This is a genomic window from Flavobacterium cheongpyeongense (assembly GCF_003202435.1).
In the GTDB taxonomy this organism is placed as follows: Bacteria; Bacteroidota; Bacteroidia; order Flavobacteriales; family Flavobacteriaceae; genus Flavobacterium; species Flavobacterium cheongpyeongense.
The window spans coordinates 1-115343 of sequence record NZ_QJHK01000016.1; the positions used below are offsets into that span (position 1 = coordinate 1).

The window sequence follows — 115343 nt, forward strand, 5'->3', positions numbered from 1 at the left end:
GGCTCTGATTAACAGTCTTTATATTTTTCAAGTAATTTATTTATGACTTCGGGATATCGCAATAGGTTTTCAATGTAGATTTTGCTTTTCATATCTTTGATGTGCTTTTCAATCGCCAAAGCTTGCGTCTTTGATTCGCATTCTATTTTCAGAAAAACAATCCAGTCATCTGCTTTATAAGTGAATTTTCGTTCTTGCTCTGAATTCAAATGAAAATCTAATCTTGTATCAAAATCTGCTGTAAAGCCAGTATAAAATCGACTCAATTTAGCAGAATGAAGAATATAAACGTAATTCATATTTTTAATTTAAAAAAAAAGACCATCATTTGCATGATAGTCTTTTAATAAGCTCCCCCTCTTGGGCTCGAACCAACCCCGAAAGCTTTCGGGGCTCTGATTAACAGTCTTTATATTTTTCAAGTAATTTATTTATGACTTCGGGATATCGCAATAGGTTTTCAATGTAGATTTTGCTTTTCATATCTTTGATGTGCTTTTCAATCGCCAAAGCTTGCGACTTTGATTCGCATTCTATTTTCAGAAAAACAATCCAGTCATCTGCTTTATAAGTGAATTTTCGTTCTTGCTCTGAATTCAAATGAAAATCTAATCTTGTATCAAAATCTGCTGTAAAGCCAGTATAAAATCGACTCAATTTAGCAGAATGAAGAATATAAACGTAATTCATATTTTTAATTTAAAAAAAAAAGACCATCATTTGCATGATAGTCTTTTAATAAGCTCCCCCTCTTGGGCTCGAACCAAGGACCCTCTGATTAACAGTCAGATGCTCTAACCAACTGAGCTAAGGAGGAATCACCTTAAAGGTAAATATGTTTGCTAGAAAAAGTTTGCTCCCCCTCTTGGGCTCGAACCAAGGACCCTCTGATTAACAGTCAGATGCTCTAACCAACTGAGCTAAGGAGGAAGTTGTTGCTCTTTTTAGCGAGTGCAAATATAGATGATTTTTTAGTTTCCCAAAAATATTTTGACTCTTTTTAAAAAATATTTTTTCTACTTGACAATTGCCTTGTAAATATCGTTTCCGTTAGCAAACAAAAGCAACGCTATAAGTATTACAAAACCAACCATTTGGGCGTTTTCAAGGAATTTATCACTTGGTTTTTTACCGCTGATTATTTCATACAATAAAAATATTACGTGCCCACCGTCAAGGGCAGGAATTGGCAATAAATTCATAACTCCAAGCATAATTGACAAAATAGCGGTGATTGACCAGAATGTTTCCCAGCTCCATGTCGCAGGAAAAATATTGTAAATTGCTGCAAAACCACCTACTTGTTTGTAGGCTTTCGTTGCGGGATTAAAAATCATTTTCAATTGTTTCCCGTAATTTACTAATTTGTCTTTACCTTTTTGAAGCCCAATCGGGATAGATTCCGCAAAACTATATTGTTTAGTACTAATTTTATAGTATCCTAATTTCTCTAATGTTTTTAAATCTAAATCCCCTGGCTGAACACCTAATTTACCTTCTGCAGAAACTTTAACCGTAATTGGTGTTTCTTTTAAATCACGTAAAACAACAGCATTGAGTGTTTTATTTTTATTCTTCTCTAAAATAGCTCTCGCCTGATCAAAATACTTTATTTTTTCTCCATTAAGAGAAACAAATAAATCTTTTGCTTTCAAATTCTTATTAGGAGATTCTTCTGCAACTGCTGCCACTACAAAAGGCATTCTGGCAAGAATAAGCGATCCTTTTTCATGCTTTGACAATTGATCAATAACATCAGTAGGGATTTTAATCGAAAGTTGTTTTCCGTTTCTTTCAATCAAAATTTGTTTTGACATGATGATATCCATTGGGATATCATTATCGAAATTTTCAATTTTCTTACCATCAATTGAAATTATCTTGTCTCCTGTTCTAAATCCTGCTTTAATCATTACAGGGTTTTCAACCCAAATACCATCTTTCATATCAGAATTAGCAATATAGGTATCCCCATAAACAAATGCCATTCCTATATATATAATAAATGCTAATATAAAGTTTACCGTTACACCACCCAACATAATAATCAAACGCTGCCAGGCTGGTTTTGAACGAAACTCCCAAGGTTGTGGAGGCAAAGCCATTTGTTCTTTGTCCATACTTTCGTCGATCATTCCGGAGATTTTTACATAACCTCCAAGTGGCAGCCATCCGATCCCGTAAACCGTTTCACCAATTTGTTTTTTGAATAAAGAATATTTGACATCGAAGAATAAGTAGAATTTTTCGACTCTTGTTTTAAATAATTTTGCAGGAATAAAATGCCCTAATTCATGAAGAATAATAAGTAAAGATAAACTCAATAGAAATTGAGAAAGTTTGATAACTATATCCATTTTGTATTTTTAGTTCGTAATTTAACGCACAAAAGTAACGTTTCTATTTTAATTTGATAGCGCAATATAATACATAAGATTTTAAATGTTTGTTAATAAATAAACATTTGGATTTCTACTTTTACGCAGATGCTGTAACTTTACTTTTTCATGCACTATTCTACCTAATTGGTAGCTCAAATAGATTAAAAGTTACATTCTATGGCTTCATTATTATTTTCTGCGCTTACTATAAAAAATATCACTTTAAAAAACAGAATCGTTATTTCGCCTATGTGCCAATATTCTTCTGTTGACGGGTTTGCAAACGATTGGCATCTGGTACATTTGGGAAGCCGTGCCAGCGGAGGTGCGGGACTGATTATTCAGGAAGCTACAGCCGTTTCTCCTGAAGGAAGAATTTCTCCGGCAGATCTTGGAATCTGGAAAGATGAACATATCGAAAAGCTAAAAAACATCAACGAATTCATTGTTTCGCAAAATGCCGTCCCTGGAATTCAACTCGCTCATGCCGGGAGAAAAGCCAGTGTTTCGGCTCCATGGCTGGGCAATAAAAAGTTAGACAAATCAAATATAGGATGGCAGACTGTCGCTCCAAGTCCAATACCGTATCATGAGAATGAGCCATTTCTTCCGGAAGCTTTGGATAAAATCGGAATTCAAAAAGTGATCTCCAATTTCAAAGCAGCTACCAAAAGAGCTGTCGAAGCGGGGTATCAGGTAATGGAAATTCACGCAGCACATGGTTATTTGCTGCACCAGTTTTTATCTCCTTTAACCAACATTAGAACCGATGAATATGGCGGAAGTTTCGAAAATAGAATCCGTTTTACCTTAGAAATACTAGAAGCAGTTCAGTCAGAATGGCCTTCAGATTTACCTTTGTTTGTTCGAATATCGGCAACAGACTGGTCAGAAGGTGGATGGAATCCTGAACAATCGGTAGAACTTTCGAAGATATTAAAACAAAAAGGAGTAGATTTAATCGATGTTTCATCTGGCGGATTGGTTTCTCATCAGAAAATTGAAATTGGACCAGGCTATCAGGTTTCTTTCGCAGAACAGGTTAAAAAAGAAGCCTCTATTTTAACCGGAGCTGTTGGTTTAATTACAGAAGCACAACAAGCCGAAGAAATTTTAAATAACAATCAGGCCGATTTGGTTTTGTTTGCAAGAGAATCACTTAGAAATCCTAACTTACCATTAGATTTCGCCACAGATTTAAACGACGATATTCAATGGCCTAAACAATACGAACGTGCAAAACTATAAATTCTATTCGCCACGATCCGAACCGATAGCGAACACGCAAAACAAGTCGCTAATTTATTTAAACTAAAATTGTATAACTCGTGGCAAAAAACAACTAAAATAAAACCAATGCAAAAAATAAAAACAGCACTACTATCATACGGAATGTCGGGGAAAGTTTTTCATGCTCCTTTTTTAGACCTGCATCCGGGTTTTGAATTATTAGGCTCCTGGGAAAGAAGCAAAAAACTCATTCAGGAAGATTATCCAACCGTAAAAAGCTATCCGTCAATTGATGCATTATTGGCAGACGATGTCGATTTGGTAATTGTAAATACACCCGTTGGAACACATTTCGAATATGCAAAAAAAGTACTTTTGGCAGGAAAACACGCCGTTGTAGAAAAAGCATTTACCTCAACTGTTGCCCAGGCCGAAGAATTGGCTTCTATAGCAAAAGAAAAAGGATTGAAACTGGCTGTTTTCCAGAACAGACGCTGGGACAGTGATTTTAAAACGGTTCAACAAGTAATTAAAGATGGTGTCCTGGGCGATTTGGTCGAAGCCGAATTTCATTTTGACAGATACAATCCAATATTAAGCCCTAAAGCACATAAAGAAACACCCAATGACGGAGCGGGCATCCTGAAAGATTTAGGTCCGCATTTAATTGATCAGGCCGTTTGTCTGTTTGGCTCCCCAAAATCTGTTTTTGGCGACATTCGGTGTACCAGAGAAAATTCTGTGGTAGATGACTGGATCGATTTATTATTGCTTTATAAAGATTTCAGAGTACGTTTAAAAGCAGGTTTTTTTGTCAGAGAAGCAAATCCTGCCTATACTATTCATGGCAAAAAAGGATCCTTTTTGAAACCTCGTGGCGACGTTCAGGAAGATGAATTAAAAGTCGGTAAAAAACCAAACCTTGATTCCTGGGGGACAGAATTAGACGGTTCTGAAGGGCTTTTGCATACAGAATTTGATGGAAAAGAAATCTGCGAAAATGTACCCACCCTTCAGGGAAATTATTTTGACTATTTTGATGGTATTTATGAAGCTATTGCAAACAATAAACCAGAACCCGTTACGGCAGAGGACGGCGTAAAAGTAATGCAGATTATTGAAGCGGCCATAGCAAGTAACCGGGAGAAAAAAATCATTGATTTAGAATAGCTAAACTTCCTGTTATGAAAAATAAAAAAGAATTGCTATCCGAAGAAATTGAACAGTTCCTTAAAATTCTAAAAACTCGTTTTGAGAAAAATAAAAACCGTCATCAGAGTCTTGAATGGGAAAAAGTCCGAATAAAACTGGAATCTAACCCTGATAAACTGTGGTCACTAAACGAAATGGAGAAAACGGGGGGTGAACCAGATGTTGTAGATTTTGATGAGAAAACAAACGAGTACATTTTTTATGACTGTTCTGCAGAAAGTCCAACAGGACGAAGAAGTGTTTGTTATGACTCTGAAGCACAGGAATCAAGAAAGGAATTCAAACCTGAAAATAATGTTATTGATATCGCAACTGCTATGGGTATCGAACTTTTATCAGAAGAACAATACCGGTCATTACAGCTTCTTGGAAGATTTGATGAAAAAACATCCAGCTGGATAAAAACGCCTTCTGAAATTAGAAATTTAGGAGGTGCTCTTTTTGCTGATTTTCGCTATAATACAGTATTCGTATATCACAATGGGGCACAATCCTATTATGCTGCCAGAGGTTTCAGAGCTTCGTTAAGGATTTAAAACAGATATTTTATAAACAATAACGTTGTAAATTTAGCAAGAAGTACTGCTGTAGTTTAGTGTAAACAGGAATTAACTACCTTTGTATATACAAATTTAAAAGTATTTCTGTGATAGATTTCAATCCATTAACTTTATTCCAAACCAAAGGAAAAATTAAAAAAGTCTATCGGGAGGCAAAGGCTTCGTATCTAAATAGAATTCGTTTTGCTGTAGGTGTATTTTATTTTGCAATGGGTTTAAGTTTTGCTTCCTGGGCAAGCAGAATTCCGGATATTAAAACAGCATTACATTTAAGTGAAGGAGAACTAGGTTCGGTACTTTTTGCATTGCCTGTTGGCCAGTTAATCATCATGCCTTTTTCGGGTAAAATGGTAACCAAATTTGGAAGTCATCGTATTTTAATCTTATCCTTAATCATGTATGTTTTCAGTCTGACCAATTTAGGTCTGGCTTCAACCGCATTACAACTTTCATTAGGTCTGTTTACTTTTGGCATATTTGGAAATTTAGCCAACATCGCTGTGAATACTCAGGGTGTTTATACCGAAGTCCTTTTTAAAAAAAACATCATGTCTTCTTTTCATGGCATGTGGAGTTTTGCCGGATTTACTGGTGCTTTAGTCGGATTAGGAATGCTGGCTTTGCATTTATCACCTTATCATCATTTTCTAATTGTAGCCTTAATTGTCTTTTTAATGATTGCTTTTAATTTTAAATTTTTAGTTAAAGCAAAAGAAAAAATTAAACCTCAAAAAGAAGGTAAAAAATTATTTACCAAACCTGACAGCTCCTTAATCTGGCTTGGAATAATAGGCTTTTGCAGTATGGCAAGCGAAGGCGTAATGTTTGACTGGAGCGGTATTTATTTTAAAGATATCGTAAAAGCTCCGGGTGCTTTGGTTATTCTTGGTTATACTTCATTTATGATTATGATGGCCGGAGGAAGGTTCATTGGGGATGCCATGAATAACAAATTTGGCCGCGTTCGTGTTATGCAAATTAGTGGCTGCATGATTTCAATCGGACTTTTTACTGCTGTTATTTTTCCGTACCTCATCCCTTGCACATTTGCTTTTATGATTGTGGGTTTGGGAGTTTCGACTATTGTCCCTACTGTTTATAGTGTCGCGGGAAAAAATCCAACCGTTTCTGCAGGCGAAGCATTAACCATTGTTTCAAGTGTTAGTTTTCTTGGATTCCTTATGGGGCCGCCTATCATTGGATATATTGCCCAGACCTTAGGGCTTCCGTTTTCTTTTGCTTTTATCGGAATATTTGGCGTTTTAATCGCTTTTATGGTTTCTAAAGTAAAGATTGCAGGATAGTTACACTTTCAAGCAACTTAAAATTTATGAATGTAACCTTAAAATATCTTGTTTACACATTTTTTTTAATAAGAAAAAAGAAGTAAAAGATATTTTTATACTATCTTTGTAATATAATTCACACCAACTAAACGCATTATTTGTTTGAATAATTCTAATACCACTAATTATCTTTATTTTCAAACATTTACATTTCCAAACTCAATTTGATTTTTTTGACTGAAATTTTTGAAATTTCAAAAATTTCAGTCAAAATGATTTATACCCTTTTCTTTTACAGGAAAAGGGTTTTTTTCAACAAATTCAGTTACATGCACAAAAAATCATTGATTCTTATATTATTTCTTACTTTCAAAATTGCTTCTGCCCAAAAAGAAACTATTTTTTCAGGACAAGTAATCGATAGTAAAACTCAAAAAGCTTTTGAAAATGCCGTTGTCAACATTCAAAATTCAGCTTTAACGCAACTCACGAAAAAAGACGGTACGTTTGAATTGCATTCGAACATTAAGGGTGAGCAGTTGATCCTAATACGCAGTCAGGGTTATAAAGATTTACTCTTAAAAGTGAATGCTAATACTGACCAAAAAGTAAATCTTGGAATCTTATTATTAGAAGAAGATCAAATAGAGAACTTTCAAGCTACCATTATTTCACTTTCAGAAAGTGATTTAGATGATGATAATAGTTCATCGGAAGCTACTTCGGGACTCTTACAATCTTCAAAAGATGCTTTTCTGCAGGCAGCTGCATTCAATTGGGGGCAGGCAAGGTTTAATGTCCGAGGATTAGACAGCGAAAATGGCGCTATGATGCTGAACGGCATGAAAATGAATAAAATTTTTGACGGCCGACCACAGTGGAATAACTGGGGAGGATTGAATGACGTACTTCGAAATCAGGAGTTTTCAATTGGTGCTTCTCCTTCGAATTATACGTTTGGAGGTGCTTTAGGCACACAGCAAATTTACACTCAGGCATCTGCTTATCGAAAAGGAACCCGAATATCGTTTTCAGGAACCAATACCAATTACAACTGGAGAACAATGGTTACCTATGCTTCCGGAATGAAATCCTCTGGCTGGGCGTATGTTTTTTCAGTTGGAAAACGCTGGGCAGACGAAGGTTATTTTGAAGGAATAAATTATGATGCCAATTCCTTTTTTGTTAGTCTCGAAAAAAAAATTAGTCCCAAACATTCCTTAAACTTTACCGGTTTTTATACGCCAAATTCACATGGCAAAAACTCTCCAAACACGAATGAAATAACCGAATTAAAGTCGGAGAAATATAACTCCTACTGGGGTTATCAAAATGGTAAAAAACGAAATGCAAGAATAAAAAATGTTGAAGAACCCTTGTTAATGCTCAACCATTATTTCAAAATTAACGATCGCACCAATTTAACCTCAACGGTTATGTATCAATTCGGAAAAGTAGGCAACAGTAACATTGATTATCAAAATGCAGATAGTCCTGACCCCACTTATTACCGGAAACTGCCCAGTTATTTCAGTTCACTTTATGCGGCTGATGATGGAGAATTTTCCGGAACATTTACTCCGGATTATGTAAATGCAGAAAAAAACAAAACTTGGTTTTTAGAAAATTCTCAAATCGGTTGGGAAGCGATGTATAAAACCAATCAAAAAGCGATCGTTAGCCCTGACGGAATTATTACCGGATATGAACCTTCAAAAAGCAGTTACGTTCTCTACGAAGACAGAACTGATGACAAAACTTTCGCCTTTAATACAAACCTAAATTCGCAACTTACAGAAAATATTTTTTTTAGTAGCGGAATACTTTTTAAGAACTTAAAATCACACCTTTTTCAAAACCTTCTGGATTTATTAGGCGGTACATATTTTGACGATATCGATTCATTTTATAAAGGTGACCAGTCTCAATCTGATTTAAAAAATCCCGACCGTCAAGTAAAAGTGGGCGATACGTATGGCTATAATTTTAATTTTTATGCCACAACAACAGAAGCTTTCACCCAGTTTCGATTCTCTTACAGGAAAGTCGATTTTTATCTGGGAAATTCCTTTTGTACTTCAAAATACCAAAGAGAAGGTCTGTACCAAAACGGAATTTATCCAAATACTTCATTCGGCAAAAGCCAAAAAGTAAATTTTGAAAATTTTGGGTTTAAAGGCGGACTGACTTATAAAATTTCTGGTAAACAGTGGCTGTTTTTTAACGGAATGCATCATACAAAAGCCCCTTCTCTCCGAAATACTTTTTCTAATTCCAGACTGAATAATTCAATTGTAAACGGAATCGAAAATGAAAACATAAGTACTGCTGATCTAAATTATGTGTACCATACCCCAAAACTCAAAATGCGGATTACCGGTTATTATAGTCTTATTAAAAATACTTCCAAAACCTCTTTTTTTTACGCCGAAGGAATTTTTGATAACGGAGCCGGATATGATACTACTGATGCTTTTGTAAGTCAGACTTTGAATCACTTAGACAAAAAAAACACCGGAGCAGAATTCAGTCTTGAGTATCAGGTTTCCTCTACCATTAAAAACTTTTTTTCAGCCGCTTACGGAAGTTATACCTACAGCAGCAATCCGAAGGTGTCGATTACTAATGATGCCAATGCTACCGTTGCTGACACCCAAAACACATTTGATTTTGGAAAATCATTGCTTAAAAATTATAAGCAATCCGGAATGCCGCAACAGGCTTTTTCAGTTGGAATAGAATACCGTGATCCCCGATTCTGGTGGGTTTCTGCGAATATAAATTACATTACAGACCGTTTTGTAGATGTTTCCCCCATTTCAAGAACGTCCCGTTTTTATACCAATCCGGCCAATGGATTTAATTTTCCGGAAGCAACAGAGGAACGTGCTAAAACTCTGCTTAAACAAGAAAAACTCAATCCTGTTTCGCTGCTAAATATGACTGGAGGAAAATCCTGGCGTATTTATAACAAAACAATCGGGCTATTTGCCAGTATCAATAATGTTCTGGATTTTAAATATAAAACTGGTGGCTTTGAGCAGGCAAGAAATTCCAATTTCAGAGAAATGAATCAGGATCTTTCCAGCGGAACACCTTCTTTTGGACCTAAATATTTCTACGGATACGGAAGGACTTATTTCGTAAACATGACCATCAATCTATAAACTTTTTCTAATGAGAAATAAATACAAAAGCCTTATTTCGATAGCGTTTATGTTCCTTTTCAGCAATTGTAATGAAGATATCGCTATACCAAAATTAGAATGTACTCAACCTGATTTAAAAGTAAACAGAACTGTTGAAGATGTCCTAAAAACGGCTACTATTACCGCTACAAAATATCTTTATGATGATGTTATTGAAGCTTACGTCGTTTCAAGTGATGAAAGCGGAAACTTTTTTAAAATCCTGTATCTTGAGACATTAGCGACAGAAAACAAACCTGCAATTGGATTTAGTATTTCGGTAGATGCAACAAACACTTATATAGATTACCGTGTTGGAAACAAAGTTTATATCGAATTAAAGGATCAGTTTACCGATTTATTTTATGGAGGAATGCGCATTGGAAGCTTGTATGAAGGCAATTCAGGGACAGCCTCGGTAGGCCGGATTTCTCAAAACGATTACAAGAACGTCTTAAATGCTTCCTGCACGATGGTTGATGAAGATAAACTGGTCAATCCCATTTCAATTGAAGAAGCTTTGAATGACAGTAAACTGAATACTTTGATTGAATTATCGAATGTTCAATTTACAGAAGCTGCAAATGGCCGTCATTATTTTGAAGAAGCTAATAATGTAGGAGGTGCTACAAATTGGTATTTAAGGGATAAGTCAGGAAATCAGATCATCTTCAGGACAAGCAGTTTTGCAGACTTTTCGGCAAATTTAATTCCCCAGGGAAGTGGTAAAGTACGTGGTATTTTAACCAAATATGGTTCCGACTATCAGTTAATTGTGCGTTCTTTGAAAGATGTTGTAATGGATGGAAAAAGCAATATTCCTTTTTTTACAGAAGATTTTCAAACAGTTACAAACAATGTCAATTTTGCTTTACCGGACTGGAGCAATATCGTAGAGAAAGCTTCAAAATTATGGAAAACTATGGTTTCTGCCGGAAATGGTTATGCAGAGTTCAATACTACAAGTACAACGGCTGCTGAAAATATTGCCTGGCTGGTTTCTCCAAAAATTAATTTGTCTAACTATAAAAATGTGGTCTTCTCTTTTAGAAGTGCACAACATGACCTAAAAGTCGATTCGTCTTTGAATACATTAGAAATTTATATCTCAACCAATTTTGACGGTTCAAATGTAACCAAAGCAAACTGGATAAAATTAAATGCTAAAGTGCCTTCGCTTTCTACACCAACACGCCAATTTATTAGTTCAGGAGGGATTGATTTATCTGCTTACTCAGGTGATATTAACATTGCATTTAAATACATCGGATCCGGAAAGGACAAAACACTTAATGGTGCATTTATGGTGGATGATGTAAAAATGTTTGGAGAAAAATAGTACCAACTTAACACGTTGATTTACAGAAAAAATAAAATAAAAATCTAATCATTGTTATTTTTCATTTCTTAAATTGTTAAAATTTCATAGAATTTTGTATTTTGGCATTCCCAAATCAATTAAATTCTTATGAAAAAAATCTACTTGTTTGCCATTATTACAATGGTTTCTACCGGTTTGCTGCACAGTCAGGACGCTCCTGTTCGATTAAAACAAATTAATATTGTAAAAACAAATTACCAAAACTCTAAAGATGGTGAAATTGTAAACAAAACGGTTGTTTTTAAAGACGGAAAAATCGAAACCATCACCACCTCAGATGTTATTCAAAAATTCTTTTACAATCAAAACGGATTATTGGATATGACAGTGAAGGACAAAATTGGAAGTGACTGGAAAGAAGTTACCAATTATACTTATAATGCAGATAATAATATTATCAAATTTGTAAATAAATATCATGAAGGAAGTGATTATATTACCAAAACAGTGACTTTTAATTATGACGGAGCCCGAATAAAAGCGATAACAAAAAAGAGTACAAACCACCAGAATGTCCTTGAAGATATTGAATACATTGTGGAAAACGGTATTATCGTAAGACGTACTTCACGTGACAGAAACAAAGCGATTATTGGGAAAATTGAATATGTTTATGTAAATGACAACGTGTCAAAACACAAAGGTCTTGTGGGAGATAAAATATCAAAAACATATACTTTTGATGATAAGAAATCTGTAGATCAGTTAATCGTTCAGAATTTATTTGGCGATAATTACAAAATAATCGTACCAATGATTTCATATCATGAAAACGAATTTAGCTTTGAATCCATATCATATAACAACGAAGTAAATTTCAGCCCTACCTCAACTGCTTTGGTTGCTGTAAGCAGAAAATACAAATACAACAAACTGAATTTCCCAATTTCCTGTTCCCAAATTGAAGAAAACGGAATTGTAAAAACAGAAAAAACGTTCATCTACGAATAAAAACTGCAGGTTCAGTTTCTTTTAAACCATTTAGAGAGCAATTTCTAAATGGTTTTGTTTTTTTATGCAGGACTACACAATTGCTTAAATAGAATTTAAAAACAAAATTCTATAAGGCTGGTAGTCTACAAATCATTAAATTTGCAACTTATTCAAAGCTATGTTAGAAAAAGAAGTTATCAATTTTGAAAGAACAGCCATTGTTGGTATTGTAACTCAAAATCAAAGTGAGGAAAAACTTAACGAATATCTGGATGAGTTAGAGTTTTTGACTTTTACCGCCGGCGGTGAAGTGATCAAACGCTTTTCGCAAAAAATGGAACGACCAAATCCGAAAACTTTTGTGGGTACCGGAAAAATAGACGAAATCAATCTTTTTGTAAAGGAAAATGCGATCTCAACTTTAATATTTGATGACGAATTATCTCCTTCTCAGCAAAAAAATATTTCCCGAATTATCGATTGTAAAATTCTGGACAGAACCAATCTGATCCTGGATATTTTTGCGCAAAGAGCCGAAACTTCGTATGCAAGAACACAGGTAGAACTGGCACAATGCCAATATTTATTGCCAAGACTTTCTGGTTTATGGACACACCTTGAGCGCCAAAAAGGGGGTATTGGAATGCGTGGTCCCGGTGAAACAGAAATCGAAACAGACAGACGTATCGTTCGAGACCGAATTTCATTACTGAAAGACAAAATCAAAACCATCGATAAACAAATGAGCATCCAGCGCAGCAATCGTGGCGCAATGGTGCGTGTAGCACTGGTAGGATATACCAATGTTGGAAAATCGACACTGATGAATGCCATTGGAAAAAGTGATGTTTTCGTTGAAAATAAACTATTCGCAACTTTAGATACAACGGTTCGAAAAGTGGTCATTAAAAACCTTCCCTTTTTACTTTCGGACACGGTTGGTTTTATTAGAAAACTGCCCACCCAATTGGTAGATTCTTTTAAAAGTACACTTGATGAAGTTCGTGAAGCCGATTTGCTTTTGCACGTTGTAGACATCTCGCACCCTGATTTTGAAGATCATATCGAATCTGTCAATCAAACTTTACTGGAGATCAAAAGTAATGACAAACCAACTATTATGGTTTTTAATAAAATTGATGCCTACAAACATCTGACCATTGACGAAGATGATCTCATTACCGAAAAAACCAGAAGACATTATACGCTCGAAGAATGGAAACAAACCTGGATGAGTAATGTTGGTGAAAATAATGCTTTGTTTATTTCGGCTACACAAAAAGAAAATTTCGAGGATTTTAGAGAAATCGTGTACGAAGCAGTTCGCCAGATCCATATCACCAGATTCCCTTATAATAAATTTTTGTATCCGGATTATAAGGATGCCGTTGAGAAGGAGGAGGAATAAAATTTTCTCCAATTAAATAGAACAAGAGTCTGTCCGAAAAGTAAGGACAGCCTCTTGTTATCATATTAAAAATTTAAAACGTCTTGTACTCAACGCCATTTTTATCAGCATAAGGCAATAACAACCTCATGACGTTTTCGTATTTTTTATCCAGTAATATCCCCTTTGGTATCATCTAGTTTTCTGCTGGCAATGTCTATTTCCTCTTCGCTTTTTCCTTCATCAATCATTTTGGCAATGATAAGGAAATCCGTTTTTTGAATTTCATCAGCATCTTGAAACAAATCTAAGGTGACTGTGATAATCGGTTTGGCTTCTTTCTCAACCTTGATTTTTTTGATTTTTTTTGATGTATCCTTTAAACATATTTCCATACCAATATTGGACTGACTTAACGCATGTTGCCGGACGCATCGATTTTAAAAAAGCCTAATGTTTTGAAATTAGCCCTGATGGGAACGACATCCTTTTTCCCGCTTCTTTAGCGGGAAAAAGATATAGTGGACAGCAGGAACAATGTTTAATAGAAGCCTGTTGTGCTGCTCCTGAATATTAAAATCCGAAACTAATACCTAAACCAAAAACCTCTCTGGTTTGAAATCCTCTGAAGGCATTGTCGTCATAGATAGCCTGAAAGGATAGGTTTGCCGAAAGGAATTTATTGACTTTCATGATAATGTTCAAAGAGTAATTGATGTCTACATTTTGCGGCTCTTCGAGATAATTAGCATACAAATTCAGGGTGTTTTCTGCCGTTACGTTGGTCATAATAGCCAGTTTGTAATAAGCCGAGGTGTAAAAACCTAATTCGTAACGTATGCTTTTGCCCTGATCGACACCAAAATAATCTCCATCTCTGTATCCGTTTCCTGAGGTATAGGCACTGTCTACAAAAGTGAATTTTGAGGTTAAGGGTGCAAAATTTATTTTGAGGTTTTCATCTTTGGACCAGTAAATTCCGGGACCGGTAGTCAGATAACCCGGAGACATAAATTTGGTGTATTCGGTTCTGATTTCTTTTCCGTTTACATCCTGATCGTAAATGTAACCTGTTGTAAATTGGGTTCTGAAATTCAAGAAATAAGAATAATACCATTCGCCAAAAGCTCTTTTTCCAACAACTGAATTAAATTCTAGACGGTCATCTGTTTTTTTTCCAAAATCGGTATTTTTAGTCTGTAGAATTCCGTAGGAAGCCAGCACTTTATTGTCCCACGTAATATCGTCTTTTTTGTAATTGAAGTCATAATTGATTCCCAATGTTCCGGAAAAACTGTCCTCTCCACCGGCAATCCAGTTATTGAAGCTGGATTGATTTAATAAAAGTGATACGGTACCTTTTGCCTTCCAGCCTTCGCCTTCAATGGTATCGTTTATTTTTTTTACGGCTTTTTCTGTATTTTGAATGAGTTCCTTTTCGGAATTTTGAGACTGAACAAACGCAAAGTTCGCTAAAATGAAGAGTAATAAAGCTATCTTTCTCATGGTTGTTTCGTTTTAGTGCATTAACAAATATACCATTTAAAACGCTAAAGCCTGAGGGTTTATTGGTTATAAAGAAAGTTATTTCTTAGCTTCTTTGTATAAAGGCACTGCTGAACAGGCTTCTCCGTACATAATACTCCTGGCATAAGGCTGTAAATATGCCGTTGCTAAAATATAAGCACGCATGGGTACCGGTTTTCTGGAACAGCCTTTTACAATTACAGGTTTGTTTTTATAGGCCGAATAATCAATTGCAGGCAAGATCTCTTCGTACAAGCTTCCGTCCAGATCTTCTATGGTTCCATTGACTACTTTTTTGGCAAATGGTGCTAATTGCACTGCTACTAAAATCAAAGCCCAGGCTGGTATTATGGCATCTGTACTGCAATGTACTGCCACATACTGATCCTGATATTGTGTCCAGTCATGGTTTTTCAAATGTTCTCTGAAATCTTTTTCTTTTAATAAAAAACCTTCCAGAAGCCATTGCGAAATGTCAATCTGTACACGTACCCCTTTTGGATAATAATCCTCCAGATCAAAAACTTCTAAGGCACTGTTGGCAACTTTATTGATAATTTCTTCCATATGAAAAGTTAGTTGCAAGTTTAAAGTTTCATGTTTCAAGTTGCTTAACATAGAACATGAAACTTTAAACGTGAAACAAATATTAAAGCATTCCTAATTCTAATTTTGCTTCTTCGCTCATTAAATCTTTACTCCATGGCGGATCAAAAGTAATCTCAACATCGACATCTTTTACATTTTCGATTGTTTTTACTTTTTCTTCTACCTCGCGTGGTAAACTTTCGGCTACCGGGCAGTTTGGAGAGGTTAAGGTCATCAGGATTTTTACTTCGTAATCTGTATTTACCATTACATCGTAAATCAATCCTAATTCGTAAATGTCTACAGGGATTTCAGGATCGTAAATCGTTTTTAAAACTTTTACAATTGATTCTCCTAATTCGTTTGTGTCTATTTCTTGTTCCATTTTTATTATTTAATTTTTACCATATAAGTTATATAAGTTCATTTAATTTTTGAAACCTAATTTGTGTCGCATATTAAAAGCTCATTTAAGAAGCGAACTTAAATTTACTTATATAACTTATATGGTTTAATTTTTATTTTTTTTAATCTTCTAGCCAGCGATACAATTCGTTGACGTATGTTTTTTGGCCTTCGTGATAAATATTTGTAACGTTAAAGTTTATCATTAGTCCTGTTGGAGACTTTAAAAGTTTCATATATGACATTAATTTGGCAATATGAACTGGAATAATTTGATCAACAGATTTTAATTCAAGAACTAAACAATTTTCTATGAATAAATCACATCTTAAATCTGATTCCAATACTAACCCCTTATATTCAACCGGAATAATCAACTCAGATTGAAAATTAATTCCTCTTAAAGATAATTCTCTTATCAAGCACTGATGATAAATGTTTTCTAAAAGTCCTGCGCCAATATTTTTATGAACTTCAATCGCTGCTCCATTAACCTGATAAATTAAATCAGTCAAATATTTCTTTGTTATCATTCTCTTTTCACAAATAAATAAAGAAAGATTAAGACTACAAAAAACTAATCTTAAATGAACTTATATGGTTCAGATTTTTAATTTTTATTTTTGGCATCAAAAGCCAAAGCATACATTTTGATGTTTTTTATCATCGAAACCAAACCGTTGGCTCGTGTTGCAGACAAATGTTCTTTTAAACCAATTTCGTCAATGAATTCAGTATCCGCATTTATAATGTCTTCTGCTTTTTGATTGGAGAAAGCACGAATTAAAATGGCGATTATTCCTTTTGTCAAAATCGCATCACTGTCTGCCGTGAACACAATTTTATCGTCTTTTTGTTCTCCCTGAAGCCAGACTTTCGACTGGCATCCTTTGATTAAGTTTTCCTCCGTTTTGTAGTCTTCTTTTATTAACGGAAGACTTTTCCCTAATTCGATGATGTACTCATAACGTTGCATCCAGTCATCGAACATAGAGAATTCGTCAATTATTTCGTTTTGTATTTCCTTTATTGTCATAATTATTCTTTAACAAAATCAGTGAGTAAATGAACCAGTTTTTCAATTTCCTTTGGAGGAAAACCATTGTCAAAACCCTGTGTTTCGTAGGTTTTCTGATTTTGGGTTATTTTTAAATTCCCAATTGCAGCACCATCATGAAAACGTTTTTCAGTTGGTGCTTTCAAGGTTGAAAGTTTTTCTACATTTATCTTTTCAAATTCGGTTACAATTTTGTCCCAATCTGCCTTTTCAATTTTGTTTTCTGCAGGTTGTGCATCCCTTCCATTGGTCACAGAAACCGTTTGGTTTTGTACCACTATCTTTTTATAATACCCTCTCGACATAGCCGAATATTGAATTATCGTTGATGCCATATCTGCTTTTTTTTGACTTGAACAGCCTGCTCCAATAAAAATCATCAGGAAAATTAAAGATCGTATTTTCATAAAAAGTTTTTTAGCTTAACATGGTTTTTGCCTTTTTAATGGCCTCCACCATTATATCAATTTCTTCTTTGGTATTGTAAAAAGAAAACGAAGCACGAATAGTTCCCGGGATACAAAAGAAATTCATGATGGGCTGTGCACAGTGGTGTCCGGTACGAACTGCTATTCCTAATTTATCAATTATAGAACCAATATCATAAGGATGAATCCCATCGATATTAAACGAAACTACCGAAGCTTTATTTTTTCCGTTTCCGTAAATTCTCAAACCTTCAATTTCTAATAAACGCTTAGTTGCGTGTTCCAAAAGTTTGTGTTCCTGCAGCTGAATATTTCCAAATCCAATACCATTCAAATAATCAACAGCAGTTCCTAAAACAATTCCACCAGCGATATTGGGAGTTCCGGCTTCAAATTTATGAGGCAAATCGGCATACGTTGTTTTCTCGAAAGTTACTTCTTTAATCATTTCGCCACCGCCCTGATAAGGAGGTAGTTTGTTTAGCCAATCTTCTTTTCCGAATAAAATTCCGGTTCCGGTTGGTCCGCACATTTTGTGTCCTGAAAAAGCGTAAAAATCACAATCTAAATCCTGAACATCCGGCTTTAAATGCGGAACAGCCTGCGCTCCGTCAATCAAAACGGCAGCTCCAACGGCATGGGCTTTAGCAATCATTTCCTTAACAGGATTTATTATGCCCAAAGCATTCGAAATATGGTTAACCGTAACAATCTTCGTTTTATCAGATAATAACGATTCGTATTCGCTGATAATCAGTTCGCCGTCGTCATTTATCGGAATCACTTTTAAGACAGCTCCTGTTTTTTCACACAACATTTGCCATGGAACAATATTGCTGTGGTGTTCCAAAGCAGAAACCAAAACTTCATCTCCCGGTTTTAAAATAGACGCAAAACCATTCGCTACTAAGTTAATTCCGTGCGTTGTTCCGGAAGTAAAAAGTACTTCATGTGCAAATTTGGCATTAATATGATGTTGCAATTTTACACGTGAAATTTCATAAGCATCAGTTGCCAACTGGCTTAATGTATGAACTCCACGGTGAATATTGGCGTTTATTTCCTGATAGTATTTCGCTTCGGCATCAATCACGATTTGTGGTTTTTGCGAGGTTGCCCCATTATCGAAATATATTAATGGTTTTCCGTTTACTTTTTCTGAAAGTATCGGAAAATCAGCTCTTATTTTTTGAATATCCAGCATAGTTTATTTAGAAAAATTCTATTTACAAAAGTACTAAAACTAAATTGTTTTATCCGCCAATTCTATCATTTCCTTTTATAGTATTATCAATTACAGTTTGAAATATTTATTCAATACGGTTTGAATTGTGAATCATCAAAATAGAAATTCAAAATGAGTTATAAAATCATGCCTTTAAATTATTTATATTGCATAAAATATATCTCATTTCAAAATATGAAAAAAATCCTTAAACTTCTCGCTATTGTTTTAGTTCTCATTATTCTATATTTTGGATTTACTACATATCCGAAACTGGATTTGATTTCCGGCTTTTCAGCCAAAAGTATCGCTTCAGGTCATTTTTTGGACAACCGTCCGAAAGAATTAATCGAAAAAACTGACAATGATATTAATCTGATTGATCTGGCAACCAACACGATTAATGATGCAGGAAAATTTGCTACTTCGAATGTTTACGGATTAAAGGAACGAAAAGCCATTTACCGTGAAGGTTTAGGAGCGACTTTAATTAATGATGATTTTGATGTTTCAAAACCCTATTTGCTTCCAAAGCGAACCATACTGACCCATAATTTACCTTTTCCTTACGGGAATAACGAACCAAAAGACACCGTTTTTTCCAATATTGATTATTCTAAATTAAAAAAAGCAATTGATAACGCTTTTGACAAATCGGGGGGGAAATTAAAACGAACACGTGCTGTTGTAGTTCTGTATAAAAACAAACTGATTGCCGAAAAATACGATACCGGTTTTACGAAAGACAGCCGAATTTTAGGCTGGTCGATGACAAAAAGCATTACCAGTTCTGCTTTTGGAGTGCTCGCCAAACAAGGAAAAATAGACATTTACAAACCGGCTCCAATTATGGAATGGCAAAATGACGAACGCAAAAACATTACCCTAAATGATTTACTTCACATGAATTCGGGTTTGGAGTGGGAAGAAAATTACAACACCATTTGTGATGCTACCAAAATGCTTTTTCAGGCCGAAGATATGGGCAAGGTACAACTGGACAAACCAGCTCAGTTTAAACCCAACACACATTGGAATTATTCTTCAGGGACGACAAATTTGTTGTCGCTTATTTTAAGAAGACAATTTAAAACCCAACAGGAATACCTGAATTTCTGGTACAACGCCGTTATTGACAAAATCGGAATGACTTCGATGATTGTCGAACAGGATATGAGCGGGACTTTTGTGGGTTCCTCCTACGGATGGGCGACAGCGCGTGACTGGTCAAAATTTGGATTGTTGTATTTAAATAAAGGTAACTGGAACGGTGAGCAAATTCTGGATGAAAGCTGGGTAAAATACACCGCAACTCCAACCAATACTTCTGAAGGAAAATATGGCGCACAATTCTGGCTGAATGCCGGAGGAAAATTCCCGGACGTACCTCGCGATATGTTTTACTGCAGCGGTTATCAGGGACAAATGGTTGCCATTATTCCGTCAAAGGATATGGTGATTGTGAGAATGGGATTAAAAGAAGATCCTGCTTTTGATTTTAATGACTTTTTGAAAGGGATTGTTGAGAGTGTGAAGAAGTAATTTTAGCACTTAAATACTTTTAAATTTAAAATTATACTTTTGTAAAAATGAATCTTATGTAAATTGTTAATAGTTTTCATTTTTGAAAAACCCAGTAAAATCAACCATTTGTATAATGTTTCCCTCATTGATGAGGGAAACAATTTAAAGTTATTAACATTTTTTGTTTATGAAAAAAGATTTAACTATGTCATCTGTAGATAGACAGAATATTCTAAACAATGCAATTGTTTTAGAAAACATACAAGAACATATCGGTGTTAATGGGATGTATTTTAATGGAGAATATAGATTTACTAAGTCTGATTTGTCTGATTTTTATGGAATAGATGGCTCAACTATTGATCGCTATTTGTCAAATAATGAAGAAGAATTAAAACATAATGGATACGTAAATCTGAAAGGGAAACTGCTAAAAGAATTCAAAGCAGAATTTGGATGGATGCTTCAAGAAGGAGCAAAAGCCCCACAATTAGGAGTTTTTAATTTTAGAGCTTTTCTAAATTTAGGAATGCTCTTGACTGAAAGTGAAAAAGCTAAAGCATTAAGAAGTGTCATGCTAGACATAGTAATAGATACCTTAAATCAAAAAGTTGGCGGGTCAACAAAATATATCAATCAAAGAGATGAAGATTTTTTAGTTGCTATAACAAGAGAACCTATTTATCGTAAAGAATTTACAAATGCGCTAAATCTTTATCTTGAAATGGGAAATTACAAATATGCGGCATACACAGATAGCATATATGAAGTAATTTTTCATGAAAATTCAAAAGAATACAAGCAAATATTACAATTAGAAGAAAAAGAGAATCCTCGTGATACTATGTATTCTGAAGTATTAAAATTAATTGCTTCTTTTGAAATAGGAATAGCGGATGAAATGAAAAAGAAATTTGATGAATTAAAAAGAAAATTACTACCTAAAGAGTTAGATAAACTAATATTAGATTTTGCTAATCAACGCTTTTGGGGACCTCAATTAGAAGATGTAAGAACAAAAATGGCTTGTAGAGATTATGGTCTTAGGAATATTATTCATGAAAGACTTAAGCCTTATATAAACACTTTAAATAGTGATGAGTATAACCGCTTTTTAGGAGATAAAAGTAAAAGCTTAATCGAAAGAGTAATGGAAGATGATCAGCTATTAGAAATTTTTAAAAGATTAAAAGATAGATAATATGTTTGACTTCTCATATTTTGATGCTGAACATGCAATCTACGTTCACGATCAAATAATTATTAACTCTGGTGGAATTTTAGGAATGCTCAACAAAGGACTACTAGAGAGTTCTATTGAACATTTAAAAAATGATCTTTACTATCCAAATTTAGAAGATAAGCTAACCCATTTATTTTTTTCAGTTAATAAAAATCATTGTTTTCAAGATGGAAATAAAAGGGCTTCAATTGCACTTTCAGCATATTTCCTAGAGATAAATAATTGCGGTTTTATAGTGCCAAGATTTATTGAACAGATGGAAAACATTGCCGTAGATGTTGCAGATAATAAAATCAACAAAGAATTATTATCTGAAATAATTCTTTCACTATTATATGAATTAGATTATAGTGAAGACCTCAAATTGAAAATCATTTTTGCAAAGTTAAATTAGAAAAAAAACCGATAAACTTAAAAAAGTCTATCGGTTTTGTATTTTATAAATCTTTGAAAAATTATTTTTTAGCTACAAACCTCGGATCAGATTCCATAACGGTCCCGCAATTATCACAGGTTCTTAAATCTTCTGAATTATAAAAATGTTCAAAGTGCGGTAAGAAATCTTTTTCGATATTGTGCAGTTCAAAAAACACTTCATATAATTTGTGGTTGCAGTTGTCACAATGCCAGAGCAAACCATCTGTATAACCCAATCCTGCACGTTTTCGCTCGATTACCAAACCTATTGAGCCTTCTGAACGAACCGGAGAATGCGGCACTTTTGCAGGATGCAGATACATATCGCCTGCATTCAAAATCATTTCTTTTCGCTCGCCATCTTCCTGGATTACTACTTTTATACTACCTTCCAGCTGGTAAAAAAGCTCTTCGGTTTCGTTGTAATGATAATCTTTTCGGGCATTTGGTCCCGCAACAATCATGACAATATAATCGCCTGAATCGACATATAAATTTTTATTCCCAACGGGCGGTTTTAGTAAATGACGGTTTTCATCTATCCATTTATTCAGGCTGAAAGGTTTTGCTATGGCCATCTTTTTAAAGGTACTAAGTTGCTAAGTTTCGAGAGGCTAAGGTAATAAAAAGTATTCAGTCACGGTCTTAGTTTACAGTCAAAAACTGAAAACTGTGACTAAAAACTGTGACTCATTTTCTCTCTTTTATCAGATACATATAAACGGGTAAATGGTCGCTGAAACCCACTTCGTTTGTGCTGTGCCGCAACGGATATCCTTTGTATTGACCTGAATTCTGAATCAGATACGGTTTATTGAAAATTCCGGCTCTCCAAAATTTAAAAGAGCTGAAGTCGGGTTTTATGAATGACTCTGTAATAATGATCTGGTCGAAAATATCCCAGGAATCCCGAAAAGCTGTCGTTCCCATACCGCGTTTTGCCATTTCCTCGAATGGATTATAAGTGCCAAATTCCGATACATCTGCTTTGTGGGCTTTTGCTCCCAAAGCAATTTTAATGCTTTTATTATAAGGCCCATCGTTTAAATCACCCATCGTAATGACTTTTGCATTCGGATTTATTTGTTGTAACGAATCGATGATTTTACGATTTAATTTCCCTGCTGCTTCCCGATATTCGCTTGTTGCTTTTTCACCTCCGGAACGAGAGGGCCAGTGATTCACAATGATATTGATTTCCTCTCCTTCCAGAAAACCGGTAATCAAAAGCTGGTCACGGGTAAAAACCCGATTGTTTTGTTGCACAATTTCGGATTCTTCTTCTGTAGATTCTTCTTTTTTATCCTCCTTCCCTGCATTTTTATTTTTTAATATATATAAAGGTATGTTTGAAAAAGTCACCGGTTTAAAAAATTTCTTCTGATACAACAAAGCCACATCGATTCCGCGTTTGTCGGGTGAATCAAAATGAATAATACCATAATCCCAACGAAGTAGTTTTGGCTCTTTAATTAAATCTTCCAGGACATCACGGTTTTCAATTTCAGAACCTCCGATTAAGGCTGGTGCATTTGGATTTTCGGGTGTTCCTATTTCGGATAAAACCCTTGATAGGTTTTGTAATTTTTGATGGTACTTTTCTGTAGTCCAGTTTTGAGATCCGTTTGGTGTCCATTCATCATCATTTGTGTAAACATCATTATTGGTATCAAAGAGGTTCTCAAAATTATAAAAAGCAACGGTGTGAATCGTGTATTTTTTGGATTGTCCAAAGAATGAAACCGAGAAACAAAAAATATAAAAGACTTTATAAATCAGATTTAACATAACTAATTTTAAATTTAAAAAATGCCAAAATTAATCAATTTTTCTTATTTGTAAGAAATTTCAAATATTTATGTTTTTTAAAATCTATATCTTTGCTTTTATAGATAATTCGAAGCCAAATATAAAATGAAAAACAGTCTGCACTTTTCAATCCGTAAACATTTTGATTTTTACAGATTCGTATTTCTTATTTTTGCTTTCCAATCCTTTACCTGTCAATCCCAACAAAACATGATAACACCACCTTATTTACAAAAAGGCGATACCGTTGCTATTTTAGCCACAGCCCGAAAAAACATAGATGATAATTTAAAACCAACTTTGGATTTATTGCATAGCTGGGGTTTAGAAGCGGTAATTGGCAGTTCAATCGGACTGGACTACCATCAATTGGCCGGAACCGATGAGCAGCGTGCTGCCGATTTTCAAAAGCAACTCGACAATCCGAATATTAAAGCGATCTGGTGTGTCCGTGGCGGTTACGGAACCGTGAGGATGTTAGATTTACTGGATTTTACTAAATTTAAACAGCATCCCAAATGGATTATTGGTTTTAGTGATGTTACGGTTTTGCACAATCATCTGAATACGATGGGTTATAAATCGATTCATGGTGTAATGCCGGTTACTATTCCGCGTGCAACTCCCGATGCCATAAGTTCGATGAAATTGGCGATGTTTGGCGAATCGCTTTTTTATTCTGTTGCTCCTCATGAAATGAACCGCTTTGGTCAGGGAACAGGAGAATTGGTAGGAGGAAATCTTTCTATTTTATACAGTTTATTAGGATCTCCATCGGCAATTGACTGCAAAGACAAAATTTTATTTATTGAAGATTTAGATGAATACCTATATCATATTGACCGTATGATGATGAATTTACGTCGAAATGGCTGTCTCGAAAACCTAAAAGGAATTATTATTGGGGGTATGTCGAAAATGAAGGACAATGATATTCCGTGGGGCAAAAATGCACTTGAAATTATTGATGATGTGACCAAAAAGTACAATATTCCGGTAATTTTTAATTTTCCGGCCGGACATATTCAGGATAATCGTGCTCTGGTTATGGGAAGTACGATTTCTATTGAGGTGAATGCTTCGGGTAGTACTGTTGTTTTTAAGTAAAAATCAAGGAGTTATTTTATAAGTGGAATACTTAGCTGAAAAAAGATTGGTAATTGATGTAGACTTAGCTCCAAATGTTGACGCAGTTTATACAGGAATGTGTTTGATTTCGAACTCAGAAATAATCCTGCTGCTTAATTTTGATGAAGCAAAAGGAGAATTTGATGGATTCACAATTGTTAAAAATGATGATGTTGAAAAATATCGTACGTGGAATGAAAATAATTACTTAGAACTAAAAAACAATAATTCTAAAGATTTAATAGCAAAAATTGATTTAAACAGTTTTTTAGATATTGCAACTTCATTAAAAAGTCTAAGATCAAAATTAGTTTCAATATTTACATACGATGATGAGGATTCATTCTATCTTGCAAAAGTTCTATCTGTAAAAAATGAATGTGTTGAACTACATTTAATTGACGAAGATTCTAATTGGATCGATATTAAAGTTATTAAATTCAGTGATATAAATTATATTGGTTTTGATACTCAATACGAAAGAAAATATATAGAATCACTGCCAATTTAGATGTACATTCATCTTTCAACTACTAACTCATAACTTCAAAAAATGGCAGAACATAACGAACTAGGAAAAAAAGGTGAAGATCTTGCCGTAGAATTTCTACTTCAAAACGACTATACAATTTTAGAAAGAAACTGGATTTTTCAAAAAGCCGAAATTGATATTATTGCCAAAAAAGATCATTTATTAGCTGTAATAGAAGTGAAGACAAGATCAAGTTTAGATTATGGCTTACCGCAGGATTTTGTGAAACCAAAAAAGATTCAGTTGCTCATAAAAGCAGTAAATGCCTACATAAACGATAGGGAAAAGGATAGTGAAGATGATTTAGAAATCCGTTTTGATATCATTGCCATTCATAAAAACGAGGAATCATTTGCTATTGAGCATCTTACTGATGCTTTTTATCACTTTTAACATATTTTTTTATTGTTATATTTGTAACAAATTGTTTTTTAATTTATATTTGCAAAAATTTATAACATAAAAAACAACCAAACTAACACAATCACGTTACCCAAAAACAATTAAAAGATTATGAAAACCGTTTCTTCGATTGTAGAAAATTACATCAAAACCAAGCCATTTCTGCTCAATGCGCTTTCTCTTGGAATTATTAACCTGACTTCCTTATCGCGCAACATCATGACCGAACTCGAAAGCGAATTTGGTAAAGAGGTAAAACAAGGAGCTGTAGTAATGTCCTTAAAAAGACTAACAGAAGAATTAGATTTTAAACTGAACCACAAAATCAACAAGGTTATTAAAAACATTGGAGAAATCACGGTTCGTTCTGAATTGACAGATTACACTTTTGCAGCTTCTGACTCTGTTTTAAACAAACAAGCTGATTTGATTTCTGATATTAATGTGCTTTCTGATATTTTTTACACCTCATCACGTGGCGTAAACGAAACCAATATCGTAGTAAGCAGCAGTATCAACCATTTAGTCGAAAAACACTTTATCCGCGAAAAACTGATTCAGAAATTAGATAATCTGGCTTCTATCACAGTAAAATTACCCAAAGAAAATATTGTGGTTCCCGGAATTTATTATTTCATTTTTCAGCGTCTGGCCTGGGAAGGAATCATTATCAATGAAGTAATTTCGACCTCAAACGAATTTACAATCCTGGTAGGAGAAGAACAAGTGGATGTTGCTTTTAAAGTGATTAAAGACTTAAAAAATTAATTTTCTTTCGAGAAAAACCCCAAATCAAAAAAAAGAAAAAAAGACAATATACGAAAGAGACTGGGCCAACAGTCTCTTTTTTTTTATGCCGTTTCGCAAGTGGCATTGTGCAACACAGGAAAATTACAGGAGTTGGCTATAAAACATAATTGATTCGCTTTTGTATGCAGATTTAATGCTTCCTGAATTTTATCCGAATTTGCAATTTTAACTTTTGGGTACAGACGGACTTCTGTAAAACGGCCGCTTCCATCAGCAGAAACTTCGAGTATTGCTTCAGCATTATCAATATATTCCAAAACTTCAATTCCGTTTTGCGAGCACACATATAAATACGACATCATGTGGCAGGAAACCAGACTGCTTAAGAGCAAATCCTCCGGATTGTATAATTCGGGATCTCCTTTGAAGGCTTTTGCGGCTGAAATGTTTAAAATTGGTTTTCCTTCAATTGTAATTTGATGGCTTTTACTGTAGAATTTTGAAGTTGATTCAACTCGACTGGAGTTGAAAGTCCAGTTTATTGCTGCTTTGAAGTAATGTTTGAAGGTCATTTTATTTCAAATTTAATTAAATTTTAGTCACAAAATTACTAGAATCGTCTTGATTCAACATATTTCATGCATTATCATAAAACTTTTTGTAATATTTTGACCCTCAATTGATAATTCATCTATCTGTTTTAAATTCAGGTATTTATACGCTATCTTAATATTATTATTTTTAAGAAATTTCCTAAAACAAAACTCTTATGAAATGTACAAGTCTAAATATATTTAAAAAACAGTACGCTTTTATAAATAATCAATAAACAAATAGGATGGATTTTAAACAAAAACTAAAAAAAATGGGTCCAAAACCTGACCTGATTCTCATCATAACTGATGAACAACGGGCAACCCAGCATTTTCCACCAGGATGGGAAAAGCAAAACCTCCAGACGCTTACATTTCTTAAGAAAAATGGCTTTAGTTTTGACAGGGCTTTTTGCAACACTTGTATGTGTTCTCCCAGTCGTACAACTTTGTTCACAGGTATTTATCCTGCAAAACATGGTGTAAGCCAAACACTTACAGAAGGTGGTTTATTATCTCCTCAGGAGCCCACACTTAGTACTTCTTTGCCTAATATAATGAATACGCTTTGGGCAGACGGCTATGATGTGCAATACCGTGGTAAATGGCACATGAGTAAAGGAGTGGCTCCAAACGGGACCAAAACAAATTATGAAGACCTTACCGCAGCCGATATTTCATTGTATGGTGCTATGGGCTGGGTAGCTCCTGATGCGGGAGAAGATGTTAACCCACTTAATTTTGGTGGTGGATTTGCTAATCATGATGCTAAATACACTGCAGAAGCTATTGCCTATTTAAAGCAAGTAAAAGAGAAACGCAAAAATGGTCATCATCAGCCTTACCTCTTGGTATTGTCTCTTGTAAATCCGCATGATGTTCTTGCGTATCCCAAAACAGCCGGAACCTCTGGATATTATCCCGAAAGCTGGTTAAAAAGAGAGGTTGGACTACCGGATACTGTTGATGAACATTTGCTTCTTAATAAAAAGCCAATGGTGCAGGAACAGATTTTATTAAATATGGCTGTTAGTTTAGGTGAAATTAATTCTACAGAAGACAAACTAAATTATATCAACTTTTATGCATCTCTTTTAACTAAAGTAGATAAAGAGATTGGTTTTTTTATTGATGAATTATATAAAGAAGATTTAAACGGTGAAAGGTTGGCAGATACTGCTATTGTAACCTTTACATCGGATCATGGTGAAATGGGATTAGCACATGGTGGATTGCGTCAAAAAACTTTTGTAGCTTATGAGGAAGCCCTGCGTGTACCTCTGGTCATTTCAAACCCAATTTTGTTTGATAAGCCTGAAGAACAAAATTCGATGAACTTAGCCACGCTTGCTGATATTATGCCTACTTTCTTAGAATTAGCCAATGTTTCAAATCCGCCTGATGGACTTGCCGGAACCAGTTTACTTCCAATTATTGAAGACGGAAAACCAATACAAGACAGTATCCTGTTTACTTATGATGATATAAAAGCAGGATCAAATAGTAATTGGAACATTGTAAAAGCGGCCAATCGTATTCGCTGTATTAGAACTGAAAAGTGGAAATATGCCTATTATTTTGATGCCTTTAATGCCTATTTTCAGCAATATGAACTATATGATTTGGTCAACGATCCTTCAGAATATACTAATCTTGCTTATAATCCTGATTACGATGCAATTAAACAGGAATTAGCAAAACAATTACATGATCTCGAAATTGCAAAGTTAAGAGTAAACACTCCTTCATCTTAAACAGTGAATAAGAATCAAATAGTATAGCAGAATAAATATTTTTTCATAAAATACCAACATTATGTCACATACAAGAAGTAATACAATCGTACAAGGGGTTAATTATATCCCTTTTAACTATCCCTCATTAGGCCTAACATCAAGACACACTATAATTGAAGGCATCAGAGCCGTATCCGGATCACAGCATGAAGTCTATATTTCTGGGGGACTGGTTGGTGTTGATTTGCCTCAGGAAGTACAGACTGAAGTCAAAAACATCTGGCAGGGATTTATTTATAAAGGCAAACTGGAAGATGCAAACAAGCTCGAAAACTGGCATCTGCTGCATTATAAACTCGAAGATGATGACGATGATATTGTTTTCAATACTTCCTGTTATGGGCCAAACAATGGCGAAAATGGTACTATAGAAATTGTGGGGGCATATATTAAAAGTTCAAGTCCAAAAAATAATCTTGGTTTTTATTATAACGGCCCGATAGATGGCAGCGGTACCTGGCGAACTGTAACACCTAATAACGGAAATAACAAAAATGTATTCATGCACAGTGTTATGGGCGGGCTGGCTGTTGGAAATTACCAATCTGATGCAGCAGATGAAAATACGATTAATGTTAATGCCTTTGTTTATGATATCAAAACGCAAGAATGTATCGACTTTATTATAGACGATTTAAATGCTCCTACCTTATATGGTATTTGGCATAATGGAGGCAACAGCTATACGATGGCCGGAGGTAATTCAGCCCGTAAAATTGGAGATACCGTATCACAAGCCTTTCTGGTTGACTATGATTCCAGCACCAAAACATTCAACAACTTGCAATTCTTTAGCTATCATAACGAAATCACTCCTACAGTAAATGTGCATTTTGAAGGCATCACTATAAACAAAACCAATGATGGGTACAACATGCCCAGTGATTGGTCAAAAGGCGCTAAAGAAGGCGCTTCATTCGTTACAGTGAAACGAAACAAAAACGGAACTTTTGGTCTGGCTGAATGGAAAGATATTGCTTATCCCGGAGATGATGTAAAAATAACGAGCGCCAATACTGTTTATTTAGATAATGTACTGGGTATTTATGTTTCAAAAAGCAGCGACGAAACAGAAACGGTAATCTCTTCATATTGTGCTACTATTACAGATTAAAATAAAGAAACCCCGAAAGCATTTTACTTTCGGGGTTTTTTAAAATTAACCAATGCTCCAAAACCGTTTCAATTAGTTTTTTAACAGTTTAATTAATTTTGGATACAGATTTTTTGGGATAGTGTCAAAACACACCGTATTTTTATAAAATTTTCTTCCTGATGGTTCCTGATTTTGGCTGAAAGTCCAATTTATTGCTGCTTTGAAAAAATGTTTCATTTGCTATTGTTTACTTTTGCTAAGTTAAAATTTTATGTGGTAAAGAATTAATCTGGCAAAGGCGAAGAGGCGCAAATTTTTGCCCCAATCTTGTCATTTCGACGAAGAAGAAATCTTCCCGAGAAACTCGACAAAGATTGGATTATCGTTGCGGAATTACTTGCGAAGATTTCTCCTTCGTCGAAATGACAAAAATAAATAATTCGTGAAAATTAGTGTAATTCGTGGAAACCTTTTAATCCATATAAAAACTCAAAATCACGAGCTTCTTTTAAATCGTCTTCTACTCTTGGGTCAGCAACTAAAGTGTATTTTTTCAATCTAACGCTCTAAATTACCTAACATAGCAAAAGCATCTACAGTACCTTTTTTATCTTTTATTCGTTTTAACACTACTTCTTTATGTCACTCAGGGATTTCTTGAATTTCCTGAGAGTGCTTAAAAGCAAGAAAATCAATGTACTTTTCGACTTCTTCTACCAAAGCATCAGGTAAACTTTTAAGCTTTGCATTTACTCGTTTTGTGGTTGTTGCTGTCATGATTAAAGATCTTGTGAATGGCATAAATTAATTGATAAATTTAACCTTTTTTATGCCTTAAACTGACTGTAATATCTACAACAAAAAGTTAAAGAATATATCTTTTTAGATACTTGTTGGTAAATCTTTATTTTTTCTTTTTCTGAATAATTTCCTTTTTTACTGAATCATTCTTCATTTCAGCATTTTTAATTTTATTATTAATCTCACTTTCATTTATTGTATCATTGCTTATTACAGCTGGTTCGCCATCTACAGCTGCTTTTCCCATACAACTTGTTAAAGTAAAAAACACACTCAATGAAAATAGGGCGATTGCTTTAATTGGCTTTATTTTAATTCGGCTAAATCTGCTTCTTAGTTTATCATATTTAATACTTTCTTCAGTTTCAATTTGATTGAATTTAAAATGCCCACAAATACTTTCCTGTTCAGAGTTTTCAGCGAAATATTTCTGAATTTCAGGGTTATTCATTTTAGTAAAATCAATTACAGTTTTATTGCAGGAATTACAAAATCTGCCATTTTTGTCTGGTGACATTGAATTCCAATTTTCATTACAAGGTTTTGGTATCCTTATTTTATTTTCCATATTATTTAAAAAAGACGATTCAATTAAATTTTGCAAAAACTATTCCACTACAAAACTACTTTTCGGATTCATCTTAAATTTTTATAGATTATTAAATCTAAAATCTACGAGATTCCTTTTTGGATTCTTTTTAATCCTTTAATTTCAGCTCTTTTATTCAAATAAATTAATTAATTCTGTAACATTTGATTTAATAGATAATTTACTTCCAATGTTAAATATTTCTTCTTCCCATTTTTTCCACTCATCAGTATGGGGATTATTTAGTTTTATACTGGCGTTAATATTGTTTGTGATGATGTGAAAATTATAAAATATACCATCTAAAGCAATTCCTTTACCTGCATCAAATAGATTAAAATTTGCAATCTCTACAATTTTATCTGGAGTATTTGGCAATATTTCTGTATATAAATCTTTTATTCCTGTGTTATCATATAAAAAAATACCCTGCAGTAATTCGTCTGGATTTAGATATTCTCTAAAATTATTTTCATTGAATTTTATGGAAAAAATACCGCCCCAACCTATGAATGATCGTGATACCAATACAATCCATATTGATTCGATATTTTTTTCATTTTCTCGCCAACCTTTTTCATTTCTAATTATTTGGATACCATTCCTGATTTCAGAAAGACCAAGTCTATGTGCAAGAGATTTTTCAATACTTTGATATAATTGAAAATCGTCAAGTGCCCTTCTTTGATTAATTTCGGTTCTATTCATTTTGGTTCAATTGGATTATAACTTTCTACATTTCATACCATTCCGCAAAAATATCTTGATTTAATTTCAGTTGTCAATGGATATTCTTTTATCATTTACTCTTGTATCAACTTTATCAAATGTAAGAAAGAAATACACAAATCAATCAGTATAAAATACTTCAAAATAAAAAAACCCCGAAATCACAACTTTCGAGGTTTTTTGAACTAACAAAACTGATTAAACTTATTTTTTAACTGAAAACTTAAATGTTGTTTTCGTTTTATAATTTTCGCCAGGGTTTAAAACTGTCGTTGGAAAGTCTTTCTGGTTTGGAGAATCCGGGTAATGTTCTGTTTCTAAGCAGAAACCTGTTCTGTGTGCATAAGTTCCGCCGTTGCGCATTGGTAAAGTTCCGTCAAGGAAATTTCCGGAGTAAAACTGAATTCCAGGTTCGTCTGTAGTCATTTCTAAAACTCTTCCGCTGGCAGGGTGGTAAACCGATGCAATGATCGTTTTTCCTTTTTCAGGATTGTTCAAAACCCAGCAGTGATCGTAACCTTTTCCTCTTACTAATTGTTCATCTTTAGCATCGATTTCTTTTCCAATTAATTTTGGTTTTCTGAAATCGAATGGTGTATTGGCTACGTCCTGCAATTCTCCTGTTGGAATCAGGGTAGCATCTATAGGAACAATTTTATCCGCATTCAAAGTCAGTTCATGATCTAAAATCGTTTTAGAGAAATCACCTGATAAGTTAAAATACGTATGCTGTGTTAAGTTGACAACTGTCTTTTTATCTGTAGTTGCTTCGTAAAGCACTTCCAATTCGTTGTTTTTAGTTAATGTGTACGTCACGATAACTTTTAGATTTCCAGGGTAGCCTTCTTCCATATCTTTGCTTAAATACGATAATTTCAAAACAGCTGCTTCTCCTGATTTAGCTTCTTCTGCTTTCCAAACTACTCTGAAAAAACCTTCCGGTCCTCCGTGTAAAGCATTTGTCTCGTTGTTGATCGCTAATGTATATTCTTTTCCGTCTAATGTAAATTTACCTTTTGCAATACGGTTTCCGAAACGTCCGATCAAAGCTCCAAAAAACGGGTTTGGTTTCATATATTGTTCCAAAGAAGTAAATCCTGTTACCACATTTTCAGAAACACCGTCTTTATTTGGCACTTTCAGATCTGTAATAATACCACCAAAAGTGATGATATCCACTTCCATTCCGTTTTGGTTTTTCAGCTTGTAGCTTTCAATTTTTTCTCCTTTTGGAGTGGTTCCGTAATCTGATTTTACAATTGTTACAGAATCTTTTGCTTCTTGGGTTGTGGTTGCATCCATTTTTTTATCGCTTTTACATTGAACAGAAAGTGTTGTCAAACCGATTATTGAAATTCCGAAAGCACAACGTTTTAATACATTCATAAATACTGGTGTTTTAAAGTTAGTAAAGTCATAAAGACAAAAATCATAAAGTCTGGTGATTCAAATTTAGTTAAATCTTTTCGACTTTATGACTTTCGACTTTTGACTAAATTATAGTCCGTGTTGAAACGTATGATAGTACGCTTCGTTGGCATTCAATTTATCTTTGAAATCTCTAATTGTAGTTTTTTCATCAATCACCAATAACTCGATTCCGGCGATGTCTGCAAAATCTTCCATGAACTCCGTTGTTACAGACTGACTGTACACTGTATGGTGTGCTCCACCCGCTAAAATCCATGCTGTTGCTGCAATATCAAGGTTTGGTTTACAATCCCATAAAACTCTTGCAACCGGTAATTTTGGTAATTCTGCCATTGGTTTTACAGCTACCACTTCGTTTACAATCAAACGGAAACGGTTCCCCATATCCACTAATGAAACGTTGATTGCTTCTCCTGCTGGTGAGTTGAATACCAAACGTGCAGGGTCTTCTTTTCCGCCAATTCCAAGAGGATGTACTTCGCAAGACGCTTTTCCGTCAGCAATAGATGGACAAATTTCCAACATGTGTGATCCCAAAACATATGATTTTTGAGGTGTAAAATGATAGGTGTAATCTTCCATGAAAGATGTTCCACCTTCAAGACCCACGTTCATTACTTTTAAGGCACGAACCATTGCAGCTGTTTTCCAGTCGCCTTCGCCACCAAAACCGTAACCATCTGCCATTAATCTCTGGGTGGCAATTCCTGGTAATTGTTTCCATGCTCCCAGATTTTCAAATGTATCTGTAAAAGCTCCAAAACCTCCTTCTTCAAGGAAAGCTCTTAGACCTAATTCTATTTTTGCTGCTTCTGCTAATGAACTTCTTTGTGCTCCGCCTTCTTTTAAAGCATCCGTTAAATTATAAGAAGCTTCGTAAACTGCTAATAAATCGTTTAATTGTGCGTCAGTCACTTTCTCGATATGTTTTGTAACATCAGAGGAATCGAAACCGTTAACCGACATTCCGAAACGAATCTGAGCTTCTACTTTATCCCCTTCTGTAACGGCAACTTCACGCATATTGTCTCCGATACGGGCTACTTTTAAGTTTTGAAGTTCGTCCCATCCTAAAGCTACTCTTGTCCAGATCCCTAATTTTTTCTGAACTCTTTCGTCTTCCCAGTGTCCTACAACGACTTTGCGTTTTTTACGCATTCTGGACATGATAAAACCAAATTCACGATCTCCGTGAGCTGACTGGTTGAGGTTCATGAAATCCATATCGATAGATCCCCACGGAATTTCAGCGTTGTATTGTGTGTGTAAGTGACATAATGGTTTTTTAAGAATACTTAATCCGCCAATCCACATTTTTGCAGGTGAAAAAGTATGCATCCAGGCGATAATTCCGATACAGTTTTTAGTCGTATTTGCCGCTAAACAAACATCTAAAATCTGAGCCGGAGATTTTACTACATCTTTATAAACCACTTTTACAGGGATTTGAGATGATTCTCCTAATCCTTTTGCAATTATCTGAGAATGTTCTGCTACTTTTCTTAATGTTTCTTCACCGTATAATTCCTGGCTTCCTACTACAAACCATACTTCTTTTTGAGAGATATCTATCATGTTCTTTTGTTTATTTTGTTTCAAGTTTCAGGTTTCAAGTTGTTGGAATCTGAAGATCTTAAATTTGTTATTTTATTGTTTTTGTTTGTTTCAGGTTTCAGGTTTCCAACTTGAAACAAAAAAACCTGAAACCTGAAACTAAATTTTTATTGTCCGTAATACGAATCTTTTCCGTGTTTACGGTTGTAATGTTTCTTTATTAAGGAATCCTTTAATCTTGGCGCATTTGGATTTATTTGTAAAGTCAGATACGCCATTTCGGCTACTACTTCCAGAACTTTACTGTTGTAAACCGCTTTTGCAGCATTTTTTCCCCAGGCAAATGGGCCATGGTTTCCAATCAAAACCATTTCTACTTCTTCGTAGGAAAGATTTTTTTCTTTGAAGCAATCCAAAATCTGAATTCCGGTATTGTGTTCGTAATTTCCTTCGATAAGCGAATCTGCCATTGGCGGAGCACACGGAATATCAGCCGTAAGGTGATCGGCATGAGTTGTCCCAAAAATTGGAATATCACGCTGCGACTGCGCCCATGCTACTGAATACGTGGCGTGTGTATGAGCCACACCACCGATATTGGGCCAGTTTTTGTATAGATAAGCATGCGTTTTGGTGTCTGATGACGGACGCATGGTTCCTTCGATAATATTGTTGTCAAAATCAACAATCACAATATCTTCCGGTTTTAAATCTTCGTAAGGGACACCACTTGGCTTAATGGCAAAAACACCATTTTCTCTATCGACTGCGCTTACGTTTCCAAAAGTATAAACCACCAGATTCAATGCATTTAACTGCATGTTGGCTTCGTAACATTCTTGTTTTAAATCTTTATAAAGAGAACTCATTTTCTGTAATTTTAATAGATGGATCGGCAAAAGCACTTAACTGATCGTATGCTAAAAGTAATTTGTTGTAAGCAGACACTTTGTCAAGTTGTGGCGTGTATTCGCTTTCAAAAGGACTTCCCATTTTTTGACTGGCTTCGATTACATTTGGATAAATTCCGGAAGCTACGGCAGCATAAATTGCGGCTCCCAAAGCCGGAGCCTGATCTGATAAGGCTACTTTTATTGGTTTGTTTAAAACGTTGGCCAGAGTCTGCATGATAAAAGGAGATTTACGGGCAACACCACCGATACCGATAACACTGTCAATTTTTACACCCTCTTCCTCAAAACGATCCACGATTTTTTTAGATCCAAAACAGATTGCATTTACCAGAGCTTTAAAAATATGAGGGGCTTTTGATCCTAAAGATAAGTTGGAAATGGCGCTTTTTATTTCCTGATTCGCATCCGGAGTTCTGCGTCCGTTAATCCAGTCTAAAGCGGTTGGTATACTTTCAGATAATGGAATTTTTTCAGCTTCTTTCGTCAATTCTACAATTAGTTTATCGCTGAATTCTTCTCTTAATTTTTCCTTTTGTGCTTCATCCAAAATTGATGAAGAACTCAATAATTGTTCTGTTGGCCACATGAGTAGTTCTTTGTACCACGCCAGTAAATCACCAAAAGCAGATTGTCCAGCTTCAAGACCTATATAACCCGGGATTACAGATCCGTCAACCTGACCGCAGATTCCGCGAACGGTTTTTGTTCCTACTTCATCATAAGAACCCACCAAAATATCACAAGTAGAAGTTCCCATAACACGAACTAAAGTGTTTTCGCCAATTTTAGCTCCAACAGCTCCAGAGTGCGCATCAAAAGTTCCAACAGCTACAACAGTATCTGTCGTAAGCCCTAAACGGTCTGCCCATTCTTTGCTTAAGTTTCCGGCAACTAAATCTGACGTATAGGTTTCATTATATAAATTTCCGCGAAGCTGTGCTAAATACGGATGTAATTTTTCTAAGAATTCAACCGGAGGAAGTCCGTTCCAGTCTTCGTGCCACATGGCTTTGTGTCCCGCTGCACAACGGCTTCTTTTGAATGTCTTTAAATCTTTATCGTCAATTAACAAATAGGTCATTAAATCGCAATGTTCTAACCATGTATATGCTGCATTTCGAACGGCTTCATCTTCTCTTGCAATGTGCAGGATTTTTGCCCAAAACCATTCTGATGAATAAATTCCGCCTACATATTTTGTTACGTTTTCTCCTCCCCAGCTTACGGCCAGTTCGTTGATTTCGTTTGCTTCACTGATGGCTGTATGGTCTTTCCATAATACCATCATCGCATTTGGGTTTTCTTCAAAACCTTTAGTCAAAGCCAGTGGAGTTCCGTCTTTTGTAACCGGAACCGGAGAAGATCCTGTAGTATCAATACAGATTCCTTTAATTGCAGCAGAATCAACACCACTTTCTTTTACAACTGTCTGAATCGTAGTTTCCAATCCTTCAATATGATCCAGAGGATGCTGACGAAACTGGTTGATAGAGGCGTTACAATATTGTTTGTTTTTCCATCTTTTATAATGAGAAACATTGGATGCCAACTCCTGTCCATTTTCAGTGTCTATCAGCACTGCACGAACAGAATCTGTTCCGTAATCTAATCCTATAACATAGTTTTTCATTGCAAATTCATTTAAATGATGACAAATATACTACAATTAATTTATAAGTGTACAAAAAACACTTAATAAAAATGGTTGTTCTTTTTTTTACAAATAATGTATCAAAACAGGGATTTAAAATCAAAACAAAAAGCAAACGTTAATTATAAATTTATTCTTTTGCGATTATTTCATCTTTATTTTCAAAACTGTAACCGAGTATGCCAGGAAATTGTATTGAATTTGGTTTCCTTTTAGCTTAAATTCACTTTCTTTAGGGCTAATTTTGGTTGGCGTTGCAAAAGAATTCTCATCATTAAGCCCCTCTCCTTTCAAAACTACAGCCATTCCTTTTGTATCTAATTGGGCTCCTTTTAAATCAATTGCTACATTTTGATCTGATGCAGCTGCGTTAATGATTTTCAGGATTACCTCTTTTGAATTCATGTCTTTTACTGCCGATGCAAACAAATCATTTTGACCTGTTACTGCTTTTCCGTCCAATGTAATATTAATTAAATCTGTTCCTTTATTGTTAGAAAACAACTTCTGAACATAATAATTTGGTGTTCCGTATGATTGCAAATTATTAAACCAGATCATGTCCGGTGTCCATTGCCAGCCTTCAACATGGGCCAATAAAGGTGCGTAAGAAGTTAGCTGAACTACCTCAGCATTACGCTCCATTCCGGTCATGAAAGCGGCTTCAGAAAACGCACATTCCCAGTTATTTTTATTGTTCGGACTTGCGATTGCAACACTTTGTGCAGCATATTCTCCTGCAAAAATCTTTGGTCCTTTTCGGTCGTAATTATCGTAACGGGTTACATTTTTACGAAACCATGCCGGATCTTTATAATAATGTTCGTCTACAATTTCGGCATTTAATTTTTTAAGTTCGGTCATACCATAATCATAAAAATCTCCGTCAGGAAATGGTCCGGTTCCGGAAACAATGGTAATATTTGGATATTTTGCTTTTATCGCTTTTTGAAACACTTTGAAACGCTCAATATAATCCGGTCCCCATTGTTCATTTCCAACTCCGATGAATTTTAAATTAAATGGTTTTGGATGTCCCATATCTGCCCTTACTTTTCCCCAGGCTGTTTCTGATCCACCATTTGCAAATTCAATTAAATCTAAAGCGTCCTGGACATAAGGGTCTAATTGATCCATAGGAACCAATTGGCCGGTATTGAACTGACAAGCCATCCCACAGCTTAAAATGGGTAACGGAGAAGCTCCGATATCTTCGGAAAGCTGAAAATATTCAAAGAATCCTAAACCAAAACTCTGGAAATAATCCGGTGCCGGTCTATGCGCAAATTCCATGTTCCAACGGTTTACAGCAGTCTCTCTGTCTTCAACATTTCCAACTGATTTTTTCCATTGGTAACGTTCTGCCAAAGTTCTTCCTTCAACAATACAGCCTCCCGGAAAACGTAAAAATCCTGGTTTTAAATCGTATAATAATTGTACTAAATCTTTACGCAGACCGTTCTTTCTTCCTGCCCAGGTATCTTCTGGAAACAACGAAATATTATCTAAATCAATCACTCCGTTTCCTTCAAAAGTGATTTTTAATTTTGCTTTTGCTTCTGTTGCAGATGATGTTAATTGCCCCGTGTAATTTGACCAGTCTTTTGATATTGGTACAATTGACGTTTCTCCTAAAACCTTATTGTCTTTATCAATGAATTGAAACTTGATTTTAGAAATATTCCCTGATATTTTTGATGCTTTTAAAGACAAATTGTATTTCAGGTCTTTTTTGATTCCCATTCCTCTGAAACCTTCATTGATCAGTTCATAGCCGTAAGCATCATTAATGGTTACTCTGCAGTAATTATGATTTGTTCCTTTTTGGGAATATTGAATCACATTTGCAATTCCGGATTGTGTATTTAATTTATGACGGTCACTCTTTGGCTCGTTCCATCCCATCATTGGGAACAGGAATTCGAATGATCTGTTTTTGATCATCTCGGCGTATAAGCCTCCATCAGCAGCAAAATTGATGTCTTCAAAAAACACTCCGTACATCGTAGGCTGAATTTTGGTAACTGTTTTTGCAACATCTACCTGAAGGTTGTTTTTTTGTGCCGAAGCTAAAAAGCCGTTCAGCAATAAACCGCAAAGGATAATTTTGGTAATTAAATTGGACTTCATTTTTATTTTGTTTGTGTTTTATGAAACGCAGATTACACTGATTCACTAAAGTGAAAACGCGGATAAAAACGGATTTTTAATTTTTGTATATATGTTTCTAACACATAAGAACATTGTATTTGATTTCTTAAAAAGCTATTTAATTTATTTAAAATCAAATAGCTATGTATTCAAATCAGGATTTGTTTTAAACTCTTTTTTATTCATTTTCAAATTCTATGATTCTTTTTTCACGCAGATTTTTAATCTTTCTAAATCCTTTAATCTATAACTTTTTCTTGATTCTTTACTCTTTGTTCTATATTCTTAATTCTTATAATCCAACCAGACTTTCATTTTTCCAACTCCTCTGTTTGACCAACTGTAATACGGAATGGCTTTGAATTTTGAATTTTCAATAACATTTATTCCATTTAATAAATTGTCATCTTTTCTAACTTTGAAAGTATCTGATGATTCAACATCAATCTTGTCAAAATTGGTTTTGTTGTCAATTTCCTCAACAGCATAAACAATTGGTCCGTATTCTAAAGAAACTTTATTTTTATTGGTTTCTACTTTTGAATTGGTTTCTACTTCCTGAACTTCCATTGGGAAATTAAGGTTGATTTTATCTCCTTTTTTCCAATTTCTGGTGATAGTAAAATAACCTTCTTCAGGTCGAATTGTCAATTGTTCTCCATTCAGATTAATAGTTGCTTTTTGAGTCGAAGCTTTTTTGTAACTGTATAAATCTCCCGGCAACACTTCATTTCTTGCCCAGCCCGGAACACGAAGTTTGATGGTGAATTTGCTTTCTTTTTTTGGATTAACCAAGATGTTAATTTTTCCTTTCCAGGGATATCCTGTTTGCTGAGAAATCTGTAAATCTGTATTTCCAACTTTAAAAGAAGCATTGTTTGATGCATATAAATTCACATACAAAACGTCATTCGATTTGGAGTAAATCAATCCGGGAATTGAAGGTACAAAACGAATTAAATTGGTCGGACAGCATGAACAGTCAAACCATGCCTGACGGGTACAGGAACCTCTGTTTGATTTATAGACCCCGTCTGCTTCCAGTGCATTTGGATAGAAAAACTGTTTTCCGTCTAATGAAATTCCGGAGATTAAACCGTTGTACATGGTTCTTTCGATTACGTCAAAATATGCTGATTTTCCATATAAATTATGCAATCTGTGGTTCCAATATACATCTCCAATTGCGGCGCAGGTTTCGTTGTAGGCTGTTAAATTTGGCAATTCGTAATTAGGGCCAAAGGCTTCTCCATCATGTCTGGAACCAATTCCTCCGGTGATATACATTTTTTTGTTGACCATATTACTCCACAAATTATTTATGGCATCTGTATAACCTTTGTCTTTTGTCATAGCGGCAATATCGGTCATTCCTGCATACATGTAAACAGCACGAACCGCATGACCCACAACTTCATTTTGCTGAATTACCGGTTTATGATCCTGCGCATATTCGCCATATAATTTATGATTTTCCGGGTTGCCTCGATTGTCCAGATAATATTTTGCCAGTTTTAAGTAGCTTTCATTGTGAGTTACCTGATACAATTTGATCAAACCGGTTTCTACAATCTGATGTCCCGGAACGCCTTTTACCTGACCCGGGCCATCGCCAAAAGTTTGTACTAACAAATCGGCATTTTTGATGGCAATATCCAAAAAGTTTCTTTTTCCGGTTGCTTCATAATGCACCACAGCAGCTTCAATCAAATGTCCTGCATTGTAGCATTCGTGACTGATCTGCAAGGATTCCCAACGTTTTCCTTCAATTACCGGAACCCATGTACAAGGTGGTTTTGCAGGATTTATGGTTCTCCAGGTTGTTAAGTAACCGTCCTTTTCCTGACCAATTTTTACAATGGCAATCAGCGAATCTAAAACTTGTTCTAATTTTGGGTTTGGTGCAGAAATCAAAGTGTTCGAAGCACCTTCGATAATTTTGTAAACATCGGTATCGTCAAAAGGCATTTCGCCTTTTACTGTCCCTGTTTTTTGTTTTCCGGCGATCAGGAAATTCTCAAAACGTCCTTCTTCATTACATTTTTGAATGGCATAGGCAATCGTAATTTCCTGCACTCTTTTGATAATAGGAAGCCAGAAAGAATCAGATAGTTTTACATTTTGAATGTTTACCGGTTCGATTTGATAACCGGCTTTTAAGGCAGAAGTTTTATCGCTCGATTGTACTACATTGTTTCTGGTTTCTTTGCAGGAAATCAAAATCAGAATCGACAGAAAAATTGCCAGTATTGGAAAATTATATTTTTTCATTGTTGCTATTCTATTTTAAAATGGGCCATAAATCTGCATTCCATTGTATTTCTTTTACTATTAATCTTGGTGTTCCGTTGGTTTTCTTTTCGTAAGCATGGTAAAAAATATAATCTTTTCCATCAAACGTGTAAGCGCTGTTATGGCCTACTCCAAAATAATTTTCGTCGCCCTGAACTACTAAACTTCCACCACCTTCGTTTAATGGCTTCTCTTCTTTAATTCATAGAAACATTAAACACATAGGACGTAGTTTTTTCGTTCAAAAAAGGAACTTCACTTACTTAAATATGTATAGCTACATATATGAAAAGTGAAACGTCTTTTTCACAACTGTAAAAATCCTGTTTCTATGTGTTCAAATTATAATCCTAATGATATTTTTAGCAAAAACTCTAATTCTGTTAAAGAGCTTTTGATTTTTTATCCTTTTATTTTCCTTCTAAAACAACTACTGAGAAAGGAGGAATAGTAATTTCTAATTTTCCTTTTTTATTTTCGAAACCTTTAAAAACTGTTGGTACAATTTTATTAGGTGTATCGAATGAATTGTAATCTTGTAATTTTACTGATGTTATTATTGTTCCAGTGAAGTTTTTTACGCCAAGGTCTTTAACATCAATCTCAATTTTATTTTTATTTTTGGCATCCACATTTACTAAAGAAATATGAATTGCCCCATTTTTATCTTTTGAAGCTGAAGCCGATACTGCCGGAAGTGTTTCTCCATTCACTGTATACAATGGCGACTGAAAACTTACCGGTACTAATTTTGCATCCTGATGAACAGCATATATTTTCATTACATGATAAGTAGGTGTAGTAATCATTTTGGCTTTATCAGTAAGGATAACTGCCTGCAAAACGTTAACACATTGTGCTAAATTCGCCATACGAACCCTGTCTGCATGATTGTTGAAAATATTAAGGGTTGCTCCTGCTAAAACGGCATCTCTCATGGTATTCTGCTGGTATAAAAATCCCGGATTTGTACCTTTTTCTACTTCATACCAGCCTCCCCATTCGTCAACCAGCATAGCTACTTTTTTCTCAGGATCGTATTTATCCATTATAGCACCGTGTTTGGTAACCAATTCTTCCATTTTCAAAGCCGATTGCATCGTTTTGAAATATTGTTCTTCTGTAAAATCGACTCCGTCTCCTTTTTTATTCCAGTTGATTACTGCATAATGATGCACTCCTAATCCTCCTAACATATTAAGCGGAATGTTTTTCATTAAAACTTCTGTCCAGTTATAATCGGCACTGTTTGATCCTGAAGCAATACGGGTAATGCCACCAGTATTTTCCCAATCTGACATAAAAGTGGCAAATTTTCTATATTCTCCGGCATAATATTCAGCAGTCATATTTCCTCCGCAGCCCCATGCTTCATTTCCTATTCCCCAGAATTTAACTTTCCATGGTTCTATTCTGCCATTCTTTTTACGCAAATCACTCATAGGGCTTTTTCCGCTAAAGTTGGTGTACTGAACCCAGTCAGCTAATTCCTGAACGGTACCGCTTCCCACGTTTCCTGATAAATACGGCTCTGTTCCTAAAAGCTCACACATATTTAAGAAATCATGTGTCCCAAAACTGTTGTCTTCCGTTACTCCACCCCACCATTTGTTTACAATAGTTGGTCTTTGTTCCTGAGGTCCAATTCCGTCTTTCCAGTGGTAAGTATCGGCAAAACAACCGCCAGGCCATCTTAAATTTGGAATTTTCAAATCTTTTAAAGCCGCAATAATATCATTTCGAACTCCTTTGGTATTTGGTATTTTTGAAGTATCCCCTACAAAAAAGCCTCCATAAATACAGCGTCCTAAATGTTCAGCAAAATGCCCGTAGATGTTTTTATTGATTGTAGGAGCACTTTCGTCATTTTTTAATGTGACAATTGTCGTTTCTTTTTGTGCGAAAGTAATTTGATTACAAAATGTAAATACAAATAGAATTAAAAATGTTTTTTTCATGTTATGGTATAGAATTTAAAAGTGGTTTCTTCGTTTTTTTCATAAATATTATCCCTTGAACAATCTATAATATTCATTCTGGTTTTGGATTTCAAATAGGACCTAAATAATAAAACTGCTTTAGTTTTTAAATCATTCAAAAGGATTACAGCATAATACTTTCATGTTTTAAACAACATTAAAATAAATTCTCAATGAAAACAATTTTTTACATTTCCTGATAGAAATATAAATTAGTAGAGACCTTATAAGTGTTTTTTTTACATTTGTAAATTTAATTAAAAAAAAGGATAAAAAAAACAGATATAATAATTTTAGCTATTAAATACATATTTAATCACCGTCCTTGACGCAGAATAGCTTAATATGTTTTTATTAAATCATAGAAACATTTACATAACTGTATTTTAGTAAGTGTTAAATCAACATTAATAAAATTATGAAACCTATTAGGAAGTTTATATATTTACCGATAAAATATAAAATATGATAAACAGTTATAGCTCTGCCGATAAGGTTTTATTAGCCGTAGATTGTATCATTTTTGGATTCGACCATCAGGGATTAAAAATACTTTTGATTAAAAGGGACTTTGAACCTGAGAGAGGAAAATGGTCTTTGATTGGAGGGTTTTTAAAACGTGATGAAATATTAGACGATGCTGCGATTCGAATTTTGAATACCTACACCGGGTTACACGATATCTACATGGAACAACTGCACGCATACAGTGAAATTGATCGTGACCCAGTAGACAGGACTATTTCCGTTTCCTATTATGCCTTAATTAATATTGAAAACCATAATGAAGAATTGATTAAAAATTATCATGCAGAATGGTTTAGCATAGCAGATGCTCCAAATCTTATTTTTGATCACAACGAAATGGTTCAGCACGCTATTAGAAGATTGCGTTACAGAACTTCGATAAAACCAATTGGTTTTGAATTATTACCAGAAAAATTCACTATGCGCCAATTACTGGAATTATACGAAGCAATTTTAAGCAAAGAATTAGACAAACGTAACTTTATCAGTAAAATTAATTCTTTGGAAATTTTAAACAAACTGGATGAAAAAGACATGCAGTCTTCCAGAAAAGGATCTTATTTGTATACGTTCAACAAAGAAAAATATGAAGAAAAATTACTTAATGATTTTGTCTTAAATTTATAAAATTAACTGCAAAGACTTTACCTTCCATTAAAAATATATCAAAAGAAAAACCCTGAAATTGACAACATTTCAGGGTTTTGCATTAAATAAAACTACTATTAAAAACTAAACTAATTATTCTCTTTTTAGCTATTCCCTTTTTGATAATCAGCCAGGAAAGTAGCCAGACCAATATCTGTAAGAGGATGCTTCAACAAACCTTCGATTGCGCTCAATGGCCCTGTAATCACATCTGATCCTATTTTTGCACAATTAATAATATGCATTACATTTCGAACAGAAGCTGCCAGTATCTGGGTTTCAAATCCAAAATTGTCATAAATCAGCCTGATTTCTTCAATCAGATTCATTCCGTCTGTTGAAACATCGTCAAGCCTTCCAATGAAAGGAGAAACATAAGTCGCTCCGGCTTTTGCAGCCAACAAGGCTTGCCCTGATGAGAAAACCAAAGTACAATTGGTTCTGATTCCTTTATTCGAAAAATATTTAATGGCTTTTACACCGTCTTTTATCATCGGTATTTTTACCACAATTTGCGGATGCAGAGCTGCCAGTTTTTCACCCTCGGCAATCATACCTTCAAAATCTGTTGAGATTACCTCGGCACTTACATCGCCATCTACCAATTCGCAAATTTTTATATAATGATCCAGAATATTCTGCGCTCCTGTAATTCCTTCTTTTGCCATCAGCGACGGATTGGTAGTAACACCATCCAAAACTCCTAAATCATTGGCTTCTTTAATATCTTTTAAGTTTGCTGTATCTATGAAAAATTTCATGTTTTCTTTTTATTTTAATGAATTAAAAATTGTTTTCTTTTAAATATTTAGTGATTTCTGCTGCCGCATTTTTACTGGTAAATCCGAATTTCTGATCCAATACTGAAGCCGGAGCTGAATACCCGAAATGATCCAGGCCAAATACTCTTCCGTTATTTCCAACCAGATTTTCCAGATTCACCGGAAGCCCTGCTGTAAGTCCGAATACCAGTCCACCATTCGGAATCACGCTTTCCTGATATGCTGCCGACTGTGACCTGAATAATCCTTCAGAAATTATCGATGCCACATTTATTTTTATTTGCATCGTGTTTTCAAGTTCAGCTGCTGCATCTATTAATGTTGCCACTTCAGATCCGTTGGCGATTAAGGTAATGTCTGGATTTTGGGTTTCTTTGACCAAATAACCTCCTTTTTTGGCTTTGCCTGCTTCCGCAAATCTTGAGGTTCCATGAGTTGGAATGTCTTTAATTTCCTGTCTGGAAAGAATCAATCCGGTTGGTGTTTTCTTATTCTCCAATGCCATCTGCCAGGCTACAGAAGTTTCAACAGCATCTGCAGGGCGTAAAGCCAGTAAACTTTGTTCTCCTGAATGGTTTTTAATTTTTTCTAATAATCGAATTTGTGCTTCCTGCTCGATTGGCTGATGGGTTGGCCCGTCTTCGCCTACGCGGAAAGAATCGTGCGTCCAAACATATTTTACCGGTAATTCCTGAATTGCTGCCAGACGAATCGCTGGTTTCATATAATCTGAAAACACAAAAAATGTAGCCACTACCGGAATTACCCCACCATGCAATGCAATTCCATTGGCAATTGCAGCCATTGTTAATTCGGCAACACCAGCCTGTAAAAAGCCTCCGTTAAAATTATTCTTTTGCAAAACCGATGATTTTTTTAAGAAACCGTCTGTCTTGTCACTATTCGATAAATCTGCTGAAGATACAATCATATTCTCAACGTTTTCTGCCAGATAACCCAAAACTGCTGCAGAAGCATCACGCGTTGCTGCATTTGCTTTTTGGGTAATACTGCTAAAATCAAGGTTTGGCAAATCTCCTGAGAAAAACTGTTGGATTTTTTGAGCCCGTTCAGGATTTTGATTCTCCCACGCTGCCATTTTTGATTTTCTTTCAGCTGATTCTGTAATTTTACTTTTTAAAATAGCAGAATAATGTGCCGCAACTTCTTCATAAACCGCAAATGAATCTTCAATATTTGCACCTAAATTCTGTAATGTTTTATTAAAATCTGCTTTTGTGGCGCCAATTGGTTTTCCGTGCAGTTCGCATTGTCCTTCGTACATGGTTCCATCTGCCGTAACACATCCTTTACCCATTATGGTTCTGCCAATAATCAGGGTCGGTTTTTCGGTTTCATTATTGGCATCAGTCAGCGCTTTACGAATTTGTTCGTGGTCATGACCGTCAATGGTAGTTACTTTCCATCCCCATGATTCGTATTTCATGGCTGTATCTTCGGTGGTAACCTCATCTGTCATGGAAGAAAGCTGTACGTCATTGGAATCATAGAACATAATAAAATTGTTCAGTCCCAAATGTCCTGCAATACGTCCTGCTCCCTGAGAAATTTCTTCCTGAACACCTCCGTCTGTTATAAAGCCATATATTTTATGATCGAATAAATTATCAAACCTTGCTGATAAAAATTTAGCTGCAATGGCTGCCCCAATTCCCATAACATGACCCTGACCTAATGGTCCCGAAGTATTTTCGATGCCTCGCTTTACATCAATCTCAGGATGTCCGGGAGTCACAGATCCCCATTGTCTAAATTGCTCTAAATCTGTTTTTTTATAATTCCCAAGCAAATGATATTGTGCATACATCAAAGCCGAAAGATGTCCTGCATCCATAAAAAAACGATCTCTGAAAATCCATTGCATATCAGTTGGATCGTACTTTAAATATTCGGTATATAAAATATGAAGAAAATCTGCACCTCCCATTGCTCCTCCAGGATGTCCTGAATTGGCTTTTTCTACCATCGAAATGGCTAAAGCACGTATATTATCTGCAGATAACTGGTCAATCTTGTTGTTCATTATTGGTGGTTTTTTAGTAAAAAATTTGTGGTTTTTTGTAGCGTTTTCGACTTGTAAATGCCAAATTTGAAATCAAAATAATTTTTAAAAATGACTGACAAAAACACATTAAATAATAAGTGTAAAATTTACATTTACAAATGTATGCAAAATAATTTCAGAAAAACAAAAAATATTTTATTTATTTTTTTTACTAATTTTTTGATGATTTGCTAAACATATATAAGATGAGGTGCTATTTAAGCAATAGAACAAAAAAGGGTTTAATGTTTTTTTGCACTCAAAATAATTCAAACATCTCATGTTTTTAAGAATCCATTTTTAATGAAAAGGTTCCAATTCTAAACATCATAGAATTGGAACCTTTTAAATGAATTAACCATTCAAATTAAAAAATAGCCTCTTTAATTTTTTCCCGTATCTTCTTTTTATAATCTTTAGGATAAGTTCTGGTTCCCATGAAAATATCTGTCATGGCATTCGATAAAAAAGTGCCATAGTTTTTAGCGACAAAATTGCGTAATGTTCTTTTTTCATAGAAAATTTTGGCCAAGATAACTCCGGCTTTTATTTCGGGTAAAATGCTGTTTTCTAATTTTTCATGATACAATTCTGAAGATCTTACGGGATCCAGTTTACCTTCTATAATCGACTGTGCAGCCAAAACTCCGCTTAATATGGCATTCGAAATACCTTCGGCCAGTACAGGGTCTGCAAATCCTGCTGAGTCACCAATTAAAAAAACATTTTTTTGAACAAAAGTATCCGTTCTGGGAGAAACCGGAATTACAAATCCGTGGGCATCTTCGTTTACAACTTCTGTAATTCCCAGCGTTTTTTTTAAATATGCTGCATAGTATTTTTTCAAATCAAGCTTTTGGTTTGTTTTAGTCAAAACACAAACACCTACAGATAAATGATTTTTTTTAGGAAAACACCAGCCATAACCATTCGGAATGGCATCAATATCAAAACGAACGTTTTTTGATAGTCTTTCAAAATCAGCTAAAGGAACTTCTATTTCGTACTCTAAGGCCGGAATAATAGTTCGGCTTTCTTCCCATCCTGCCATTTTAGCTATAGGGCTTAATGCACCATCTCCGGCAATAATAAATTTTGCCTGTATAGCTCCCTCAGTTGTATGTATCGTTTGAATTTCTCCAAAAGTAATTGCTGTAACTTTATGGTTTTGTAAAAGAGTAACGCCATTTTCTTTTGATTTTTCTACAATCAGATTATCAAAAGCATCACGCATAATCATGCTAATTATGGGCTTATCTCTTTTTGTTGTAAGCTTGATGTTGGTGTTTGAAAAATAGGTATCTACTTCATAGAATTCTTTTTCAACAACAGATGAAATATCAAAAGGAATATTATTTCTTCCTCTGTGAACTAAGCCTCCGCCACAGGTTTTATATCTTGGCAGCGTTTCTTTCTCAATTATAACGGTCGTAATTCCGTTTTTTGATAATTCAAAAGCTGCAGAAGCTCCGGCCGGACCGCTTCCAATTATGGCTACATCAAATGCTTTCATTGTTTTTTTTTCAAAACTAAAGGAAACATCGTAAAAAACAAAATTTTGACTGTCCTGATACTACTTTTAAAAAATCACGGAGTGTCTAAATCTATTGAAACTTAAAGCGAGTTTCGCATAATTAAAGAACACTTGTTTTCTATTTGTTCATTTTTTCCTTTAAGAACCATATCTGCCAAAATTTTTCCCATAGCTTCAAAATGGGTTGAAATGGTCGTAATTCCTTGTGCCACAACTTTTTTCAGAGGAGTTTCATTGTAGGAAATAATACCAAAATCGGTTCCTAATTTCAGATTTTTATTTGTAGCTTCTTCGATTACGCCAACCAAATCCCGATCATTTGGAATCACATATAAATCCCCAATTTCGATTTTATGATCGGTAAACTGGGTAATAATTTCGTAATGAAACTGATGTTCCGTACAAAAATTTTCAAACCCCGTTTTCATTCCTAATGGCTCTCTGAATCCGGGAAAAATTAAAATAAGTTTTTTGTATTTATTAATCCTTGATTTTCCTTTGTAAAGTCCTTCAAAAATATCTTTTTGATGATTTTGATAAATGGCAGGATACGATTTCAATTCATCATTTATCTGATCTAAAATAATCACTTCATTTACTGGTAGGGTTTTTATCGAATCTATTATATCGGTTAAGTTGGTTGGCATAATGATATATTTGGTGTAATTTCCATTACTGTCATTAATCAGTTTTTTAAAAACAGGGACATTGAAATGATGGAAAAAAATATCGACCTGAACATCTTTTCCAATATTTTTTAAAAATGAATTATAAATGTCTTCTTTGAAAATATTTAACTCATCAAAAAGTAGAAAAATTTTCTGTCTGATACTGGTTTCAATGCTTTTAACGTAATACCCTTTACCTGGAATGGCATAAATTATCCCTCTTTTTTTAAGTTCGTCATAAGCTTGCAAAACTGTATCACGTGACAAAGAAAAGGTCAGGCACACTTTATTAACAGAAGGCAGACGGTCCCCTCTTTTTAGTTTTTCTTCATCAATTGCTTTTTCAACCGAAAGAATTATCTGTTTATATTTGGGTAAACCCAGATTATTTTGAATAGAAATAACGTTCATTAGAAAAAGATTTTTTTTTGCAATATACAAAAACTGGTAGGTACTGGTATACATCTGTGAAGAATATTTTTAATTTTGGATTTCATTTTTTGTAAAAATTATATGGATTTAAAACACATATCACATTTTCAGGACAAATCTTTATCCAATTTATTTGGTTTAATGCCTGATAACGAAGAAATTCTTTCTTTTGAATTATGCAATAAAAATGGCATGAAAGTTCAGATCATTACTTATGGTGCAACTGTAACTTCACTGCAAATCCCGCTTTCAACAGGAAAACTTGTTGATGTCGTATTAGGCTTTGATTCACTGGAAGGCTATTTAAAGTCGTATGATCTGCCAAGTGCGCCTTATTTTGGGACAACTGTTGGACGTTATGCAGGAAGGATCAGCAAAGGTATTTTTTCATTAAATGATAAAACATTTCAGCTAAACACCAATAATAACGGAAACGCTCTGCATGGGGGAAATATTGGTTTTGGAAAAAAAGTGTGGCAGGTTGCTGATTTAACCTCCGGCGAGAATCCGTCTATAACTTTAAGTCTCCTAAGTGAAGATTTGGAAGAAAATTATCCGGGAGAATTACAGGTTTTTTTAACTTATACTTTAACAGAAAAAAATGAATTAAAACTGGAGTATAAAGCAACAACGACTAAAGATACGGTAATCAATCTGACCCATCACAGTTATTTTAATCTGGATGGTCATGATTCAACTGTTTTAAATCAAAGTATGTTTATTGATGCTGAAAAAATTGTGGAAACGGATGCAGATAATATTCCAACCGGAAATTTCACGGATCTTTTCAACCATGATTTCGATTTCAGAACAGCTAAAAAATGCCCTGCAACAATCGATACTTCATTCGTTGTTGAACCAGCAAATAATTGTGCCGCGAAATTATTAAGTTCGAAAAATAACCTGCAAATGAGCGTTTACACAGACCAGCCAAGTGTACATATATATGTAGGCGGAAATTGTTTTGATATCTTAAAAGGTAAAGAAAATGCCGCTTATCATGCGTCAAGCGGAATTTGTTTTGAAACTCAAAATTTTCCTGATGCACCCAACAAGGAACATTTTCCAAATTCAGTTTTGAAAAAAGGCGAAGAATACCATCAAAAAACAGTTTATAAATTTGAAAATATAAATTAGTAAACGCAAGATTATGTCAGCCTGATTGGAGTCGAAGGCTTCTTTACGTAACTCCGATCAGCCGGAGAATTATAACAAGGTAAAATAAAAACACATTTCAAATACAACATAATGAACGAGATTTTAATACAGAATACCACTGCTTTTTTTGAGAAATCATTCGGTAAAGCCCCTGAAAAAATTGTACTTTCACCGGGAAGAATCAATATTATCGGCGAACATGTCGATTATAATGACGGTTATGTTTTGCCGGCAGCAATTGATAAAGTTATTTGTTTTGCCTTTGAGAAAAGCAATTCGAAAACATCCAAAATTATCGCCATCGATTTAAATGAAGAATTTGAAGCTGACCTGACTCAGGAAATTGAATTAAGCGATGTTGTCTGGACCAATTATATCCTTGGCGTTATCAAACAATTACAGGATAATGGATTTTCTTTCGACGGTTTCAACTGTGTTTTCAGCAGTAATATTCCGGTTGGTTCAGGATTATCCTCTTCTGCTGCTTTAGAATGCGGAATGATTTTCGGTATCAAAGAACTTTTCGGTTTACAAATTGAAAAAGTAGATATTGCCTTATTAGGACAAAAAGCAGAGCACTGGGTGGGTATCAATTGTGGTATTATGGATCAGTTTTCAAGCGTTCACGGACTTGAAAACAAAGTAATAAAATTAGACTGTAATACGTTGGAATTTGAATATCACAATGCCGATTTTAAAGATTACTCACTGGTATTATTTGACAGTAATGTAAAACACTCGCTTTTTACATCTGAATACAACAACAGAAGATTAGAGTGCGAAGAAGGATTGTCGATCATCAAAAATCATTTTCCGGAAATCAAAACGTTCAGGGATTGTACTGAAGAACAAGTTTTGAGCCTTAAAGACAAAATGACTGAAGTTGTTTTTAGAAGAGTGCATTTTGTCGTAAAAGAAATCCTGCGCGTTACTCAGGCTTGCGAAGCTTTGGATAATGGTAATATTGAAGTTTTAGGACAACTGCTTTTTGACACCCACGACGGATTATCTAAAGATTATGAAGTTAGCTGTGCAGAATTGGATTTTATTGTAGAACAGGCCAAAAAAGAAGAAGCTGTAGTGGGATCTCGATTGATGGGAGGCGGTTTTGGAGGCTGTGCCATCACTTTAATCAAAAAAGGTCATGAAAACAGCATAAAAGAAGCGTTTACAAGCCTTTATTTTGATACATTTGGAATTGATTTAAAAATTTATGATGTGAAGGTCTCAAACGGAACATCACTTTATACCACAAATTAAGAATGAGAAATTTTGATATTAACGAAGATCCGCACAGACGTTATAATCCGTTACTAAACGAATGGGTTTTGGTGTCACCCCACCGTGCAAAACGACCATGGCAAGGCCAGAATGAAACTATCTCGACAGAAAAATTACCTAAATACGATCCGACCTGTTATTTATGCCCGGGTAATGTTCGCGCCAATGGTATGAATAACCCAAATTACGAAAGTTCGTTTGTTTTTGAAAATGATTTCGCAGCTATGAAGCAGGATGAAATCATGTACGAAGAAGACATTCGACACACTTTTTTTAAGGCACAGCCGGAAAGAGGGATTTCGAGAGTCGTTTGTTTTTCGCCAAGACACGATCTTACTTTGCCTGAAATGGAAGTGGCAGGCATCGAAAATATTATCCGTACCTGGCAAAAAGAATATACTGATTTAGGCAGCATCGACTACATCAACCATGTTCAGATTTTTGAAAATAAAGGAAGTGTCATGGGATGCAGCAATCCACACCCACACGGGCAAATCTGGGCGCAGTCATCATTGCCGACACAGGTAGAAAAAACACAAAAAAACCTGAAAGATTATTTTATTAAAAACAACCGCAATCTTTTACAGGATTATCTTAAAGCCGAATTAATTAAAGATGAACGGCTTGTAATCGAAAATGATCATTTTGCAGCATTGGTTCCTTTTTGGGCCATCTGGCCATACGAAACGATGATTATCAGTAAAAGACATATCACTAAAATTACCGATTTTACAGCAGAAGAAGTCACTTCGTATGCCACTATTTTGAAACAGCTGACTACAAAGTATGACAATCTTTTTAATACGTCATTCCCTTATTCTTCAGGAATCCATCAGGCGCCAACAGACGGTGGGGCACATGAAGAATGGCAGTTTCACATGCACTTTTATCCACCATTATTACGTTCTGCTACAGTAAAAAAGTTCATGGTTGGATATGAGATGTTAGGTGAATCACAACGTGATATTACTCCTGAAAAAAGCGCAGCCATTTTAAGAGAGCAATCAGATATTCACTATAAAAATAAATAACCATGAAAATAGTCGTTACTGGTGGGTTAGGTTTTATCGGCTCACACACCGTTGTAGAATTACAAAACGAAAATTTCGAAGTAATTGTTATAGACAATCTTTCTAATTCTTCGATTGAAGTTTTAGACGGAATCGAACGAATTACCGGAAAAAAACCGCTTTTTGAACAAATTGATTTAAGAGACAAAGCAGCTGTTCAGGATTTCTTCAAAAAATATTCTGATGTATCCGGTGTTATTCATTTTGCTGCTTCAAAAGCTGTGGGAGAAAGCGTTCAGAACCCTTTGTTATATTACGAAAACAACATAAACTCATTGGTGTATATCCTTCAGGAATTACAACAAAAATCAGAAGCGAATTTTATTTTCAGTTCTTCCTGTACCGTTTACGGTCAGGCCGAAAAGATGCCAATCGCAGAATCAACCCCTATCCAGCCGGCAATGTCACCTTACGGAAATACCAAACAAATTGGTGAGGAAATCATTACCGATGTTACCAAAATAAGTAACCTGAATGCTATTTTACTGCGTTATTTCAACCCAATTGGGGCACATCAATCAAACGAAATTGGCGAATTGCCACTGGGAGTCCCACAAAATTTAGTACCATTTATCACGCAGACCGGTGTTGGATTACGAAAAGAATTATCCGTTTACGGAAATGATTACCCTACTCCTGACGGAACCTGTGTCCGCGATTATATTCACGTAGTGGATGTGGCAAAAGCACATGTTATTGCCATGCAAAGGCTGGTAAACAAAACCAATGCAGATAAATTAGAAATTTTCAATTTAGGGACCGGGAAAGGAAGTTCTGTACTTGAAGTAATCAATGCCTTTGAGAGAGCCAGCGAACAAAAACTGCCTTACAAAATAGTTCCAAGAAGAGAGGGTGATGTTACAGAAGCGTATGCCAATACTGACAAAGCTAATAATATTCTGGGCTGGAAAACACAACTCACATTAGATGACGCCATTGCAAGTGCCTGGAAATGGGAACAAAAGATCAGACAATAAAAAATATAGAAATGGTAGCTTTTTTGTTACAAATGTAAAAAACACATTTATTTATATTGCGCATAACTATTTTTACTTTACTTTTGATTTTCAATTTTATAAAAAAAGAGCCAAATTAAAATACATATCGTATTTTTTTCGGATTAAAAGAATAAATTAATTAGTTTAGCAAGCATAATAAACTATTTTCGACAGTCGTTATAGGAACCATTAAACTTTACAAAAATCACTTTATATTAATTTCAAATATTACTAACAAATGAGCCAAAACCTTGCTTTTGCAGATTATGCAGTATTTATTATCTATTTTCTCGTCGTATCCATTTACGGATATACGATTTATCGCAAACGCGAAAAAAACGAACACGATGCTAAGGCTTATTTCCTTGCAGAAGGAACACTTACATGGTGGGCGATTGGAGCTTCATTGATCGCTTCAAACATTTCAGCAGAACAATTTATCGGAATGAGTGGTGAGGGCTTCTTTCTTGGAATTGCAGTTGCTGCTTATGAGTGGATTGCCGCTATTGCCCTTATTATTGTTGCCGTTTGGTTTATCCCCGTATATCTTAAAAATAAGATTTACACGATGCCACAATTCTTAAAAACACGTTATAACGAATCTACTGCCTTAATTATGGCGGTTTTCTGGCTGTTTTTATATGTTTTCGTAAACCTAACTTCTATTTTATACTTAGGAGCGGTTGCTATTAACGGACTGGCAGGTGGTGAGTATCTGCATGTTATTATGATTGGTCTGGCTGTTTTTGCTTTAATCATTTCTTTAGGAGGTATGAAAGTGGTCGCTTATACTGATGTTATTCAGGTAGCGGTTTTAATTATTGGAGGTTTAGTAACCTCTTATATTGCTTTGACGGTTGTGGCAGAAAGTTTTGGTTTTGGAAAAGACGCCCTTGCCGGTTTCAACTTATTGATGGAAAAAGCTCCTGAGCATTTTAAAATGATTATTCCTGAGCCGACCGCAACTTCTTCTCAAAACGACATCGACAAATATCTTACTTTCCCTGGTATGATGTCTTATTTAGCAGGTATCTGGATTATCAATCTTAACTATTGGGGATGTAACCAGTACATTACTCAAAGAGCATTGGGTGCTGATTTGCAAACTGCCCGTACCGGTATTTTGTTCGCGGGTTTCTTAAAATTATTAATGCCGCTTATCGTAATGTTACCTGGTATTGCTGCTTTTGTTTTATATAAAAACGGAGATTTACCACAATTGGTTGGAGGAAAAGACGGTGCTTACTCAGCCATGCTAACGTTCTTGCCAACAGGTCTTAAAGGATTGTCTGTAGCAGCCTTAACAGCAGCAATTGTTGCTTCATTAGCAGGTAAAGTAAACAGTATCTCTACCATTTATACCTTAGACGTTCACAAAAAATACATTCAAAAAAACGCCAGCGACAGACATCAGGTAAACATCGGTCGTTATGCGGTTTTTGCAGCGATGCTTTTGGCTGTTATGTTTACGTGGAATGATATTCTTGGAATTGGCGGTGTTGGTGGATTCACATACATCCAAAAATATACAGGATTCATTAGCCCTGGAGTATTTGCTATGTTCGTTTTAGGTATGTTCTGGAGAAGAACTACCGGAGCTGCAGCGATTGTAGGGGTAATTTTAGGATTTGTATTATCAGTATTATTTAACGAATATGCTCCTGCTTTGTTTGGAAACGAAACTTTATTGTACACAGCCTATAAAAATGCTAAAGGTATCTACGAAATTCCGTTCCACATCTGTATGGGATTATCATTCTTCTTTACAACACTTGTAATGGTTGCAATGAGTTTTGCAGGACCAAAAGTGAACCCTAAAGCTTTTGAAACTGAGCCGGGAATGTTTGCTGTAAAACCACAGACAACTGTTTTAATTGTCATTACTTTATTAGTTATCGTAGCGTTGTACGTGAAGTTCTGGTAAAAATATTTATTATATCATCATTATTAAAAAGAGACTATCTGAAAAGGTAGTCTCTTTTTTTACACAAAAGGAAAAAAGGAGCTTGAGATTGTATTATACAGTTAATTTTTGCCAAACAAAAAATTAATTATTTTTAAACTACATCAAAAAAATTTGAAATTATTAAAATGAAATCAAACCCAATTATTACACCAACTATTATTTGCTTACTGGTTTTTTTAATTTCTTGTAAAAAACAAGAAAAAGTTGATTTGATGAAACTGAAATTAACAGAAAAGATTGAAAACATAATTGATTTCAACGATTCAATATATATTGGAGTCGAAACTGTTGAATATCCTTTTTGTTTATTGGCCGAAATTGACAATTCAACAAAATACACTTTTGACGGTATGGATTTAAAAAAACAAAAAGTATATTTTCAAATCAACTCAGATTTATTAAAAACAGACAGTATTACAAAATCAGGCGGAGGTCATATCGATTTTGTACGCTTAAAGAAGAAAGAGGAATTGACCCTTCTTTTTAAAAAATACAAAGCAGATGATTATTTGTATGGTTTTAGAATAGAAATGAAATCTTCAGAATTTAAAAATGAAATCCTGAAAAAACTTGAAAACAAATATGGAAAAGGCACAAAAAATCCCAACACAGATAACGGTTTATACTGGAATTTAAAAAAACAGGGGAAGTATATTTTTTATTCACCGGATTATAACAGGGTAACCATTTTAAATAACGCAAAACTATCGAAAACCTGTTATTGGGACACTTTCAATGGTTTAATCGATTTTGGAGGATGCAATAATGAAAATTACTTTAAGGAGTTACTCATTAATACTACAAAACCAGAAAACATGAAGAACAAACCTCTTCTTACTATTCATAAAGATTGGAGTATAAATGATGTTACAATTGGAAAATCAAATGAAAATGATTTTAAAAAATCCAAAACCAGTAAAAATTTTGAACGAAATATTATCATACAAGGAAGCAATGGAGCTATTAATGAACTTACTTACGATAATGATTATAACAATTTTTATTTCTTTTTTGATATCACTAAAAAAAATAGTGAAAACCCACAGTATAATATTGTAAAAGCATATTCTTTAACAGACTTTAGCCTTGCCGAAATTTCATTTGAAAACGGATTAAAACCCTTCTCTCCAAAAGAAGAAATAGCAAAAAAACTGGGTAAAGACCAAATTGAAAATTATGACGATTTAAAATTTTCAAATTATATCGAAATTAAGAATGCCGTTTTAAAAATACAGCTAATGTTTAATGATAAGAACGAGTTTTCAAGTATTTATGTTGTAAAAAAATAAAGACCCAAACAGGCGTTCTGTTATATTTTATGATTACATTCAAAATTAAAACAGAATTGCTACACTTGACAAACACATCCATTTTATGCAGATTTTGCTAATTTGCTTTTATACAAATCAAATTCATAACTAAAAATATCAAGTACGAGTTCATGACTTAAATCCGGATGGCAAAAATAGGCTCCTGCTTCTAATACTCTGTCTGGAAAATTATCAGAAAATTTTCCGCAAATACTGAAATTATTGATAACCACAAATTTTGAATTGTCGTTTGTTAACTTTATTTTGAAATATCCATATAAATTATCTCTGTATTCTACCGAGAGAATCTCAAAAATAAAATTCGTTAATAAACCATGTTTGTCTGATAAGTAACCCATATTTCCTAAACTTTCATTTTTTATTATTGCCATAATTACTGGATTTTTAGATTTGTAACTTTGATAATTAATCCTGATTAGATTTTGTACTTACTTTATAAAATACGTGTCTTGATCTATTTAATGCATTTCAGATTTTTAAGTTGATACATTATATTTTTTTGCTGAAAATTTCTTTTCTGCGCAATGTGATTGTTGTTTCTTCATGTAATCTTTTTTGATACAATTCAATGATTGCATCCTCAATATCATTATTGGTATTTCTGCCATTAAAAACGTGGGTGATATATGAATTACTAAAGGGAAGTCCTTTTTTATTCCATATTTCTTTCTCTTCTAATAGTTTTTTAACATCACTTGAGTAGCCTGTTTTAAAGACTTTCTTCATTTTATTCCTTTGTACAGCTGTAATCATAGATAAGTTTTATTTGAATCATATAATTATTGTATTTTTACTACGTATTTACTACGATGTAACTACTTCAAATATATATCATTTATTGATATATTGTATCATTTTTAATACAAAAATTTAAAAAAAATGCAAACAGAAGGCGAGAGATTACGCTACTACATTGAAAGCAAGGAAGTTAACCTTAGGCAGTTCTGCATAGAAAATGATATATTATACACTTCTTTACACCCAATTTTAACGAATTCCAGGTCATTGGGAATGAACATTTTGAAAAAAATTATGCAGGTTTATCCTAATTTAAACATAAACTGGGTTTTAACCGGCATGGGGGATATGGAAATTACAGAAGACAACATTTTGCGTGATCCAAATTCAGTTTATCAAAATTCAGATCCCGGATATGTAGCTTTCTTAAAATACTTTGACAAAGAAGCCACTACAGATAAAATTATTGCCTTAATTGAAAAGAAATTAGAGGATAAGAAAAAGAAATAATATTTAGTAACTTACAGAAACTTATACCAATAAACAATCATATAAAAGTTAAAAAATTTTCTGATATAATGCCTATACAATTATAAAAACAGGCTAATTTTTATTAATTTATAACGAAATACATAATCGGTATTAACCCCTTTGCTGGTTTGTATCTGGTGCTTATTTAAAACTTATAGAAAAATATAGCGTTTGCAACCTAATTAAAAACAGAAGTATCCTAAACAAGTATACTTTGTTCCTTACAAAGGAATTAAGTGTATAATGATATTTTAGATGTGCATCTTATTTCACACTTTTTTAATCACATAAGTCACCATTCCCCAAATGATGAGCTGATTTTCTTCCGTAACTTTTATGGGACTGTAATTGGGGTTTTCAGGTATGAGGTACATGCAGTCCTTTTCGACCTGAATGCGTTTTACGGTAAATTCGCCATCAATAAAACAAATCGCAATCTTATTATTTTGAGGTTCCAGACTTCGGTCTACTACCAAAACATCTTTGTCATTAATACCCGCATCAATCATAGAATTCCCTTTGACCCTCACATAAAAAGTAGCCAGCGGATTTTCGCTTAACTCCTTGTTAAGATCAATACTGGTTTCCATAAAATCTGCAGCCGGTGAGGGAAAACCTGCCGAAACGCCTTCAGTATTATACCGGATCCTGATTTCGCTTTCGAAATCAGCCTTAAAGAAGGTTAGTTTTTGTTCTTTTTTTAGAGACATTTTACTTCTAATAATTTTTTGAAATCAGTCGTATATTTAGGCGAAAGATGATTCTGGTTCATGTTCCAGGTCAATTTAAGATTTTGAGAAGCCAGTTTAACTTTTCTATTGCCCATTTTACCATTCAACTGATCCATTACTTTCATCAAAGCAAGGTGTTTAGGGTCTTCCTCTTCAAACAACTGAAACTGTTTTTTATCTTCATCAATCAATTCTGTCACTACGACACCTGCTTTTTTAAACCTGATGCTCTCATTTCCTTTGTGTAATTTCTTAAGCAATTCTACAGCAGCATTTGAAATGGTCAAAGTCGAATTGCTTGCATAAGGCAGCGTTACCGCCATATTAAAGTAATATTTAGGACTCTCAATAGTATGCCTGTCAATGACCAGCATTACAATTATAGTATGACAGCAAGAATTTTGAATCCGTAATTTTTCTGCACAAACAGAGGCAAAAGTTACAATACGCTCGCGCAGTAAATCAAAATCAGAAATTTGTTTAGGAAAACTTCTCGTAGTTGCAATGCTCTTTTTTTGTTCCGGCAAAGGTTCTAAATCCAAAACCGATTTTCCTTCGAGTTCATATTTAAGGCGAAGACCAATAACCCCCATTTCTTTTTTAATCCAGGCTTCGTGTTGTGGCTGAATAAAATCCAGAGCCGTATGAATGTTGCGAAGTTTGACTTTCTTTTTTGTGCGATGGCCGATACCCCAGACATCTTCAATTTTGGTCCATTTTAAAGCTTTGATTCTTTTTTCATCGGTATCAATAACATAAACACCCTTAGTTCTGTCCTGAAATTCCTTGGCAATTTTATTGGCTAATTTTGACAAAGCCTTTGTTTCGGCAAAACCAATGCAGACCGGAAGTCCAACCCATTTTTGAATACGGGATTTCATTTGAATACCATAACTATGATAATCCAAAACACCAACACCATCAAAATTCAGGAACGCTTCGTCTATACTGTAAATTTCAACATGGGGAGTAAACTGCTCCAGGATTTTCATCACACGATTACTCAAATCTCCATACAGCGGATAATTTGAAGAAAACAATTTGACATTTTTTTCTTTTACCAATTCCCTAATCTTGAATGCCGGCGCCCCCATTGGAACTCCAACCGCTTTTGCCTCATTGCTTCTCGAAATAACACAACCATCGTTGTTGGATAAAATCGCAACCGGTTTTCCGTTGAATTCCGGCTGGAAAACACGTTCGCAGGAAGCATAAAAATTATTACAATCGACTAAAGCATACATCTTGCAAAATTACGCAATAGTGTAATATGCTTTTGATAAGAAGCGTTAAATTTTATTTTAAGCAATACGCTTATCATTGAAATAATTTAAACTTTTTAGAATTAAAAATTCTTAAATTATGAAACCTATTTCTGCTTAATTGTTTTCAGGAAGAGTGTTTTTTACCATACTATTGAATGCAAGTGTAAACACCTGTCCGGGCTTAAAAAAAATTAGAAAAACTAAAAACTGACAATACGTAATTTTTAAATCCAGAATTTATGACCTTAATTTATTAATTACAAAAGATTTAGCCTGCAACAAAATCGATAGAATTGGATTATTAGAAAGTAAGCTTTTGAAAGCTTCAATACTTCTAAATTAAAAAAAAACACAATAAAAATTTAATGTTTTAATTTAAATAAAAAACTTACATTTGAATTTTAACTTAAATACATTTTTTATGAAAAAAACAGTACTTGCATTATTGCTCTTTACAGGAATTACATTTGCCCAGGACATAGATGTCGTAAAAGGAAGCTTTGATTTTTTAAAAGACCAAAAAGAAATCAACGTAGAATTTGATTATAGTGATTTTACTATGATGAAAGACAAAAAAACTGAGGCACAATATGTAGAAGAAAGGACTGCCGAATTAAATGAAAAAACAAAAGGAAACGGAAACATCTGGAAAAAGAAATGGGAATCTGCAAAAGAATTAATCTGGACTCCAAAGTTTTTAGAGCTTGTAAATATAGTACTAAGTAAAGAAAAGAAAGATGTTACTTTTCAGGAAGGATTAAGTACTCCTTATACTTTGATCGTAAAAACAGTTTGGTTATACCCAGGTTGGGATGTGGCAATGATGAAACAGCCTGCGAAAGTTACTACAAATTTAAAATTTGTTGAAACGGCTAACAAATCAAATGTATTATTAGAGATTACTAGCGAAGAGGCTCCCGGAGATCAATGGGGAAATAACTTTAGCAACGAATCAAGACTTGGCGAAGGTTATGCTAAAACAGGTAAATCACTTGCTAAATTACTTTTGAAAAAGGCTTACAAATAAAAAAACAAAAACCCTGGTTCGCACCAGGGTTTTCTTTTTATTTCTTTTCCATATCAATCAAATAGGCCATATTTTTTATCACGTTGTCATGTTTTTTAACAAACGGGTTTTCTTCATTCCAGACATATCCTGCCAAAACAGAACAAATTTTCTCTTTAACATCTGGATTTTCAGGCTGATGAAAAAATAAGGTTTGCAGGTTTCCAGTGTACCATTCTTTCACATAAGTAGTAAAAACACCAATACCGCGTTTCATATATTCTGTAAATTCAACTTCCCAGTCGACTTCAATACCTTTTGACTCTTTAAGGTATAATTTTGCAGCCAGCATTCCGGATTCTGTAGCAAAAGCGACTCCTGATGAAAAAACTGGGTCTAAAAATTCAGAACTGTTTCCTGTCAGCGCAAAACCATCTCCATACATTTTCTTTACGGCTCTTGAATAGTTTTCTAGTTTTACGGGTTCAAATAAAAACTCTGTTCCTTTAAATCTTTTTATATAGTAATCTGAAAGCTGAATTGCATTTCGCAGAGCCTCAGCATTGTCTTTGTTTTCTGAAAGTGAATTGATAAAGTCTGTTGGTCCTACAACGCCTAAACTGGTATTACCGTTAGAAAAAGGAATGACCCATAGCCAAACCTCAGTTTCCAAAATATCAAAAGAAATCAAGGTTCCCTCCTCGCCTTCTGGTCTGTTGATGTCTTTTACATGTGCAAAGATAGAAGAATGCGGATCTAATTTTGATGGAGTATCAAGATCTAAAAGTCTTGGTAATACACGTCCGTATCCACTGGAATCAATAATAAATTTAGCATGAATTTCTTTTAGATTTCCATCCTTATCTTTTACAATCGTTTTCGAATTTTTTCCTTCAAAAGACACTTCCAGTACTTCTGATTCAAATTCAAGATCAATTCCTTTTCTGATTACTTCCTGTGCCATTGTATTGTCAAAATCAGCTCTTGGAACCTGCCAGGTCCAATCCCAGCCTTCACCAAATTTTTTACTGAAATCAAAAACACAAATTTCTTCGCCCCGAATAAAACGCGCTCCAAGCTTCTTTTCAAAATTCATTGCATCCAGACTTTCAAAAAGTTCTGCTTCAGAAAAATGATCCATAACCCTAGGGATAAGGCTTTCACCAACCACAAGTCTCGGAAACTTTGTTTTCTCAACTACTTTTATTTTAACTCCATTCTTATATAGGTACGATGCCGACACACATCCTGATGGTCCCGCACCTATGATTAAAACATCTACAAACTCCTTTGTCATATTTTCGAAATGTTATGATTTATTTAACTTACATTTGCCATCATCAAAATAACTACATTTATTTTGATAAATAAAATTAAATTAGCACAATCAAAACAGGTTTAATGAATACAATTAATGAATATTTAAGTTTAGCAGAATTTGAAGCCATTATCTTTGGTAATAATAAAGTTGTTATCAGCGATATTGTTTTAAACAGAGTCAATGAAAGCTTCAATTTCCTGAAAGAATTTTCAGGAAACAAAGTAATATACGGTGTTAATACAGGTTTCGGACCAATGGCCCAATACCGAATTAAGGAGTCCGATCAGATTCAATTACAATATAATTTAATCCGAAGCCACTCTTCTGGAACAGGAAAACCACTAAGTCCTGCCTGTGCAAAAGCAGCAATTTTAGCACGTTTAAACACTCTTTCGTTAGGAAATTCAGGTGTACATTCGTCTGTTATCCATTTAATGGCAGAACTTATCAATAGAGATATTACACCTTTAATCTTCGAACATGGCGGTGTAGGTGCCAGCGGCGATTTAGTACAATTGTCACATTTAGCATTAGTTTTAATTGGCGAAGGTGAGGTTTTTTATAAAGGAGACCGAAGACCAACTCAGGAAGTTTTCGAAATCGAAGGACTAAAACCAATTCAGGTAGAAATCAGAGAAGGACTGGCATTGATTAACGGAACTTCAGTAATGACCGGAATTGGGGTTGTAAATGTACATCACGCTAATAAATTATTAGACTGGTCTTTAAAATGTTCTTGTGCCATAAACGAATTGGTTCAGGCTTATGATGATCATTTCTCTCAGGAATTAAACCAAACCAAACGTCATAAAGGACAACAGGAAGTAGCAGCAAGAATGAGACAAAATCTTTCTGACAGTACATTGATCCGTAAAAGAGAAGACCACTTATATTCTGGTGAAAATACAGAAGAAATCTTCAAAGAAAAAGTTCAGGAATATTACTCGCTACGTTGTGTGCCTCAAATTTTAGGTCCCGTTTTAGAAACAATAAACAATGTCGCCTCTATATTGGAAGATGAATTTAACTCAGCCAACGACAATCCTATTATAGATGTAAAAAATCAACACGTTTATCACGGAGGAAATTTCCACGGCGATTATATTTCGCTTGAAATGGATAAATTGAAAATTGTTATTACCAAATTAACAATGTTGGCAGAACGCCAGTTGAATTATTTATTAAATTCAAAAATCAACGAATTACTTCCTCCTTTTGTCAATTTAGGAACATTAGGTTTCAATTTCGGAATGCAGGGTGTTCAGTTTGTGGCGACTTCAACAACAGCAGAAAGCCAAATGTTGTCTAACCCAATGTACGTACACAGTATTCCTAACAACAACGACAATCAGGATATCGTGAGTATGGGAACAAACTCGGCGGTAATTACATCAAAAGTGATCGAAAACTCTTTTGAAGTATTAGCAATCGAAATGATTACAATTGTTCAGGCAATCGATTATTTACAGCAAAAAGACAAAATTTCGTCAGTAACCAGAAAATGGTACGATGATGTTCGAAACATAATTCCTGTATTTAAAGAAGACCAGGTGATGTATCCTTTTGTTCAAAATGTAAAAGATTACCTTATAAACAGTTAAACCATATATTATTAATCTTGAATCTTAAACCCATGAAAAAATCATTGCTTTTTTTATTGTTAGTATCTATTCAGTTTGTTAATAGTCAGGAATTGGCTTTAGTTAAGAAAAATGGCAAATTTGGTTATTTTACTAAAGCAGGAACATTTCAGATAGAACCTAAATATAAGGTTGCCAAAAACTTCTCAGAAGGCCTTGCTGCTGTAGAAGATAACGGAAAATGGGGATTTATCGATGCACAAGGAAACTGGGCAATCCCAGCTACTTTTGACAATGTAAAATATTTTAATAGCGGAATCTGTATCGTATCCAAAGATAAAAACTGGGTTTACATTAATACAAAAGGAGAAGTACTAAAAGCACCGGCTTCTGAAAAATTATTTGATTTTGATGGCGGTATAGCTTTTATCAAACAAGGAAACAAAGTAGGGTTAATCAATTCTAAAATGACGGTTATATTAGAACCAAAATACGATTTGATCAAACCGTTTGAAAATGGGTTTGCAAGAGTAAAGAATAATGACAAATGGGGAATTATCAATACAGCCGGAAAAGAAGTCGTTGAACCCATATATGCCGAAATCGGGAATTATTACAAAACCACAACCTGGGCAAAAAAAGGAGAGGCTTTTGGATTGGTAACCGCCGGAAAATTTATTCCTGTAGACGGTGCAGATAAAATCTGGGATTTTGAGTCACAAGATATAACGTATGCCAGAAAGGGCGGAAAAGTTGGTTACATTGACTTAAAAGGAAATTGGACAATTCTGCCTATTTATGATAAAGCAAAAGCTTTTTCAAAAAATTTAGCTCCGGTATGTATAGGGTCAAAATGGGGATATATCAATTTGAAAGCAGAATTCATTATTCCGCCAACTTACAAAGATGCCGAAGTTTTCAGTAAAAACGGATTGGCTCCTGTAAAAGAAAACAACTGGGGTTTTATTGATGAAAAAGGGAAACTGGTAATCCCAACACAATACGGAATTACTGCCAAAGGTTTTGCAGCATTGTTTACAGATCAGGGAAAAGGCTTTATCGATGGCATTGCAAGAGTACAAAACGAAGGCAAATGGGGTTTTCTTAAACCGGATGGTACCGTTTTAGGAAACCAATGGTTTGAAAATGCAGAACTTTTTACAAATAATAAACCAAAAATCTAATTCCGGTTTATTCAAAAAAACGGAATTCAAAAAAAATATTTTTAATCTATGAAATGTGTATTAGTAACGGGCGGTTCAAGAGGAATTGGAAGTGCTATTTGTAAAAAATTGGCCATTGAATCTGATTATCATATCCTGATTAACTACCATTCCAATAAAACTGCTGCCGAAGAAACACTTCAGGAAGTTCAGAAATTAGGAGCAACGGGGGAAATCTTAGGTTTTGATGTTTCGAATTTTGAGGAGGTTCAAAATACGCTAACAAAATGGCAGGAATCAAATCCTGAAGCTATTGTTGAAGCTATTGTCAACAACGCCGGAATCACAAAAGATGGTCTTTTTATGTGGATGACTCCTGAAGACTGGAATGGGGTTGTCAATACAACCGTAAACGGTTTTTTTAATGTGACGCAGTTTTTTATGCAAAAAATGTTGCGTAATAAATATGGCCGAATCGTAAATATGGTCTCCGTTTCAGGTGTAAAAGGAACCGCTGGCCAAACCAATTATTCTGCTGCAAAAGGTGCTATAGTTGCCGCAACAAAGGCATTGGCACAGGAAGTTGCAAAACGCAATATCACTGTAAATGCTGTTGCTCCGGGGTTTATCAGAACCGACATGACGAGTCAATTAGACGAAAAAGAATTACTAAAACTAATTCCGGTAAATCGTTTCGGAGAAGCTGAAGAAGTAGCTGACTTAGTGAGTTTTTTAATCTCAAAAAAAGCAAGTTATATTACAGGTGAAATTATCAACATAAACGGAGGAATATATTCTTAAAAAATTACTTTAAAAGAAGATGAACAGGAGAGTTGTAATTACAGGAATGGGAATTTATTCCTGCATTGGTACCTCATTAGAAGAGGTAAAAGAATCTTTATACAATGGAAAATCAGGTATTCAGTTTGATGCTGAACGAAAAGAATTTGGTTTTCAGTCTGCCTTAACGGGAATGGTTCCAAAACCTAATTTAAAAAATGCCCTGACCCGCAGACAACGAATGAGCATTGGTGAAGAAACCGAGTATGCTTATATGGCAACTATCGAGGCTCTGAAAAATGCCAATATTGACGATTCATTTTTTGATACTCACGAAGTCGGGATAATGTACGGAAATGATAGTGTCTCAAAAGCTATTATTGATGCTACCGATGTTATTCGGGAGAAAAAAGACACTGCATTAATTGGTTCAGGAGCTATTTTTAAATCGATGAATTCTACAGTAACAATGAATTTATCTACTATTTTTAAACTTAGAGGGATCAATCTGACTATAAGTGCAGCCTGCGCAAGCGGTTCACATTCTATTGGATTGGCTTATTTTTTAATAAAAAGTGGTTTTCAGGATATTATTATTTGTGGCGGTGCACAGGAAATCAACAAATATGCAATGAGTAGTTTTGATGGCTTAGGTGTTTTTGCTTCAAGAGAAAACGAACCTACAAAAGCATCAAGACCTTTTGATGCTGGCCGTGATGGTTTAATTCCGAGTGGCGGAGGAGCAACCTTGATTCTAGAAAGCTATGAATCTGCTATAGCCCGTGGTGCCACTATCATTGCAGAAATTGCAGGTTACGGCTTTTCATCAAACGGAGGTCATATTTCTACTCCAAATGTCGAAGGACCATCAATTGCCATGCAAAGAGCACTTGATGATGCACAATTAAAACCAAGTGATATTGATTATATAAATGCTCATGCAACTTCAACTCCGGTTGGTGATGAAAATGAAGCCAAAGCAATTTTTGAAGTTTTTGGTGAGAAAAATCCATACATAAGTTCTACAAAATCAATGACAGGTCATGAATGCTGGATGGCAGGAGCCAGTGAGGTAATTTATTCTATCATAATGATGCAGCACGATTTTATTGCACCAAACATCAATTTAGAAAACCCTGATGAAGATGCATTAAAATTAAATTTAGTTAAAACTACGTTAAATAAAAAATTTGATATATTTTTGTCGAATTCCTTCGGGTTTGGAGGAACCAACTCTGCGTTGGTAGTTAAAAAGTTTAAATGAAGATGAACAAAGAAGAGATTATAAAGAGAATTAATGGTTTTTTGGTAGATGAATTTGAGGTTGACAATGATGACATTCAACCAGATGCCAATTTAAAAGACACACTTGGGCTTGACAGCTTGGATTATGTAGATTTGGTCGTTTCTATTGAAGCAAATTTTGGTGTAAAACTAGTTGAAGTCGATTTTGTAGGAATTGCCACTTTCGAGAATTTTTATGACCTTATCGACTCTAAACTAAAAGTTAAAGTTGCTTAATGAGTCAATGGGATGGCAAATCAAAAGGAACAGTTTTAGGTTATAGAATATTCGTTTTTTTAATACAAAAAGCAGGTATTAAAGCTGCCTATGTATTACTTTATTTTGTTGCTTCTTATTATTTTTTATTCTTAAAGAAAAGCAACAAAGCGATTTTTTATTATTTTAAAGAGAGGCTCCACTATTCTAATTTCAAATCTAAAAAAATGGTTTTCAAAAGTTATTACACTTTTGGTCAAACCATTATTGACAAAGTTTCCATTTCGGCAGGAATGCGAAATAAATTTACCTATGAATTTGATGGAATCGAAATTCTGAAAAATTTATTGGCAGAGAAAAAAGGTGGAGTCCTTATTAGTGCCCATGTTGGAAACTTTGAAATTGCCGAACACTTTTTTGGAGAAATCGATCTTGATTTTCAGATTAATCTGGTCACTACCGATTTGGAACATTCTGCTATTAAAAAATATCTGGAAAGTGTTACTCAAAAATCAACCGTAAAATTCATCATTATCAAAGATGATTTATCTCATATTTTTGAGATCAATGCCGCTTTGGCAAACAATGAATTAGTTTGTTTTACAGGCGATCGTTATTTTGAAGGAACAAAATCACTTTCTGAAAAACTTTTGGGACAGCAAGCAAACTTCCCTGCAGGTCCTTTTTTAATAGCTTCACGATTAAAAGTCCCCGTAGTTTTTGTTTATGTAATGAAAGAACCCAATTTACATTATCATTTATATGCAAGAGAGGCAGCCGTAAAACATCGTGATGAAAAAGGACTCTTAAAAGCTTATGTTGAAAGTGTAGAAAATATACTGCAAAAATATCCGCTGCAGTGGTTTAATTATTTCGATTTTTGGAAAAATAATTAAATAAAAACCCTCAATTAAAATGACAAACAGCTATTGTTTTTTATAGTTGTAAACTTAAAATAATGTATGGAAGAATTTGACTCGGTTATTATTGGTTCTGGTGTTGGTGGTTTAGGAACTGCAATTTGCCTGGCAAGAGCAGGACAAAAAGTTTTAGTTCTCGAACAACATTATGTACCTGGAGGGTGGAGTCATAGTTTTACACTAAAAGGACAACGTTTTAGTCCGGGAGTACATTATGTTGGACTGCTGGATGAAGGGCAATCAACAAACAAACTTTATCGCGGTCTGGGAATTGCCAATGATATGGTCTTTTTCAGAATGAACAAAAATGCTTTTGAACATTGTCTGATAGGTGATAAAACTTTCGATTTTCCCGCAGGAATAGATAACCTCAAAGAAACGCTTTCGGCACATTTCCCTTCAGAAAAAAAAAATATCAATGAATATCTTACATTAGTAGAAAGGGTAAGTTATGAACTTCAGCTAATTCCCAAATTAAAAGGCTGGTGGCAGAAAATAACCGTTCCTTTTCGAACCAAACACTTTGGAAAATTTGCCCTTTTCCCCTTAAAAAAAGTTATCGGCTGGCATATAAAAAATCCAATGCTAAAAGCTGTTTTAAATATTCAGTGTGGCGATCATGGACTTTCGCCAAACAGAGCCTGCTTTCCTGTACATTGTTCAGTAATGAGTCATTATTTTGATGGCGGATTTTACCCAATGGGCGGTGGCGGCGGAATTGTAAAAGCCATGACTAACGGAATAAAAAGACATGGAGGCGAAGTAAGGGTCGAGCAAAATGTAAAAAAAATAATAATTGAGAATAATAAAGCAATTGGTGTACAATTAGAAAACGGACATCAGATTTTTGCAAAAAATATTATTTCAAATGCTGATCCGTCAATTACCTATCTTAAGTTGATTGGCAAGGAATACTTAAGCAATTCGCTGCTGAAAAAACTGCAAAAAACAAAATATTCAGTTACTTCCCTAATTTTATTTTTAACGCTGGACTTAGATGTAACACGCTACGGGATTGATTCCGGAAATATGTGGGTCATGAAAGATGAAAATGACGATGCAAATTTTGAGGATTTAATGAGCGACACTATTGCTGATGGGGATTCTTTCCCCGCACTGTTTATGAGTTGTACAACACTTAAGGATCCGCCAAGTTTTAACGGGCGCTATCATAATTTCGAAATTGTAACGTATGTCAATTACGAACATATCCCTAATTTTTCAGACACTGAAGATTATCACAATGAGGAGTACATTGCGTTTAAAGAAAAAGTTACTGAAAAATTAATGAACAATGTAGAGAAAATTATTCCTGATGCAAAAAAACATGTCATTCAGGCTGAATTAGGAACTCCAAAAACAAATGAATTTTACATTAATTCGACCAATGGAAATGTCTACGGTACTGAAAAAACCTTAAATCAGGTTGGACCATTTTCATATAAAAACAAATCTGAAATAGAAAATTTACATCTTTGTGGCGCATGTACCTTATCACATGGCGTTACAGGAGCAACTTATTCAGGACTTGCGGCAGCAGCCTCCATTTTAAAATGTACCTCAGATGATTTACTAATTGAAGATGAGAACCAAAAAATACGTATTTATGATGCCGAAGACAGAACAACCTGGCCAGATTGGATTCATACTAAACGAACTGATAAAATACGAAAATTCGTTTAAAAAAAATACTTACTTTTGCCATCTACCAAAGCAGCCAGCCTAATGAAAAATGTTCTCGTTATTTATTATTCGCAATCCGGACAATTAAAATCTATTGCAAAAAACATTGCAAAGCCATTTTTAGATTCCGAAGAAATAAAAGTCACTTTTCATGAAATACAATTAGAAAAACCATTTCCGTTTCCTTGGGACAAAACTTCCTTTTTTGATGCTTTTCCTGAAACATTTCTACAAATTCCCACAACATTAAAACCCGTTTCTAAAGAAATTCTAAACACAAAATTTGATTTGATTTTGCTGCACTATCAGGTTTGGTATTTATCACCATCCATTCCAATGAATTCATTTTTAAAAAGTAATGAAGGCAAAAAAATCTTAAACAATACTCCTATAGTTACTATTAACGGATCCCGCAACATGTGGATTATGGCTCAGGAAAAAATTAAGGTGTTATTGCAACAGGCAAATGCCCAATTGGTAGGAAATATAGCTTTGGTAGATCGTGTTGGGAACTTAATTAGTGTTATTACTATTGTTGAATGGATGTTTTCAGGTGTAAAGAAAAAATATTTAGGCTTCTTTCCATTACCTGGCGTGTCTGAAAAAGATATTCAGGAATCAACAAAATTCGGAGAAGCAATACTTTCAGAATTTAACCAAAATAATTTAGTTAATTTACAGCCAAAATTGGTAGCTTTGGGCGCTGTTAGAATTAGTTCATATTTAATTAAAGTTGACAAAACTGCAAATAAAATTTTTAAAAAATGGTCTAAATTCATTTTTAAAAATCAAAACAACAGAAAGCGACTTCTTAAAATATTTTATATTTATTTATTCTTAGCAATATGGGTAATCTCGCCAATAGTATATATATTGCACCTCATTACCTATCCTTTTAAACTAAAAACCATAAAAAGACAAACCCAATATTATCAAGGAGTTTAGAATCCTAATTTAAATTATGTTTGAAGTATATATTACAAAAGCTGCAAAGTATTTGCCAAATGAAGCCGTTTCGAATGATGAAATGGAAAACTATTTAGGACTAATAAATGATACTGCTTCAAAAGCAAGACGTATTATTTTGCGCAATAATAAAATTGCCACTCGTTATTATGCTGTTGATAAAAATGGAAACAGTACACATAACAATACGGAACTAACCCGAAACGCTGTTGTACAATTGTTTGATGACAATTTTACACCTCAGGATTTGGAAGTCCTTTCTTGCGGTACTTCATCACCAGATGTTCTAGCCCCTTCTCATGCCGCTATGGTTCATGGTTTATTAAAAAATAAATCGGTTGAGTTGAATTCTTCGTCGGGAATTTGCTGCTCTGGTATGAACGCCTTAAAGTTTGGCTATCTTTCGGTAAAATCAGGAAATTCTAAAAATGCAATCTGTACCGGATCCGAAAAAGTTTCGACATGGCTTGCTGCCCAAAAATACAATCACGAAATCATCAATTTAAAAAATCTTGAAGAACAGCCAATTATTGCTTTCAAAAAAGATTTTTTACGCTGGATGCTATCTGATGGCGCCGGAGCTTTTCTATTAGAAAATAAACCACGCGAAGGTGCTGTCTCATTAAAAATTGAATGGATGGAATCTTATTCATATGCATACGAACTTGAAACGTGTATGTATGCCGGGGGTGATAAATTAGCTAATGGAGAAATAAAACCATGGAGTGACTTCACCCCAGAACAATGGTTAAACGAATCTGTATTTGCAGTTAAACAGGACGTAAAATTGCTGGACGAATTTATTTTACCAAAGGGGGTTGAAAGTATGAGCCATGCTATGGAAAAAAATAATATTACAGCAGAACAGGTTGATTATTTTTTACCACATGTTTCTTCTAACTTTTTTGTTGAAGGATTGAAAAATGGATTAAATGAAAAAGGAATTGTTCTTACCGATGAAAAATGGTTTATGAATCTTTTAAGGGTTGGAAACGTTGGTTCTGCTTCTATTTATATTGCACTTGAAGAATTATTGTATTCAGGAAAATTAAAAAAAGGAGATCGTATTCTTTTATCAGTTCCTGAAAGCGGAAGATTCTCTTTTGCGTATGCGTATTTAACGGTTTGCTAATGGAAACAACTTTACTTTTAGAAAAAGAAGCTGTCGAAAATCTATTACCACAAAAGTTTCCTTTTGTAATGGTAGATCGTATGATTTCTTATTCTGAAACATCCTTGATTGCTGGTTTGAATATTCAAAAAGATAATATCTTTTTAAAAGATACCACTTTTTTAGAATCAGGTCTAATTGAACATATGGCACAGTCAGTAGCACTGCATACCGGTTATCAGTTTTTTTTGAAAAATGAAATTGCACCAACTGGCTATATCGGTTCAATTAAAGATATTGAAATTAAAAAGTTACCCCAAATCAACGATACGATTCAATCGACAGTTTCGATTTTACAGGAGTTTGCCGGAATCACTCTTGTTAACATTGTGACTTTTTTAAATAATGAAGAAATTGCAAGCGGACAAATGAAAACCGTTTTAGCTAAATAATATAGATTATGAAAGTCGGAATTGACATCCAAAATTACTTGCCTCATCGAGCTCCAATGCTGATGGTTGATTTGATTTTAGATATCGACACCAACTTTGTATCAACCATATTCTTAATCAAAGAAGACAATATTTTTGTCGACAAAAACATTTTTGCTGAAGCAGGTTTAATCGAAAATACAGCACAAACATGTTCGTCAATTGTAGGTAAAAAATACTTTTTTGATGAAGACGGAACAGAAAACCAATATGTAAATGTTATTGGTTTTATCAGCGCCTTAAAAAATCTGAAAATCTATTCGCTACCAAAAGTTGGCGATACCATAACTACCAAAGCTACCCTGGTTTCAAAATTTGTTGGCGACGATTATACTTTATGCACAATGAGTTGTCAAAGCATGCTCAAAGACAAAATACTTTTAGAATGCGAAATTAATTTGTTTATTCAAAAAACAATTTCTGCAGCAATATAAGCTAAATTGAAAAATTTAAACCGTCATGGAAAAAGAAAATGTCCCGCAGCACGATGGAAATTTAAGCAAAAAGGACCTAAGGGAACTCGTTTATGCTACAGATGAAAACGGCAATTACACCACAGCCCTGAGCACAGGCTGGGAACCAAAAGCTATTGCACTTTCTAACGCGATTGATGATATAAAAGAACGTGCCGAAGAAGCAAAACAGAAAGTACTAAAGGGCGAAGTAAGTCCTATTTGCTATTATATGGAACTTAACAAAATGGATCTTTCTATCCTTGCGGGTTATGTAGAAATGTGGAAATGGCGTGTAAAAAGACATTTTAAACCCGCTGTTTTTGCTAAACTGAACGATAAAATTTTACAGAAATATGCCGATGCTTTTGAGATCTCAATAGCCGAATTAAAAAATATAAAAACAGATTAATGCAAGTTACTTTTACACATCACCAATCTGCTCATTGTGAAAACGGAGTAGCTTCAAACCTGTTAAAAAACAAAGGACTCCATATTAGCGAACCCATGGTTTTTGGAATTGGTTCCGGGCTTATTTTCGTCTATCTGCCTTTCTTAAAAGTCAATCATGCGCCTGCCATCAGTTACCGTACTTTGCCGGGACAGATTTTTAATAAAGTTGCCAATCGTTTAAATCTAAAAATAAAAAGACAAAAATTTTCTTCGGTAAGCTCTGCCAATAAAGCTTTGGAAGAAAATCTTAAAAACAATATCCCAACCGGATTACAAGTAGGTGTGTATCATTTGAGCTATTTTCCTGATGAATACCGCTTTCATTTCAACGCACATAATCTAGTCGTTTACGGAAAAACCGAAACCGATTATCTAATCAGCGATCCGGTGATGGAAACCGTGACTACTTTAAAACATGACGAACTGGATAAAGTGCGTTTTGCCAAAGGAGCATTTGCTCCAAGAGGCCAGATGTATTATCCAATTCAGATTCCAAAAGAAGTTGATTTGAAAAGTGCAATTATTAAAGGAATCCAAAATACCTGTCGATATATGCTGGCACCTATGCCAATTGTGGGTGTTCGCGGTATTAAATTTGTTTCTCGCCAAATCAGGAAATGGCCTGTAAAACATGGTGTCAAAAAAGCAAATCATTATTTGGCACAAATAGTTCGCATGCAGGAAGAAATTGGTACCGGAGGCGGTGGTTTCAGATTTATTTATGCAGCATTTTTACAAGAAGCTTCGGTTGTTTTGGGTAATGAAGAATTAAAAAATCTTTCGAAAGAAATGACTAAAATTGGCGATTCCTGGAGAGATTTTGCCGTAGAAGCTTCCCGTATTTACAAAAACAGAAGCGCCAAAGAAGATGCGTACAACGTTATTGCCGATGAGCTTTTGGACATCGCAAATCGCGAAGAAATCTTTTTCAAAAAACTAAAAAAAGCAGTTAGCTAATTATATTTTGAATCCCATCATAAAAATAGAATCCCTTTCGAAAAAGTACAAAGATGCAGAAATGTATTCTTTGAACGAAGTTTCGATGCACATAAATGAAGGTCAGATTTTTGGATTATTAGGACCAAATGGCGCTGGAAAAACGACTTTAATTTCGATGCTCTGCGGTTTGATAAAACCCACTTCGGGTAATTTTACTATTAATGATCTGAACTACAGCAGCCATTCTTCAAAAATTAAAAAAATAATCGGGGTTGTACCACAGGAATATGCTTTATATCCTACACTGACTGCCAGAGAAAATCTGCATTATTTTGGAAGCATGTACGGTTTGAAAGGAACTGATTTAAAAGATAAGGTAATCGAAACTTTAGATCTTTTAGGTTTGTTGAAATTTGCCGACAAACAGGTTCAGACGTTCTCTGGCGGAATGAAACGCCGCGTGAATCTGATTGCCGGAATCCTGCACAATCCGAAGGTATTGTTTCTGGATGAACCAACGGTTGGAGTTGACGTTCAGTCTAAAAATGCTATCATAGATTATTTAAAAATATTAAACCAAAACGGCACAACGATTATTTATACCTCACATCATTTGGCTGAAGCCGAAGATTTCTGTTCTGATATTGCGATTTTAGATCAGGGACAGATTTACGCCCAAGATACTCCACTGGCGTTAATTGAATCTGTAAAAGATGCACGAAATCTCGAAGATGTTTTTATTTCATTAACCGGTAAAGCCCTGAGAGATGATATATAAAATCTGGATGTCAATCGTTAAGGAATTTCTTTTACTGAAAAGGGATTTAGGCGGCTTAATTATATTGTTTGTCATGCCTTTGGTATTGGTAATTACCGTAACCCTTATTCAGGACAGTACTTTTAAAGCCGCAACCGAAAATAAAATTCCTATTTTATTAGTCGATCAGGATAAAGGCAGCGTTTCAAAAACCGTTTTTGAAAACCTGCAAAAAAACAAATTTTTCAGCGTTGTCACGCAAATTGACAACAAACCCATTACAGAAGCAATGGCAAGGGAAAATGTTTATAAAGGAAAGTTTCAGCTGGCAATTGTTATACCCAAAAATCTAAGTGCCGATTTGCAGGCAAAAATCGACCAGAATGTACAAAATATTGTGAGCAAAATGGGGTTTTCAGATGCTGTTACAGCACCTCAGCCTTCAAAAGTAATTCAGCAAAAAGAAGTAAAATTATATTTTGATCCGGCCGTTCAGCTGAGTTTCAAAAATTCGGTGATGAGTTCGATTGACAAAATGATTTCACAGATCGAAACCAAATCGATTTATACGACCTTTCAAAATCAGTTTGGAGAAGAAAATGCCCAATTTGAACAAAAAAGTTTTATTACGTTCAAAGAAATAATTCCGAGAATTAACAACAAAGAAATATTGCCCAATTCGGTTCAGCACAATGTTCCGGCATGGACACTTTTTGCAATATTTTTTATTGTGATTCCGCTTTCCATCAATATCGTAAAAGAAAAATCACAAGGAACATTTGTACGTTTACTGACCAATCCGGTTTCTAATCTGGTTGTCATTATGGGCAAAACGGTCACCTATTTAGTTATTTGTATGATTCAGTTTTATATGATGGTGGCAGTTGCGATATTTTTATTTCCGCACATTGGTCTGCCTTCGCTGAATATTGAAGGACATTTATTTTTAATGAGTGTTGTCGCTTTATTTTCAGGATTTGCTGCTATTGGATTCGGAATATTATTGGGAACCATTGCAGGCACTCAGGAACAATCGGCCCCATTTGGTGCTACCAGTGTAATTATCCTGGCTGCCATTGGCGGTGTTTGGGTTCCCGTTTTTGCGATGCCGAAAATCATGCAGATTATCGCCAAATCATCTCCTATGAATTGGGGACTCGAAGCTTTTTATGATGTTTTATTGCGTAACGTTTCTTTCTTTGAAATCATTCCAAAAATAAGTTTGTTATTTTTGTTCTTTATAATCACAACTTCCATTGCCCTATATTATGACAAAAAGAAAAGAACAGTATAACGAAGCCACAGACTTAACTGTTTCGCACGAAATCAGAATTCGTTTTAACGAAACTGATCCGCTTGGGATTGTCTGGCACGGCAATTATATTACCTATTTCGAAGATGGACGCGAAGCTTTCGGACGCCAGCACGGACTTACCTATTTAGATATTGGTAATACGGGTTACACTACTCCAATTGTAAAATCGAAATGCGAACACAAATTGTCCTTACGCTATGGCGATGTGGTAACGATTGAAACAACGGTAGTAGATACACCCGCTGCCAAAATGATTTACCGATTTAAAATTATTGATGCCCAAGGAGAAGTGGCCTGTACAGGAGAAACCATTCAGGTTTTTTTAGATAAAGACGGAAATTTAATGTTGACAAATCCTCCTTTTTATGAGGAATGGAAACGAAAAGTAGGATTACTAAAATAGACCATTCTCACGCTACTTCAAGGTTTCGAAAACCTTGAAGGTATAAATTTGAAACATCATGTAAATCTGCTTAATCTGCGAGAAACTAAAAAAGATAAAGCCTAAAAAATAAATACCTACAAAGTTTTCAAAACCTTGCAGGAAAGCAACAAAATGACAAGAGAAATATATATCAACGAAACCAATTGTATCACGCCTTTAGGATTTGATGTTGACTCCAACATTGAAGCAATATTGCGCAGTGATTCCGGAATTCAGCTTCATAGTGACGTTTCTTTGATGCCAAATTCATTTTATGCTTCGATTATCAGTGATGAAAATATAAATAACGCTTTCGCGGAGATCAGTTCTGAAACAAAATATTCCCGTTTAGAAAAAATGATGATTCTCGCTTTAGAGCCGATTATCAAAAATTCAGGAGTCGAATTAAATTCGAAAACTGCTCTTATACTTTCAACCACAAAAGGAAATGTTACGGCTTTAAAAGACAATTCTGGTGACAGTTTTAACAATGCGCATTTAGATGTTCTGGCAAAAAATATTGCCAATTTCTTCAAGTTTCAAACGCAGCCAATAGTCGTTTCCAATGCCTGCGTTTCCGGAATTTTAGCTGTTTCGGTCGCCAAAAGAATGATTCAGTCTGAACTTTATGATACCATTTTTGTAGTCGCCGGCGACGAAGTTTCAGAATTTGTTTTGTCGGGTTTTAATGCGTTTCAGGCAATGAGCGAACTGCCTTGCAAACCGTATTCTAAAAACAGAACCGGAGTTAGTTTAGGCGAAGCAGTCGCTGCTGTTTTAATTTCGGCGGAAGCCAAAAACACTAAAATAAAAATCATTGGAGACAGTTCGATAAACGATGCCAATCATATTTCGGGTCCGTCAAGAACGGGAGAAGGTTTGTTCAGAAGTATTCAGAATGCTTTGAAAGAAGCACAAATTGAAGGCAACAAATTAGATTATATTTCTGCACACGGAACCGCAACGCCTTATAACGACGAAATGGAAGCTATTGCTTTAAATCGTTTAGATTTACAAAACGTTCCAATAAATAGTTTAAAAGGTTTTTACGGACACACATTAGGTGCTTCAGGATTATTGGAAACGGTTATTGCGATAGAATCCGCAAATCGAAATATGCTTTTTGAATCAAAAGGTTTTGATGAAATTGGCGTAAGCGAGACTATTAATTTGATTGAAAAAAATGAAGAAGCAACTATTCATTTCTTTTTGAAAACAGCTTCCGGATTTGGCGGTTGTAATACAGCGGTAATCTTTGAAAAAATAATGTAAATGACAAAAACACTAAACTTTATAGTACTCTTTTTCTCGATTATCTCTTTTGTTGGATGCAAAAAAAACGCTGATGAAATACAAAGACAATATTTTGTTGATGATTCAAAAAATGTTGAAATTTTGTCTGTTAACTATTGTGTAGATAATTTTGGAAATGTAAGTTCTGTAACTATTGTTCCTGAAAAAACAACTTATAAAAATAAAGAGAAAATAAAAGAGGTTATAGATGATCTTAAAAACATTTATTTCTCTCCGGATAGCGAAGAAAGAAATGATTGTCATGATTATAATTTTATATTTATTAATCCAAAATATGAAAATAACAAACTAGACTCTTCAAAAATTTCCAAATGTTACGAATTAAGAAAAGGCACTTATAAATATGCAGACGGTTCTTTTCCTGAAATAACAATTATACGCAATGATGAATTTCAGATTGAAAAAAATCAAAAGCAAACCTCTACATTCAAAATTGAGTGGCCCAATAAGACCAATTATATTTTAACCTATTTTAAAGGCAGTAATAAAAGACTGGACTTCTTTATTGGCAAAAAAATTTATGTGGAAATTATCGATATTCTCAGTGATGGACGTTATGTCTATAGAGCTACTTTAACAGATGGCTCAATTGTAACAGGAATTCTAAAAAAACAATTAATTCCTTAATACTTTGTTTCAAAAAAATGACTCAAAATAAAACCTACATACAATCCTATATCAAAATCGAAAACAACGAAATTGTTCTCAACGGAGAAACTGTATTCAAAACAGAACCAACCGATTTTGGCGATTTCTCTAAACAAGCTTATCGTAATTTTGACATACAATATCCAAAGTTTTTCAAAATGGATGCTTTGAGCAAATTGGCTTTTTTAGGTGCAGAGTTGCTTTTGAGTCCAATAACTAGTTCTGAAACAGAAAACAATATCGCTTTGGTACTGGCCAATAAATCTTCGAGTCTGGATACCGATGTTAAACATCAGGAATCCATTTCGGACAAAGAAAACTATTATCCGAGTCCGGCAGTTTTTGTCTATACGCTCCCAAATATTTGTCTGGGCGAAATAAGTATCCGCCATCAGCTGAAAAGTGAGAATTCTTTCTTTATATTTGAGGCCTTTAATCCTGAATTTATGTCGAATTATTCGAACATTCTTCTAAATTCAAACAAAGCAGATACGGTGCTTTGCGGATGGGTTGAATTTTTTAATGACAATTACAAAGCTTTTCTTTGCACCATAAGTGGTAAAGAAAACACAAAATATACAAACGAAACGATCAATACTTTATACAATAAATAATCATGGAAGCATTAAAAGCAGAATTAAAAAATAAAATTATTACAACTTTAAATCTTGAAGATATAGCAATTGAAGATATTGCTGATAACGATCCTTTGTTTGGAGACGGTTTAGGTTTAGACTCAATTGACGCACTTGAACTGATCGTAATTTTAGACAAAGATTACGGAATCAAATTAGTTGACCCGAAAGAAGGAAAGTCTATTTTCCAGTCAATTGAAACAATGGCCGCTTACATTAGCGCAAACAGAACAAAATAGACTCCTTAAAACTTGCTTAGATTTTTAAGCTGTTTAGACAAAAACTGTCTAAGCTAAAAAAATAACAATCCAAACAAGTCCAAAAATCTAAGAAGTCTAATGTCTAATACTCTAAGAATTCAAAAAATGAAAGGTGTCGCAATAACCGGAATGGGAATTATCTCTTCGATTGGAAATTCAGTCGAAGAAAATTATATTTCGCTAATCGAAAATAAAATTGGTATTTCCCGAATCCAAAATATTTCGACTGTTCATGCCGATAGTATTAAAGTTGGAGAAATTAAAAAAACCAACGATGAATTGGTCAATGAATTGAAACTTTCACCTGATAATAATTTTTCAAGAACAGCTATGATTGGTGTTTTTGCGGCCAAACAAGCTGTAAAAGAGGCCGGAATTACATCGATAAATGAATTTAGAACAGGGCTTATTTCGGCTACCAGCGTTGGCGGAATGGATATGACTGAAAAACATTATTACGATTATTTCAAACATCCTGAACTTATAAAATACATTAGTTGTAACGATGGCGGCGATGTTGCAGATAAAATTGCTCAGGAGTTAGGTTTAAAAGGAATGGTCACAACAATAAGTACAGCTTGTTCATCTGCAGCAAACGCAATTATGTTAGGTGCCCGATTAATCAAAACCGGAAAACTGGATCGTGTTATTGTTGGTGGAACTGATGCTTTGGCAAAATTTACCATTAATGGATTCAAAACTTTGATGATTTTATCTGATGATTACAACAAGCCTTTTGATAATAACCGTAAAGGTTTAAATTTGGGTGAAGCTGCTGCCTATCTGGTTTTAGAATCAGATGATGTAGTACTGAGACAAAACAAAAAAGTTTTGGCCCGCGTTTCTGGTTACGGAAATGCAAACGATGCTTTTCATCAAACTGCTTCATCAGAAAACGGCGATGGTGCATATCTGGCGATGAAAAAAGCCTTTGAAATTTCGGGTTTAAAACCTTCTCAAATTGATTATATCAACGTTCACGGAACCGCAACGCCAAACAATGATTTATCTGAAGGAAGAGCTTTACTCCGAATTTATGAAAATGAAAAAATTCCCGATTTTAGTTCTACAAAGCCCTTTACAGGTCACACTTTAGCAGCAGCAGCAGCAATTGAAGCCGTTTACAGTGTTTTGGCGATTCAAAATAATATCGTTTATCCTAATTTGAATTTCGAAACTCCAATGGAGGAGTTTGATCTGAAACCACAAACTATTTTAAAAAACAAAAAGATCGAACACGTTTTATCCAACTCTTTCGGTTTTGGTGGAAATTGTTCAACTCTTATATTTTCTAAAAGCGAATGAAAACATATATAAATGGAATAGGTTGCATTTCGACTCAAAAAACATTTGATACTGTTTTTTTAGAAGAGGCCATACATGATAACAACGAAAATGTTCTTAAAATAGTTTCTCCGGCTTACAAAGATTTTATTTCACCGGCAGCCAGCAGAAGAATGGCAAAAGGCGTAAAAAACGGAATCGTAGCTTCGGCTTTGGCTATGAAAGATGCGAATATCGAAAATGTTGATGCCATTATTACCGGAACAGGTTTGGGCTGTATTGAAGATTCTGAAAAATTTCTGAAAAACATTCTGGATAATAACGAAGAGTTTCTAACCCCTACTTCCTTCATTCAGTCAACACACAATACCGTTGGCGCACAAATTGCACTTTTACAGCAATGCAAAGGTTATAATTTTACCTATGTAAACGGAGCTGTTTCTTTTGAATCGGCCTTAATTGATGCTAAAATGCAAATCGAAGGAGACGAAGCCAATTCAATTTTGGTAGGCGGAGTTGATGAAAATGGCGATTATACAACAGCTCTTTTTAAATTAAACGGACGAATTAAAAAAGATACTTATGAGTCTTATGCCGTTTTAAATTCTGAAACAAGCGGTGCAATTTACGGAGAAGGCGCCAGCTTTTTTGTTTTGGAAAATGAAAGAAAAGAAAATACATACGCAAAACTTCTCGATGTTACTATCATAAATACGTTGGAAGAAAACGAAATTGAAACAGAAATAAAATCTTTTCTAAAAGCAAATAAGCTGGAAATTTCAGATATTGATGCTTTGGTTTTAGGATTTGATGGGAATGTCGATTTTGAAATTTATTATAAAAATCTTGCTGAAAATGCTTTTGCACAAACACCTGTTTTATATTATAAACATTTAAGCGGCGAATACGATACGGCTTCGGCTTTTGCATTATGGATGGCCTCAAAAATTATAAAAACACAGGAAATTCCAGAAATTATAAAAGTTAATTCAGTTGAAAAACCTGCTTATAATACTATTTTGTTATACAATCAATTAAACGGAAAAAATCATAGTTTTACGTTAATCTCAAAATGATAACGCATAAAAACATCTCACTATTTTTTATTTTTTTATTGCTTTTATTGCTTCTTCTGAACCTTTATACAGCAATTAATTTTTGGTGGTTTGCTATTATTGTTTCCATTTGGTTTGTATTTAATATTGTCGGTTCATCTCTAATAGCGTCAAACTATCATGTAAAAGCTTTTTGCAGGAATGCTTTAGAAAAGGAGAAAAAAATTGCCCTTACATTTGATGACGGACCGGGCATTTATACTTTAGAAATTCTTGATCTTCTTAAAAAATATAATGTAAAAGCGACATTTTTTTGCATCGGAAAAAATATTGAAATGTATCCTGAAATTGTAAAACAAATTATAGACGAAGGTCATTTGACTGGAAATCATTCCTACGGACATTCTCCTTTTTTTGATTTTTATAATGCGAAAAAAATTATAGAAGAAATTCAAAAAACAGATACGCTTTTAGAAAAATTAACTTCAAAAAAAATTAACTTTTTTCGGCCACCCTACGGAGTTACCACCCCATCAATTCGGAGGGCTTTAAAAATAACCGGACACAAAGTTATTGGCTGGAATATCCGTTCACTTGATGGCGGTACAAAAAATAAAAAATTAATTTTCAACCGAATAATAAAACGAGTTTCTCCCGGCGGAATTGTACTTTTGCACGACACGGCTTCACACTCTGTCTTGGTATTGGAACAGTTTTTGCAATTTTTACAACAAAACCATTATAAAGTGGTTTCTGTAGAAGAACTTTTGAACCTTAAAGCTTATGAAAACTAAATTATATATATTTCTTTTTTTCCTAAACATTTTCAGTATTTCTATTTTTGCACAAGAGCAAAAAATGACTGCTGCCGAAATAGCTTCATTTAAAGATGATGTAAATATTGTTTCCAAAAAAATCAAAACTTTGAGTACCGATTTTATTCAGTACAAACATTTGGATTTTTTATCGAAAGACATTGAAACCTCCGGAAAAATGATTTTTAAAGAACCTTATTTGCTTCAATGGCAATACAAAAAACCATACAATTACAGTATCGTTTTTAAAAACGGTAAAATCCTGATTAACGATGAAGGAAAAAAAAGTGCAGTTGATATTGGAAACAGCAAAATCTTTGGCCGAATCAATAAACTAATTGTGGGAAGCGTAAGTGGCAATATGTTTGATGACAAAGAATTTACGATTTCGTACTTTAAAGTGAAAGGACAAAATCTGGCGAAATTTATTCCAAAAGATGCGACGCTTAAGAAATACATCAAACAGATTGAACTTACTTTTGATAAAGAAGAAGCTACAGTCGTACAAGTAAAACTATTGGAATCATCAGATGATTATACCCGAATTGTACTTAAAAATAAAGTGATCAATGCAAAAATCGACGATTCAGTATTTAGTAATTAACAGCCTTTTGGCAGTTGTTTTATTTTCCTGTGGCTCCGTCACAAAAAATTATACACCAAAAAAATTAGACAAAACATCCTACGAAGTTCCTTATTTTTCAGATTCAAAAACGGATTATGTATACAAAACCAATATTACGGTTTACGGAAATGAATTGTCCGGAATTTTCATTGCCAAAAAAATAAATGACACGACGCATCGGATTGTTTTTACAACAGATTTTGGCAACAAATTGTTTGATTTTGAAATTTCCGAAACAACTTTTAAAATTAATTCCATTGTGTCAGAATTAGATCGTAAAATTCTAATAAATACTTTAGAAGAAGATTTCAGACTGCTTCTTAAAAACAAATATTTGATTCAGGAACAATTTGAAAACGATTTTTTTAACATTTACAAATCGGCAGATAAAAACCGTGATAATTACCTGTTTCTGACCAAGAAAGACCAAAAGTTAGAAAAAGTGATTCACTCATCTCAAACAAAAGAAAAATTTACTGTTCTTTTTAGTTCAGAAAACAATATTTTTGCAGAAAAAATTCAGATTATTCATCAAAATATTAAGTTGGAAATCACGTTAAATTATTTAAAATCAGAAATTTAAAATCACTAATAAACTTTGAAACAATTAAAAATGAGAAAATCAATCCTAATTGCATTCGTTTTATTTATAGGCATTACAGTAACACAAGCACAAGTACGTATTAGTCCGGGTCTTAAAGGAGGTTTAAACCTTTCGAGGTTAACCAATATTGACGGTAATGGTTTAAAATCGGATTTTTATGTTGGTGGATTTATGGCTATAAAATTCAATAAATTTTTTACACTTCAACCCGAATTAACATATTCAAAACAAGGTTCAGAGGGACGTTATTATGATTTTAATGATAATTATTATGATACAAAGTATGACTTAAATTATCTTTCGCTTGACGCAGTTGCAAAATTTCATTTCAATAGAAGCGGTTTTCATATCCTGGCCGGTCCTTCTGTAGATTTTAAAATAGGCGATAATTTTGGTGATTACGGTTTTGATGATCCGGTAGATTTTGATATTTCGATAATTGGCGGAGTAGGTTATACTTTACCAAATGGATTAACATTTGAAGCGAGAATTAAACAAGGTCTTATTGATATTTACGGTTACGATAATACTTATGATAATAATGGAAATGGAAATTATGATGAAGTTATTTTAAATCAGGCAATCCAGGTTGGTATCAGTTACACTTTTAAAATGAAATAAAAAATACATGAAAAAATTAATTACCATCGTTTTTATTTTATTTATAAGTTCAATAAATGCTCAGGTAACATTTAAACCAGGTCTAAGAGCCGGAGCTGCTTTTTCAACGTTTTCAAATACACGTTCATCCTATAAAAGTGATTTTTATATTGGAGGGTTTGGTGAAATTAAATTAACCCGGATTTATGCCTTACAACCTGAAATTACATATAGCAGACAGGGTTCTAATAACGTTAAAACTTTTGCTGGCTACACTAATGATGGCGAACAAATTGTGGAATCAAAAAATTTAGACATTGATTATGTTTCGATTGCGATGATCAATAAATTCACTTTTAATGGTTTTCAGGTTCAGGCTGGTCCAACTCTGGATTTTAGAACAAGAGATAATTTACGCTATGAAAAGTCTGATGCTGATTTAGCTCTCGTTGTTGGTTTTGGTTATAAAGTGCCTTTGACCGGATTAACTATTGAAGCTCGTATCAAAAAAGGTTTAATCGATGTTATAGACAGTGATTATTACAGCAGCAATGATAACAGCGATTATTTGTTTGGAGATTATAATACAAATGTGAATTTTCAACTGGGTGTTTCGTATGCCTTTGGTAAATAAAATTATGACAATTAAAAATTTAGCAATTATTTCCTTTTCTGTTTTTGCATTTTTAAAAATGCAGGCTCAGGTAACTTTTAAACCTGGAATTCATGCAGGAATAAACATTTCAAAATTTACAAATTCAGGTCTTGGAAACAAAACGGATTTTTATGTTGGAGGATTTGGCGCTTTAAAGCTTTCTAAATTTTATACATTACAGGCCGAATTAACTTATTCCAGACAAGGTGCAAAAGGAGATATTGCGATGGGAAGTACTGAATATTATGATGCTCCATCAAATAGTTATATTACAATTTACAACCGTGGAACTGTAGATGCCTCATTACAATACATCTCAGAATTAACAATTAATAAATTCAATTTTACTGAGAATTTTTATTTTTTAGCAGGACCTTTTTTTGATATACTAATTGCAAAAGATATTAAGGTTAATCCGAAAGAAAAAGGAGATAATTATAATAAAGGACAAGACGTTGATTTGGGAATTGTAGGTGGACTAGGATACAGCTTAAAAAACGGAATTTCATTTGAAGCAAGAATAAAAAAGGGCCTGACGGATTCATTCACTGATTATTATGCTGATGGTGTTGATACAAACAATTTGGTTTTTCAATTTGGAGCAACTTACACCTTTGGAAAAAAATAAAAAAATATGGTTTTAAAAGATTTTTACAAAATACTTTCAGAAGAAAAAACAGGAGATTCTAAGTATAATTTTACGATTTTGGTCAACGAAAAACACGAAGTTTTCAAAGGTCATTTTCCTGGAAATCCAATTATGCCTGGCGTTTGCATGATTCAGATTATTAAAGAACTTACTGAGACTATTACAAAAGCCAATTTGGTAATTCAAACACTTGCTAATGTAAAGTTCATGGCACTTATTAATCCAGAGGTTACTCCGGAATTGCGTTTAGAACTTGATATTGTAACTACCGAAGATGATTTGGTAAAAGTAAAAAACACTACTTATTTTAACGACACCGTTGCTTTGAAACTAAGCAACGTGTATAAAAAGATATAATTATGAAACTACTACTGACATTTATCCTATGGTTCAATTTTGCAGGGAACCCTGACTTGGCTTCCATTCGCAAAATGTATACAGACGTTTCAAAATCAGAGACCAATGCTAAAGAATTTGTAGACAAACTTGCCGGCGTATCTGGCAATGATGACAAAATTTTGGTGGCTTACAAAGCGGCTTCAATTTTGCTGGATTCAAAATTTGAAAAAAAATTAGGCGAAAAAATGGAACGTTTTAAGGAAGGTGCCAAACTTCTTGAATCTACTGTAAAAACGGAACCCAACAATATCGAAATCAGAATGATCCGATTGAGCATTCAGGAAAATGTACCTGGTATTACGGGTTATAAAAAAAATATTAAAGAAGATAAAAAATTCATAACTGAACATTATGATGAGCAAAGTAACTCTTTAAAAGAATATCTTAAAAACTTTATATTACAATCTAAAAGTTTCTCTGAAAAAGAGAGACAATTGGTGAAGTAGGTAAAGAAAACACAACCCATGAAACCTATTTTATTACAGCAGGAGCTACTAAGTTTAACGCATTTTTGTGTGATTGTTCCAACATACAACAATCACAAAACGTTAAAAAGAGTACTGGATTCCGTTTTAGATTACACTTTAAATGTAATAATTGTTAATGACGGTTCTACTGATGAGACGAGTGAAATTTTAAAATCATATTCTCATCTGATACAAATTCATCATCCTGAAAACTTAGGAAAAGGAAGAGCCTTGAGAAACGGTTTTCGAAAAGCGATTGAAACAGGTTTTGAATATGCTATTACAATAGATTCTGACGGTCAGCATTTTGCTTCTGATATACCAAATTTTATTGCTGAAATTCAAAAAGAACCGAATTCTTTATTGATTGGCAGCAGGAATATGACACAGGAAAACGTACCAAAAAAAAGTAGTTTTGGAAATAAATTTTCAAATTTTTGGTTTCAATTTGAAACCGGAATTAAACTTGATGATACGCAATCGGGTTACAGATTATACCCTTTACAATTATTGCCGAAACAATTTTATACCAATAAATTTGAGTTTGAGATTGAAGTTATTGTTCGTTCTGCATGGAAAGGTATTTTGGTAAAAAATATTGCAATCGAGATTTTATATGATCCTGCTGAACGTGTTTCACATTTTCGCCCTTTTAAAGATTTTACCAGAATCAGTATTCTAAATACTGTTCTGGTTCTAAATTCGCTTTTGTATATCAAGCCCAGAGACTTTTTTCGGAAAGCAAAAAAAAAAGGTTTTAAAAAGTTTTTTCTTGAAGATATTTTAGAAAGCAACGATTCTAATTTCAAAAAAGCGGCTGCAATTGCATTAGGTATTTTTATCGGTATATCTCCATTTTGGGGATTTCAAACCGTATTACTTTTATCATTTGCCACCTTACTCAGACTCAATAAAGTCATTGCTTATCTCTCTTCAAATGTTAGTTTTCCACCTTTTATTCCATTTATTATTTATGGTTCTTTAAAAATGGGAAGTTATTTTGTATCCAATAAAACCACTTTGGTTTTAGACAGTTCACTTACACTTGACGACATTCAGCAAAATGCTACACAATATATCGTTGGAAGTCTTATTTTAGCAACCGTTTCTTCACTAACTATAGGTTTTTTGAGTTATTTACTTTTAACCTTTTTTAATTCAACTAAAAATAAAAAATAAACATGCATCACTATTTTTACGCCATTCATTTATTTGTTAACCGAAGAAAATCCCTTTCGGTTTTATTGGCTGTTCTGATGCTTTTTGTCTTGGGATTTTTTGCTTCTAAAATTAAATTTGAGGAAGATATTACAAAGCTTATTCCAACAAACGACAAATCTGATGTTACTGCAAAAGTGCTTAAACAACTTAATTTTGCAGATAAAATTACGGTTATTTTCAAGTTAGAAAAAAACGGAACCAGTGAAGATTTAAAAGAAATGGCTGCCATTTTTTCAGATAGTGTTTCTAAATCATGTAAGCCATATATAACTGGAATTCAAGGAAAGGTTGACGAAGAAAACATTCAGGAAACAATAGATTTTGTGTACAACAATCTCCCATTATTTCTTGACAATAAAGATTATGCCGCTATACAAAACAAACTCAATAAAGATAGTATTGTAGCAACCGTTCAGGGAAATTATAAATCGATTATCTCGCCTTCTGGATTTTTGACCAAAGATTTCATTTTGGAGGATCCACTTGGGATTTCTTTTATCGCTTTAAAGAAATTGCAACAACTAAATGTTGGTGATGACTTTACCCTTGATAATGGATACGTGATGACCAAAGACAAAAAGAAATTACTACTTTTTATTACATCAAATCTCCCATCGAGCGAAACTGAAAAAAATACTGTTTTTGCTGCAAAGCTAAAATCAATTCAGGACAATCTAAATCAGAAATTCAAGGCAAAAACTTCAATTAGTTATTTTGGTTCAGCTTTGATAGCTGTTTCCAATGCCAACCAAATTAAAAGCGATATTATCTTAACGACAACAATCGCGATGATCACTTTAATGTTGATCCTGATTTTATTCTACAGAAAAATATTAATCCCATTAATCATTTTTATTCCAACCGTTTTTGGAGCTCTGTTTGCTATTGCTTTTTTATTTTTTGTAAAAGAACAAATTTCCGCAATTTCCCTAGGAATTGGTTCAGTTTTATTAGGAATTACGATTGATTATTCCATTCATATCCTTACACATTACAAACACAACAGTGATGTAAAAACGTTATACAAAGACATCACGATGCCTTTGATTATGAGCAGTTCGACTACGGCTGTCGCATTTTTATGTTTGCTATTTGTGAAATCGGAAGCGCTTAATGACTTAGGGATTTTTGCTGCTGTCATTGTTATGGCTTCTGCATTTTTCTCCCTCTTAATTGTTCCGCATTTATACAAACCGAAAGAAAATAATTTTGAATACAAGAAAAATGTAATCGACAAGCTGGCGCATTTTTCATTTCATAATAATAAATTCCTAATCGGTTTTTGTGCTCTCATTACGATTATCTGCTGTTTTACTTATAATAATGTTGGCTTCAATAACGATTTGTCACAGCTTAATTTTGTTCCGAAAGAAATAAAAGCTGCAGAAAAAGAGCTGGAAGAAAGCACCAGCTTAACATCAAAAACAATATATGTTGCTTCGTACGGAAAAAGTATGGAAGAAGTTCTGCAAAACAACAGCCGTCTTTTTTCAGATTTGTCTGCAGCAAAAGAACAGCAAAAAATATTAAACTTTAGTTCAATTGGCGGAATTATGCTTTCGCAAAAAGAACAGCAACAGAAAATTGAAAAATGGAATTCTTTTTGGGATAGTAATAAAAAACAACTCTTAAAATCCAGTTTAATTTCCGAAGGTTCTAAATTAGGATTTAAACCTACAACATATAGTACGTTTTTTGACCATTTAGATTTTAATTTCAAACCGATTTCAGCAGCTGATTATCTAAAAATTCAAGCACTGCAACTGCATGAATTCGTAACCGAAAAAAATGGTTTTTTCACGATTTCAACTTTAGTAAAAGTAGCTCCAAAACAACGTGACGCTTTTGTAAAGATGGCTGAAACTAAAAAAAATCTGATTGCTATCGATCGTCAGCAGATGAATGAAACGTTTTTCAGCACTTTAAAAACTGATTTCAATTCTCTTATAAATTATTCGTTTATTGCCGTGATCCTGATTTTATTTTTCTTTTTCCGAAGAATAGAACTGGTTATTGTAAGCTGTATTCCTATTGCCTTAACAGGAATTGTGACAACAGGTATAATGGGCATTTTTGATATTCAGATGAATATTTTCAGCATGATTGTCTGCACGCTTATTTTTGGCCACGGGGTCGATTTTAGCATTTTCATGACGAGCGCACTCCAAAAAGAATATACAACCGGAAAAAACGAAATTGCAATTTACAGAACCTCTATAATTTTAGCAGTAATTACTACCATTTTAGGAATTGGTGCCATGATTTTTGCAGAGCATCCGGCATTAAAATCTATTTCATCTGTATCCTTAATTGGAGTTTTTGCCGCACTCATTATTACCTTTATCTTCTATCCGATTCTTTTTAAATTATTCATTTCAAACCGCCCAAAAAACGGGAATGCTCCATTTCAATTAAGAACCTTTCTTCACGGTATACTCTCTTTTTTCTATTATGGATTTGGTGGTGTTTTAATGTCTATTTTTAGTTTAATCATTATGCCGATTATTCCCCTTAATGAAAAAACAAAAATGAAAGGATTCCGATATGCGATTTCTAAATTCATGAAATCAGTATTATATTCTAATCCGTTCCTTCAAAAAAAAGTGATTAACCCTTATAATGAAAACTTTGAAAAACCTGCCATTATAATTGCAAATCATTCTTCGTTTCTAGATATTTTGATATGCGGAATGTTAAGTCCAAACATTATTTTTTTAGTAAATGACTGGGTTTACAACTCCCCTATTTTTGGTGCTACGGTTAGAAAAGCAGGATTTTATCCTGTTTCAGAAGGTCTTGAGGGTGGTGTTGAGCATTTACGCCAAAAAATAAATGAAGGGTATTCATTGATGATTTTTCCGGAAGGAACCCGTTCAGAAAGCAATGAAATTAAACGCTTTCATAAAGGTGCTTTTTATCTTGCTGAACAGTTTAATTTAGATATTCTTCCTTTGCTTATTCATGGGGCTTCAGAAGCAATTCCAAAAGGTGATTTTGTCATTCATGATACCAACCTTACCGTTTCTATATTAAAAAGGATCACGGCTGATAATCTTTCATTCGGAAAAAATTATACCGAAAGAACCAAACAATTGGGTGCGTTTTTTAAATCAGAATTTCAAAAAACCCGTCAGGAACTAGAAGGGCCGGAATACTTCAAAAAAATGCTTATCAACAGTTATGATTACAAAGAAGCAGAAATTATAAATAGTATAAAAAACAACTTAAAAACAAATCTGAAAATCTATTATCAACTCAACAAACATATTTCAGCGAAAGCTAAAATATTACATTTGTCGAATGATTATGGGCAATTAGATGTGTTATTGGCTTTACAGCAACCCCAACGAAAAATATATTCTTATAATTCAGATGAAGAAAAAATCGCTGTTGCAAAGAACAATTATTTCGTTACAAAAAGAAAAATTTATTATCAGGAAAATCTAGAAACAGCCATTCAAAACCAATATGATGTTATTTTGATTTCGGAAGAAAATTATAATAATGATATTGAAAAAATCATTTCTGTATCTTCCTGTGTTATTTTAGTAAATTGTCAAAGTTTAAAAACCACTTTGATTAACTTAGGTTTTGAATGTGTTTTAGAAGAAAATTCAATAGTCATATTAAAGAAAAATTAGAATGAAAAATCATTATGACGTTGTAATTGTAGGCAGTGGTTTGGGCGGATTAGTATCGGCAATTATTTTAGCCAAAGAAGGCTATAGTGTATGCGTACTCGAAAAAAACAATCAGTATGGTGGAAATCTTCAGACTTTTGTACGGGACAAAACCATTTTTGATACCGGAATTCATTATATTGGTGGATTAAGCGAAGGGCAAAATTTGTACAAATACTTTAAGTACATTGGCATTATCGATCATTTAAATTTAAAAAAAATGGACGAAGATGCTTTTGATGTTATCTCATTTGAAGATGAAAACAAAGAATATCCGCATGCTCAGGGATATGAAAATTTTGTAAATCAATTAGCAAAACATTTCCCCGAGGAAAAAAAAGCTATTGAAAATTATTGCGAAAAAGTTAAATCAACATGCGATTCATTCCCGTTATACAACTTACAATGGGAAGGAAAATATGATAGTGAAATACTGACATTAAACGCTAAAGAAACAATTGACCAGTTTACCCAAAATGAAAAACTAAAAGCGGTTTTGGCCGGATCAAATTTTTTATATGCCGGAATTGCTGATAAATCACCTTTTTATGTTCATGCACTTTCTGTAAATTCTTATATACAGAGTTCATGGCGATGCATAAACGGAGGAAGCCAGATCACAAAACAGCTTTTAAAACAGCTTAAAAAACATGGTGGTGAATTTTATAAATATAAGGAAGTTACCCATTTTAGTGTCGAAGATAACAAAGTGACCTCTGCCAAAATGAAAGACGGAACTGAGGTTTTTGGTACTTATTTTATATCGAACATTGAACCTAAAACTACCTTGAAAATGGTAGGAGAAGAAAATTTCAGAAAATCTTTTTATAGCAGGATCCAGAGTCTTGAAGGAGTGATTTCTGCTTTTAGCCTTTATATTGTTTTTAAACCTAAAACCTTCAAATATATCAATCATAATTTTTACCATTTTAAGGATAGTAGCGAAGTATGGACTGCTCACGAATATGATGATGATTCCTGGCCAAAAGCATATATGGCTTCTATGAATGCCTCTAAAAAAGAAAATGAATTCGCAGATGGGATGACTTTTATCACGTATATGAAATACGATGATTTATTACCCTGGGTAAATACTTTTAATACTACTGCCGAAGAAAATGATCGTGGAGAAAGCTATGATAAATTTAAATCCAGGAAAGCAGCCCGCTTTTTAGAAGAAATTGAAATAAAATTTCCCGGAATCAAAGATTGCATCAAATCAGTACATACCTCAACACCACTATCGTATCGCGATTATATTGGCGGTCATAATGGCAATATGTATGGTTATGTAAAAGATTCCAACAATCCGATGAAAACTTTTATAGCACCAAAAACTAAGTTAGATAATTTATATTTAACCGGTCAGGGTATTAACATGCACGGTGTTTTGGGCGTGACTATTGGAGCAGTTGTCACCTGTTCTGAAATTGTTGGAAAAGAATATCTGGTCAACAAAATTAATCAGGAATCTGAATAAAACATGAAGAATCGAATTTACACATATTCTCTTGTTGGTTTTTTAATGCTTTTTGTAGCGTGCGGCACTTCAAAATCCATGCAGCACCTTCCTGATAGTTCAAAATATAACACAGCGCAACCTGTCGTTATAAAAAAATCCGATTCTGCTTTTATTTCAGGTAAAAACTCTCTTTCGAAAAATAAACAGGGACTTTGGGAATTATATGTAGAAGGAGATCCGTTGGAAATTGGTCTGACAACCGGAGCCTTATCCGATTCGCTTCTGAAAAAACAACAACAGATTTTCTTTTCCAGAATTGAAGATATTATTCCTTCAAAATTTCAACAAACTTTACTTCGAAATTTTCTAAAATGGTACAACAGGAAATTATACCAGAATGTTTCAAATGAATATCAAGCAGAAATTTACGGAATCTCACAATACACTTCGCATAATTTTGACAACATCGCCAATCGATACCAGCTCAGCTTATATCTGCATGCTGCACATGATCTTGGTCATGCTTTGCAGGATTTGGCTTTGGTAGGCTGTTCTTCTTTTGCCGCCTGGGGCGAAAAATCTGAAGATGGTAATTTAATTCTGGGGCGTAATTTTGATTTTTATGTAAATGATGCTTTTGCAGAAAATAAAATTGTAGCTTTTATAAATCCAAAAGAAGGACATCCCTTTATGATGGTAACCTGGCCCGGCATGGTTGGTGCTGTTTCCGGAATGAACAAAGAAGGCTTAACGGTAACTATTAATGCGGGGAAATCAAAAATTCCATTAATCGCCAAAACACCAATTTCTCTGCTCACACGAGAAATTTTACAGTATGCCAAAAATATTGATGAAGCCATTGCAATAGCTAAAAAGAGAACAGTATTTGTATCTGAATCCATAATGGTTGGAAGCGCTCAGGATAATAAAGCCGTTTTGATAGAAGTATCTCCTGAAAAAAAGGATGTTTTCGATGTCCCAAATACAAATCAGTTAATTTGTTCAAATCATTTTCAGAGTGAAACATTCAAGAATGACAAACGCAATTTAGGACAAATTAAAGAAAGTCATTCCAAATACCGTTTTCAAAGAATGCAGGAGCTTTTTACACAAAATCCTAAAATCAATCCAAAAATTGCTTCAGAAATTTTACGAAACAAAGAAGGCTTACAAAATATAGCATTGGGTTATGGTAATGAAAAAGCTCTGAATCAATTGATGGCGCATCACGGAGTCATCTTTAAACCGAAAGAAAAATTAGTCTGGGTTTCAGCAAATCCGTATCAGTTAGGCGAATTTGTGTGTTATAATTTAGATTCCGTTTTTAAAAACCCAAAATCGGGCTCTATTATTTCATTTCAAGAAAAAAACCAGAATATTGTCAAAGATCCATTTTTAGAAACTGCAGCATTTAAAAACTATAAAAAATTCAGAATCGAAGATCAGAAAATAGATTCCTATTTAAAAAATAAAACGGAAGTTCCGTTAGATTTTATTCAGGCTTATCAATCTTTAAACCCTGATTATTGGGTTGTATATTATAAAGCAGGATTGTATTTTTACCAAAAAAAGAACTTTCTGCTTGCTCAGGAAAACTTTAAAAAAGCATTAACCAAAGAAATGACAACTGTTCCTGATAAAGAAGCAATTGAAAAATATTTAAAAAAACTGAAAAGAAAATTACAATGATTCCAGCAATAGAAAAAAATTCTTTAGAAGAAATTAAAAATTTTCAAGAGCAAAAATTAGCAGAAACTTTAACCTATATTAGTCAAAATTCCCCTTTTTACAAGAGGCTTTTTGCAGAACAAAATATTGATATTTCGAAAATTAAAACCCTTGAAGATTTACAGCATTTACCGGTAACTACTAAAGAAGATTTACAACAATACAACGATGATTTTTTGTGTGTTCCACAGCATAAAATTATTGACTATGCTTCGACTTCAGGAACTTTGGGCGATCCGGTAACTTTTGGTTTAACAGATTCTGATCTTGACCGATTGGCTTATAATGAAGCTATTTCATTCGCCTGTGCCGGAATTACAGAAGGCGATGTCGTGCAATTAATGACAACAATTGACCGTAAATTTATGGCTGGTCTGGCTTATTTTTTAGGTTTAAGAAAATTGAAAGCAGGCATTATCCGTGTGGGTGCCGGAATTCCGGAAATGCAATGGGATTCGATTTTAAAATACAATCCGAGCTATTTAATTACCGTTCCTTCTTTCCTTTTAAAATTAATTGAATACGCCGAAATACATGGAATCGATTACAATAATTCGAGTATAAAAGGTGCTGTCTGTATTGGGGAATCTCTGAGAGAACAGGATTTTTCGATGAATATTTTATCCAAAAAAATTACGGATAAATGGAACATCAGGTTGTTTTCGACTTATGCTTCTACCGAAATGAGTACGGCTTTTACAGAATGTGAATACGGTCAGGGCGGTCACCACCATCCGGAATTAATTATCGTTGAAGTTCTGGACGAAAATAATAGGCCTGTAAAAAATGGTGAAACGGGAGAACTGACTTTTACTACTTTAGGAATTGAAGCCATGCCGTTACTCCGTTTTAAAACCGGGGATATTGTACAGCTTCATAACGAACCTTGCTCCTGCGGGCGACATACTTTGCGTGTTGGACCGGTTGTGGGCCGTAAAAAACAAATGATCAAATATAAAGGCACAACACTTTATCCGCCAGCAATGAATGATGTTTTGAGCAGTTTTGATACTATTGAAAATCATCTTATCGAAATTTCTACCAACGATTTAGGGACTGATGAAATCCTGATTAAAATTGCAGCTAAAAATCAGACACCCGAATTTTTACAGGAAATAAAAGATCATTTTAGAGCGAAATTAAGAGTAACTCCAAAAATAGAATTTGCTACAAAAGAAGTTTTAAATCCTTTGGTTTTTAATCCTATGAGTCGAAAACCAATTCGTTTTTTTGATTACCGAAATACGATATAGAACTATTTTTTTACCATATAAGTAATATAAGTTCATTTGAACTTTGCGCAAAACAGGGCTACAGAACTATGTGCATTTCAAATTAGTAAAATGACTTTTTTGAATTTCGATTATCTCTATTTTTTGAAATTTACGTTCCCGTTAAATGAACTTATATTACTTATATGGTTTAATTTCAGCTTATTAATTGTTTTGCTGTGAATTAAACTAAATGTTGTAATTTTGCACAAAATAGTGAAGATGGTCAAGATTGGCAACATAGAATTACCCGAATTTCCTTTATTACTCGCACCGATGGAAGACGTAAGCGATCCGCCGTTTCGCAGATTATGCAAAACGCATGGTGCTGACATGATGTATTCTGAATTTATTTCATCAGAAGGATTAATTCGTGACGCTATAAAAAGCCGAATGAAACTGGATATTTTTGATTATGAACGTCCGGTTGGAATTCAGATTTTTGGTGGAGATGAAGAAGCAATGGCACTTTCGTCCAAAATTGTTTCCACCGTAAAACCTGATTTAGTCGATATTAATTTTGGCTGCCCCGTAAAAAAAGTAGTCTGCAAAGGTGCCGGCGCTGGTGTTTTGAAAGATGTTGATTTGATGGTACGTTTAACCAAAGCCGTTATTAGAAGTACCGATTTGCCTGTTACCGTAAAAACACGTTTGGGCTGGGATGAAAGTTCGATTAATATTGATGAAGTTGCTGAAAGGCTTCAGGATATTGGTGTTCAGGCTTTGACCATTCACGCCAGAACCCGCGCACAAATGTACAAAGGCCACGCCGACTGGTCGCATATTGCACGTGTAAAAAACAACCCAAGAATTACAATGCCGATTTTTGGAAACGGTGATATCGACAGTCCGGAAAAAGCATTACAATATAAAAACGAATACGGTATTGACGGGATCATGATTGGTCGTGCTGCCATTGGCTATCCGTGGATTTTTAATGAAATCAAACATTTCTTTAAAACAGGCGAGCACTTGCCTGCTCCAACGGTTATTGACCGTGTTGAAGCAGCCCGAAATCATTTGCAATGGTCTATGGACTGGAAAGGGGAACGTTTGGGAATTGTAGAAATGCGTCGTCATTACACCAATTATTTCAAAGGAATTCACTCTTTTAAAGAATTCAAACAAAAACTAGTTACTACTGATGAACCTGAAAATTTATTCGCAATTATGAAAGAAATCGAACAGGTTTATGCGGGATATGAGTTTGTTTAGAAAATACTTAATATAATTTAATCAATTATTAGACTTAGAAATTTTGTTGAATTCAAATATTTTTATATATTTGCATTATAATTAACGCCACCTCATAATCTCAGTATTATGAACCTGCTCCTACTGGGAGCTTTTTTTTTATATCTATGTCAGAAGAAATTAAAAATAAAAAAGTAGTCTTTTACTTTGATGGGTTTAACTTTTATCACGGATTTAAATCTTATACGGGATCACATCCTGATTGGAAAAACTATTTTTGGATTGATTTTGTCAAACTTTGTACACAGTTTGTTTTTGCACATGACAATCAAATTTTACACAAAGTAAAATATTTTACCGCACCACCCATAAATAAATTAAAGAAAAGCAAACAAAGTGCTTTATTTGGAGCTAATAAAATTACTAACGGTTCTATTTTTGAAGTTGTTAATGGTCATTATGCTGATAAATTCATAGATTGCCAAGCAACCTGTAAAGAAAACTTTAAGGTCCCTGAAGAAAAATGTACTGATGTAAATATAGCATTACACATGATCGGTGATTGTATAAATAATGACGTCGATATTATAGTTTTAATTACTGCGGATAGTGATCAAGTGTCTACTATCAAATTTATAAATCAAAAGTTTCCACACATTAAAACAAAATTATATTTCCCCCCTGATAGAAAGTCGAATGAATTAAAATCATTATTTAAAACAGTTGTTTATCTTGAGAATCATGAAGATAAATTTAAAAATGCAAAAATGCAATTCGAAGTAAAAAATGAAACGAAAACTTACACAAGACCAAGTGATTGGAAAAAATAGTTGTTTTTAATTATATTTCTAATATTAGCATAATTTATACCTCAATACTTTTCCACTTTCCTCTTTTATAGAAAAAGATTCCTGCTAAAGTTATAGCTGTTTCAGCAACCGGAATTGCAATAAAAACGCCTGTCGGCCCCATATTAAAATGTTTTGCCAGTACATAAGCCAATGGAATCTGGAACAGCCAAAACCCGAAAAAGTTAATTCCGGTTGGTGTCCAGGTATCTCCTGCCCCATTGAACGTATTGATCAAAACCATTCCGATTCCGTAGAAAACAAATCCGGCACTCATAATTTGTAAAGCTTGAGCAGCGAATGTTCTAACCATTTCGTCGTTTGTAAAAAAAGAAACAATGTATTTGCCAAAACACAATGAAATAATCATAATAGTGGCCATAAAAATCACATTGTATTTCGCAGTCGTAAAAACTGATTTTTCGGCACGCTCAATTTGTTTGGCACCAAGATTTTGTCCCACCAAAGTTGCCGCAGCATTACTCAATCCCCAAGCCGGAAGAATAAAAAACATCATAATTCGAAGTGCTGTCTGATAACCTGCAGAACCGTGATCGCCACCAGTTGTGGCAACTAACTGTGCTAAGAAAATCCAGCTGCAGGATGCAATTACAAATTGTAAAATCCCGGGAGCTGCAATTTTTATCAAAGCTTTTATTTGTTTGAAATCCGGTGCGAAATACGCCATTTTAATTTTCAAAACTCCATTTCCAAAAAACAAACGGTATACCTGATACAAAACTCCAATGCTTCGCCCTATAGTTGTGGCCAAGGCTGCTCCTACTAATCCAAAAGCTGGAACAGATCCTAAACCATTAATCAGAATCGGGCATAAAATGATATTGCAGATATTGGCTATCCAAAGGCTTTTCATGGCTATCGCTGCATTTCCCGCACCCCGAAATATTCCGTTGATTAAGAACAAAAGCATAATACACAAACTGCTTCCAATCATAATTTGTGTAAATCTATAACCATGTTCTGCAGCTTCAAGAGATGCTCCCATTAAAATCAGAATATCTTTGGCATAAATTACACCCAAAATACTCATTACACTATTGACTGCAAAAGCAATAATGATGGCCTGCATTCCGGCTTTTGCGGCAGCAACTGGATCTTTTTCTCCAATTCGTCTTGCCACAACTGCTGTTGCTGCCATGCTCATTCCGATGGCTAAAGAATATATAATAGTGAGCACTGATTCTGTTAATCCAACAGTCTGAATCGCTAAACTGCTGTTTTCCAAATGTCCAACAAAATATAAATCGACTAATGCAAAAACGGACTCCATCATCATTTCCAAAACCATCGGAATGGCCAATAGAATTACTGCTTTTTTGATGCTTCCCGATGTATAATCAAATGATTCGTCGCCTTTTAGCGCTTGTTTTAATGTGGTAAAAATTTTAGAAAATAAACTTTTGTGTATGGTTGTTTCTGTCATGATTTTTTAGGATAAATGATAAAATTGGTTCAGATGTAGTAATCTGAACTGAAAAGTAAAAAGCGTAAGTATCCTAAATTATTCTAAAAATAAAATTAGGATTAGGCAGAAACAATCATATGCTGTAGATTTTTAAGGTGGTAAATATAAGTATTTTTCAGGAAGAAATATTAATTCAGTAATTTTTTACTGACACGGCTGCTGGCAATTAAGGATGCTACAAAACCAAGCGTAATGATGGTTGCCATCACGATAAGTATGTTTTCGAATGAGAAGACCACCGGATATGCCAAGGTTGGCGTAATCATAATTAGTTCATATTGCTGCTGCAGTAGTACTAGAATGATTCCCAAAACAAGACCTGCCAAACCTCCAAACACGCTCAGTAAAGTTCCCTGAAGTAAAAATATTTTTCGCAGATGATTAATTTCAGTACCTAAATTAAAAAGGGTTTTTAAGTTTCCTTTCTTTTCTAAAATCATCATAATTAAGGCGCCAACCAAATTAAAAAGTGCCACAATTATGACAAGGGTAAATATCAGATAAACGACAATATTTTCAGTATTGAGCATTTTATATAATGATTCATTAAGCTCAGCTCTGTTTTTCAGCGTAATTTTATTATTGAAAATATTTCTCAGTTGCAATTTAACGGATTCTTCATCCGCATTTGGCTTTAATTTGAATTCGATTCCTGAAATCTGATTGGGTTTATACATTAATAGTTCCTGTGCCAGACCTAAATCTGTAAACACATATTTAGAATCCAGTTCTTCGCTTATAGAATAAATTCCAACAGGCAGTACATCTGTTTTATTAAACGCTTCTTCGGGATTTTCGATTGCCCCTTTTCCGGGTTTTGGAGCAAATATCTGCAACGGGTTTTCAAAATCCAGAATTCCCATAGAAAAATCCTGTGCAATTCCATAGCCAATTACTACCTGATAGGTATCCGGTTTTAACCATAGACCATTAAAAAGCTTTTTTTTGATATCGTTCACCACAGGATACAGACTGTCAACACCTTTTAAATACGTAACCTGTTGTTTATCTTTAAACAAAAATAAAACACGCTCCTCAATACTTTTAGTATAAGAAGCAACTCCTTCAATTTTTTTAATTTGATTTTCGTGATCAGGTGTAATCAAAAATGATTTTCCATACGTGCTGGTCATTTTTAAATCAGGGTCAATTTCATTCGTAAAGGAAAGACTGAAAACTTTCAACCCGCTAAATACGGACAAAACCACAAACAAAGCCATTGTACCAACAATAATTCCCATACTGGCAATGCGGTTGATAATAGTGATAGCATTGTTTCTGCTTCTGCTAAAAATATAACGTTTGGCTATGTAGAGGGGGAAGTTCAATTTATAATTTTCTTCTTTTTTCTAAAAGATCAGGATTTTCGATTGGGTTCTCTTTTCCTGCTAATGCGTTATCTATTTTTTCGATATAATCTAAAGAGTCATCGATGAAAAATACCAGGTTTGGTACACGACGCAATTGCAAACGAACACGCTGAGATAAGTCGTGCTTTATTAAAGTAGTATTGGATTTTATTCCCTCTAAAGTTTCCTTTGCTTTTTCTTGTGGAAAAATACTTAAATATACTGTCGCTACAGATAAATCTGAAGTTACACTTACTTTGGATACCGAAATTACTAAATTATTAATTCCGTTTTTTCTCACTTCACCTTGCAAGATATCAACCAGATCTTTTTGGATGACACCGCCTATTTTTTTCTGTCTATTTGTTTCCATACTGCAAAAATACTATTTTTAAATTCAATCGATGCAATTTCATATTCAACAATCAAATGATTTTTACGCGATTAATTTTGCTTTCATCTAATTTCCATTATTTGGAGTGCTGTAAGCTGCAGGTTTACTTTTTAACAACTGCAATTAAATAACCTGAAAGTATTTTTTAGGAATATCAAATCTCAAAAAAACATAGTCTTAAAAAATAAAATTTTCAAAATTAAAACCTCAAAAAAGGAATTTTACATAAATTACATTATTATTGTTAAAAATAGCCATAAATCACTTTAAAATTTGTATTTTGGATTAAAAAAGTAAATATTTTTCATTAAATCATTTAAAATGATATTTATTCAATAATTCAAATATGGCAAAATTAGCACCAAGTTTAAATCATAATGGCTGGGATGAAATGTTTTCTAACAAAGGCGTTCGGGATTCTTATCGTCAGGTTTTTCAAACTTTACAAGGGTTGAATCACAAAACTTTGACCAATAAGCAAAAACAGGCTTCTGATTTATTTATGAATCAGGGAATTACTTTTACGGTTTACAGTGATGATGATAAAGGTATCGAAAGAATATTTCCGTTTGATATTATTCCGAGGATTATCACACAGGAAGATTGGCTGGAAGTAGCATCAGGAATCAAACAACGTTTACTGGCATTAAATTTATTTTTGGAAGACATTTATAATGATCAGAACATTGTAAAAGAGGGAATAATTCCGGCAGGATTAATTGCTTCATGCCCGCATTATATTCAGGAAGTACAGGGAATAAAAGTGCCTCACAACATTCATGTGCATATTGCAGGAATCGATTTGATCAGGGGTGCTAAAGGAGAATTTTATGTTTTGGAAGATAATTTGCGTTGCCCAAGCGGAGTGAGCTATATGCTGGAAAACCGTGAAATCACCAAAAGAATTTTTCCGGATATGCTTTCATCGAACCATGTGAGTATGGTCAGTAATTACCCAATGATTTTTCACAGCATATTAATTTCCCTTTCTCCCCGAAATATATCAAACCCAAACGTAGTTTTGCTTACTCCCGGCGTTTATAATTCGGCCTATTACGAACATACCTATCTCGCACGACAAATGGGAATTCCGCTTGTTGAAGGTCGGGATTTGGTGGTTAACAATAGTAAAGTGTACATGAAAACTACCTCGGGATTGCAGCAAGTCGATGTAATTTACCGTCGTCTCGATGATGAATATCTTGATCCTTTAGTTTTTAAGCCTGACAGTGCTCTGGGTGTTCCCGGACTGATTAGTGCTTACCGTCAAGGAAATGTTGCGTTAGTAAATGCTGTTGGAAATGGGGTTGCAGATGACAAAGCTATTTATGCATACGTTCCGGATATGATTAAATATTATATGAACGAAGAACCAATTCTAAAAAATGTTCCGACCTATCGCATGGAAAATTTAGACGAACGCGAACATGTTTTTGCCAACATGGAAAACATGGTTATCAAAGAAACGAATCAAAGTGGCGGCTACGGAATGATTATGGGGAACAAAGCAACTCAGGAAGAAATGGACAAAGCCAAAATTGCCATTATTGACAATCCCCGAAATTTTATTGCACAGCCCATTATTCAGCTCAGTACTGTTCCTTGCTTGATTGACGGACAACTTAAACTGCGCCATGTTGATTTAAGGCCTTATGCTTTATGCGGTCCTAAAGGAATCCAGATTGTTCCCGGCGGTTTAACACGAGTGGCGCTCACAGAAGGTTCTTTGGTTGTCAACTCCTCACAGGGTGGCGGAAGTAAAGACACCTGGATTATTAAATAAATTTATAAACAATTCTAAAATTAAAAGATATGCTTAGTAGAGTTGCTGATGGAATGTTTTGGCTTAACCGATATATGGAAAGAACAGACGGAATGTTACTTACCTTAAACACTTCCTATATTTTGTCTTTCGACAAAGAAATTAATGATTCTCAGGGATACAAACCGCTCTTAGAATATTATACCAGTTTGTCTCAGGCTAAAATTCATTCCATACAATATGACACACCTCATGTTTTAAAATACATAATCTGCGATAATCAAAATGATAACTCGGTAAAAAATTTAGTGATAAAAGCACGCGAAAATGCCAGAGGTTCCCAGGATAAAATAACCAAAGAATTGTGGGAACACATTAATTCGATGTACCATTTTATGAACTCCCCGGATTTGCCGAAAAAACTAGAAACCTCTGATGCCTTGAATGTCATTACAAAACTCAATAAAGATTTACTGCTCTACAACGGAATCCTGCAGGTTACGATGCCACGTGGTTTAGGCTGGTGTTTTTCGAGCATAGGCAAACATATCGAAAGATGCCTGCAGACCATATCAATGACTCAGGCTTACTTTGCTCCCATCCATTATAATCTTGAAGGCGAGGAAGATTTGATGTATTGGCGACGATTATTACTGTCCCTTTCCGGATATGAATTATACCTAAAAAGTTACAGTAATATTTCTCATAACAGAAAAGTAGTGCATCAGGTAATTTTTAATATGGATTTTGCGCACTCTGTTATCTACACCCTGGATTTCATTAATACTTACTTAGATTGTTTATTTAAAGATAGTAATTTAAGCGAAGCACGAACATTAATGAACCAGTTTGGCCGTTTAAAAAGTTATATTGAATTTACAGATTATCAACATTTAACCAATCAGGAACTCGAGGAAGTTTTGCGAAATACCAAAAACCAGTTAATTCAGTTTTCAACCGATTTTTCAAAATTATTCTTTTCTTACACCTAACTATATGGCACTTTTCAAAATAGTTCACATTACTAAATACCAATATAATTATCCCATAAAAGAAAGTATAAACGAAATCCGTTTGTTCCCGCATCATTTTGATAATCAGGAAGTATTACAATACCAGCTTTTAATAACACATGCACCAAATGTTGATATTTCTCAGGATTATTATGGAAACCGTGTTGGAAATTTTAATGTTTTAGAAAGTCATACCGAAATGACTATTGAATCCAGAATGCTGGTTCGGGTAAATCATTCGCTTAAAATTCCGCAAATAGATTCCACTTCCGTAAAAGATATCCAGGCAGAAAAAGAAAAAAGCATCTTATTATTGCGCCTCTGCTACATTGATAAAATCGAAAAACAGGCAGAAATTGAAAGCATATTAGAAAAAATAGACCCCGAAAATAAATCTATAATTGAAATTGCGCAACAATGCAATGCCTATGTTTTTGAAAACTTTACGTACACGAAAGGAATTACCAATATTGAAACAACAGTTGATGAAATTTTAATGCTTAAAAAAGGGGTTTGTCAGGATTTTGCCCATATTCTGCTACATCTTTTACGTACAGCGGGTATTCCTTCCCGATATGTGAGCGGTTATATTTGCCCCAATGAAAGTGGCCTTAGAGGCGAAGGTGCTACCCATGCATGGGTAGAAGTTTATACTCCAACTCAGGGGTGGTTAGGCTTAGACCCAACCAATAATATCTGGACAATGGACAATCATGTGCGTCTTTCAACAGGCCGGAATTTTGGTGATTGTACACCTGTAAAAGGCACTTTTAAAGGACTTGCAAGACAAACGCTCTCTGTTTGTGTATCTATAGGCTATGAAGACGGAAGACAATTTGAAGAAATAAATGATGTAAAGCTACAGGAAGTTTCCTCAAAAGTTGAAGAGCAATTAAACTATATGGATCAATTGCAACAACAACAATGACAATTTCAAATCCATATCATACTTGATTTTCTACTCATAAAAATGCCCCCAGTAAGTGTCTAACTTTTTGGGGGCAGTCTATTTTACCTGTTTTGCAACCATCCCTCCGGATTATTATTTGATGTATTTTGAAGAATCAAAAATTTAATGATTGTTTTACCTGTATCACCGCTCGTTCTTACTTTCCCAATGCTTTGTTTTACTTTTACTTTATCTCCTTGCTCAACAGATACCGAACTTAGGTTTTGATAAACAGTAAAGTAATCTCCATGCTGAATAAAAACAGCTCTGTTTACAGGAGACAATGCTATAACTTTTGAGACCACTCCTTCAAATACGGAACGCGCTGTTGCTCCTTGCTCAGTAGTAATCTCTATTCCTGAATTATGAACTGTCAGTGACGGATATAACGGATGTGGCTGATCTCCATAACCAAGAGATATAAATCCTTTTTCTACCGGCCATGGTAATTTTCCTCTGTTTGCTTTAAAGTCAGCTGCTAAAATTTTGCCTTCTGGTGTTAAAGCAATTCTGTCTGATGAATAACTTTTAGCTGGAGCTGGTTCACTACTTTCAGTGGCTTTACCTTCTGCTATTCTTTTGCGCCTTTCTTCTTCCGCTTTTCTATTGGCTTCAGCAATTGCTGCACGAATTAATTGTTTAATTTTTGCATCAATTGCTTTCGACTCTTTCTGTTTTGCTTTAGTATCGGCAATAATTTTATTTTTATCTTTTTTAATCGAATTCACTAACTTTTGCTGTTCTTTCTTTTCAATTTCTAAACTTTGTTTTTCTTTTTGATTTTCAGCAATGATTTTTTTCTTTACCTGTCGCTGTCCATCTAATTTAGCATTATAGTCAACTAATTCTGCTGTTTTAGACTGAATTTCTAAACCTTGGTTTTTCCTGAAATTGGTATATTGTTTTAAATATTGTGCTCTCTTATAAGCTTGCAAAAAACTTTCTGAAGACAGGATAAACATCGCTCTGCTTTGTTCTGAACGGCTTTTGTATGATTTGAGGATCATTTTAGAATAATCTTCTTTCAGGACTGCCAATTCTCTTTTAAGTTTATTTACTTTAAGTTGATTAATATACATGTCGTTGCTTAAAAGCCTTTCTTGCTTAGCAGTAGTATTAATCAGTTTTTCTTTCAGCTTAATTTTGTTTTGCTGAATCAAAAAAACATTCACTGCTGATTTTTCTTTTTTCTTTACAGATTGCAGCATTTTTTCGTTATCTCTGATTTCCTGTTGAATCTGGGCTTTTCGCAACTCCAGCTTTTCTTGTTGCGAGTCCTGTGCCCACAAAAAAGTTGTGGCGCACATAAAAATTAGGCTTAGTAGAAATTTTGGCATTTTTCTGATATCTTTTTGCAAATTTACTTAATTATAATTTCTTTATAGCCACTGGGAACACTATAAGGAAAAGAAAGTTCTTCATTGAACGAAATTGTATTGTAATTTAAATTAATGTCGGTTTTCCCTTTTGGCTGAATCGCATTGATTTCAATACTCGTTGGGAGTATTCCCTGACTAAATACCTTGTTGTCAGAATATTTAATTTCTAACATTCTGTTTTCTGCAGCTTGAGAAATTTGCTCTTTTTGCAGCAAATATTTTTCAGGTTCCAAAAAGAAAGTTTTTTTTATAGTTTCTTCTTTTTCATCTTCTAAACGAATAAGATTTTCTACAATTGTTTGTGTATATTTTTCTTTTCTTAGATCATCTAAAGCTTCTCCAACCAATAGATTTTGAACTTTACTGTAATCCAGTTCCGTTCCAAGCCATTTGCTTAAACTTGTAAAATCACCTTCATAATAAGTACCATTTATTTTTTCGTAATAGCTTACTGTTGTAGGTGTTATCAATGCCTTTGCCATCGTTATTCCTAAAAAGCGAACACTTACTAAAATTTGTTCATTGTTTTTAATTTTAATCTCGGCTGTTACATTTTGACTCTGCTTTTCATCTTCATACTTTGCACTTGCTTTGATATATAAGGTAGAAAAATCTAATTTGTTTTCGTAATGTTTTTCTATAATTTTGTTATCAATTTTGACTGCCGTTTCTGTATTATTATTTTGTACTGCAACCTGTTTCGATTTACACGAAACCATAAAAATTGTTAGTAATAGTATTGCTATATATTTTTTCATCTGAATGTAATCTTTACTTTTTTTGTTTTAATAGCTCATTTGCTTTCAAAAAATATTCCTCTTTTTTCTTCGCATCTCCTAACCCATTATGAGCCTCTCCAAGCTGAACATTAAAATCTGCTTCAAGCTTTTTATCATCCACTACATAATCGAGTCCCATTTCTAAAACGGTTTTTGCATTTTTAAATTGCTTCAATTGATTACTTCCTAATCCTGCATAATAATAAAATTGCGGCTGACTTGGGTAAACTTCAATCATGGTCATCGCTCTTTTAGTCATTGGCTCAAATTGTTTTGTTTGTGAATACGCTTCAAGCAAAAGCAAATTTGTTTCACGATCTGTATCTGAATTTGCTTTTAGTTTTTTTTCATAATACTTAATAGCATTTTCAAATTGGTTTTTACTATGGTAAAATTTTCCAATTTCTTTGGCAACATCAACATTTGGATCATTATCAAAATAGCCAATCGCTTTTTCTAAATCAGGACCATATTGCGGATTTTTATTCACATAAATCAAAAATTCATTTAGTGTTCTATGCTTAATTTTAGAATCCATTTTTGGACTCGATAAAATAAAATTCATTGCTTTTATTGCTTTGTCTGCCTGATTTTGATCTAAATATCCTTTGAACAAACTTAACTGTGCCCATTCTGATGTTGGGATTTCTTTCGCCAGCTGTTTTGCAACATCCAAAGCTTTATCTGTTTCTGATGTTTTTGAATATAAAAAAATCAGGTTAACATAATTAGATTCTACTTTTGGATTTTGTTTTATCTGATTGAGTAAATTGTCTATCTCGGTATTTTGATATTTCCCCTGAGATAAAATCTGCTGTTTATATCTCTCACGATCTTCCGATTTTCCATATTTATCATTCATTTCATTGATTGTCAAAAGCGCCTTTTCATATTGATTGATAATCATATACAACGAAATCAGGTCGTCTTTGTACTCTTCATCAAACGGAATAATTTTCTGAATCGTTTCAATTGCCAGAGGATAATTTTTGGTTTCAAAACTCACATCGTAAACCCCTAACCAATACCATTTGTTTTTGGGGTCAAGCTGAATCGCTTTCTCAAATGATTTTTGAGCATCCGGATACTCCTTCAACTTTAAATAATTTTTGCCCAGTTCAAAATAGGCTACGGCATCATTGGGTTTTAATTTGATGCATTTTTCTAACGAAATAATCGCTTTATCATAATTTTCAATTCCTTTCTGTTTTAATGATTCATAAAATGAGTCCTGATATTCATCGGTCGCCATAGCAATATCTTCGGGTTCTGTCTGTGCCATAACCGAAACTGAATTGCCAAGCAAAACGAAGAATAAAATTACCAAAACACTTTTTTTCATCATTTACATAATTTCATTATAAATTACCATTTTTTATTCTAAAACAGAGTAATCGCCTATACTGATACTGCTAAATTTACCATTATAACTAACATGGTTACCAATCATTGCATTATCTAAATCTGCATTTTTTATATGCGAATTGGTTTGAACCAAACTGTTTTTAATGGTACTGTTTTCTACATGTGTGCCTTTTCCTAAAGATACATTTGGACCAACAGTTGTATTTTTCAATACTACATTTTCTCCAATATAACAAGGCGGAATAATTGTAGAATTTTCTAAAGTCACATTATAATCTACTAAATGTTCTCCGTCATTGTGCAAAAATCCTAACATTCTGGTATTCGTTTCAACGGTTACATCTTTATTTCCGCAATCCATCCATTCGTCTACGCTTCCGGTTTTGAAAACTTTTCCGTTAGCCATCATTGCCTTGATTCCGTCATTGATCTGATACTCGCCTCCATTTTGAATATTATTGTCTAAAACGCTCTGAAGTTCTTTTTTAAGATCCCCAACTTCTTTAAAATAATAAATACCGATAACGGCTAAATCACTAACAAATTCTTTTGGTTTTTCAACCAATTCTATAATTTCATTATTCTGGTTTAATTTTACTACACCAAATGCCTCCGGCTGATCAACTTGTTTTACCCAAATTACAGAATCAGCAGCCGGATCAAGTTCAAAATCGGCTCTGATTAAAGTATCTGCATAGGCAATTACTGCTGGTCCGGATAGAGAATCTTTGGCGCACATAATGGCATGTCCGGTACCTAATGGTAAATCCTGACGATAAATGGATGCTTTTGCCCCTAAGCCCTGAGCTAAATCCTGCAAACTTGAGACAACATCATCTCCGAAAAAAGCTTCATCACCTAAAATAAAAGCAACCTCTTCTATCGGTTGTTTTAATATTTTGGCAATGTCTTCAACCAAACGATGAACGATTGATTTTCCTGCAACAGGAATTAATGGTTTTGGAACTGTTAAAGTATGAGGTCGTAGTCTCGATCCGCGACCTGCCATTGGAACGATTATTTTCATTTTTGTATTTATTTTTTTATGGGAAGACTTGAAAAATCTCCTTGGTTTGGTTCAAATTTTAAAGGCAAAAGTTAAAGGTTTTTCAATGTGCAAACTAAGCTTTATCTACTTACTTTAGCATAAACTAAAACAGATAACTGAAAATTATTTCACGCCTGTGCTTCCAAATCCGCCTTCGCCCCTTGAAGTTTCTGATAATTCTTCAACTTCAATCCATTCGGCTCTTTCGTGTTTGGCAATAATTAATTGTGCAATTCGCTCTCCGTTTTCGATTATAAAATCTTCGTTTGATAAATTCACTAAAATCACCCCTATTTCACCTCTGTAATCAGCATCTACAGTTCCCGGAGAATTTAAAACCGTTACCCCTTTTTTAGCCGCCAGACCACTTCTTGGTCTAACCTGTGCTTCATAACCAACTGGCAACTCAATAAAAAGTCCTGTTTTTACAATGGTTCTTTCTAATGGTTTTAAACTGATTGCCTCAGTTAAATTGGCACGTAAATCCATCCCTGCCGAAGCAATGGTTTCGTAATTTGGCAAGTCGTGCTGTGATTTATTGATAATTTGTATTTTCATTTTAATTTTTAAGGTTAAAAGGCATTATTTTTTATTCATAATTCCTTTGATAGTGTCTTTTTCGTTATGATAAATAAAATAAATGAATGCTAATAAAAGTGGTATTCCAATAAAATAATTTTCTCTGAACCAATAAAAAGAAATAGCTGAAAATGCAATTGAAATTCCTAAATAAGCTCCAATTTTATTCATATCATAGGGTATGGGATAATATTTATTTCCCAAAACATAAGAAATCAGCATCATGCTCCCGTAAGCTGAAATTGTTGCAATTGCTGATCCGTAATAACTATATTTTGGAATCAATAAATAATTTAAAAGTAATGTTACAATAGCACCAACAATAGAAATATAGGCTCCAATTTTTGTTTTGTCTGTCAACTTATACCAAACAGACAAATTATTATAAATACCCAGAAAAAAATTGGCCAAAATAATCAAAGGAACTACTTTCATTGCTTCCCAATAGGATTTATTATCCAGTAAAAGGAATTTTAAAATATCAGCAAAAACAATAACCCCTAATAAAATCAGTGATCCTAAAATAACAAAATATTTAGTGATAACAGCATACGTTTGTGGGGCATTTTCATTTTTTGCATGACTAAAAAAGAAAGGTTCTATCCCCAGTCTGAAAGCTGTTGCAAACAATACCATAAATAAACCTAATTTATAACAGGCAGAATACGCTCCTACTTCTGACTTTGCAAGATTTTCTGGTAATAAATAACCCAGTAGAATTTTATCAAAATGCTCGTTTACAGCAAATGCAATTCCTGCGACTAAAATTGGTAAGCCGTATTTCATCATTTTTTTCCAAAGCACAGGATCAAATCTTCTTCCTAATGAAAGATAATTAGGAGAAAGAACTATAAACGTGGCCAGACTAGCCAGAAGATTTGCAATAAAAATATAGGCAATCTGGAAATTCTCAACATATAAATTATCCCAAACAGAATTTGGATTTTCAGCTGCCAATTTTGGTAAATACAATAAGAAAAAGATGTTCAGTAAAAGATTTATAATCACATTTCCAATTTTTATGGCAGCATACACCATTGGTCTCTGATTTGCCCTTAATTTAGAAAATGGAACTAAAACTAAAGCATCTAAAACCAATATCCACACTGAGTAAGTGACATATTGTGTATCAACTTCAGCCCAGTTAGCCAATGTATTTCTAAAAATTAAAGCTGCAAACAAAAATCCTATTGAAGTCCAAAATATTGATATTGTTGCTGTGGCGATTACATTCTTTTTATCATCCTCAGCGCTATAAAATCTAAAAAAAGCAGTTTCCATTCCATAAGAAAGTATCACATTAAAGAAAACCATCCAGGATAATACAATAGAAACTTCACCATATTCAGCAGTTGGTAAAATCCCTGTATAAAGTCTCACTAATAAAAAGCTTAGCATTCTGGGCAATACGGTTGCTAGTCCGTAAATGGCGGTTTGTTTGAATAGGTTTTTATATAATCCCAAAATCTTTTGTAATAAAGTTTATAAAACAAAAATAACCAATTCTTTGAGATAATTATCGAATTCGCTAAGGTATTAAGGCAATAAAGAATTTATGCTTTTTCATTATATGTCTCGAAATTTACACTTTTTAGAGTTTCTTTTGGTTCAGGGATATCTTCTTCTGAAAATGTTTTAAGGACTTTTTCATTTAACTTTTTGAGTTTTACAATTCTGTTTGCCTGATTTTGAACACATTTCTCAAACAAATTTCTCACAGTCCGGGCGTTACCAAAACTTTCATTTTTTTCAGCATATAATAATTCGAAAGTGTCCGTCAATTTTTCTTTTGCTTCCTCAGAAACAATAAAATCAGATTTTTTACAATAGGATTCAAAAATTTGAAATAATTCGGCTGGAGTAAAATGTTTAAAATGAAAAAAACGGTTAAAACGAGATTTTAATCCCGGATTAGATTCAATAAAAACCTGCATTGGTTCTGTATATCCTGCAACAACAACTGCTAAATCATTACGATGGTCTTCCATTCTTTTAAGTAACGTGTTTACTGCTTCTGCTCCATAATCATTCCCTGATAAATTCTGTGTTAAACCATATGCTTCATCTACAAATAAAACACCTCCCAGACTTGATTCTACAGCGGCGTTAACTTTTGTGGCTGTTTGTCCTACATAACCTGCAACCAGCCCTTCTCTGTCTGTTTCAAACATTTGCCCTTTCGATAAAAAACCTAAATGTTTAAAAATCCTGCTTAAAAGCCTTGCTACAGAAGTTTTTCCGGTTCCGGGAGGTCCTAAAAAAACAGTATGTAATGTAATTTCGATATTCTTTAATCCTTGTTGTGATCTCTTTTTTTGTATTTCTAATAAGTTAATAAGTTCTGCAACATCTTTTTTCACTTCTGTTAGACCTACTAAAAGATTTAATTCTTCAAGTACTTTTTCAAGTGAATCTTCTTCCTGTAATTCAGATGGGTTTTTATTCTCCTTTTCTTTATTTAGACCTAAATAATTAATAAACATACCTTTATCAAACATTTTATCAAAAGCAAAAAGAATGAAATTTTGATATTTATTTAGAATATCTTCTCCTTTGCTGTGCTTAATTTGAAACAAAATTTCAGTCAACAAATATTTATTTTCCTGTTGGTTTATTAGTACTACCTTATTCTCTTCTTTAATTTTTAAAAAATGATTTTTAAATTCCTCTGTAAAAATTAACTCATTTAACTCATTTACCGAATTTTGATCAGCAAAATGTTTGTTTCTTAAAACATCATAATAATAAGCCAGAACAAATTGTGCTTTTTCATTTTTTATTTGAGTTTCCTTCTCATAAAGTTGTATGATATCAGAGAGAAAGAAATGTTCTGCCTTAAGCAGTAATCCTTTTGAAACTTCAGAAGAAATATGACTGTTTATTTTTTGAATAAAATCTGAGTCCTGATTTAAAAGCTTACATATATCAAGGATATTAAGTGTTTCTTTTTGCAAATCATTAATAAATGAAGCCGTAAAAACGGCTTCATTATGATTTATATTTGTTTCTAAATATTTTTTTAGAGACAAAAAAGATTCTTCTAAAATCGATATTGGGTTGTTCTTTTTTG

Annotated in this window: 109 protein-coding genes and 2 tRNA genes (1 of these 111 running past the window's edge); 66 read left to right on the forward strand and 45 right to left on the reverse strand. The window is 34.0% G+C overall.

Going from position 1 to position 115343, the window contains the following annotated elements; all coding sequences use genetic code 11:
• Window positions 1-8 precede the first annotated feature (8 nt).
• From DMB65_RS16300 to rseP, 5 genes are all read right to left on the reverse strand, one after another.
• A complete protein-coding gene (locus DMB65_RS16300; protein ID WP_110307696.1) occupies window positions 9-299 on the reverse strand; it encodes a GIY-YIG nuclease family protein in 291 nt (96 codons plus the stop codon).
• 100 nt (window positions 300-399) lie between these two features.
• Window positions 400-690: a GIY-YIG nuclease family protein gene (locus tag DMB65_RS16305; RefSeq protein WP_110307697.1), complete on the reverse strand. Its 291-nt coding sequence runs from the start codon at window positions 688-690 to the stop codon at window positions 400-402.
• 53 nt (window positions 691-743) lie between these two features.
• Window positions 744-817 (reverse strand) — tRNA-Asn (locus DMB65_RS16310).
• A 39-nt stretch (window positions 818-856) separates the two neighbouring features.
• Window positions 857-930, reverse strand: a tRNA-Asn gene (locus DMB65_RS16315).
• Window positions 931-1016: 86 nt separating this feature from the next.
• Window positions 1017-2357, reverse strand: a complete 1341-nt coding sequence (gene rseP / locus DMB65_RS16320; RefSeq protein ID WP_110307698.1) for an RIP metalloprotease RseP — start codon at window positions 2355-2357, stop codon at window positions 1017-1019.
• Window positions 2358-2558: 201 nt separating this feature from the next.
• On the opposite strand from rseP, the gene DMB65_RS16325 reads away from it, so the two are divergent.
• The 8 genes from DMB65_RS16325 (at window position 2559) to hflX (ending at window position 13579) form a co-directional block, all read left to right on the forward strand.
• Window positions 2559-3629 carry an NADH:flavin oxidoreductase/NADH oxidase gene (locus tag DMB65_RS16325; protein WP_110307699.1) on the forward strand — a complete coding sequence of 357 codons (1071 nt, stop codon included), beginning with the start codon at window positions 2559-2561 and terminating at the stop codon, window positions 3627-3629.
• Between the two features lie 108 nt (window positions 3630-3737).
• A complete protein-coding gene (locus DMB65_RS16330; protein WP_110307700.1) occupies window positions 3738-4781 on the forward strand; it encodes a Gfo/Idh/MocA family oxidoreductase in 1044 nt (347 codons plus the stop codon).
• A 14-nt stretch (window positions 4782-4795) separates the two neighbouring features.
• Entirely contained in the window at window positions 4796-5359 is a 564-nt protein-coding gene (locus DMB65_RS16335) for a DUF4256 domain-containing protein (RefSeq protein WP_110307701.1), read from the forward strand.
• A 110-nt stretch (window positions 5360-5469) separates the two neighbouring features.
• Complete coding sequence (locus DMB65_RS16340) at window positions 5470-6687, forward strand: MFS transporter (RefSeq protein ID WP_110307702.1); 1218 nt, start codon at window positions 5470-5472, stop codon at window positions 6685-6687.
• Between the two features lie 311 nt (window positions 6688-6998).
• Window positions 6999-9836, forward strand: coding sequence for a carboxypeptidase-like regulatory domain-containing protein (locus DMB65_RS16345; protein WP_110307803.1), 2838 nt, complete (start codon window positions 6999-7001; stop codon window positions 9834-9836).
• A 10-nt stretch (window positions 9837-9846) separates the two neighbouring features.
• A complete protein-coding gene (locus DMB65_RS16350; protein ID WP_110307703.1) occupies window positions 9847-11196 on the forward strand; it encodes a DUF5689 domain-containing protein in 1350 nt (449 codons plus the stop codon).
• Between the two features lie 129 nt (window positions 11197-11325).
• Window positions 11326-12189: a hypothetical protein gene (locus DMB65_RS16355; RefSeq protein WP_196239577.1), complete on the forward strand. Its 864-nt coding sequence runs from the start codon at window positions 11326-11328 to the stop codon at window positions 12187-12189.
• Window positions 12190-12349: 160 nt separating this feature from the next.
• Window positions 12350-13579, forward strand: coding sequence for a GTPase HflX (gene hflX / locus DMB65_RS16360; RefSeq protein ID WP_110307704.1), 1230 nt, complete (start codon window positions 12350-12352; stop codon window positions 13577-13579).
• A 146-nt stretch (window positions 13580-13725) separates the two neighbouring features.
• On the opposite strand, the gene DMB65_RS16365 is transcribed toward hflX, so the two are convergent.
• The 8 genes from DMB65_RS16365 to DMB65_RS16400 form a co-directional block, all read right to left on the reverse strand.
• Entirely contained in the window at window positions 13726-13953 is a 228-nt protein-coding gene (locus tag DMB65_RS16365) for a hypothetical protein (RefSeq protein WP_110307705.1), read from the reverse strand.
• A gap of 178 nt (window positions 13954-14131) precedes the next feature.
• Window positions 14132-15064, reverse strand: coding sequence for a DUF3078 domain-containing protein (locus DMB65_RS16370; protein WP_110307706.1), 933 nt, complete (start codon window positions 15062-15064; stop codon window positions 14132-14134).
• Window positions 15065-15142: 78 nt separating this feature from the next.
• Entirely contained in the window at window positions 15143-15652 is a 510-nt protein-coding gene (locus DMB65_RS16375) for a DUF2480 family protein (RefSeq protein WP_110307805.1), read from the reverse strand.
• A gap of 82 nt (window positions 15653-15734) precedes the next feature.
• Entirely contained in the window at window positions 15735-16058 is a 324-nt protein-coding gene (locus DMB65_RS16380; RefSeq protein ID WP_110307707.1) for an SUF system Fe-S cluster assembly protein, read from the reverse strand.
• Between the two features lie 142 nt (window positions 16059-16200).
• Window positions 16201-16611 (reverse strand): GxxExxY protein, encoded by a 411-nt coding sequence (locus tag DMB65_RS16385; RefSeq protein ID WP_110307708.1) that lies wholly within the window; start codon window positions 16609-16611, stop codon window positions 16201-16203.
• 77 nt (window positions 16612-16688) lie between these two features.
• Window positions 16689-17114, reverse strand: coding sequence for a SufE family protein (locus DMB65_RS16390; RefSeq protein WP_110307709.1), 426 nt, complete (start codon window positions 17112-17114; stop codon window positions 16689-16691).
• Between the two features lie 2 nt (window positions 17115-17116).
• The gene (locus DMB65_RS16395; RefSeq protein ID WP_110307710.1) at window positions 17117-17542 is read right to left on the reverse strand and encodes a putative periplasmic lipoprotein; all 426 of its coding nucleotides are present in this window, start codon (window positions 17540-17542) and stop codon (window positions 17117-17119) included.
• Window positions 17543-17552: 10 nt separating this feature from the next.
• Window positions 17553-18767, reverse strand: a complete 1215-nt coding sequence (locus DMB65_RS16400; protein WP_110307711.1) for an aminotransferase class V-fold PLP-dependent enzyme — start codon at window positions 18765-18767, stop codon at window positions 17553-17555.
• 216 nt (window positions 18768-18983) lie between these two features.
• Here DMB65_RS16400 and DMB65_RS16405 point away from each other — a divergent pair, with 216 nt between their 5' ends.
• From DMB65_RS16405 to DMB65_RS16415, 3 genes are all read left to right on the forward strand, one after another.
• Entirely contained in the window at window positions 18984-20330 is a 1347-nt protein-coding gene (locus DMB65_RS16405; RefSeq protein WP_110307806.1) for a serine hydrolase domain-containing protein, read from the forward strand.
• 169 nt (window positions 20331-20499) lie between these two features.
• Window positions 20500-21513, forward strand: coding sequence for a DNA-binding protein (locus DMB65_RS16410; protein ID WP_110307712.1), 1014 nt, complete (start codon window positions 20500-20502; stop codon window positions 21511-21513).
• A gap of 1 nt (window position 21514) precedes the next feature.
• Window positions 21515-21949: a type II toxin-antitoxin system death-on-curing family toxin gene (locus DMB65_RS16415; RefSeq protein WP_110307713.1), complete on the forward strand. Its 435-nt coding sequence runs from the start codon at window positions 21515-21517 to the stop codon at window positions 21947-21949.
• 61 nt (window positions 21950-22010) lie between these two features.
• Here the strand turns inward: DMB65_RS16415 and DMB65_RS16420 are convergent, their stop codons facing one another.
• Together DMB65_RS16420 and DMB65_RS16425 are read right to left on the reverse strand one after the other, a co-directional pair.
• A complete protein-coding gene (locus DMB65_RS16420; RefSeq protein WP_110307714.1) occupies window positions 22011-22550 on the reverse strand; it encodes a 3-hydroxyanthranilate 3,4-dioxygenase in 540 nt (179 codons plus the stop codon).
• 112 nt (window positions 22551-22662) lie between these two features.
• Window positions 22663-23760 (reverse strand): endonuclease/exonuclease/phosphatase family protein, encoded by a 1098-nt coding sequence (locus DMB65_RS16425; RefSeq protein ID WP_110307715.1) that lies wholly within the window; start codon window positions 23758-23760, stop codon window positions 22663-22665.
• A gap of 231 nt (window positions 23761-23991) precedes the next feature.
• Here DMB65_RS16425 and DMB65_RS16430 point away from each other — a divergent pair, with 231 nt between their 5' ends.
• The 4 genes from DMB65_RS16430 (at window position 23992) to DMB65_RS16445 (ending at window position 26611) form a co-directional block, all read left to right on the forward strand.
• Entirely contained in the window at window positions 23992-24888 is an 897-nt protein-coding gene (locus DMB65_RS16430; protein WP_165834977.1) for a S66 peptidase family protein, read from the forward strand.
• Window positions 24889-24910: 22 nt separating this feature from the next.
• Window positions 24911-25420, forward strand: a complete 510-nt coding sequence (locus tag DMB65_RS16435) for a hypothetical protein (protein ID WP_110307716.1) — start codon at window positions 24911-24913, stop codon at window positions 25418-25420.
• Between the two features lie 42 nt (window positions 25421-25462).
• On the forward strand, window positions 25463-25834 hold the full coding sequence (locus DMB65_RS16440; protein ID WP_110307717.1) for a YraN family protein: 372 nt from the start codon (window positions 25463-25465) through the stop codon (window positions 25832-25834).
• Window positions 25835-25954: 120 nt separating this feature from the next.
• Window positions 25955-26611, forward strand: coding sequence for an aspartate kinase (locus DMB65_RS16445; RefSeq protein WP_110307718.1), 657 nt, complete (start codon window positions 25955-25957; stop codon window positions 26609-26611).
• A gap of 83 nt (window positions 26612-26694) precedes the next feature.
• On the opposite strand, the gene DMB65_RS16450 is transcribed toward DMB65_RS16445, so the two are convergent.
• The gene (locus DMB65_RS16450; RefSeq protein ID WP_110307719.1) at window positions 26695-27165 is read right to left on the reverse strand and encodes an OsmC family protein; all 471 of its coding nucleotides are present in this window, start codon (window positions 27163-27165) and stop codon (window positions 26695-26697) included.
• A gap of 293 nt (window positions 27166-27458) precedes the next feature.
• Here DMB65_RS16450 and DMB65_RS16455 point away from each other — a divergent pair, with 293 nt between their 5' ends.
• A complete protein-coding gene (locus DMB65_RS16455) occupies window positions 27459-28940 on the forward strand; it encodes a sulfatase-like hydrolase/transferase (protein WP_230470703.1) in 1482 nt (493 codons plus the stop codon).
• A 61-nt stretch (window positions 28941-29001) separates the two neighbouring features.
• Window positions 29002-30096, forward strand: coding sequence for a hypothetical protein (locus DMB65_RS16460; RefSeq protein WP_110307721.1), 1095 nt, complete (start codon window positions 29002-29004; stop codon window positions 30094-30096).
• Window positions 30097-30720: 624 nt separating this feature from the next.
• Here the strand turns inward: DMB65_RS16460 and DMB65_RS22190 are convergent.
• The 10 genes from DMB65_RS22190 to DMB65_RS16515 all read right to left on the reverse strand — a co-directional run bounded on the left by DMB65_RS22190 (window position 30721) and on the right by DMB65_RS16515 (window position 44148).
• Window positions 30721-30879, reverse strand: a complete 159-nt coding sequence (locus DMB65_RS22190) for a hypothetical protein (RefSeq protein ID WP_165834978.1) — start codon at window positions 30877-30879, stop codon at window positions 30721-30723.
• A 103-nt stretch (window positions 30880-30982) separates the two neighbouring features.
• Entirely contained in the window at window positions 30983-31447 is a 465-nt protein-coding gene (locus DMB65_RS16470) for a hypothetical protein (RefSeq protein WP_110307722.1), read from the reverse strand.
• A gap of 153 nt (window positions 31448-31600) precedes the next feature.
• Window positions 31601-32176: a hypothetical protein gene (locus tag DMB65_RS16475; protein ID WP_110307723.1), complete on the reverse strand. Its 576-nt coding sequence runs from the start codon at window positions 32174-32176 to the stop codon at window positions 31601-31603.
• Window positions 32177-32401: 225 nt separating this feature from the next.
• Window positions 32402-33583 carry an aldose epimerase family protein gene (locus DMB65_RS16480; RefSeq protein WP_110307724.1) on the reverse strand — a complete coding sequence of 394 codons (1182 nt, stop codon included), beginning with the start codon at window positions 33581-33583 and terminating at the stop codon, window positions 32402-32404.
• Window positions 33584-33694: 111 nt separating this feature from the next.
• Window positions 33695-35203: an L-arabinose isomerase gene (araA, locus tag DMB65_RS16485; protein WP_110307725.1), complete on the reverse strand. Its 1509-nt coding sequence runs from the start codon at window positions 35201-35203 to the stop codon at window positions 33695-33697.
• A 146-nt stretch (window positions 35204-35349) separates the two neighbouring features.
• Window positions 35350-36051, reverse strand: coding sequence for an L-ribulose-5-phosphate 4-epimerase (locus DMB65_RS16490; protein ID WP_031453974.1), 702 nt, complete (start codon window positions 36049-36051; stop codon window positions 35350-35352).
• Window positions 36035-37726, reverse strand: coding sequence for a ribulokinase (locus tag DMB65_RS16495; protein WP_110307726.1), 1692 nt, complete (start codon window positions 37724-37726; stop codon window positions 36035-36037). Before DMB65_RS16495 ends, DMB65_RS16490 begins: the two co-directional genes overlap by 17 nt.
• 165 nt (window positions 37727-37891) lie before the next feature.
• Entirely contained in the window at window positions 37892-39877 is a 1986-nt protein-coding gene (locus DMB65_RS16500) for an alpha-L-arabinofuranosidase C-terminal domain-containing protein (protein WP_110307727.1), read from the reverse strand.
• Window positions 39878-40183: 306 nt separating this feature from the next.
• Window positions 40184-42169 (reverse strand): glycoside hydrolase family 127 protein, encoded by a 1986-nt coding sequence (locus tag DMB65_RS16505; protein ID WP_110307728.1) that lies wholly within the window; start codon window positions 42167-42169, stop codon window positions 40184-40186.
• Between the two features lie 431 nt (window positions 42170-42600).
• Window positions 42601-44148: an alpha-N-arabinofuranosidase gene (locus DMB65_RS16515; RefSeq protein WP_110307729.1), complete on the reverse strand. Its 1548-nt coding sequence runs from the start codon at window positions 44146-44148 to the stop codon at window positions 42601-42603.
• Window positions 44149-44634: 486 nt separating this feature from the next.
• Here DMB65_RS16515 and DMB65_RS16520 point away from each other — a divergent pair, with 486 nt between their 5' ends.
• Window positions 44635-45324 (forward strand): NUDIX hydrolase, encoded by a 690-nt coding sequence (locus DMB65_RS16520; protein WP_110307730.1) that lies wholly within the window; start codon window positions 44635-44637, stop codon window positions 45322-45324.
• A gap of 125 nt (window positions 45325-45449) precedes the next feature.
• Here the strand turns inward: DMB65_RS16520 and fsa are convergent, their stop codons facing one another.
• From fsa to DMB65_RS16540, 4 genes are all read right to left on the reverse strand, one after another.
• The gene (fsa, locus tag DMB65_RS16525) at window positions 45450-46106 is read right to left on the reverse strand and encodes a fructose-6-phosphate aldolase (RefSeq protein ID WP_031453962.1); all 657 of its coding nucleotides are present in this window, start codon (window positions 46104-46106) and stop codon (window positions 45450-45452) included.
• A 22-nt stretch (window positions 46107-46128) separates the two neighbouring features.
• Window positions 46129-48171 carry a transketolase family protein gene (locus DMB65_RS16530; protein WP_110307731.1) on the reverse strand — a complete coding sequence of 681 codons (2043 nt, stop codon included), beginning with the start codon at window positions 48169-48171 and terminating at the stop codon, window positions 46129-46131.
• Between the two features lie 388 nt (window positions 48172-48559).
• Window positions 48560-49705, reverse strand: coding sequence for a geranylgeranyl reductase family protein (locus tag DMB65_RS16535; protein WP_110307732.1), 1146 nt, complete (start codon window positions 49703-49705; stop codon window positions 48560-48562).
• 101 nt (window positions 49706-49806) lie between these two features.
• The gene (locus DMB65_RS16540; protein ID WP_110307808.1) at window positions 49807-50805 is read right to left on the reverse strand and encodes a GntR family transcriptional regulator; all 999 of its coding nucleotides are present in this window, start codon (window positions 50803-50805) and stop codon (window positions 49807-49809) included.
• Window positions 50806-50907: 102 nt separating this feature from the next.
• Here DMB65_RS16540 and DMB65_RS16545 point away from each other — a divergent pair, with 102 nt between their 5' ends.
• The 6 genes from DMB65_RS16545 (at window position 50908) to DMB65_RS16570 (ending at window position 58588) form a co-directional block, all read left to right on the forward strand.
• Window positions 50908-51963 carry an aldose epimerase family protein gene (locus tag DMB65_RS16545; protein WP_110307733.1) on the forward strand — a complete coding sequence of 352 codons (1056 nt, stop codon included), beginning with the start codon at window positions 50908-50910 and terminating at the stop codon, window positions 51961-51963.
• A gap of 111 nt (window positions 51964-52074) precedes the next feature.
• Complete coding sequence (gene galK, locus DMB65_RS16550) at window positions 52075-53244, forward strand: galactokinase (protein ID WP_110307734.1); 1170 nt, start codon at window positions 52075-52077, stop codon at window positions 53242-53244.
• A gap of 2 nt (window positions 53245-53246) precedes the next feature.
• Window positions 53247-54296 (forward strand): UDP-glucose--hexose-1-phosphate uridylyltransferase, encoded by a 1050-nt coding sequence (locus tag DMB65_RS16555; RefSeq protein WP_110307735.1) that lies wholly within the window; start codon window positions 53247-53249, stop codon window positions 54294-54296.
• Between the two features lie 2 nt (window positions 54297-54298).
• Window positions 54299-55312: a UDP-glucose 4-epimerase GalE gene (gene galE / locus DMB65_RS16560; protein WP_110307736.1), complete on the forward strand. Its 1014-nt coding sequence runs from the start codon at window positions 54299-54301 to the stop codon at window positions 55310-55312.
• Window positions 55313-55571: 259 nt separating this feature from the next.
• The gene (locus DMB65_RS16565) at window positions 55572-57257 is read left to right on the forward strand and encodes a sodium/sugar symporter (RefSeq protein ID WP_110307737.1); all 1686 of its coding nucleotides are present in this window, start codon (window positions 55572-55574) and stop codon (window positions 57255-57257) included.
• Between the two features lie 167 nt (window positions 57258-57424).
• The gene (locus tag DMB65_RS16570; protein WP_110307738.1) at window positions 57425-58588 is read left to right on the forward strand and encodes a hypothetical protein; all 1164 of its coding nucleotides are present in this window, start codon (window positions 57425-57427) and stop codon (window positions 58586-58588) included.
• Between the two features lie 83 nt (window positions 58589-58671).
• On the opposite strand, the gene DMB65_RS16575 is transcribed toward DMB65_RS16570, so the two are convergent.
• Window positions 58672-59001, reverse strand: coding sequence for a hypothetical protein (locus DMB65_RS16575; RefSeq protein WP_110307739.1), 330 nt, complete (start codon window positions 58999-59001; stop codon window positions 58672-58674).
• A gap of 118 nt (window positions 59002-59119) precedes the next feature.
• A complete protein-coding gene (locus tag DMB65_RS16580; protein WP_123955355.1) occupies window positions 59120-59356 on the reverse strand; it encodes a hypothetical protein in 237 nt (78 codons plus the stop codon).
• Between the two features lie 153 nt (window positions 59357-59509).
• Here DMB65_RS16580 and DMB65_RS16585 point away from each other — a divergent pair, with 153 nt between their 5' ends.
• Entirely contained in the window at window positions 59510-59878 is a 369-nt protein-coding gene (locus DMB65_RS16585; protein ID WP_078226826.1) for a hypothetical protein, read from the forward strand.
• A 290-nt stretch (window positions 59879-60168) separates the two neighbouring features.
• Here the strand turns inward: DMB65_RS16585 and DMB65_RS16590 are convergent, their stop codons facing one another.
• Complete coding sequence (locus DMB65_RS16590) at window positions 60169-60609, reverse strand: LexA family protein (protein ID WP_110307741.1); 441 nt, start codon at window positions 60607-60609, stop codon at window positions 60169-60171.
• A complete protein-coding gene (locus tag DMB65_RS16595) occupies window positions 60600-61874 on the reverse strand; it encodes a Y-family DNA polymerase (RefSeq protein ID WP_110307742.1) in 1275 nt (424 codons plus the stop codon). The genes DMB65_RS16590 and DMB65_RS16595 overlap by 10 nt, the downstream gene beginning before the upstream one ends.
• 442 nt (window positions 61875-62316) lie before the next feature.
• Between DMB65_RS16595 and DMB65_RS16600 the strand changes: the two genes are divergently transcribed.
• The gene (locus DMB65_RS16600) at window positions 62317-62922 is read left to right on the forward strand and encodes a hypothetical protein (protein ID WP_110307743.1); all 606 of its coding nucleotides are present in this window, start codon (window positions 62317-62319) and stop codon (window positions 62920-62922) included.
• A gap of 37 nt (window positions 62923-62959) precedes the next feature.
• Here the strand turns inward: DMB65_RS16600 and DMB65_RS16605 are convergent, their stop codons facing one another.
• Window positions 62960-64198, reverse strand: a complete 1239-nt coding sequence (locus DMB65_RS16605) for an NAD(P)/FAD-dependent oxidoreductase (RefSeq protein ID WP_110307744.1) — start codon at window positions 64196-64198, stop codon at window positions 62960-62962.
• A gap of 104 nt (window positions 64199-64302) precedes the next feature.
• Here DMB65_RS16605 and DMB65_RS16610 point away from each other — a divergent pair, with 104 nt between their 5' ends.
• From DMB65_RS16610 to DMB65_RS16790, 37 genes are all read left to right on the forward strand, one after another.
• On the forward strand, window positions 64303-65823 hold the full coding sequence (locus DMB65_RS16610) for an HAL/PAL/TAL family ammonia-lyase (protein WP_078226822.1): 1521 nt from the start codon (window positions 64303-64305) through the stop codon (window positions 65821-65823).
• Window positions 65824-65855: 32 nt separating this feature from the next.
• On the forward strand, window positions 65856-66986 hold the full coding sequence (locus DMB65_RS16615) for a WG repeat-containing protein (protein WP_110307745.1): 1131 nt from the start codon (window positions 65856-65858) through the stop codon (window positions 66984-66986).
• Window positions 66987-67034: 48 nt separating this feature from the next.
• Window positions 67035-67766 (forward strand): 3-oxoacyl-ACP reductase FabG, encoded by a 732-nt coding sequence (fabG, locus tag DMB65_RS16620; protein ID WP_078226820.1) that lies wholly within the window; start codon window positions 67035-67037, stop codon window positions 67764-67766.
• 19 nt (window positions 67767-67785) lie between these two features.
• Complete coding sequence (locus tag DMB65_RS16625) at window positions 67786-69009, forward strand: beta-ketoacyl-[acyl-carrier-protein] synthase family protein (protein WP_110307746.1); 1224 nt, start codon at window positions 67786-67788, stop codon at window positions 69007-69009.
• Window positions 69010-69011: 2 nt separating this feature from the next.
• Window positions 69012-69266, forward strand: coding sequence for an acyl carrier protein (locus DMB65_RS16630; protein ID WP_078226818.1), 255 nt, complete (start codon window positions 69012-69014; stop codon window positions 69264-69266).
• The gene (locus tag DMB65_RS16635) at window positions 69266-70141 is read left to right on the forward strand and encodes an LpxL/LpxP family acyltransferase (RefSeq protein WP_110307747.1); all 876 of its coding nucleotides are present in this window, start codon (window positions 69266-69268) and stop codon (window positions 70139-70141) included. Before DMB65_RS16630 ends, DMB65_RS16635 begins: the two co-directional genes overlap by 1 nt.
• A 66-nt stretch (window positions 70142-70207) precedes the next feature.
• Window positions 70208-71848, forward strand: a complete 1641-nt coding sequence (locus DMB65_RS16640) for a phytoene desaturase family protein (protein ID WP_110307748.1) — start codon at window positions 70208-70210, stop codon at window positions 71846-71848.
• Between the two features lie 42 nt (window positions 71849-71890).
• Window positions 71891-72793 (forward strand): NADPH-dependent FMN reductase family protein, encoded by a 903-nt coding sequence (locus DMB65_RS16645; protein ID WP_110307749.1) that lies wholly within the window; start codon window positions 71891-71893, stop codon window positions 72791-72793.
• A 16-nt stretch (window positions 72794-72809) separates the two neighbouring features.
• The gene (locus DMB65_RS16650) at window positions 72810-73946 is read left to right on the forward strand and encodes a beta-ketoacyl-ACP synthase III (RefSeq protein ID WP_078226814.1); all 1137 of its coding nucleotides are present in this window, start codon (window positions 72810-72812) and stop codon (window positions 73944-73946) included.
• Window positions 73946-74377, forward strand: a complete 432-nt coding sequence (locus DMB65_RS16655) for a hypothetical protein (RefSeq protein WP_110307750.1) — start codon at window positions 73946-73948, stop codon at window positions 74375-74377. The genes DMB65_RS16650 and DMB65_RS16655 overlap by 1 nt, the downstream gene beginning before the upstream one ends.
• A gap of 8 nt (window positions 74378-74385) precedes the next feature.
• A complete protein-coding gene (locus DMB65_RS16660) occupies window positions 74386-74850 on the forward strand; it encodes an ABC transporter permease (RefSeq protein ID WP_110307751.1) in 465 nt (154 codons plus the stop codon).
• Window positions 74851-74875: 25 nt separating this feature from the next.
• A complete protein-coding gene (locus tag DMB65_RS16665; RefSeq protein ID WP_110307752.1) occupies window positions 74876-75280 on the forward strand; it encodes a hypothetical protein in 405 nt (134 codons plus the stop codon).
• Window positions 75280-76278 (forward strand): BtrH N-terminal domain-containing protein, encoded by a 999-nt coding sequence (locus DMB65_RS16670; protein ID WP_110307753.1) that lies wholly within the window; start codon window positions 75280-75282, stop codon window positions 76276-76278. Before DMB65_RS16665 ends, DMB65_RS16670 begins: the two co-directional genes overlap by 1 nt.
• 61 nt (window positions 76279-76339) lie before the next feature.
• The gene (locus tag DMB65_RS16675) at window positions 76340-77038 is read left to right on the forward strand and encodes an ABC transporter ATP-binding protein (RefSeq protein WP_165834979.1); all 699 of its coding nucleotides are present in this window, start codon (window positions 76340-76342) and stop codon (window positions 77036-77038) included.
• Window positions 77028-78311, forward strand: coding sequence for an ABC transporter permease (locus tag DMB65_RS16680; RefSeq protein WP_165834980.1), 1284 nt, complete (start codon window positions 77028-77030; stop codon window positions 78309-78311). The genes DMB65_RS16675 and DMB65_RS16680 overlap by 11 nt, the downstream gene beginning before the upstream one ends.
• A complete protein-coding gene (locus tag DMB65_RS16685) occupies window positions 78286-78735 on the forward strand; it encodes an acyl-CoA thioesterase (protein ID WP_078226808.1) in 450 nt (149 codons plus the stop codon). Before DMB65_RS16680 ends, DMB65_RS16685 begins: the two co-directional genes overlap by 26 nt.
• Before the next feature lie 153 nt (window positions 78736-78888).
• Complete coding sequence (locus DMB65_RS16690) at window positions 78889-80028, forward strand: beta-ketoacyl synthase N-terminal-like domain-containing protein (RefSeq protein ID WP_110307755.1); 1140 nt, start codon at window positions 78889-78891, stop codon at window positions 80026-80028.
• Window positions 80029-80697, forward strand: a complete 669-nt coding sequence (locus DMB65_RS16695) for a hypothetical protein (RefSeq protein ID WP_110307756.1) — start codon at window positions 80029-80031, stop codon at window positions 80695-80697.
• A 17-nt stretch (window positions 80698-80714) separates the two neighbouring features.
• Entirely contained in the window at window positions 80715-81332 is a 618-nt protein-coding gene (locus DMB65_RS16700) for a beta-ketoacyl-[acyl-carrier-protein] synthase family protein (protein WP_110307757.1), read from the forward strand.
• 2 nt (window positions 81333-81334) lie between these two features.
• The gene (locus DMB65_RS16705; protein ID WP_078226803.1) at window positions 81335-81592 is read left to right on the forward strand and encodes a phosphopantetheine-binding protein; all 258 of its coding nucleotides are present in this window, start codon (window positions 81335-81337) and stop codon (window positions 81590-81592) included.
• 126 nt (window positions 81593-81718) lie between these two features.
• Window positions 81719-82918, forward strand: coding sequence for a beta-ketoacyl-[acyl-carrier-protein] synthase family protein (locus DMB65_RS16710; RefSeq protein ID WP_165834984.1), 1200 nt, complete (start codon window positions 81719-81721; stop codon window positions 82916-82918).
• On the forward strand, window positions 82915-83973 hold the full coding sequence (locus tag DMB65_RS16715; protein ID WP_078226801.1) for a beta-ketoacyl synthase N-terminal-like domain-containing protein: 1059 nt from the start codon (window positions 82915-82917) through the stop codon (window positions 83971-83973). Before DMB65_RS16710 ends, DMB65_RS16715 begins: the two co-directional genes overlap by 4 nt.
• Window positions 83970-84746, forward strand: coding sequence for a polysaccharide deacetylase family protein (locus DMB65_RS16720; RefSeq protein WP_078226800.1), 777 nt, complete (start codon window positions 83970-83972; stop codon window positions 84744-84746). Before DMB65_RS16715 ends, DMB65_RS16720 begins: the two co-directional genes overlap by 4 nt.
• Window positions 84736-85371 (forward strand): LolA family protein, encoded by a 636-nt coding sequence (locus DMB65_RS16725; protein ID WP_110307759.1) that lies wholly within the window; start codon window positions 84736-84738, stop codon window positions 85369-85371. Before DMB65_RS16720 ends, DMB65_RS16725 begins: the two co-directional genes overlap by 11 nt.
• Window positions 85337-85975: a hypothetical protein gene (locus DMB65_RS16730; protein WP_110307760.1), complete on the forward strand. Its 639-nt coding sequence runs from the start codon at window positions 85337-85339 to the stop codon at window positions 85973-85975. The genes DMB65_RS16725 and DMB65_RS16730 overlap by 35 nt, the downstream gene beginning before the upstream one ends.
• Window positions 85976-86005: 30 nt before the next feature.
• The gene (locus tag DMB65_RS16735) at window positions 86006-86617 is read left to right on the forward strand and encodes a porin family protein (RefSeq protein ID WP_110307761.1); all 612 of its coding nucleotides are present in this window, start codon (window positions 86006-86008) and stop codon (window positions 86615-86617) included.
• A 7-nt stretch (window positions 86618-86624) separates the two neighbouring features.
• The gene (locus DMB65_RS16740; RefSeq protein ID WP_110307762.1) at window positions 86625-87230 is read left to right on the forward strand and encodes an outer membrane beta-barrel protein; all 606 of its coding nucleotides are present in this window, start codon (window positions 86625-86627) and stop codon (window positions 87228-87230) included.
• A gap of 4 nt (window positions 87231-87234) precedes the next feature.
• Window positions 87235-87879 carry an outer membrane beta-barrel protein gene (locus DMB65_RS16745; protein WP_165834981.1) on the forward strand — a complete coding sequence of 215 codons (645 nt, stop codon included), beginning with the start codon at window positions 87235-87237 and terminating at the stop codon, window positions 87877-87879.
• Between the two features lie 6 nt (window positions 87880-87885).
• Window positions 87886-88257, forward strand: a complete 372-nt coding sequence (locus DMB65_RS16750) for a 3-hydroxyacyl-ACP dehydratase (RefSeq protein ID WP_078226795.1) — start codon at window positions 87886-87888, stop codon at window positions 88255-88257.
• 2 nt (window positions 88258-88259) lie between these two features.
• Window positions 88260-88745, forward strand: a complete 486-nt coding sequence (locus DMB65_RS16755) for a hypothetical protein (RefSeq protein ID WP_110307764.1) — start codon at window positions 88260-88262, stop codon at window positions 88743-88745.
• Window positions 88746-88763: 18 nt separating this feature from the next.
• Window positions 88764-89945 carry a DUF2062 domain-containing protein gene (locus tag DMB65_RS16760; RefSeq protein ID WP_110307765.1) on the forward strand — a complete coding sequence of 394 codons (1182 nt, stop codon included), beginning with the start codon at window positions 88764-88766 and terminating at the stop codon, window positions 89943-89945.
• Window positions 89946-89947: 2 nt separating this feature from the next.
• Window positions 89948-93628: a 1-acyl-sn-glycerol-3-phosphate acyltransferase gene (locus tag DMB65_RS16765; RefSeq protein ID WP_110307766.1), complete on the forward strand. Its 3681-nt coding sequence runs from the start codon at window positions 89948-89950 to the stop codon at window positions 93626-93628.
• 1 nt (window position 93629) lies between these two features.
• Window positions 93630-95147 (forward strand): phytoene desaturase family protein, encoded by a 1518-nt coding sequence (locus tag DMB65_RS16770; RefSeq protein ID WP_110307767.1) that lies wholly within the window; start codon window positions 93630-93632, stop codon window positions 95145-95147.
• A gap of 3 nt (window positions 95148-95150) precedes the next feature.
• Window positions 95151-96818, forward strand: coding sequence for a C45 family autoproteolytic acyltransferase/hydolase (locus tag DMB65_RS16775; protein WP_110307768.1), 1668 nt, complete (start codon window positions 95151-95153; stop codon window positions 96816-96818).
• Window positions 96815-98110, forward strand: coding sequence for a phenylacetate--CoA ligase family protein (locus DMB65_RS16780; RefSeq protein ID WP_110307769.1), 1296 nt, complete (start codon window positions 96815-96817; stop codon window positions 98108-98110). The genes DMB65_RS16775 and DMB65_RS16780 overlap by 4 nt, the downstream gene beginning before the upstream one ends.
• Window positions 98111-98350: 240 nt before the next feature.
• Window positions 98351-99343 carry a tRNA dihydrouridine synthase DusB gene (gene dusB / locus DMB65_RS16785; RefSeq protein WP_110307770.1) on the forward strand — a complete coding sequence of 331 codons (993 nt, stop codon included), beginning with the start codon at window positions 98351-98353 and terminating at the stop codon, window positions 99341-99343.
• A gap of 146 nt (window positions 99344-99489) precedes the next feature.
• Window positions 99490-100152, forward strand: a complete 663-nt coding sequence (locus DMB65_RS16790; RefSeq protein ID WP_110307771.1) for an NYN domain-containing protein — start codon at window positions 99490-99492, stop codon at window positions 100150-100152.
• A 34-nt stretch (window positions 100153-100186) separates the two neighbouring features.
• Here the strand turns inward: DMB65_RS16790 and DMB65_RS16795 are convergent, their stop codons facing one another.
• The 3 genes from DMB65_RS16795 to rbfA all read right to left on the reverse strand — a co-directional run bounded on the left by DMB65_RS16795 (window position 100187) and on the right by rbfA (window position 103378).
• On the reverse strand, window positions 100187-101614 hold the full coding sequence (locus tag DMB65_RS16795) for an MATE family efflux transporter (RefSeq protein ID WP_110307772.1): 1428 nt from the start codon (window positions 101612-101614) through the stop codon (window positions 100187-100189).
• A gap of 170 nt (window positions 101615-101784) precedes the next feature.
• Window positions 101785-102984, reverse strand: coding sequence for an ABC transporter permease (locus DMB65_RS16800; protein ID WP_110307773.1), 1200 nt, complete (start codon window positions 102982-102984; stop codon window positions 101785-101787).
• Between the two features lies 1 nt (window position 102985).
• Complete coding sequence (gene rbfA / locus DMB65_RS16805) at window positions 102986-103378, reverse strand: 30S ribosome-binding factor RbfA (protein WP_110307774.1); 393 nt, start codon at window positions 103376-103378, stop codon at window positions 102986-102988.
• A gap of 367 nt (window positions 103379-103745) precedes the next feature.
• On the opposite strand from rbfA, the gene DMB65_RS16810 reads away from it, so the two are divergent.
• The 3 genes from DMB65_RS16810 to DMB65_RS16820 are packed head-to-tail and all read left to right on the forward strand — an operon-like array spanning window position 103746 to window position 107102.
• Entirely contained in the window at window positions 103746-105182 is a 1437-nt protein-coding gene (locus tag DMB65_RS16810; RefSeq protein ID WP_110307775.1) for a circularly permuted type 2 ATP-grasp protein, read from the forward strand.
• A 29-nt stretch (window positions 105183-105211) separates the two neighbouring features.
• Window positions 105212-106153 carry an alpha-E domain-containing protein gene (locus DMB65_RS16815; protein WP_110307776.1) on the forward strand — a complete coding sequence of 314 codons (942 nt, stop codon included), beginning with the start codon at window positions 105212-105214 and terminating at the stop codon, window positions 106151-106153.
• A 4-nt stretch (window positions 106154-106157) separates the two neighbouring features.
• Entirely contained in the window at window positions 106158-107102 is a 945-nt protein-coding gene (locus DMB65_RS16820; protein WP_110307777.1) for a transglutaminase family protein, read from the forward strand.
• A gap of 83 nt (window positions 107103-107185) precedes the next feature.
• On the opposite strand, the gene DMB65_RS16825 is transcribed toward DMB65_RS16820, so the two are convergent.
• The 7 genes from DMB65_RS16825 to DMB65_RS16855 all read right to left on the reverse strand — a co-directional run.
• Complete coding sequence (locus DMB65_RS16825; protein WP_110307778.1) at window positions 107186-108460, reverse strand: murein hydrolase activator EnvC family protein; 1275 nt, start codon at window positions 108458-108460, stop codon at window positions 107186-107188.
• A gap of 23 nt (window positions 108461-108483) precedes the next feature.
• The gene (locus DMB65_RS16830) at window positions 108484-109260 is read right to left on the reverse strand and encodes a DUF4292 domain-containing protein (RefSeq protein WP_110307779.1); all 777 of its coding nucleotides are present in this window, start codon (window positions 109258-109260) and stop codon (window positions 108484-108486) included.
• Between the two features lie 13 nt (window positions 109261-109273).
• Entirely contained in the window at window positions 109274-110623 is a 1350-nt protein-coding gene (locus tag DMB65_RS16835; protein ID WP_110307780.1) for a tetratricopeptide repeat protein, read from the reverse strand.
• Window positions 110624-110656: 33 nt separating this feature from the next.
• Window positions 110657-111673, reverse strand: a complete 1017-nt coding sequence (locus tag DMB65_RS16840) for a sugar phosphate nucleotidyltransferase (RefSeq protein WP_110307781.1) — start codon at window positions 111671-111673, stop codon at window positions 110657-110659.
• A gap of 144 nt (window positions 111674-111817) precedes the next feature.
• A complete protein-coding gene (dut, locus tag DMB65_RS16845) occupies window positions 111818-112252 on the reverse strand; it encodes a dUTP diphosphatase (RefSeq protein WP_110307782.1) in 435 nt (144 codons plus the stop codon).
• Window positions 112253-112276: 24 nt separating this feature from the next.
• A complete protein-coding gene (locus DMB65_RS16850) occupies window positions 112277-113737 on the reverse strand; it encodes a lipopolysaccharide biosynthesis protein (RefSeq protein ID WP_110307783.1) in 1461 nt (486 codons plus the stop codon).
• Window positions 113738-113826: 89 nt separating this feature from the next.
• Window positions 113827-115343, reverse strand: the 3' portion of a protein-coding gene (locus DMB65_RS16855; protein ID WP_110307784.1) for an AAA family ATPase. Its footprint extends 4 nt past the window's final position; only the last 1517 of its 1521 coding nucleotides appear in the window; its start codon lies beyond the right edge, outside the window; it ends in the stop codon at window positions 113827-113829.

Coding starts and splice junctions, on each gene's coding strand:
- fsa (WP_031453962.1), bottom strand. CDS start 46,106: ATGAAATTTTTCATAGATACAGCAAACTTAAAAGATATTAAAGAAGCC.
- DMB65_RS16490 (WP_031453974.1), bottom strand. CDS start 36,051: ATGAGTTCTCTTTATAAAGATTTAAAACAAGAATGTTACGAAGCCAAC.
- DMB65_RS16500 (WP_110307727.1), bottom strand. CDS start 39,877: ATGAAGTCCAATTTAATTACCAAAATTATCCTTTGCGGTTTATTGCTG.
- DMB65_RS16600 (WP_110307743.1), top strand. CDS start 62,317: ATGAAAAAAACAGTACTTGCATTATTGCTCTTTACAGGAATTACATTT.
- dusB (WP_110307770.1), top strand. CDS start 98,351: ATGGTCAAGATTGGCAACATAGAATTACCCGAATTTCCTTTATTACTC.
- DMB65_RS16300 (WP_110307696.1), bottom strand. CDS start 299: ATGAATTACGTTTATATTCTTCATTCTGCTAAATTGAGTCGATTTTAT.
- DMB65_RS16350 (WP_110307703.1), top strand. CDS start 9,847: ATGAGAAATAAATACAAAAGCCTTATTTCGATAGCGTTTATGTTCCTT.
- DMB65_RS16325 (WP_110307699.1), top strand. CDS start 2,559: ATGGCTTCATTATTATTTTCTGCGCTTACTATAAAAAATATCACTTTA.
- DMB65_RS16410 (WP_110307712.1), top strand. CDS start 20,500: ATGAAAAAAGATTTAACTATGTCATCTGTAGATAGACAGAATATTCTA.
- DMB65_RS16545 (WP_110307733.1), top strand. CDS start 50,908: ATGGATTTAAAACACATATCACATTTTCAGGACAAATCTTTATCCAAT.
- DMB65_RS16370 (WP_110307706.1), bottom strand. CDS start 15,064: ATGAGAAAGATAGCTTTATTACTCTTCATTTTAGCGAACTTTGCGTTT.
- DMB65_RS16740 (WP_110307762.1), top strand. CDS start 86,625: ATGAAAAAATTAATTACCATCGTTTTTATTTTATTTATAAGTTCAATA.
- DMB65_RS16820 (WP_110307777.1), top strand. CDS start 106,158: ATGGCACTTTTCAAAATAGTTCACATTACTAAATACCAATATAATTAT.
- DMB65_RS16390 (WP_110307709.1), bottom strand. CDS start 17,114: ATGACAATAAAGGAAATACAAAACGAAATAATTGACGAATTCTCTATG.
- DMB65_RS16720 (WP_078226800.1), top strand. CDS start 83,970: ATGATAACGCATAAAAACATCTCACTATTTTTTATTTTTTTATTGCTT.
- araA (WP_110307725.1), bottom strand. CDS start 35,203: ATGATAGATATCTCTCAAAAAGAAGTATGGTTTGTAGTAGGAAGCCAG.
- DMB65_RS16715 (WP_078226801.1), top strand. CDS start 82,915: ATGAAAACATATATAAATGGAATAGGTTGCATTTCGACTCAAAAAACA.
- DMB65_RS16505 (WP_110307728.1), bottom strand. CDS start 42,169: ATGAAAAAATATAATTTTCCAATACTGGCAATTTTTCTGTCGATTCTG.
- galE (WP_110307736.1), top strand. CDS start 54,299: ATGAAAATAGTCGTTACTGGTGGGTTAGGTTTTATCGGCTCACACACC.
- DMB65_RS16755 (WP_110307764.1), top strand. CDS start 88,260: ATGAAACTACTACTGACATTTATCCTATGGTTCAATTTTGCAGGGAAC.
- DMB65_RS16700 (WP_110307757.1), top strand. CDS start 80,715: ATGACTCAAAATAAAACCTACATACAATCCTATATCAAAATCGAAAAC.
- DMB65_RS16580 (WP_123955355.1), bottom strand. CDS start 59,356: ATGAAGAAAGTCTTTAAAACAGGCTACTCAAGTGATGTTAAAAAACTA.
- DMB65_RS16520 (WP_110307730.1), top strand. CDS start 44,635: ATGATAAACAGTTATAGCTCTGCCGATAAGGTTTTATTAGCCGTAGAT.
- dut (WP_110307782.1), bottom strand. CDS start 112,252: ATGAAAATACAAATTATCAATAAATCACAGCACGACTTGCCAAATTAC.
- DMB65_RS16430 (WP_165834977.1), top strand. CDS start 23,992: ATGATAACACCACCTTATTTACAAAAAGGCGATACCGTTGCTATTTTA.
- DMB65_RS16680 (WP_165834980.1), top strand. CDS start 77,028: ATGATATATAAAATCTGGATGTCAATCGTTAAGGAATTTCTTTTACTG.
- DMB65_RS16660 (WP_110307751.1), top strand. CDS start 74,386: ATGAAAGTCGGAATTGACATCCAAAATTACTTGCCTCATCGAGCTCCA.
- DMB65_RS16625 (WP_110307746.1), top strand. CDS start 67,786: ATGAACAGGAGAGTTGTAATTACAGGAATGGGAATTTATTCCTGCATT.
- DMB65_RS16405 (WP_110307806.1), top strand. CDS start 18,984: ATGAAAAAAATCCTTAAACTTCTCGCTATTGTTTTAGTTCTCATTATT.
- DMB65_RS16735 (WP_110307761.1), top strand. CDS start 86,006: ATGAGAAAATCAATCCTAATTGCATTCGTTTTATTTATAGGCATTACA.
- DMB65_RS16355 (WP_196239577.1), top strand. CDS start 11,326: ATGAAAAAAATCTACTTGTTTGCCATTATTACAATGGTTTCTACCGGT.
- DMB65_RS16655 (WP_110307750.1), top strand. CDS start 73,946: ATGGAAACAACTTTACTTTTAGAAAAAGAAGCTGTCGAAAATCTATTA.
- DMB65_RS16565 (WP_110307737.1), top strand. CDS start 55,572: ATGAGCCAAAACCTTGCTTTTGCAGATTATGCAGTATTTATTATCTAT.
- DMB65_RS16515 (WP_110307729.1), bottom strand. CDS start 44,148: ATGAAAAAAACATTTTTAATTCTATTTGTATTTACATTTTGTAATCAA.
- DMB65_RS16795 (WP_110307772.1), bottom strand. CDS start 101,614: ATGACAGAAACAACCATACACAAAAGTTTATTTTCTAAAATTTTTACC.
- DMB65_RS16835 (WP_110307780.1), bottom strand. CDS start 110,623: ATGAAAAAAAGTGTTTTGGTAATTTTATTCTTCGTTTTGCTTGGCAAT.
- DMB65_RS16640 (WP_110307748.1), top strand. CDS start 70,208: ATGGAAGAATTTGACTCGGTTATTATTGGTTCTGGTGTTGGTGGTTTA.
- DMB65_RS16540 (WP_110307808.1), bottom strand. CDS start 50,805: ATGAACGTTATTTCTATTCAAAATAATCTGGGTTTACCCAAATATAAA.
- DMB65_RS16590 (WP_110307741.1), bottom strand. CDS start 60,609: ATGTCTCTAAAAAAAGAACAAAAACTAACCTTCTTTAAGGCTGATTTC.
- hflX (WP_110307704.1), top strand. CDS start 12,350: ATGTTAGAAAAAGAAGTTATCAATTTTGAAAGAACAGCCATTGTTGGT.
- DMB65_RS16575 (WP_110307739.1), bottom strand. CDS start 59,001: ATGGCAATAATAAAAAATGAAAGTTTAGGAAATATGGGTTACTTATCA.
- DMB65_RS16770 (WP_110307767.1), top strand. CDS start 93,630: ATGAAAAATCATTATGACGTTGTAATTGTAGGCAGTGGTTTGGGCGGA.
- DMB65_RS16675 (WP_165834979.1), top strand. CDS start 76,340: ATGTATTCTTTGAACGAAGTTTCGATGCACATAAATGAAGGTCAGATT.
- DMB65_RS16330 (WP_110307700.1), top strand. CDS start 3,738: ATGCAAAAAATAAAAACAGCACTACTATCATACGGAATGTCGGGGAAA.
- DMB65_RS16305 (WP_110307697.1), bottom strand. CDS start 690: ATGAATTACGTTTATATTCTTCATTCTGCTAAATTGAGTCGATTTTAT.
- DMB65_RS16710 (WP_165834984.1), top strand. CDS start 81,719: ATGAAAGGTGTCGCAATAACCGGAATGGGAATTATCTCTTCGATTGGA.
- DMB65_RS16695 (WP_110307756.1), top strand. CDS start 80,029: ATGACAAAAACACTAAACTTTATAGTACTCTTTTTCTCGATTATCTCT.
- DMB65_RS16395 (WP_110307710.1), bottom strand. CDS start 17,542: ATGAAAATACGATCTTTAATTTTCCTGATGATTTTTATTGGAGCAGGC.
- DMB65_RS16765 (WP_110307766.1), top strand. CDS start 89,948: ATGCATCACTATTTTTACGCCATTCATTTATTTGTTAACCGAAGAAAA.
- DMB65_RS16630 (WP_078226818.1), top strand. CDS start 69,012: ATGAACAAAGAAGAGATTATAAAGAGAATTAATGGTTTTTTGGTAGAT.
- DMB65_RS16775 (WP_110307768.1), top strand. CDS start 95,151: ATGAAGAATCGAATTTACACATATTCTCTTGTTGGTTTTTTAATGCTT.
- galK (WP_110307734.1), top strand. CDS start 52,075: ATGAACGAGATTTTAATACAGAATACCACTGCTTTTTTTGAGAAATCA.
- rseP (WP_110307698.1), bottom strand. CDS start 2,357: ATGGATATAGTTATCAAACTTTCTCAATTTCTATTGAGTTTATCTTTA.
- DMB65_RS16585 (WP_078226826.1), top strand. CDS start 59,510: ATGCAAACAGAAGGCGAGAGATTACGCTACTACATTGAAAGCAAGGAA.
- DMB65_RS16840 (WP_110307781.1), bottom strand. CDS start 111,673: ATGAAAATAATCGTTCCAATGGCAGGTCGCGGATCGAGACTACGACCT.
- fabG (WP_078226820.1), top strand. CDS start 67,035: ATGAAATGTGTATTAGTAACGGGCGGTTCAAGAGGAATTGGAAGTGCT.
- DMB65_RS16460 (WP_110307721.1), top strand. CDS start 29,002: ATGTCACATACAAGAAGTAATACAATCGTACAAGGGGTTAATTATATC.
- DMB65_RS16615 (WP_110307745.1), top strand. CDS start 65,856: ATGAAAAAATCATTGCTTTTTTTATTGTTAGTATCTATTCAGTTTGTT.
- DMB65_RS16810 (WP_110307775.1), top strand. CDS start 103,746: ATGGCAAAATTAGCACCAAGTTTAAATCATAATGGCTGGGATGAAATG.
- DMB65_RS16790 (WP_110307771.1), top strand. CDS start 99,490: ATGTCAGAAGAAATTAAAAATAAAAAAGTAGTCTTTTACTTTGATGGG.
- DMB65_RS16530 (WP_110307731.1), bottom strand. CDS start 48,171: ATGAACAACAAGATTGACCAGTTATCTGCAGATAATATACGTGCTTTA.
- DMB65_RS16670 (WP_110307753.1), top strand. CDS start 75,280: ATGCAAGTTACTTTTACACATCACCAATCTGCTCATTGTGAAAACGGA.
- DMB65_RS16365 (WP_110307705.1), bottom strand. CDS start 13,953: ATGGAAATATGTTTAAAGGATACATCAAAAAAAATCAAAAAAATCAAG.
- DMB65_RS16610 (WP_078226822.1), top strand. CDS start 64,303: ATGAATACAATTAATGAATATTTAAGTTTAGCAGAATTTGAAGCCATT.
- DMB65_RS16480 (WP_110307724.1), bottom strand. CDS start 33,583: ATGAATGTATTAAAACGTTGTGCTTTCGGAATTTCAATAATCGGTTTG.
- DMB65_RS16745 (WP_165834981.1), top strand. CDS start 87,235: ATGACAATTAAAAATTTAGCAATTATTTCCTTTTCTGTTTTTGCATTT.
- DMB65_RS16380 (WP_110307707.1), bottom strand. CDS start 16,058: ATGGAACAAGAAATAGACACAAACGAATTAGGAGAATCAATTGTAAAA.
- DMB65_RS16335 (WP_110307701.1), top strand. CDS start 4,796: ATGAAAAATAAAAAAGAATTGCTATCCGAAGAAATTGAACAGTTCCTT.
- DMB65_RS16605 (WP_110307744.1), bottom strand. CDS start 64,198: ATGACAAAGGAGTTTGTAGATGTTTTAATCATAGGTGCGGGACCATCA.
- DMB65_RS16450 (WP_110307719.1), bottom strand. CDS start 27,165: ATGACCTTCAAACATTACTTCAAAGCAGCAATAAACTGGACTTTCAAC.
- DMB65_RS16705 (WP_078226803.1), top strand. CDS start 81,335: ATGGAAGCATTAAAAGCAGAATTAAAAAATAAAATTATTACAACTTTA.
- DMB65_RS16760 (WP_110307765.1), top strand. CDS start 88,764: ATGAAACCTATTTTATTACAGCAGGAGCTACTAAGTTTAACGCATTTT.
- DMB65_RS16415 (WP_110307713.1), top strand. CDS start 21,515: ATGTTTGACTTCTCATATTTTGATGCTGAACATGCAATCTACGTTCAC.
- DMB65_RS22190 (WP_165834978.1), bottom strand. CDS start 30,879: ATGCCATTCACAAGATCTTTAATCATGACAGCAACAACCACAAAACGA.
- DMB65_RS16470 (WP_110307722.1), bottom strand. CDS start 31,447: ATGGAAAATAAAATAAGGATACCAAAACCTTGTAATGAAAATTGGAAT.
- DMB65_RS16730 (WP_110307760.1), top strand. CDS start 85,337: ATGCAAAAATCGACGATTCAGTATTTAGTAATTAACAGCCTTTTGGCA.
- rbfA (WP_110307774.1), bottom strand. CDS start 103,378: ATGGAAACAAATAGACAGAAAAAAATAGGCGGTGTCATCCAAAAAGAT.
- DMB65_RS16375 (WP_110307805.1), bottom strand. CDS start 15,652: ATGGAAGAAATTATCAATAAAGTTGCCAACAGTGCCTTAGAAGTTTTT.
- DMB65_RS16650 (WP_078226814.1), top strand. CDS start 72,810: ATGTTTGAAGTATATATTACAAAAGCTGCAAAGTATTTGCCAAATGAA.
- DMB65_RS16685 (WP_078226808.1), top strand. CDS start 78,286: ATGACAAAAAGAAAAGAACAGTATAACGAAGCCACAGACTTAACTGTT.
- DMB65_RS16495 (WP_110307726.1), bottom strand. CDS start 37,726: ATGAAAAACTATGTTATAGGATTAGATTACGGAACAGATTCTGTTCGT.
- DMB65_RS16440 (WP_110307717.1), top strand. CDS start 25,463: ATGGCAGAACATAACGAACTAGGAAAAAAAGGTGAAGATCTTGCCGTA.
- DMB65_RS16475 (WP_110307723.1), bottom strand. CDS start 32,176: ATGAATAGAACCGAAATTAATCAAAGAAGGGCACTTGACGATTTTCAA.
- DMB65_RS16570 (WP_110307738.1), top strand. CDS start 57,425: ATGAAATCAAACCCAATTATTACACCAACTATTATTTGCTTACTGGTT.
- DMB65_RS16725 (WP_110307759.1), top strand. CDS start 84,736: ATGAAAACTAAATTATATATATTTCTTTTTTTCCTAAACATTTTCAGT.
- DMB65_RS16400 (WP_110307711.1), bottom strand. CDS start 18,767: ATGCTGGATATTCAAAAAATAAGAGCTGATTTTCCGATACTTTCAGAA.
- DMB65_RS16830 (WP_110307779.1), bottom strand. CDS start 109,260: ATGAAAAAATATATAGCAATACTATTACTAACAATTTTTATGGTTTCG.
- DMB65_RS16420 (WP_110307714.1), bottom strand. CDS start 22,550: ATGGCCATAGCAAAACCTTTCAGCCTGAATAAATGGATAGATGAAAAC.
- DMB65_RS16665 (WP_110307752.1), top strand. CDS start 74,876: ATGGAAAAAGAAAATGTCCCGCAGCACGATGGAAATTTAAGCAAAAAG.
- DMB65_RS16345 (WP_110307803.1), top strand. CDS start 6,999: ATGCACAAAAAATCATTGATTCTTATATTATTTCTTACTTTCAAAATT.
- DMB65_RS16555 (WP_110307735.1), top strand. CDS start 53,247: ATGAGAAATTTTGATATTAACGAAGATCCGCACAGACGTTATAATCCG.
- DMB65_RS16690 (WP_110307755.1), top strand. CDS start 78,889: ATGACAAGAGAAATATATATCAACGAAACCAATTGTATCACGCCTTTA.
- DMB65_RS16425 (WP_110307715.1), bottom strand. CDS start 23,760: ATGTTAAATCTGATTTATAAAGTCTTTTATATTTTTTGTTTCTCGGTT.
- DMB65_RS16455 (WP_230470703.1), top strand. CDS start 27,459: ATGGGTCCAAAACCTGACCTGATTCTCATCATAACTGATGAACAACGG.
- DMB65_RS16535 (WP_110307732.1), bottom strand. CDS start 49,705: ATGAAAGCATTTGATGTAGCCATAATTGGAAGCGGTCCGGCCGGAGCT.
- DMB65_RS16750 (WP_078226795.1), top strand. CDS start 87,886: ATGGTTTTAAAAGATTTTTACAAAATACTTTCAGAAGAAAAAACAGGA.
- DMB65_RS16825 (WP_110307778.1), bottom strand. CDS start 108,460: ATGCCAAAATTTCTACTAAGCCTAATTTTTATGTGCGCCACAACTTTT.
- DMB65_RS16645 (WP_110307749.1), top strand. CDS start 71,891: ATGAAAAATGTTCTCGTTATTTATTATTCGCAATCCGGACAATTAAAA.
- DMB65_RS16815 (WP_110307776.1), top strand. CDS start 105,212: ATGCTTAGTAGAGTTGCTGATGGAATGTTTTGGCTTAACCGATATATG.
- DMB65_RS16635 (WP_110307747.1), top strand. CDS start 69,266: ATGAGTCAATGGGATGGCAAATCAAAAGGAACAGTTTTAGGTTATAGA.
- DMB65_RS16780 (WP_110307769.1), top strand. CDS start 96,815: ATGATTCCAGCAATAGAAAAAAATTCTTTAGAAGAAATTAAAAATTTT.
- DMB65_RS16385 (WP_110307708.1), bottom strand. CDS start 16,611: ATGATAACAAAGAAATATTTGACTGATTTAATTTATCAGGTTAATGGA.
- DMB65_RS16445 (WP_110307718.1), top strand. CDS start 25,955: ATGAAAACCGTTTCTTCGATTGTAGAAAATTACATCAAAACCAAGCCA.
- DMB65_RS16595 (WP_110307742.1), bottom strand. CDS start 61,874: ATGTATGCTTTAGTCGATTGTAATAATTTTTATGCTTCCTGCGAACGT.